We start from the raw sequence: 111890 nt of genomic DNA on the forward strand, positions 1-111890 counted from the left end.
TTCCGCACGCTGTTGGTGCTGGTTTGCAATGACGTGTGGGCTAGCCTTTGGAATAGCGATCGTGTGCTTGACGCGCTTTCAGCCGCCACCTATTGAAACTCCCGCAGCGCACCTTCGACGGCCGGCCTCGTGGCGGAGTGGTTACGCAGAGGACTGCAAATCCTTGCACCCCGGTTCGATTCCGGGCGAGGCCTCCAGTCGTCGGGTGCTTCTGCGTTGGGCGACGACCGTCGCCGGAATCCGGCCCCTGCAGGGCGGCCATGACGCGGAACCGAGAACGATGACCCTGGATTTTACGGCGCTGCGCACGAAGATGGTCGACGGCCAGTTGCGCACCACCGACGTGACCGACCTCGCCATTCTCGATGCAGTCCTCGCCGTGCCGCGGGAGGAATTCGTTCCGTCGAAGCTTCGGCCGTTGGCCTACATCGACGAGGATATCGAGATTGCTCCCGCCGGCTCCGGCCCCGCGCGCTACCTCATGGAGCCGTCGCCCTTCGCGCGTCTGGTCCAACTCGCGGAGATCGCGCCGGGCGACCTCGTTCTCGACGTGGGATGCGGCACGGGCTATTCGTCCGCGATCCTGTCGCGCATAGCTGCGTCGGTGATCGCGCTGGAAGAAGATGCAGGGCTTGCCGAGCAGGCGCAGGCCAATCTCGAGCGTCTCGGCTATCATGGCGTCGCCGTCGTGCGCGGCCCGTTGGTGGCGGGTTACGCGGCCGAAGCGCCTTATGACGTCATCATGATCGAGGGCAGCGTGGAGGTTGTTCCCACTGCGCTTTTCGACCAGTTGAAGGAAGGCGGGCGGCTCGTCGCGGTGGAGGGCAAGGGCAATGCCGCCGTCGCAAAGGTTTACCTGAAGGCAGGCGAAGCCGTATCCGGACGCCACGCTTTCAATGCGGCAGTTAGGCCACTACCGGGCTTTGAAGTTGTGCGTGAATTCGAATTCTGACCTGTCTTGTCTTGCGGGGTGGCAAGAACCGTGTTGGCGTAGAAGCCTGATTGGCCGGTGGGGGTGCCGGGCCGATTCTTGTTGGATTTTGCTGGACTTTGACCAGCGGACGTTGCCGGACGCAATCCGGTTGACGTCGGAGTGAAAGGGACTGCCGTGTTCGGACGTCGAGCTTTTTTCGCTGCGGTCATGTTTTCCGCAACGGCGCTTTCGCCGCTCACCGCATCGGCCGAGACTCTGCTCGGCGCGCTTGCCAAAGCCTACACCAACAATTCGGAACTGAACGCGGCCCGCGCCGGCCTCAGGGTGACCGACGAGAATGTCGCGATTGCCAAGTCGGGATATCGCCCGGTCGTCACGGGAACCGGCTCCTACAGCGCGGCCGAGCAGAACGGGCTGGAGATTCAGACGGGTTCGTTCGGCGTGCAGATCCAGCAGACACTGTTCGACGGGTTTCAGACCCGGAATTCCGTGAAGGGCGCCGAGGCGAGGGTCCGGGCTTCTGTCGAATCGCTGCGCAACACGGAGCAGACCGTGCTCTTCAATGCGGCAAGCTCCTACATGAACGTCATTCGCGATCGCCAGATCGCGCTGCTGACGGAGCGCAATCTGGAATTCCTGACCGAGCAGGTGCGCGCGGCGCGCTCGCGCTTCGAGGTGGGCGAGGGAACCCGCACGGACGTGGCGCAGGCCGAGGCCAGCCGTTCGTCCGCGGAGGCGCAGCTTGCCGCCGCCAGGGCGCAGGCCCAGGCGAGCGCGGCGGAATATCGTCAGTATATCGGCGAAGACCCGGGGACGCTGAAGGGCGCCTCCGCCGCCAAGGGATTGCCGAAGGGCATGGATTCCGCCTTCGCGCTGGCTTCCGTGAAGCATCCGGCGATTCTTGCGACCACCCATCTGGTGGACGCCGCGGCGTTTTCCGTGAAGACCGCGGAAGGAGCTCTTTTCCCCCAACTCAGCGCAACGGCAGGCGTCTCGCGCAGCTTCCGCGAGACGAATGGCGGTTCGCTTTCCGACGGTTACACCAACTCCGCCAGCATCGGCGCCCAGATCACGGTGCCGATCTATCAGGGCGGCCGCGTCTCGGCGCAGGTGCGCCAGTCGAAGGAATCGCTCGGGCAGGCGCGCATTCAGGTCGACGTCACGCGCGACCAGGTTCGCGCCGCCGTCACCTCGGCATGGACGCAGTATATCGCGGCGCAGCAGCAGGTAACCGCGAACCGCGCGCTCGTGGCCGCCGCGCAACTCGCGCTCAACGGCGTCATCGAGGAGCGCAATGTCGGTCAGCGCACCACGCTCGACGTGCTCAACGCTCAGGCCGACGTCATCAGCGCCCAGATCAATCTTGCCGCGTCAGAGCGCGACGTGGTGGTGGCGAGCTACGCCACGCTCAGCGCCACAGGGCAACTCTCCGTCGAGAAGCTCGGACTCGCGGTCGAAAAGTATCGCCCGGAAGAGCACTACAATGCCGTCAAGGACAAGTGGTTCGGCTTGCGGACGCCTGACGGCCGCTGAGAGGCGTCCGCGCCCTTGTCACATATATTGTGAGAAAGGACGCGGCCCCACAGTTTGGGGATTCTCTCCCGTCCGTCGCTCGGCTATTTTCCTGACATCGATTCGAAATCGGATCGGGCACCGTTGAGGTGAACCGCAGAGTATGGGGCGGCAGGGACCATGGCACAGGCAAGCAGCGCGCAGCGCGAACCCTCGATGGAAGAAATCCTCGCCTCCATCCGCAGGATCATCGAGGACAGCGATGTCGAGAAGCGGCGCGACATCGAGGAAGCCGAGCCGGCTTTTGCCGCACCTGCCAACGATGGCATGGAGCGCTCCCACGACATTGAGGCGTTTCGGGCCGAGTTTCACGAGCCGGCGGCTGCAACGTCACCGTTCGATGCAGAGCCGGAGGCCCACGCTCACGCCGGGGCATCGGTCATCGAGCGGCGGAACGAACCGCCGGCCGAAACCGTAGTTGTTCCGACGCATATCGACACCGCGACGACTGAGCCGGATGTTGCAGGCTCCACACAGCCGATGGATGTCGCGGCTGCCGATCCGGCCCCGGCGCATATTGAATCCGAGACGTCGCGTCCGGTTTTCCCGGAATCTGTCGAGGCGATGGAACTGACGTTGACCGAGAATGGCGCGCAGGCCGGCGCCACTGACGCGCAGCCGCGTACGCCGCTGACCTCGGAGCAGACTGGTCGTCAGGTGGCCGCTGCTTTTGGCGAATTGTCCGAAGCCTTTGCCGCAAGCCGTCGCCGCAGCTTCGACGAGATGGCCGAGGAAATGCTGCGGCCCATGCTTCAGGACTGGCTGGACAACAATCTGCCGCATCTGGTCGAGAGACTGGTTCGCGAGGAGATCGAGCGTATCGCTCGCGGCTGATTTTCCGCGACAGACATGGTTGACGCCGCCCTAGGGCGGCGTTTTCGTTTGTTCGCGCGCTGATTGCCCGCAGTTGACTTGACGTTGCCCTTCCGATTTACAGCGGCAGGCCGGAGACCTTGCCCCGGCTCACCGACAAAAAGTGCCGGACGCCAGACAATGCTTGAGAAGACGTACGATTCCAGGACGGTCGAACCCAGGATCGCGAAGATCTGGGACCAGACCGAAGCGTTCCGCGCCGGCGCCGGGTCGCAGCCGGGGGCGGAGTCGTTCGCCATCGTCATTCCGCCGCCGAATGTCACCGGCTCTCTGCATATGGGCCACGCGCTCAACAACACGCTGCAGGATATCCTCGTCCGTTTCGAGCGCATGCGCGGCAAGAACGTGCTGTGGCAACCGGGAATGGATCACGCGGGCATCGCCACGCAGATGGTGGTCGAGCGCAAGTTGATGGAGCAGCAGATCCATCGGCGTGATCTGTCGCGCGAAGACTTCATCGCGAAGGTCTGGGAATGGAAGGCCGAGTCCGGCGGCATGATCTTCAACCAGCTTAAGCGGCTGGGCGCTTCCTGCGACTGGTCGCGCGAGCGTTTCACGATGGACGAGGGGCTGTCGGATGCGGTGCTGGAGGTCTTCGTCACGCTCTACAAGCAGGGCCTGATCTATAAGGACAAGCGGCTGGTCAACTGGGACCCGAAGCTGCTCACGGCCATTTCCGACCTCGAGGTCGAGCAGCAGGAGGTGAACGGCAATCTTTGGTACTTCCGCTATCCGGTCGAAGGCAAGAGCTTTGATCCGGAAGATCCGGCGACCTTCGTGACCGTCGCGACGACGCGGCCGGAGACGATGCTCGGCGACACGGCGGTCGCGGTGCATCCGGACGATGAACGCTTCAGGGATCTGGTCGGCAAGCATGTCGTGCTGCCGCTCGTCGGGCGGCGCATTCCGGTCGTCGCCGATGAGTATTCCGATCCCGAAAAGGGCACTGGCGCCGTAAAGATCACGCCCGCGCACGACTTCAACGATTTCGAGGTCGGCAAGCGCCACAAACTGCCTGCCATCAGCGTGCTGACCGTCGATGCCGCAATCGATCTCCGTGAAAACGAGGATTTCCTGAGCGGCGTCGAGCCGAGCACGATGCTGTCGGAGACGATCGATGCCCTTCAGGGGCTGGATCGTTTCGCGGCGCGCAAGCGCATCGTCGAAATGATGGAAGCGGGAGGTTATCTCGCCAAGGTCGAGCCGCATCGCCACATGGTGCCGCATGGTGATCGCGGCGGTGTGCCGATCGAGCCGTTCCTGACCGACCAATGGTACTTGAACGCGGCCGAACTGGCCAAGCCGGCGATCCGTTCGGTGCGCGAGGGCCGTACGAAGTTTGTCCCGAAGAATTGGGAAAAGACCTATTTCGACTGGATGGAGAACATCCAGCCGTGGTGCGTCTCGCGCCAGCTCTGGTGGGGTCATCAGATTCCGGCCTGGTACGGCCCTGACGGCGCGATCTTCGTCGAGAAGACGGAGGAGGAGGCGCTGGAGGCGGCAATCCAGCACTACATCGCCCATGAAGGGCCGTGGAAGGCATGGGTCGAGGAGAAGCTGGAGAACTTCCAGCCCGGTGACATCCTCACGCGCGACGAGGATGTCCTCGACACCTGGTTCTCCTCGGCGCTGTGGCCGTTCTCGACGCTCGGTTGGCCGGAGAAGACGCCCGAACTCAAGACTTATTACCAGACCGATGTTCTGGTGACAGGTTTCGATATCATTTTCTTCTGGGTTGCCCGGATGATGATGATGGGTCTTCATTTCATGGATGAAGAGCCGTTCCATACCGTTTATGTCCACGCGCTCGTTCGCGACAAGAACGGTCAGAAGATGTCGAAGTCGAAAGGCAACGTCATCGATCCGCTGGAACTGATCGACGAGTACGGCGCGGATGCGCTGCGTTTCACGCTGGCGATCATGGCGGCGCAGGGCAGGGACGTGAAGCTCGATCCGGCGCGTGTGGCGGGCTATCGCAACTTCTGCACGAAGCTCTGGAACGCCACCCGCTTCGCGGAAATGAATGGCGTCAGGCGCAACGACGAATTCTGGCTGAATGATGCGAAGCTGACCGTCAATCGCTGGATTCTGACAGAACTCACGCGCGCCGCGCGCGAGATCACGGATGGCATCACCTCCTATCGTTTCAATGATGCGGCGGGCGCGGCATACCGTTTCGTCTGGAACCTCTTTTGTGACTGGTATCTGGAACTGCTCAAGCCGATCTTTGCCGGTGACGATGAAGCGGCGAAGGCCGAAAGCCAGGCGGTGGCGGCTTTCGTGCTCGACGAGATCTACAAGCTTCTCCATCCGATGATGCCGTTCATGACGGAGGAGCTCTGGGCGCATACGGCCGGGGAGGGCAACACGCGCTCGACGCTGCTCTGCCACGCCGCCTGGCCGCAGCCGGACTTCGCCGACGAGGAGGCCGCAGGCGAGATCAACTGGCTGGTGGAACTGGTCGGCGGCATCCGTTCGGTCCGCGCCGAGATGAACGTCCCGCCTTCGGCTGTAGGGCCTTTGGTCGTCATCGGCGCCAATGCGGAAACCCGGGCAAGATTCGCGCGGCACGACTCGGCGATCAGGCGGCTGGCGCGCGTCGGCGAGATTTCCTTTGCGGACACCGCGCCGCAGGCTTCGGCTCAAATCGTCGTCGGGGAAGCGACGGCCAGCCTGCCGCTGGGCGATCTTATCGACCTGAAGGCCGAGGCCGCGCGTCTGCACAAGGAGATTGGTCGCGTGACCGAGGAGATCGCGCGCCTGTTCAAGAAGCTCTCGAACGAGAAATACGTCTCCAACGCGCCCGAGGAGGTGGTCGCCGCCGACCGCGAGAAACTCGGCGAGTTCGAGGCCACGCAGGCCAAATTGCGGGTCGCGCTCTCGCGGATCGAGGCCGGTGGCTGATTTGCTGCGTGCGCCGGAAGGCGCGTGCGCGGCAGCCTGAATGCGGCATCATGGTGGCCGAAGCGCCATCTTCCCGTCACTCTTGCGGCAATCCGACGGTTTTTCCGAGGATGTTGTCTTGTTGCAACACTGTGCGCGAAGATACGTAATCCGTTGATCCGGATTTGCTAAAAATTTGAAATTATTGCGAAAAGTAGCCGCGCTATAGTTGAGGCGCCGCAGATTTGAAGGCGATTTTGCTGGAGCGCCGCGCCACATTCGAACGTTGCGTAAATACTTCGAGCCAAAGATCCTAGTTGCTTGTGCGGGCATGAATCGTTCAGCTTGTCCGCAGTGGTTCGGAGGAGTCCAATGAACAAGAAAATTCTGGCCGCGCTCGGCGCAGGAGCCGCATTTCTGGCAATGTCGGCGCAGGCCAATGCGAACGGCTTCACGCGCGGCTCAGCCGATACGGACATTCTGTTCGAGGAAGGCAACTTCAACCTTCGCGCCGGCGCGACTTATGTGAGCCCCCAGCGCGAATACAGCCGGAACGCCAACCCCGCGCTCGTCGGCACAAGCTATCTGAACGACTATGTGGTCCCTTCGATCGCCGCCAAGCTGAATGTCACGGACAATGTGCGCTGCGCCTTCACCATGGTCGAGAACGCCGGAGGCGACGCCGAGTATGCGGCCCCCACCAGCACCGGAAAGATCAGCGAGAAGTTCGACACGACCGAACTGAGCGCGACCTGCGGCGTCAAGTTCAGCGCCGGACGCGGCAATCTCTGGCTGCTGGGCGGCGGCTATCTCGAGGATTTCGACTATCACCGCGTCAATGACTACACGTCGCTCGGACTCGGCTACGGCACGTTGAAGCTGGACGGGCAGGATCGCGGCTACCGCGTCGGCGTCGCCTACGAAATTCCCGAGATCGCGCTCCGCGCACAGCTTACCTATCGCTCCGGCACGGACTACGGCGCCGAGGGTCTGGTCACGGCGCCGGCCGCCATTCTTGCGCGCGCGTTGCGCAACAGCGGCGTGCCGGACAGCCAGAATCCGTTCGCCACCCTTCCGCCGGGGCTGCAGGTTCCCGTTCCGGCCCTTGGTATCGGCCACCTTCCGCAGATCGTCGAGCTGAAGGCCCAGACCGGCATCGCGCCCGGCTGGCTTGCTTTCGGCACCGTGCGCTGGACGAACTGGTCCGTGCAGGAAACGCTGGACATTCGCGCCGCCAGCAACGGGCTGCTCATCAGCCGCGACCGCTACTTCTGGGACGACGGCTGGACGATCACGGCAGGCGTCGGCCACGCCTTCACCGACACCGTTTCCGGCGCCCTCAGCCTGACCTGGGATCAGGGCGTCGGCACGGGATGGGACATCCAGACCGACACCTGGACGCTCGCTGGCGGTGTCTCGGCGAAGGATGCCCTCGGCGGCGAGTTGCGCGCGGGCCTTGCGGTCAGCTACCTCGAATCGGGCGAGGAGACGCAGTACGCGGCTGGGCTGAACTCGGCCGTGGACAGCGGCTGGGCTTACGGCGCCACGCTTTCCTACAAGGTGAAGTGGTAACGCCAGCGCTGTCCTTCAGGTTTCCAACCTCCCCGGCGCGCGGCGCCGGGGAGGCTGATGTTTTCCGGTCACAGGATGTGACAAGTTTCGCCGGCACCTGATGGAAAGCCCGGAATTGCTGCGTCGGCGAACAGCTTTGTGCTCTTTCAGCAACACTTTGTAGACGGCAGATGATGTATGTCTGCCGAAGAGCGGAACGCCAATTTCCCGCCATAAACCGGGAGCACGCCGATGCAGGCTCCGGTCGAGAGCAGGACAGCCGCAACCGCCGCGGCAAGGAAGAACATGAGCGTAAGGAGTGTTTTGGGGGCGATGGCGTCCGTCTGGCAAAGCCAGCCGGTGTGCTCGTCGTTCTCTTGGCTGTCCGGCCCCACTTTGGCCGAAATGGATCGGCAGGGTGGATTTGTCGGCTCGTCGCGCCGTTGCCTGGCAGCGGATTGGGCAAGTCGAACTGACATTGGTTTCACGGTCGCGATAGGCGGCCTTTTTGCGGGCGCCCGTCCGGGCGCGTCATTTGCGGCGAGGGCAATAGGATTGACGACGCGCGCGACGAGAACATCGCGCGGCACGTCAGAACTGTATTGTCGCGCAGGCGCCGTGTGGGCCGGATATGCTCCGGCCGGCGCGGACGGAAGATCGAACTGATGGCTATGCTGGTTTCGCGTTCTCTCTTTTCTGCAGTTTTCACCGCCTGTCTGCTGGGCGCGGGCAACTTTGCGCATGCTTTCGATACGACGGCCCCCAAGGCCGAGAAGTCGAGCCCGTGGGCGGTGTTCCAGCGCGGGTTCGACGCCTATCGCAGCGGTCACAAGGACGAGGCCGTGGAGGCGTATCGCTACGCGGCGGAGAACGGCCAGCTCGGCGCGACATGGAAGCTTGCCCGCATGTATGCCGAAGGCGACGGCGTCACGCGCGACGACCAGGAGGCCTTCAAGTTCTTCAGCGAGATCGTCGATCAGGAAGTCGAGCCCGGCAGCCCCGAGGAAAGCTACGTCTCCGACGCTTTGGTGGCGCTCGGCGGCTACATGAAGACAGGTATTCCGGGCGTCGTGAACGCCAATCCGATCGCCGCGCAGGAATACTACATGCGCGCCGCCGCCAATTATCGCAACGCGGATGCCCAGTTCGAAATGGGCAAGATGTTCCTGACGGGCGAAGGCGGCATGAAGGTCAGCGTCAAGCAGGCCGGCCGCTGGCTGCAGCTGGCCGCCGCGAAGGGGCATGCAGGGGCGCAGGCGACCCTCGGCAACCTGCTGTTCGAAAGCGGCAAGGTGGTGCGGGGTCTGGCGCTGATGACCGCTGCGCTGGAGCGTGCCGGTCCCGGGGACCAGTCCTGGATTCGCGGCATGCAGGAGCAGGCCTTCGCGCTCGCCGGCGAGGCGGATCGCCGCACGGCGATTGCGCTGGCCGAAGACATGCTCGCCAAAGGCACCAGCCAGTAAGCCGTCTGCGGCGGATTCAGGCCGACTGATCGTAGCGGCCGTCGCCGCCGGGCAGCTTTCGCAAGGCCTCCCCGACCTTTTGCGGCGGAATATCCGCCTGTTCCGCGAAGCTGAGCAGCGTCGGCTCGTGCGCCAGCACGAAGCCGAGCACCCCTGCGAGAAAGCCGGGTTCCGACGCCGCTCTCCGGATCATCGAAGCGTCGATGCCGGTGATTGCCAGGAAACGCCGCAAAAGCTCCGGGTCGGCAGCAATGAAACCCAATGCTGCGACGGCGACGCTCTCGGCGTTTTCTCGATCCATTGCGCACCTTCGCTCCCGGGATTGGCCAACATCGCCATTGGGCGATGACCGGAGCCTCTGTCAATCGCTGCCGTTTGTCGCCCGGATACGCATTTTTCGCTGAAGCGACAGGGGTTTGCGTTTCGTCAATGTTCTGGCGTTATTGATTTTATGAGATTCGCGCGTCGCGGGAGCCGTCTCCCGGGGGCGGCGGGGCAGGATGACGATGCCTAAAAAGGTGATGATAGTCGAAGACAACGAGCTGAACATGAAGCTCTTCCGCGACCTCATCGAGGCCAGCGGCTACGAGACCGTTCGCACGCGCAACGGACTGGAGGCGCTGGATCTTGCGCGCGCGCATCGGCCCGATCTCATTCTGATGGACATACAGCTGCCCGAAGTATCGGGACTTGAAGTCACGAAGTGGCTCAAGGAAGACGACGATCTGCACAAGATCCCGGTGATCGCCGTCACCGCCTTCGCGATGAAAGGCGACGAGGAGCGAATCCGTCAGGGCGGCTGTGAAGCTTATATTTCGAAACCCATATCCGTGCCCCGCTTCATAGAAACGATCAAATCCTATCTGGGCGACGCATGACCCGGGTTACCGGCGTCGGAGAGTGCATCGAATGACCGCGCGTATTCTTGTCGTGGACGACATTCCGGCCAATGTAAGACTGCTCGAAGTGCGGCTTCTGGCGGAGTATTTCGAGGTTGTCACCGCCAGCAACGGGCCGGATGCGCTCGAAGCATGCGAAAATGGCAAGATCGACGTCGTCCTGCTGGACGTCATGATGCCGGGCATGGACGGTATTGAGGTCTGCCGCCGTCTGAAGAGCGATCCCGCCACGTCGCATATCCCGGTCGTCATGGTGACCGCGCTCGACCAGATTTCGGATCGCGTGCGCGGCCTGGAGGCAGGCGCCGACGATTTCCTGACCAAGCCGGTCAACGATCTCCAGCTCATGACGCGCGTGAAGAGCCTCGTGCGCCTGAAGTCGCTGACCGACGAACTCCGCCTGCGCGCTTCCACCACCAGGAATCTTGGCATCGAGGAACTTCTGAGCCGCAGCAGCCCGGACCTGTTCTCCCGGCCGCGGGTCCTGCTCGTGGACGAGCAGCCATCGAGCAGCCAGCGCATCTCCGCCATGCTGGCCAACGCCGCCGACGTCGACGTCAGCGTCGACCCGCAGGCCGCCATTTTCCAGGCCGCCGATCACCCTTATGACTGCGTGCTCATCTCGGGCCGCTTCAAGGACTTCGATCCTCTGCGCCTTTGCTCGCAATTGCGGTCGGTCGACAGGACCCGGCTGATCCCGATCATGCTGATGGTCGAGCCGGGGGACGATGCGCGCATCGTCCGCGGTCTGGAACTCGGCATCAACGATTATCTCGTGCGGCCTGTCGATCGCCACGAATTGCTCGCCCGTCTCGACACGCAGGTCCGCCGCAAGCGCTACAACGACCATCTTCGCGCCAGCGTCGCACAGACCATCGAAATGGCGGTCACAGACGGTCTCACCGGGCTGCACAACAGGCGTTATCTCGACAGCCACATAAAGACGCTGTGCGACCGCGCCGCGAGCCGCAAACGGCCGCTCTCCGTCATGCTGACGGACATCGACAGGTTCAAGTCCGTGAATGACACCTACGGGCACGACGCCGGCGATCGCGTGCTGCGCGAATTTGCACGGCGTCTGCGCAAGAATGTGCGGGGCATCGATCTCGCCTGCCGCTATGGCGGCGAGGAGTTCATCGTCGTGATGCCCGATACGGATGCCCAGATCGCCGAGATGGTCGCGGAGCGCGTCCGCTCTCAGATCGCCGCGACGCCGTTCAGCCTCGGCGAGGAAAAGCCGTCGCTCGATATCACCGTGAGTGTCGGCGTCTCGACCCTGCTCAGAGGCAGCGACACGCCGGATGACCTCATCAAGCGCGCCGATGTCGCGCTTTACGAGGCCAAGACAGGTGGTCGAAACCGCGTCGTCGCCAAGGCGGCGTAGCCGCCGGATTTCAATGAGCCGCCGCTGAAAAAGGCGTCGAGGCGTTCCGCAGCCCCGGCGGAAATTTACCGTATTTGCTTGATTCGGGAACGTAGGTTAAGAAATTGTTGATTTTTCAGCGGTTCTGCGCAAATCTTTGCCTCGAAGGCTGAGCGCTCCGGCTTGAGGTTTACAACTGCCGGTAGCGTTGACTTACCCCATGATGCTCAGGTCCGCCGCATCTCCTGGGTCCGTGGGGTTGGCCGGTCGGCGCCGACACAAGTGGCCTCCTCGTACCGCTGTCGGATGCCGGCCGGCCCCCTTTGCTTCCAGACCTTGAAATGAAATCGACCGCCGCCGGGGCGCCTTGCCGTCTTCGCTGAGGCTCCGGGCAGCGCGAAATTCACGACGCCGCAAATGAAAACGCCGCCCGGAGGCGGCGTATGGATCGTGACGGCCCGAAGGAGCTGTTACTTGATCTTCGTTTCCTTGAACTCGACGTGCTTCTTGGCAACTGGATCGTACTTCCGGAACGACAGTTTTTCGGTCTTCGTGCGGCTGTTCTTGCTCGTCACGTAGAAGAAGCCGGTGTCGGCGGTGGAAAGAAGCTTGATCTTGATATTCGCGGCTTTTGCCATTTTTCTCGTCCGATCTGTTGGGGCTCATACCGCTGAAACGCGAGCATAGCGCCCGGATGCGGAAATTTCCGCGGAGACATACTGATGGCTGCGCGAAAGTCAAGCCGACGGGCGCATTTCGACGCCTGTAGGCGCTATCTGCCAGCGACGAGCCGCCAGACACCAAGCACGATATAAGCTGCGAAGAAGGCAGCAAGCGAGTAGCCGAAGCCGGGCGCGCCGAAGACGTCGATGCCGAAACCGACGAATTGCGGGCCGACGAGCATGCCGACCCCATAGCAGAAGACGAAGGCGGCGTTGGCGTTGGCGAGTTCGCGGCCGGAGAGGCGCGAGCCGAGATGCGCGAGGCCGATCGTGTACATGGCGGCCACCGCGCCGCCCCAGACGAACAGCAGGCTCGCCATCAGATACCAGTGACCGGCGATCAGGGGCAGGGCGAGCATCCCGGCCAGCCCGACGGAGGCACAGAGCATCAGAAGATGCCGGCGGTCGCGGATTCGATCGCTGACCATGCCGAGCGGTATCTGCAGGAGCACGTTGCCGAGCCCGACCATGGAAAGCAGGATGGCGGTGTCTGCTTCCGGATAACCAATGCGGGCGCCATAAACGGGAAACAGCGCAAAACCTCCCGTTTCCACCGCGCCGAAGACCAGCACGGCGGCCGTCGCCGTCGGCACCAGCCAGACATAGCGTAGGAAGCCGCTCTTGCTTTCGCTGTCTTCAAGCATCGGCGGACTTTCGCGCCATGCGGCGACAACGGGGATGGCGGCGACCATCACGATAACGAAGGCGGTTCCGAAGGGCAGGAAACCCTGACTGCCCATGAGTGCGAAGAGCCATGGGCCGAAGGCGAACCCCAGCGAGAGCACGGTGGCGTAGACGCCGAGCACCAGTCCACGATGCTTCGGCGGCGCCGACATGCTGATCCAGTACTCCGACAGGATGAACAGCGTCGTGAGCGCGACGTGAAGGACGGCGCGCAACGGAAACCACATCCAAAAGGCTTGCGCGAAATAGAAGCCGAGAAAGGACAACGCACCCAGCACGATCATCGCGAGGATCGTCGGCACCACGCCGAAGCGAGCGGCGAGTGGCGTGGCAAGCGGTGCTGCTGCGATCGACGCGATGCCGGCAACGGCCGTGTTCGCGCCGATCATGCTCGCGGAATATCCGCGCTGCTCGAGGATGATGCTGAGCAGCGGAACACCGAGGCCGATCGCCGTGCCCACGACGCTGATGGAGGCGATGGCCGCCGAAATCGACAGCCAGCGCACCTTGGCGGGGGCTTCTGCGGCCCGCTCTCGAATGTCGGCGGTCATTGTCGTGTCAGAGAATGTCGCGAACGACGCGGCTGTGCTTCAGACGGTAGAACGGAACCGGCCCGCCCGGCCTGAGTTCCGGATCCTGATCCAGCCGCATCTGCAGTTCCTTGAGGATCGTCTTGGTGATCCGCGGCAGATCGAGTTCGTGGGCGTCGGCGATGGGCAGCCACACCAGCTCCTCGAGCTCGCCGGTCGGGCCGCCGTCCGGCAGAGCGACGGCAACCTCGTCGCGCCATGCCGACAGGAAGCGTGTGTCAAAACGCCTGATCCTGCCGGGCGGCGTGATGGCGCGAGCCACGAAGCGCACGCCTTCCAGGGAGGGGCGAACCCCATGCTCGGCAAAAGCCTGCCAGCTCGTTTTATCGGTCGAGAACGATTCTTTACGGCCGATCAGCAGGCCGGCTTCCTCGTAGGTTTCGCGCAGCGCCGACAGCGCGATGGCTTGAGCGCGCGTCGCAGTCGCGCGCGTGCCGGCGATCAGACGCGCGGCTTCAACCTCGGGCAGGCCGGCTGCAACGGGGACGCGGCTGTCGGCAGGGTCGGTGCGCCCACCGGGAAACACGAACTTTCCGGGCATGAAGGCGTGCCGGTGATGCCGCCGCCCCATCAGCACAAGGACGTCGTTGCCCTTGCGATCGAGAAGAATCAGGGTTGCCGCATCGCGCGGCCGCTTTGGACCTGCGCCGATCGAAAAGTCATTCGCTTCGGAACTGTTGAGAGCCGCCCGCGTCATTCCCTCAAACACGTCGGTAAACCTTCTCAGAGTTCCGGATGCGTCTCGACGCGGTCGGCCTCGTCGCCGAAGCCGTGCATGTAAAGCGCCCACTGCAATCCGACGACCGCGCCCTTGACCGGGCGCAACAGCGCCAGCGAACCGACAATGGTCGCCGGAACCCACATCAGCATATGTTGCAGCAGCGAGAGGTTGGTCGTCGCCTCGACGCCCATGAACGCGCCGACGACGATATGGCCGACGACGACGATGACCAGATAGGCGGGAAGATCGTCCGCGCGGTGGTGGTGGATTTCCTCACCGCAGACTTCGCAATGATCGACCGTCTTGATGAAGGAGGCGAACAGGTGCCCGGAGCCGCAGCGCGGACATTTTCCCAGCATGCCGCGCTTTATCGACTCCCAGACGGGCCGCGCCGTGCGTCCGCTATGATGTTCGCCACCGAAAGCCTGCTCTTCCATCAACGTCTCCTGCCACGCGCCCTGTCTCGTCCCTGAGCAGCGCGCTGGCGTCCTTTCTGCCCGCGTGACTTGTTGAAGGACCTGGTGGAGCCGGGCAGGGGCTTCGGTTCGGTCAGCATTTCAAAGCGCATCGCGCCTGCCAGCGGCGCTACTTCGACCAGCCGGACCTCGACCCTGTCGGCGAGTTGAAAACCCTTGCGGGTGCGCTCGCCAAAGAGCGCATGGGCAGCTTCGTCGTAGATATAGTAGTCGCCTTCCAAAGATGACACGGGGACGAAACCGTCTGCGCCAAAATGCGGCAGTTGCACGAAAAGGCCAGCCTTCGTCACGCCGGAAATACGCGCGTCGAACGTATCGTTGATACGCTCCGCGAGATAGGCGGCGACAAGCCGGTCGACCGTGTCCCGCTCGGCCGCCATGGCGCGGCGTTCGCTGGCGGAGATGAGCGCTGCGATTTCTTCCAGCCGCGCTTCCTCGTCGCCGGTCAGGCCATCCGGGCCAAGGCCCAACGCCGAGATCAGCGCACGGTGCACGATTAGGTCGGAGTAGCGGCGGATCGGAGAGGTGAAATGAGCATAGCGCCGGAGGTTGAGGCCGAAATGGCCGATGTTCTTCGGCGCGTATTCCGCCTGGCTCTGGGAGCGCAGCACGACCTCGTTGACCAGCGCCTCGTTGTCGTTCCCGCGCACCCGGTCGAGTATTGAATTGAACTGCGCAGGCCTGAGTTGCGGCCCGCGGGCGAGCGACAGGCCGACCGTCGTCAGGAATTCACGCAGCGTCTCCTGCTTGGCGAGCGACGGCGCGTCATGGATGCGGTAGACGAGCGCCTGATTCTTCTGCTCCAGGGTCTCGGCTGCGGCGACATTCGCCTGGATCATGAACTCTTCGATGAGCTTGTGCGCGTCAAGCCGTTCGGGGATCACGACGCGATCCACCGTGCCGTCCGGCTTCAGCAGGATTTTCCGTTCGGGCAGGTCTAGTTCCAGCGGCTGCCGCGCTTCGCGGCCGCGCTTCAGCACCGCGTAAGCGTCCCATAGCGGCTTCAGCACCGTGTCGAGGATCGGCGCCGTCTTGTCGTCCGGGTGTCCGTCGATCGCCGCCTGAGCCTGCGGATAGGCGAGCCGGGCGGCCGATTTCATCATTACGCGGTGGAAGGAGTGGCGGATCTTCCGACCGTCGGCGGCAAAGGTCATCTTCACCGCCATAGCCGGCCGGTCGACGTTTTCGCGCAGCGAGCAGAGGTCGTTCGAAATGCGTTCGGGCAGCATCGGCACGACGCGGTCCGGAAAATAGACCGAATTGCCGCGCTTCAGCGCCTCGCGGTCCAGCGCGGAGCCGGGCCGCACATAGGCGGCAACATCGGCGATCGCTACCCAAACCACAGCACCGCCGCGATTCTTCTCGTCGTCGTCGGGAGCCGCGAACACGGCATCGTCGTGATCCTTGGCGTCGGCGGGATCGATGGTGATCAGCGGCAGGTCGCGCCAGTCCTCACGCCCGGCCATCGTTGCCGGCTTGACGCTTTCAGCGTCGGCGAGGGCCGCCGGCGGAAAGATATGCGGAATATCGTGGGCATGGATGGCGATCATCGAGACCGCCTTTTCCGACGTTATCGAGCCGAGCACCGTCAGGACCTTGGCGCGCGGCAGTCCGTAGCGGCCAACCTTGACCGGCTGCGCTTCCACCAGATCGCCGGGCTTCGCCTCGCCGATGAACTCTGGGTCGATTACCAGTTCGGGCTGGCGTCGTTCCACGGGTTCAAGCCGGAACGTGCCGTCGCGGCCGGCTCGCAGGACGCCGAGCACGGCTTCCTGCCGGCGATCGAACACCTTCATCACCCGTGCGGTATAGGCCGGGCCTTCTTCGCTCTTGTTGCGGAAGGTCTTTGCCAGCACGCGGTCGCCGATGCCGGGAGCAGGCCCCTTGTCGCCGCGGGAAACGCGGATCGACACGATCGGCACCTCGTCGTCGTCCCGCTCGGCGGGCCGCGCCAGCAACCCGCCGTCGCGGTCGCGTCCAAAAATCTCGAGAACCGTCACGGGAGGCAGGGTGCCGGGGCGTGACAGCCGCTTGCGGCTGCCTTCCAGCAGGCCCTCGTCCTGCAGATCGCGCAGCATGTCCTTCAGCCATACGCGATCCGCGCCCTTCAGGCCGAACGCTTTCGCGATCTCGCGTTTGCCCGCCTGATCGGGATTTTCGGTGATGTAGGCAAGAATCTGCTCGCGCGTCGTGCGGAAGTCTCCCGGTTCCGCGCCGTCTCTCACAGCGCTGCCGCTCCGGCTTGTATTCCTGTTACGGCCGGAAATGCTGCGTGCCAATCGATCCTATTCCTTTGCCTTGCCGGCCCTGGCGGTTTTGCCGCCCGCCTTTCCTGCCGCTTTCCGCGCCGGCTTCTTGCCGCCGCCCTTGGCCTCGCGCTCCGCGATCAGGGCCACGGCCTCGTCGAGCGTCACCGCCATGGGTTCCTTGCCCTTCGGCAGTGTTGCGTTGACCTTGCCGAAATTGACGTAGGGTCCATAGCGCCCGTCCCGGACGGTGATGTTGCCGCCGCCCGCCGGATGCGCGCCCAGATCCTTCAACGCAGCCGGCGTTCCGGCGTTGCGTCCGCCTTTCGCCTTGCTCTGCTTCTCAGCGATCACCGAGACGGCACGGTTGAGGCCGATGGAGAAAACGTCCTCCGGCGATTCAAGGTTCGCATATGTGCCGTCATGAAGCACGAACGGCCCGTATCGGCCGATGCCGGCGGAGATCATCTTGCCGGTCTCCGGATGCTTGCCAACGTTGCGCGGGAGCGAAAGCAGCGCCAGCGCCTTCTCGTGGTCGACGCTTTCCGCCGTCCAGCCCTTTGGCAGGCTGGCGCGCTTGGCGTCCTTGCCGTCGCCGCGCTGGACATAGGGGCCGAAGCGCCCGGACTTCAACACGATCTCTTCGGAAGTATAAGGGTCCTTGCCGAGCAGCTTATCGCCGCCCTCGGCCGCCGCCGCGTCACCATTGCCATTGGCGTCGCCGCCGAGCTGGCGCGTGTAGCTGCATTCAGGATAATTCGAGCAACCGACGAAGGCGCCGAACTTGCCGAGTTTCAGCGACAGGTTTCCAGTGCCGCATTTCGGGCAGATGCGCGGATTGGAGCCGTCCTCGCGGGCCGGGAAGACCAGCGGCGCCAGTTCCTCGTTCAGTGCCTCCAGCACGTCGGTGACGCGCAGTTCCTTGATGTCGGCGACAGCCTTGGAGAAATCGTTCCAGAAATCGCGCAGCACTTCCCGCCAGGCGAGCTTGCCGTCCGAGATCTCGTCCAGCTTCTCTTCCAGAGCAGCGGTGAAGTCGTACTCGACATATTTCTCGAAGAAGCTTTCAAGGAAGGCAGTGACCAGCCGGCCCTTGGCCTCGGGCACCAGCTTGCGCTTGTCGATCACCACATATTCGCGATCTTCCAGCGTCTTCAGCGTGGCGGCATATGTCGAGGGACGGCCGATGCCGAGCTCCTCCAGCTTCTTGATCAGGCTCGCCTCGGAATAGCGCGGCGGCGGCTCGGTCGAGTGCTGCGTGGCGGTTATCTTCTCGCGTTTCAGATCCTCGCCTGAGCGGATGTCGGGAAGACGCCTGTTTTCCTCGTCCTCCGAATCCTCGTCGCGCTGGTCCGTGTAAGCGGCGATGAAGCCGTCGAAGCGGATCACCGAGCCCACAGCGCGAAGGCCTGCCGTGCGCGCGCCGTTCCGCGCCTCGATCTCGACAGTGGTGCGCTCGATCTCTGCCGGCTGCATCTGGCTGGCGATGGCGCGCTTCCAGATCATCTCGTAGAGGCGCGCCTGGTCGGCGTCGAGATACTTTCGGACCTGGTCCGGAGTTCGCGAGAAGTCGGTCGGGCGGATCGCCTCGTGCGCTTCCTGCGCGTTCTTCGCCTTGGTGGAGTAGTATCGCGGCTTTTCAGGCAGATACTTTTCACCGAATTCCTTGCCGATGGCGCTGCGGGCCGCCGCGATCGCCTCCGGCGCGATCTGTACGCCGTCCGTTCGCATGTAAGTGATGAGGCCGGCCGTCTCTCCGCCTATGTCGGTGCCTTCATAAAGCCGCTGCGCTACCTGCATGGTGCGCGTCGCCGAGAAGCCGAGGCGCGAAGAGGCGGCCTGCTGCAAGGTGGACGTGGTGAAGGGCGGGGCCGGGTTGCGCTTCGTGGGCTTCGCCTCGACCGTCAGAACGCGGAACGACGCGCCTTCGAGCATGGCCTTGATGCCATCGGCCTGCTCCTTCGAGCCGATATCCAGCTTTTGCAGCTTCTTGCCTTCATAGGCCGTCAGCCGCGCCTCGAAGCTGTCTTTGCGCGGCGTGCCGAGAATGGCGGCGATCTGCCAGTATTCCTCGCGGATGAAGCGCTCGATCTCCGCCTCGCGATCGCAGACGAGTCGCAGCGCGACGGATTGCACGCGGCCGGCCGAGCGGGCGCCCGGCAGCTTGCGCCAGAGCACCGGCGAGAGCGTGAAGCCGACGAGGTAGTCGAGCGCGCGCCGGGCGAGGTAGGCCTCGACCAACGGCGAATCGATGTCGCGCGGATTCGCCATCGCGTCGAGCACGGATTGCTTGGTGATCGCGTTGAAGACGACACGGCTGATCTTCTTGTCCTTCAGCGCGCGCTTCTGCTTGAGAACTTCCAGCACATGCCAGGAAATCGCTTCTCCCTCGCGATCCGGATCGGTTGCGAGGATAAGCCCGTCGGCTTCCTTCACCGCCTTGGCGATGTCCGTCAGCCGCTTGGAGGAGGGGCCGTCGACCTCCCATGACATGGCGAAATCTTCATCCGGCTTGACCGAGCCGTCCTTCGCCGGCAGGTCCCGGACATGGCCGAAGGAGGCCAGAACCTTGTAGTTCCGGCCGAGATACTTGTTGATTGTCTTCGCCTTGGCGGGCGATTCGACGACGACGACGTCCATTCGTTCTCACTGAAAGAATACGACCCGCAAGGATCGACGATGCAGGCGTCTGACGGCGACGGCATCAAAATCGTCCGTCACATGGCCGTGCTTTTCGTGCAGGTCAAGGGCAAGCAGTCAGAAACGCGCATTTGAACCGAATGCAACCTTGACGATGTAGTGGTCTCTGATACAACTTGAAGTAGGGAGTAGAGATAAGCATTTCGCGCAGTGCAACGTGAACGGGCGAGGCCCCATGGCGGGGGCGGATAGAGATTCACAGCATCTGCGCAAAGGACAGGCGACACATCGATGTTGAGAAAGTCGCGCATTGCAGTCGAGCAAACGGAGACGCTGGAATATCTTCAGTCGATGCTTGCCCAGTTGCGTACGCTTGCCCAGGCAGAACATCACGACATGCTCGCCTATCTGATCGATATGGCGCATATGGAAGCCGTGGATATCGCGCGCGGCACGCGGCCTTCATCGGTCCGCAAAGATTAGCGAGACCGCGCCGCCTGCATGCCGTTCGATTCGGCCGGCCAGATCGAGCTCCATCAGAATCACGAAGACCTGCGCGGGGTGAAGCCCCGTATGGGCAATCAGCTCGTCCATGCTGACCGGCGTTTGTCCAAGCGCTTCGATCAACAGGGCGCGATCGCCGTCGACGGGAGACGGCGTGCCGCTGACATCAGCCGGTTCGGCGAATCGCACCATCGCCGGTAACGGGCGGTCGATCAGCGGCGCGATCTGTTCGAGCACATCCTGTATCCCGGTGACGAGCACCGCGCCGTCCTTGAGCAGGCCGTTCGTTCCCTCCGATCGCGGGTCCAGCGGCGATCCGGGTACCGCGAACACGATCCGCCCCATCTCGCCGGCGAGGCGCGCGCTGATGAGCGATCCCGACCGCCTGGCGGCCTCCACGACGAGCAGCCCGAGCGACAGGCCGGCGATAAGCCGGTTGCGTCGCGGAAAATCCTGCGCCCGCGGCTCCCATCCGAACGGCATCTCGGAGATCACCGCGCCGCCACGCTCTGCGATTTCGGCCAGAAGGTCGGCGTTCTGCGGCGGGTAGGGGCGGTCGATGCCGCCCGCGACACAGGCGATGGTGCCTGTCGCCAAGGCCCCCTGATGCGCGGCGGTGTCGATGCCGCGCGCCAGACCTGAGATGACAGCATATCCTCCACGGCCGAGCTCGGAAGCGATCTGCCGTGCGAATTTCATGCCGGCCAGCGAGGCATTGCGCGCCCCGACAATCGCAACGGGCGGCAGTTTGAAGGCAGCCGTTGCGCCTTTTACCGCGAGCAGCGGCGGCGGCATGTCCATCTGACGCAGCACGGGCGGATAATCGGCCTCGCCGATGGCGATGAAGACGGCGCCTGCCTTCTCCGCCCGCTCGATTTCCGCCTCGGCCTCCGCGACTGTCGGCACGCGCGGAGGCTTGCCGCCCCCTTGCTGCGCAAGGTGCGGCAGCGCTTCGATCGCGGCATCTGCCGATCCGTAGCGGTTTATCAGGGAGCGGAAGGTGGACGGCCCGACATTCGGCGTCCGTATCAGGCGGAGCCAGGCGATACGCTGGCGCTCGGAAAGGCGCCGGCCTGCGCTCGTCGAGGCGTCGGCCATGCTACTTCGCGCCGATCTTGCTTTCGGTGCCGGCCAGCAGTCGCTCGATATTCGCGCGGTGCTTCCAGAAGACGAGGATCGTCATGACGGCGAACAGCGCGGCAACCGCGCTCGCCCCGTAGAGATAGAGAAAGATCGGCGTGACCAGCGTGGCCACCATGCCGGCCAGCGAGGAATACCGGGTCAGCGAGGCGACGGCCAGCCAGACGATGGCGAATGCGATCAGCGCGGGCCAGGCCAGCGCCAGCAATACGCCGATATAGGTCGAGACTCCCTTGCCCCCCTTGAATCCGAGCCATGCGGGAAAGAGGTGGCCAAGGAAAGCGGCGAAGCCGGCCGCCATCGCCGGCGTGAGCCCCCAGCGCAGCGCGATCCATACGGCAACCGAACCCTTCAGCGCGTCGAGCAGGAAGGTCAGGCCGGCGAGACCCTTTCGGCCCGTCCTCAGAACGTTCGTCGCGCCGATATTGCCGGAGCCGATGCCGCGCACGTCGCCGAGGCCGGCAGCGCGGGTGATCACCAGTCCGAACGGGATGGAGCCAAGCAGATAGCCGACGATCAGAAAAAGGATGACGATGAGCGCGCCGGCTTCCGCCACGGTCCCCTCTGCCATCACTCTCCTCCACGCTCCTCGAATACTGTGCGTCCGCCTACCATCGTTTGCAAGACCTTGCCCTGCAGGCGGGCGCTTTCGAAGCAGGTGTTCTTTGAGCGCGAGCGGATGTCAGCCTCACGCACCACCCATGGCGCGTCGAGGTCGATCACGGCAAGATCGGCCGGCGCGCCCTGAGCCAGTGATCCTCCGGGCAAGCCGAAGAGGCGCGCCGGCGTCGTTGACATCGCCTCGATGAGCCGGATCAGCGGCACGTCGCCATTGTGATGGAGCCTGAGGGCGACGGCCAGCAGCGTCTCCAGCCCGATGGCGCCGTCGGCCGCATCGGCGAAGGGCAGGCGCTTCGTGTCGACGTCCTGAGGATCGTGAGACGACACGATAATGTCGATCACGCCCTCCCGAAGCGCCTCGATCGCCGCGATACGATCCTCTTCCGCGCGCAGGGGCGGTGAAAGCTTGAAGAAAGTGCGGTATTCGCCGACGTCGTTGTCGTTCAGCGCGAGATGGTTGATCGACACCCCGGCCGTGACGTTCGCACCGTCGGCCTTGGCGCGGGCAATGGCCTGCGCCGACATGGCGGTCGAGATTTTTGCCGCGTGATAGGCGCCGCGCGTCAGCCGCGCCAGCATCAGGTCGCGCTCCAGCGGAATGGCTTCTGCCTCGCGCGGAATGCCGGAAAGGCCGAGCCAGCTCGCATAGAGGCCTTCATTCATGACGCCCGATCCCGCAAGGTCCGCATCCTGCGTCTCATGGGCGATCACCGCGCCGAAATCCCGCGCATAGGTGAGGGCGCGACGCATGACGAGGGCGTTGGCAATGGTGTGCCGGCCTTCGGTGAAGGCAACGGCGCCAGCCTCGCGCAGAAGACCGAATTCGGTCATCTCGCGGCCCTGCAGGCCCTTGGTGACCGCCGCCGCCGGATAGACGTTGACCGAGGCGGTGTCGCGCGCCGCGCGAAGAACGAATTCCACCAGCGCCACGTCGTCTATGACCGGATTGGTGTCAGGCATCATCACGATGGAGGTGACGCCCCCGGCGGCGGCGGCCACGCTTGCCGAGGCGATGGTCTCACGATGTTCCGCGCCGGGCTCGCCGACAAAAACCCGTCCGTCGATCAGACCGGGGATGATGGCCTTGCCGTGACAGTGAACGACCTTCGCACCGTCCGGCGTGCCCTGGTTCAGCGCGGATTCGCCGGCCGCCGCGATCGTCCCGCCGTCGACGATGACCGCGCCGATCTCGTCCATCCCGCGCGACGGGTCGATGATTCGCGCATGGGTGAAAACCGTGATGCTCACGCGTCGCCTTCCCGGTTGCGGTGCGTGTCGAGCAGCGCCTCCATCACCGCCATGCGCACCGCCACGCCCATCTCGACCTGTTCCTGGATCACGCTTTGCGGCCCGTCGGCGATTTCCGACGCGATCTCGACGCCGCGATTCATCGGCCCCGGATGCATGACGAGCGCATCCTCCTTCGCCGCTTTCAGCTTCTCCGCATCGAGGCCGAAATAGCGGAAATACTCGCGCGTGGAGGGCACGAAGGCGCCGCTCATGCGCTCGCGCTGCAGCCGCAGCATCATCACCACGTCGGCGTCCTTCAGCCCTTCGCGCATGGTGTGCGAGACCTCGACGCTCATGTCGGCGATGCCGGTAGGCAGCAGGGTGGAAGGGGCGACGACCCGCACCCGTGCACCGAGCGCGTTGAGCAGCATGATGTTCGAGCGCGCCACCCGCGAATGCAGGATGTCGCCGCAGATCGCCACTGTCAGCCCCGCGATCCGGCCCTTGGCGCGCCGGATGGTCAGCGCGTCGAGCAATGCCTGGGTGGGGTGCTCATGCGCGCCGTCGCCGGCGTTGACCACCGAGCAGCCGACTTTCTGCGCCAGCAGTGCCGCCGCGCCTGCCGACTGGTGCCGGATGATGAGGATGTCCGGCCGCATGGCGTTCAGCGTGATCGCGGTGTCGATCAGCGTTTCGCCCTTTTTCACCGAGGAACTGGCGACCGACATGTTCATCACGTCCGCGCCTAGGCGCTTTCCCGCCAGTTCGAATGACGATTGCGTTCGCGTGGAGGCCTCGAAGAAAAGATTGATCTGCGTGCGGCCACGCAGGGTGGCACTCTTCTTCTCCCGCTGACGGGAGAAAGGCACGGCCGCGTCGGCCCGGTCGAGCAGCATCACTATGTCCAAAGGCGACATGTCGCGTATGCCAAGCAGATGGCGATGCGGGTAGAGCGGCGGAAGGGTCGGCTCGGTCATGTCAAGGCGCTGCTATAGGCGGGGGTGCGCCGTGCTGCAAGCCGCCGCCGGGGATAGTGGCGCTTGTCACCGGGATTTTCGTCGCGACGGCGCGTCCCTCTGGTCTATAAGCGGCGAAGGCCCGCGCGGATTCGCCGTGACGGGCGGCCGAAAGGTTCGATTTGACGCACGAGGTCAGCAATCAGTCGCCGCCCTATACGGGTGTCAATGCCTGGCGCGGCGATCCGCTGCTGGCCCAGATCGGTGAGCGTTTTTCAGAGCCGGTGCGGCGCGAGCTCGATCAACTTGGCCGCTTCGTCACCAATGCCGACGCGCAGGACCTCGCCCGGCTGGCGAATCTCGAGACGCCGAAGCTCAGGACCCACGACCGGCAGGGCCGGCGCATCGACATCGTCGAATACCACCCGGCCTATCACGCGCTCATGCGCCGCTCTGTCGCGAACGGGCTGCATTCGTCCATCTGGGAGAACGGCGATGCCGAGGTCGGCCGCCGTCACCAGATCCGCGCGGCACGCTTCTACCTGACCGCCGAGCTGGAATGCGGCCATCTCTGCCCGCTTACCATGACCAGCGCCTCGCTCGCGGCGCTGATGTCGAGCACCTGGCTTTTCCGCGAATGGGCGCCGCGCGTGACCACACGGACCTACGACCAGTCGCAGAAGCCGCCGGTCGAGAAGACCGGGCTGACGCTCGGCATGGGCATGACGGAGAAGCAGGGCGGCACGGACGTGCGCGCCAACTCTACCCGCGCCGAGCGTGCCGGCAATGGCTTCTACCGCCTCTCGGGCCACAAATGGTTCATGTCGGCGCCGATGTCCGACGCTTTCCTGATTCTCGCGCAGGCGCCGGAAGGTCTTTCATGTTTCCTCGCGCCGCGCCTGCTCAGCAACGGCGCGGGCAACGGGCTGCACTTCCAGCGTCTCAAGGACAAGCTCGGGAACCGTTCCAACGCCTCTTCCGAGGTCGAGTTCGAAAACACCATCGGCGAGTTGGTGGGGGAGCCCGGCGCCGGCATCAAGACCATCATGGACATGGTGACGCTGACGCGGCTGGACTGCGCCGTGGCCTCGGCCGGACTGATGCGCGCGGGCCTCAGCGAGGCCGTGCATCACGCGCGGCACCGGATGGTGTTCGGCAGCCCGCTGTTCGAGCAGCCGCTCATGCAGCGCGTGCTGGCCGACATGGCGCTGGACGTGGCCGGCGCCACCGCTTTGTCTTTCCGTCTGGCGCGTTCCTTCGATGAGGCCGCCGAATCGCGTGGGGAAGCCGCTTTCGCGCGAGCGATGACGCCGGTCGTGAAATACTGGGTGTGCAAGATCGCGCCGGCGCTGCTCTACGAGTCGATGGAGTGTCTCGGCGGTAACGGCTACGTGGAGGAGGGGCCACTCGCGCGGTACTATCGCGAGGCTCCCGTCAATGCGATCTGGGAAGGCTCCGGCAACGTCATGGCGCTGGACGTGCTGCGCGTGCTCGGCCGGGCGCCCGCGCTCTTCGAGGAAGTGCTGGCAGGGATTGAACGCGATCTCGGCGCGCATGGGCGCGGCACCATCGGCGTGCTGCGCGCTGCCATTCAGGTCGCCGAGCGCGACGAGGGCTCGGCCCGTATCCTCTCCGAGCAGCTTGCGCTGGCCGCCGCAGCAGCGGAACTGAAACGGCTGGGGGCGGGGCGCATCGCCGACGCGTTCCTCGAAACCCGCCTCGCCGGGCAGTGGCGCGGCACCTACGGCATGCTGGACGCCCGCCACGACGCCCGGGTGATCGTCGAGACGCTCTACCCGCAAATGTGAAGGCCGCACCTCGGAGTTGTGGGAACAAGTACCGGTCGGCGCGCTTGTTTTTCCACAGGCGTCCGGTTCGCCGTTAACCTTAACAAATGGTTTATGTTGCCGGAGGCACGTGGGCGCGCGAATTTACCATATGCCTCCGGGGTCATCATGCGGCGAATCCTGACCAATGCCATTCTCGTCTACTGGACAGCGTTCTTCGCGGTTCTGGCGGGGATCTGCACACTGCAGCTCGACCATGGCATCGTGGAAATCTATCGGCTGCTCGGCCTCACTCGCATCACGTCGACGGTCGCGGATGCCGGCGGCGTCTGGCTTAGTGCGGCGTTCGGCGTGGCCTTTGGCGTGATCGCGCTGGCGTTCCTGTGGGCGTGCATCGCGAACGTCCTCAAGGAAGGCCGGGTGGGGGACGCCGACGAAATCCTGAGACTGGCCTTCGCTTCCGGCGCGTTCTGCGTGGCCGTGCTTCTGGTCGTCGCCGGCATGCTTTCGGTGTCCGGCGTGTTCCCGGTCATAACCGGACTGCTGGGCGCCCTGGCTGCTTCCTACGTTGCCGCGCACATGGAGCGCGCCGTGGGGGCATATTCGGCGATGGAGGGTCCGCCTTCCAGCGCGCGCATGATGGCGGCTCGCGCGGCCCGGGAATATGCGGTCCGCCGCTTCGCCTCCGCCGGGGAGTTGCAGGGAGGCAGCCGCTGATGCGTTACGTCTTCGCACTCTGGGCGACGCCACTCGTCATCTTCTGGGGCTGGTACTACCTGTCCCTCTACGACATGAACTTCGGCTATCTGATGCTCAGCCGGCAGGTCCATGACCTTGTCTTCAACGTCTACGGCGAAATCCTCGGCATCGATCCGGCGACGATACCCGGTCTGGTCATGCGCGCCTGCATTCTCGACACGCTGCTCATCATGGCGATCTGGGCGTTCCGCCGCCGCCGCGAGATTTCGAAGTGGTGGCGGGAGCGCCGGGAAAGCCGCGATGACGGCTTCATCGCAGCGCCTTCAGCCGGTCCAGTACCCCCTGCAGAATGAAGGCGGCCGCGGCCGAATCGATCCGCGTCTCCCTTTTCTTTCGCGAAACGTCCATTTCGAGCAGCGCACGCTCCGCTGCCACAGTCGAAAGCCTCTCGTCCCAGAAGGCGAAGGGCAGGTCGGTCATCCGAGCGATATTGCGCACGAAGGCCCGCGACGCCTGCGCGCGGGGGCCTTCGCTGCCGTCCATATTGACCGGCAATCCCATGACGACCGCGCCTGCGGCTTCCTTCGCCAGAAGCGCGAGTAGCGCCTCCGCGTCGGTCGTGAACTTCTTGCGGATGATCACCTGCCTCGGATTGGCGAAGGATAGCCCGAGATCGGAAATGGCGACGCCGATCGTCTTGTCGCCGAGATCGAGCGCCGCGAGCGTCTTGCTCCGGTCAAGGAGAGCGGGCAAAGCTTCGATTGCGACCACAGGCACGCGGCGATCCTTTGATTGCGTTCGCAAGCGTTCTATCCTTCAACCGGTCGCAGAGCGAGACGGGAGTTTGAAATGCAACTGACCTGGTATGGACACTCCGCCTTCCGCGTCGAGGCGGGCGGCGCGAAGATCCTGATTGATCCCTTCTTCACCGGCAATCCGGCCTGGGAAGGCGGCTGGGAGAAGCCGGCCGAAGGGATCACCCACGTCCTGCTCACCCATGGCCATAGCGACCATATCGGCGATTCCGTTGCGATCCTGAAAAAGACCGGCGCGCTGCTGGTCGCCAATTTCGAGATCTGCATGTATCTCGTCGGGCAGGGCGTCAGCGGCGACAAGATCAATCCGGGCAATACCGGAGGCACCGTCGATTGCGGCGGTTTCACCACGACTTTCGTGCAGGCGCTGCATTCGTCGTCATTCAACGGCGAGAACGGCGTGAACACCTATCTCGGCAATCCCCTCGGCCTCGTCCTCCATTTCTCCGGCGACAAGACGCTCTACCATATGGGCGACACCGACATATTCGGCGACATGGCGCTGATCAACGAACTGCACCAGCCCGACATCGGCATCGTTCCGATCGGTGACCGCTTCACCATGGGCGGCGCGGTGGCCGCTCTCGCCTGCCGCCGCTTCTTCGCATTCAAGACGGTGGTGCCTTGCCATTACGGCTCGTTCGGCATCATCGACCAGAACGCCGACAAGTTCGTCACAGGCATGGAAGGTGCCGGTACGAATGTGATAGTGCCCGAAAAAGGCAAGGCGTTTGAAGCCTGAGCCGGCATTGGGGGTGTCTAACATGCTGAAACGATTTGCATTCGTCGCGCCGCTGCTGGCGCTGATCGCGCCTGCGCTGGCGCAAACCGCGGACGAAGCGGTGAAGGGCGTGTATGTCGGGGCCAAGGAACTTTGCGATCAGGCGAAGTCGCAGTCGCTGCAAAGCGTGATCGAGGCGGGCAACACGATCCTGACCAACCGGGGCCTGGAATCGATCGAATTCAACTGCGCTTTCCTGCAGGTGCTGAAGAACCCGCGGATGCCGGCTGGCTGGGTCGTCACCGCCATGTGCGAGGAACCTGGCTACGCATATCCGGAGATGTTCTCGCTGGTCGAGCGCACGCCGGGCGAACTCGAGGTTGCGGTCATGAGCGAGGCGCATGGGGCCTATTCGTTGCCGAGCGACGATGGCCAGGACGCCCCTGCCGGAGAGGAGCAATCGCAGCCGCAGGCCGAAGCCGCTCCGTCGCCACCTTCCCCGCCCGCACAGGAGGAAGAGGGCAGCGGTGACGCCGATGGCGAGGCATACGGCCTTTCAGGCGTCTGGTATCGTTGCGGCGGGGTCGCGGCGCCCTAGCGCCCAAGATAGATCCAATTCGCAACTGCGATACCGCGCATGTTGCGTGGTGGACGGCGCGCCGGTATAGGCCCATCAGTCAATGCTGACTGATCAACCTACCGAAGGGCCGTCCCATGTCCGTCGACATCCAGACCGTGAAGCGCGTCGCGCGCCTCGCCCGCATTGCCGTCACCGACGACGATGCGGAGCGCATGACCGGCGAGCTGAACACCATTCTGGGTTTTGTCGAGCAGTTGAACGAGGTCGATGTGACGGGCGTCGAGCCGATGACGTCGGTCACGCCGATGGCGATGAAGAAGCGCGAGGATCGCGTCACGGACGGCAACAGGGCGGCGGCCGTCGTCGCCAACGCGCCGGCGACGGAGGAGAATTTCTTCCTCGTGCCGAAGGTCGTCGAATAGTAGCGACCACCGTACCGCCTTTCCCGATTTCCGAGAAGAACCAGTCCGATGACCGACCTGACCAGACTGACCATTGCCGAGGCGCGCGACAGGCTGCGCAGCAAGGCTTTCACGTCGAGCGAACTGACCGAGGCCTATCTCTCCGCCATCGACCAGGCCAATCCGTCGCTCAACGCCTATGTCGCGGTCACGCATGAAAAGGCGCGGGAGATGGCGAAGGCTTCCGACGCGCGTCTGGCGAAGAATGAAAGTGGCGCACTCGAAGGCATTCCGCTCGGCATCAAGGATCTCTTCGCCACCGAGAGCGTGCACACGCAGGCATGCAGCCATGTGCTCGACGGCTTCAAGCCACATTACGAGTCGACCGTTTCGGCCAATCTCTGGGCCGACGGCGCGGTGATGCTCGGCAAGCTCAACATGGACGAGTTCGCCATGGGGTCGTCCAACGAGACCTCCTATTACGGCCCGGTGAAGAACCCGTGGCGCGCCGCGGGCTCGAACAAGGATCTCGTGCCCGGCGGCTCCTCCGGCGGCTCGGCCTCCGCCGTCTCGGCCTGGCTCTGCGCGGCGGCAACCGCGACCGACACGGGTGGCTCCATCCGGCAGCCCGCGGCCTTCACGGGGACGGTCGGCATAAAGCCGACTTACGGCCGCTGCTCGCGCTGGGGCATCGTCGCCTTCGCGTCGTCGCTGGATCAGGCGGGGCCGATCACGCGCGACGTCCGCGACGCGGCGATCATGCTGAAATCCATGGCTTCGGTCGACGCGAAGGACACGACATCGGTCGATCGCCCCGTCCCGGACTACGAGGCTGCCATCGGCCAGTCGATCAAGGGCATGAAGGTCGGCATTCCGAAGGAATATCGCGTCGACGGCATGCCGGCCGAGATCGAGGCGCTATGGCAGCAGGGCATTGCCTGGTTGCGGGATGCCGGCGCCGAAATCGTGGATATCTCGCTGCCTCATACGAAATATGCGCTGGCGGCCTATTACATCGTCGCTCCCGCCGAGGCCTCGTCGAATCTCGCGCGCTATGACGGCGTGCGCTACGGCCTGCGCGTGCCGGGCAAGGACATCATCGACATGTACGAGAAGACCCGCGCAGCCGGTTTTGGCCGCGAGGTCAAGCGCCGCATCATGATCGGCACCTATGTGCTCTCCGCCGGCTATTACGACGCCTATTATCTGCAGGCGCAGAAAGTTCGCACGCTGATCAAGAGGGACTTCGAGGAGGTCTTCAAGGCCGGCGTCGACGTCATCCTGACCCCGGCTACGCCTTCGGCAGCCTTTGGCGTCGCCGATCAGGAGATGGCCGCCGATCCGGTGAAGATGTACCTCAACGACATCTTCACCGTCACCGTGAACATGGCCGGCCTGCCGGGCATCGCCGTGCCGGCAGGCCTCGACGGCAAGGGCCTGCCGCTCGGCCTCCAGCTTATCGGCCGTCCCTTCGACGAGGAGACGCTGTTCCGCACCGGCGCGGTCATCGAAAAGGCCGCTGGCCGCTTCGAGCCGGAGAAGTGGTGGTAGGCGATCGGAACTCTTTCCGATCCCTCGCCTGTGGCGAGGGTAGGCTGAGCGCGGTCCGTCATGCCTGACCTTGCGGAAGTCCTGTCCGAACTTGCGGCGGAAATGGCGGCGATCACTGACCGCGGCTCCGTTGCCACCTATATTCCCGAACTCGGCAAGATCGACCCGGCGCGTTTCGGCATCGCCATCGCCACGAACGACGGGCAGGTGTTCACGGCAGGCGATGCGGAAGAGCCTTTCTCGATCCAGAGCATTTCCAAGGTCTTTTCCCTGACGCTTGCGCTCGGCCATGTCGGCGATGCGCTGTGGCGCCGTGTCGGTCGCGAGCCGTCCGGCAATCCGTTCAACTCCATCGTCCAGCTGGAGCGCGAAAACGGCATTCCGCGCAATCCGTTCATCAATGCCGGCGCCATCGTCGTCGCCGACATCCTGCTGGAAGGGCACCAGCCCAAGGAGGCCATCGGCGAGGTCCTGCGCTTCGTCCAGTATCTGGCGGATGACGACACGATCCATATCGACCGCGCGGTCGCCAATTCGGAGCGGGTCACGGGTTTCCGCAATTTCGCGCTCGCCAACTATATGCGTTCCTTCGGCAATCTGCGCCACGCGCCGGAACTGACGCTGGGCGTCTATTTCCATCTCTGCGCCATCGAGATGAGTTGTTTGCAGATGGCCCGGGCAGGGCGCTTCCTCGCCCATGGCGGCAAAAATCCGGACACCGGACACAGCGTCGTCTCGCCGGAACGAGCGCGCCGCATCAACGCGCTGATGCTCACCTGCGGCCATTATGACGGCTCCGGCGATTTTGCTTTCCGCGTCGGTATTCCGGGCAAAAGCGGCGTCGGCGGCGGCATACTGGGGATCGTTCCGGGTATTGCGTCGATCGCCGTCTGGTCGCCCGGCCTCAACGAAAACGGCAACTCCAGGCTCGGTTCAAGAGCGCTGGAGATTTTGGCGAAACAGATGAACTGGTCGATCTTCGCGCCGCGTTCGTGAAAATCGTCACGCCATGGCTATAAGGATGAGCGATGTTCTTCGTCCTGTCGAAAATCTTCTGGTTCTTTCTGCAGCCGGTGAATCTGGCGATATTCCTGCTTGTCATCGGTTTGCTGGCCGCCTTTTTCGGCCGGCGACGGCTTGCCATGCTTGGCGGCGCTTCCGCTGCGATCATCCTTGTCGCGGCGACGTGGACGTCGCTCGGCGCGCTTCTGCTGGGACCGCTGGAGGATCGGTTCCAGCGTCCGGAACTGCCGCAGACCATTGATGGCGTCGTTGTCCTCGGCGGGGGCCTGGAGGGCCAGATCAATCTGGCGCGCGGCGGCTACGAGCTGAATTCCAGCGGCGACCGTTTTGTGGAGACCGCCGTGCTCGCGCGGCGCTTTCCCGAGGCGAGGATCGTCGTTTCGGGCGGCATCGGTGCCTTGCTGCTGCCGGGGGAGGCGGATGCCGATACCGCGCTGCGGCTCTTTACGGCGCTCGGTGTTTCGCCGCAGCGCCTCATTCTGGAGAACAAGTCCCGCGATACCTATGAAAATGCCCTTTTCAGCAAGGAGATGGTCCAGCCGGGACCCGGAGAAACCTTGGCTTCTCGTCACCTCGGCTTTCCACATGCCGCGCTCGATGGCGCTGTTTCGCAAGGCCGGATTCGACGTCCTGCCTTGGCCGGTGGACTATCGGACGGCAGGCGACGAAGGCGTCGGCCTGTTCACCGACAACGCCATCGATTCGCTTCAGGCGACGACGCTCGGTCTGCGCGAGTGGATCGGCCTCGTCGCCTATTGGCTCTCGGGCCGCATCGATTCGCCTTTCCCCGGGCCGACCTGAGGCCTGGATTCGCGAATCACCGCCTCTCTCGCCGCCGAGAAGAACTGCCGGCGCACCAGCACGGCCAGCAGCCACAGCGTCGTGAACGCAAGCGCTTCCGGACCGATGAACCACCCGAGGTAGCCGATCGAAAAGAAGATGCCGCGAAGTCCGGCGTTGAAGTGCTTGCCGGCCAGAATGTTCATTCGTGCCGCCCGCCACACGGTGATATCGGTCTCATCGCTGTGCGATGCCTCGTCGCGCAGGGCAGGGACGGCGCCGATCAGGATGGAGCAGTAGTTGAAGAGGCGATAGGACCAGCCGAACTTGAAGAAGGCGTGCGCCAGCAGCGCCATCAGGCCGATGACCTTCAACTCGAAGACGCCCGGACCGGGTTCGGTGAAGAAGGGAAGTTCCGCCAGCACGTTGTGAACGGTCTCGCGGGAGTTGAGCAGCGCAAAACAGCCGCCGATGGCGATCAGCGAACTGGAGGCGAAGAACGCGGTGCCCTGCTGAAGGCCGGTCATGATCGACGTGTCGATCATGCGGAGTTCGCGCCGCGACATCGTCTCCATCCAGATTTCACGCTGTCTGTTCATCGCCACGCTCAGCGACACGCGCCTGACGAGGCGTCCGTCGGCGGCCAACCCGTGCAGCAGCCACACGGCCAGAAAGAAGGCCAACGCTGCCAGATCTGATGCGGTGAGCGGAATGGAGTCGGCCATTTGCTTTTCTATCACGCCGGCTGGCTCGGGCGGAATGCGAATTGCCGGCGATCCGGGCGCCTCCGAAATGCCTTGTTCGTTGCTATTTCGTATATCAAGATCGTCCCGTAACCTGTTGTAATTTCTGCAAGAATACCGCAGAGCATGGCTACTATGCAGTGCGCTGCCATGTTTTTGCCATTTTTGCAGTTGCGAAGAGCGCGCCCCGGGCGTATCCATCGCAGCGTTCGGGAGCCGGGAACGAAGCGGGACATTCGGCCGTTCTCCGGCGGTGTTGCGGTTTACACTGGGAAATCATGGACGACAGCGTTCAAAAATCCTGCTGGGGCGTAACCGCCAAGGCAGTCGTCGGTATCGCGGCGCTCATGTTGCTGGTCTGGCTGGTCAGCGGCTCGGGAACAGCCACCACGGCCGTCCTCGCGACGGTAAACTGAGCGGAAAGGCGGAATTCCGCCTTTCCTGATATTCTCCCCGATCGAACAAGCGCGCAATGTCGTGCGTCCGCCAGCGGAAGTCGGTGGCAGTAGCTTGTTGACTGCCGAAAGGCCGGAAACCTATTTCTGCCTTTTGACGACGGGCGCTACCCGGGAGATCGGCTGCTGTGTTCCTTTCCGTATTCGACCTTTTCAAGATCGGCATCGGGCCATCGAGTTCCCACACGATGGGACCGATGACGGCGGCCGCGCGCTTTCTCGACGAGTTGAAAGGCAATGAGTGGCCGCGTCCTGCCGGCGTCAAGGTCGATCGGCTGGGGGCGAGTCTCCATGGCTCTCTCGCCTATACCGGGATCGGACACGGCACGGACCGGGCTGTCGTCCTCGGGCTGACGGGATTGACCCCGCTCACCGTCGATCCGGATGCCGTCGATGAGGTCATCGCACGCGTCACGGCGGAGAAGCGCGTCTCGCCGCCTGGCCATCCTGCCTACAGGTTCGATCCGGCTACCGATCTGGTCCTGGACAAGAAGACACCGCTGACCGGGCACGCCAATGGTATGGCGTTCTATGCGTACGACGCATCCGATCGCATGCTGCTCAAGCGCATTTACTATTCGATTGGGGGCGGTTTCGTCGTGTCGAACGAGGAACTCCAGCGCTTGCGCGGACAGGGCAAGGCAGCGGGCGGCAAGAAGGTGCCTTACCCGTTTCGCAACGCGGCCGAGATGCTCGCGATGGCGGCGAAAAGCGGCCTGTCGATCGCCGAGATGAAGCGGATCAACGAAGAAATGCATATGTCCCGCGAAGAACTCGATGCGGGGCTCGACGCGATCTGGAACGCCATGCGCGGCTGCATCGAGCGCGGCCTGTCGCAGGAAGGCATCATGCCCGGCGGTCTGAAAGTGAAGCGACGCGCTCGGCGCTTGCACGACAAGCTTCAGGAGGAGTGGCAGAGCAACCGGCCCAACCCGCTGCTCGCCAATGACTGGCTGTCGATCTACGCCATGGCGGTGAACGAGGAGAACGCCGCCGGCGGACGGGTGGTCACCGCGCCGACAAACGGCGCGGCGGGCGTCGTGCCGGCGGTCATGCGCTATTGGCTGCACTTCCACGCGGAGGCGGATCAGCAGAGCATTCGCGACTTCCTGCTCACCGCCGCCGCCGTCGGCGGCATCATCAAGACCAACGCGTCTATTTCCGGCGCCGAAGTCGGCTGTCAGGGCGAGGTCGGTTCCGCGTCCGCGATGGCCGCCGCCGGCCTTGCCGCGGTGCTCGGCGGCTCGCCGGAGCAGGTGGAGAACGCCGCGGAGATCGCGCTGGAGCACCATCTCGGCATGACCTGCGACCCTGTCGGGGGGCTCGTTCAGGTGCCCTGCATCGAGCGCAACGCGCTGGGCGCGGTGAAGGCGGTCACTGCCGCCTCGCTCGCGATCAAGGGCGATGGCACGCATTTCGTGCCGCTCGATGCGGCCATCGAGACCATGCGCCAGACCGGCATGGACATGAGCGAGAAATACAAGGAGACGAGCCTCGGCGGATTGGCGGTCAACGTGGTGGAGTGTTGAGCCAGCCTGTGCATAACGCGCTTCGCGATTGACCCCTGAGCAGGTCGCGTTAAACCATCCGTCAATGGCCCTGAACATCCTGAAACTCTGTGTCGGCTGCGACAGCGTCGAGGATCTCGAAGAGTGGATCGCGCTGAAACTCGAGGAACGCCGCCGTGCCCGTGAACCGCTTGAGCACTGGCACACCACGCGCATGGTGCCGAACCGCGTCGACGAGGTCACGTCGGGCGGCTCGCTCTATTGGGTCATCAAGGGCAGCGTGCAGTGCCGGCAACGCATCACCGAAATCCGGCCTTTCGTCGATGACGACGGCATCGGCCGCTGCCGCCTGATGCTCGATCCGCAGATCGTGCGCACGGAGTGGCAGCCGCGTCGCGCATTCCAGGGCTGGCGATACCTGAAGCCGGAGGACGCGCCTGCCGATCTTGGGCGATCGCGCGCGGGACTGGTCGCGATGCCGCCCAAGCTGAGGCAGGAACTCGCGGAACTCGGGCTGTTGTAAAGGCTTGACTCCGGGGCCGGCCACGCTTCTTCACCACGTTTCCTAACCACGCCGCTTTACCACAAGCGCGTTCAGCAGGCGGCGCCCGGCACGCCATGGTTGAAATTTCGTTAAAAAACAATCACGGTCTGGCCGCAGTGGAGTTTGAGCGGCATGTTCGTGTCGGGTACCGGCGTTTCCGCGCGCGATGTGACGCGCAAGGCGGCGCATGTCATCGTCGTCGGGAACGAAAAGGGCGGTTCGGGCAAGTCTACGACGGCGATGCATGTCGCGGTGGGCCTGCTCAAGGCCGGGTACAGCGTCGCTACCGTTGATCTCGATGGACGCCAGCTCTCGCTGACGCGGTATGTCGAGAACCGTCGCCGCTGGGCGCGGGCAATGCGCGTGCCGCTCCCGGTGCCGCGCCATTTCCACGTGCCTCCGGCAAAACGCGATGTCGTCGCCGATGCCGAGAGCGACGAATTCCGTCAGCTGACCGACGGCCTGAGCGAGATCGAGGACGCGCACGATTTCGTCGTTATCGACACGCCCGGCTCCGACACGTTCCTGAACCGTTTGGCGCACCGCATTGCCGACACGCTCATCACGCCGATGAACGACAGCTTCATCGACTTCGACGTCTTCGCCCGTATCGACCCGATCAGCTACGAAATCCTCGAACACTCCCAGTATGCGCTGTCCGTTCGCAACGCGCGCCGCGAACGGCGCCAGACCGACAACCAGATCATGGACTGGGTCGTCGTGCGCAACCGCATGGCGTCCATCGGTTCGCGCAACGAGCAGCGGGTTGACGCGTGCCTGCGGAACCTCTCGATGCAACTCGGCTTCCGGATAGCGGACGGCATCGCCGAACGGGTCGTCTTCCGCGAGTTCTTTCCGATAGGGCTGACGGCGCTGGACGAATTCGAAGAGCACCTGCTCACCCACAAGCCCACGCTGTCGCACCTTGCCGCGCGGCAGGAGATCAGGCACCTCATATCCGCGCTGCGGCTGCCGCTGGATGAATATGGACGGCACCGCGCGGATGCGCGCCGGCGCTATGCGGAGATGATGAGCAAGCCGCTGGCGCTCCCCGATATTTTCGCGAATTGACCTTCGCTCCGCCCCGGTATGGTCGCACATTCGGGCGACGGCCTTGCAAGGCTGCTGCATTGGCCACATCTTGATGTCATGACCGACGAAAAGGCGCTCAGACCCCGCAATAGCGACGCCGTACCATCGCAGCGCTCGAGCGCGGGCGAGATCGACGCGTTTCTGAAGCAGGCGCGGGAGGCGATCACGTCATCCCGCGGTGGCAGGCTGATCCTGGCGCTCGACGCGACGATGAGCCGCCAGCCGACCTGGGACCTCGCCTGCGAACTGCAGGGGCAGATGTTCGATGCAGCCGGCAACGCCGGCGCGCTCAATGTCCAGCTCGTCTATTTTCGCGGCTTCGGCGAATGCCGCGCCTCGCGCTTCGTCAACGATACGACCTCCCTGAAGCAATTGATGACCCGCATCGATTGCCGCGCCGGCCATACGCAGATCGGCAAGGTTCTCGCCCATGCGCTGAAGGAAGCGGGCAACGCGCCGGTCGCCGCCGTCGTCTATATCGGCGATGCGATGGAAGAACATATAGATCAGCTCGCCGAAAAGGCCGGCAGGCTGGGTATGCTCGGCGTGCCGGTCTTCGTCTTCCAGGAAGGGCGCGACCGTGATGCCGAAACCGCCTTCAAGGAGATAGCGCGACTGACGCGCGGCGCGTGGTTCCGCTTCGACCGGAGCGCCGCTGCCACTCTGGCCAAGCTGCTAAGCTCGGTGGCGGTTTTCGCGACAGGAGGACTGAAAGCGCTGGAGGCGCGAAACAGGCCCGAGGACCGCCTGATGATCGAACATCTGAGCGGCCATCGATGAGCGTTCTGATCGGCCTCGTCGGTGCTGTGATCGGATTTGCCGCGCTGGCGACACTCTTTGTCCGCATGGATGCGCAGCGGCTGGCGAACGGTTTGCGGCTCGCGGGTCCGGTCGTTCTGGCGACAATCGGCGTGGCGCTTCTGCTGCTCGGCCGCGCCGGCATCGGCGGCATGCTGCTGTCGGGGGCGCTGGCGTGGTTCGGCGCTACGCAAAGGCGCAGGCGGGTCATCGCGACGCCGGGACGGCGGTCGACGGTTCGCACCGCCGCGCTCGAAATGGAACTCGATCACGAGACCGGCGCGCTGGAAGGGCTGGTGCTGGCCGGGCGGCAGGAAGGCAGGACGCTCGGTACGCTCGTGCAGGCCGAGCTTGTCGAGCTCTATGCCGAACTCTATTCGGACAGCGAAAGCCGCCAGCTACTTGAGACGTATCTTGACGGCCGCTTTCCCGGATGGCGTGAGGACCTGAAGGCGGATGCTGGCGGCGGGCAGGGAGTTGCGCCAGGCGCGGGCGCCATGACTAAGGAGGAGGCTTACAAGGTCCTTGGTCTTGAATTTGGGGCTCCCGCGGCGGATGTCCGCAAGGCGCACCGCCGCCTGATGCAGCGCCTGCACCCCGACATCGGCGGTTCGTCTTTCCTCGCGGCGCGCATCAACGAAGCCAAGGACGTCCTTCTCTCCGATCACGGCTGAATTCCCCTTCGACAAAATACATTCCGGGAGACATGCTTGGGCGGCATCAACCGCCCTCGCGGTCATTGCGTGGCGTAACAGGCGATCTTCTGCTTCTTCAGCTGACGGCAGGCGTTGCTGGCGTCTTTCTGGGAATCGAAGCCGCCGAAGCGTGCGCGGTAGTAGGTGGTGCCGCCCTTGTCGAACGTAACGGTATAGGCCGAAGCCGAAGCGACCACCTGTCCGGCGCGGCTCGCGACCGCCTGCAACGCGCTCTTTGCCTCGCTTTCACTCGGTGAGGAAGCCACCTGGATCGACCAGCCCGACGCGGGGGCGCCGGTGGACGCGGTGCGCATGGGATCGACGGCCGCCTTCGGCCGCCTGGCCGGTTCCGTTTCGGCTACGGCGGGCTCAGCCCGCTTCTTTGGCGCGGCCTTCGGCGTCGGCACCTTGCCGCCGAAACGTTCTGTCGTCGGCGCGTCGATCTTCACGCCTGCCGATTCGACCTCGTATTCCTCGCTATCGGCCACCGCTTCCGCAACCGCGTCCTCGGTATCGCCTTCTCCGATTTCGACGAACTCTTCCGGCTTGAAATCCGGAGTAGGCGCGTCGCGCTTCGGCAGCATGGCGATCGCCATGTCCTTCAGGTTGGTCGGCGCGGGCTTGGCGATCAGATCCTTGCCGCCGCGGCCCGAGGCCTTGGGCATGTAGGTCCGGATCAGTTCCGCCATCTGGTTGTCGCGCGCCGCGCCGCTGGTGCCGCCCATGACGACGGCCACGATTTTGCGGTTGCCGTCGGCTACCGACGACACAAGGTTGAATCCGGAAGCGCGGGTGTAGCCGGTCTTGATGCCGTCGACACCCTTGACGCGGCCGAGCAGCTTGTTGTGGTTGGCGATGCGCTGCTTGCCGTACTTGAACGACCGCACCGAGAAATAATCATAATATTGCGGGAAATGCTCGCGCAGCGCGATGCCGAGCGTCGCCATGTCGCGAGCGGTCGTGAACTGGCCGGGGTCGGGCAGGCCGTGCGGATTGCGGAAATTCGTGCCCTTCATGCCGAGGCTGCGGGCCTTGGCGGTCATCATCCGCGCGAAGTTCTGGGTGGAGCCGCCCAGCAACTCGGCGAGCGCGTGCGAAGCGTCATTGGCCGAGCGGGTGATGAGCGCATAGATCGCGGTCTCCACGGTGATGGAGCCGCCGGCCTTCACGCCGATCTTGGTCGGCGGCTGCGCCGCCGCCTGCGCGGAGAACGGCACTGGCGTCGTCTTCTTGATCTTGCCGCGCTGCAGCGCCTCGAACGTCAGGTAGAGCGTCATCATCTTGGTCAACGACGCCGGATAGCGGCGGGAATCCGCGCTCGATGAATAGAGCGTCTTGCCCGTGTTGGCGTCTACGACGATCGCCGCGAATTTCGCGGCCGCCGCTTCCGCTACAACGGAAAAGCTTAGGAGGACTGCGAATAGAAAGGCCGCTGCCCGGCCAAAATGAACCCAGGGGCGGGTCGACGCTGACGCCTGACGCACTACTACATCCTTTGATCTTCTTGTCGGTCCCCAAGACGGCAAAGGTGTCCGTCCAACCATCCGGGAACCTTAGGTGCGTCAGCGTTACCAAACCGTTTATGGTAACCACGCCGTTCATAATTTCCGCCGGTATTGGTTAAAATGCCGGCAATCGGCAGCGGAATAGGCATTTCTTGACATTTTGTGCACTGCACAATAAATAAGATGCATTGCACAGTCCCGACAGGCATTCGAAGAAAGGTATGTCCATGTGGCAGTCGTTTGATGACGTCAGCAGATTCAGCAAGGAGTATGTGGATTCCGGCGTGAAGAGCTTCGCTTCGGTTTCCAAGGGCGCGCAGGCCATAGCCGCCGAGGCCACCGACTATTCCAAGAAGAGCCTTGAGGCCGGCAGCCAGGTTTTCGAGAAGCTGCTCACGGCCAAGTCGCTCGAAAAGGCGATCGAAATCCAGAGCGAATACGTCAAGCAGGCCTACGAGGGCCTCGTGGCCGAGGCCACCAAGTTCGGCCAGCTCTATGCGGATCTGGCGAAGGAAGCCTACAAGCCGTACGAGTCGATCGTCAGCAAGGTCAAGTAACCTTCATCGCATCTTCTGCGACCATCACGGTCGTAAAAAGCCCGGCCGCCGATCGCGCGGCCGGGCTTTTTGCTTTGCCGGGCGAGAAAGGCACACGATTGCGTCAACTCCCCTGACAGGCAGCAGCGAGCCATATTGTCAGCGCCAAAAGAGGGCTTAAAATTGCAGCCGAAGCACATACATGAGTGACGCATGAGTTTCCGGGATCAAGGGCGCGATTGGTGACGAAGGGCGGCACAGCCAAACGGGTCGATGTGACGCGACTGCAGAACGGCGAAGGACGGGGCAGCGGTCCCGGCCGGGGCACTGCGGTCATCACGCGCACGCGGCCGAAGACCAAGAAGCCTTCGCTCTATCGCGTTCTGATCCTCAACGACGACTACACGCCGATGGAGTTCGTCGTTCACGTTCTGGAGCGTTTTTTCCAGAAGGATCGGGGGGCGGCGACGCGCATTATGCTCCATGTCCACAATCACGGAGTGGGCGAGTGCGGCGTCTACACATTCGAGGTCGCTGAGACCAAAGTGACGCAAGTCATGGATTTCGCCCGTCAGCATCAGCATCCGCTGCAATGCGTGATGGAAAAGAAGTGAGGTAACAATGCCGGCTTTCTCCCAGGGCTTGGAAAAGGCGCTTCATCAGGCGCTGACCTTCGCCAACGAACGTCATCACGAATATGCGACGCTCGAGCATCTCTTGCTGGCATTGATTGACGACGGCGATGCCGCCGCCGTCATGCGTGCCTGCAACGTCGATCTTGACGAGCTTAAGCAGACCGTCATCACCTATATCGACACCGAGCTGGACAATCTGGTCACCGGTTACGACGAGGATTCCAAGCCGACCGCCGGTTTCCAGCGCGTCATCCAGCGCGCCGTGATCCACGTCCAGTCGTCTGGCCGGGAGGAAGTGTCCGGGGCCAACGTGCTCGTCGCCATCTTCGCCGAGCGCGAGAGCCATGCTGCTTACTTCCTGCAGGAACAGCAGATGACCCGCTACGATGCGGTCAATTACATCTCGCACGGCATCGCCAAGCGTCCGGGCTCCAGCGAGTCCCGCACGCCGCGCGGGGCCGAGGAGGAGCAATCCGGTCAGGCCAGCGGCGAGCAGAATGACGAAAGCGGCAAGAAGAAGCAGCAGGATGCGCTGACGGCCTATTGCGTCAACCTCAACAACAAGGCGCGTTCAGGCAAGATCGATCCGCTGATCGGCCGCGAGAACGAGATCAACCGCACCATCCAGGTGCTCTGCCGTCGCTCGAAGAACAATCCGCTCTATGTCGGCGATCCCGGCGTCGGCAAGACGGCGATCGCAGAAGGCCTCGCCAAGCGCATCGTCGAGGGCGACGTGCCGAACGTGCTGGCCAACGCGACCATCTTCGCGCTCGACATGGGCACGCTGCTCGCCGGCACGCGCTATCGCGGCGATTTCGAGGAACGCCTGAAGCAGGTCGTGAAGGAACTCGAAGAGTATCCCGGTGCCGTCCTGTTCATCGACGAGATTCATACGGTGATCGGGGCAGGGGCCACCTCCGGCGGCGCCATGGACGCGTCGAACCTGCTCAAGCCGGCGCTATCCTCGGGGGCGATCCGCTGCATCGGCTCGACCACCTACAAGGAGTTCCGCCAGTTCTTCGAGAAGGACCGCGCGTTGGTGCGGCGCTTCCAGAAGATCGACGTGAACGAGCCGTCCGTGGACGACGCCATCGCCATCATGAAGGGTCTGAAGCCCTACTACGAGGAGTTCCACAAGGTGAAATACACCAACGACGCCATCAAGGCGGCGGTGGAGCTCTCGGCCCGCTACATCAGCGACCGCAAGCTGCCGGACAAGGCGATCGACGTGATCGACGAGACCGGCGCGTCGCAGATGCTGCTGCCGGAGGCGAAGCGCAAGAAGACGATCTCGGTCAAGGAGATCGAGGCGACCATCGCGACCATGGCCCGCATCCCGCCGAAGACGGTCTCTGCCGACGACGAGCAGGTGCTCGCCAATCTCGAGGCCGAGCTGAAGCGCGTCGTCTACGGGCAGGATACCGCCATCACGGCGCTGGCCTCCGCCATCAAGCTGGCGCGCGCCGGCCTGCGCGAACCTGAGAAGCCGATCGGCTCCTACCTGTTCTCCGGCCCGACCGGCGTCGGCAAGACCGAGGTGGCGAAGCAGCTTGCGGCGTCGCTCGGCGTCGAGCTGCTGCGCTTCGACATGTCGGAATATATGGAGCGCCATACGGTCAGCCGCCTGATCGGCGCGCCTCCCGGCTATGTCGGCTTCGATCAGGGCGGCCTGCTGACGGACGGCGTCGACCAGCATCCGCATTGCGTGCTGCTGCTGGACGAGATCGAGAAGGCGCATCCCGACCTGTTCAACATCCTGCTGCAGGTCATGGACCACGGCAAGCTTACCGACCACAACGGCAAGCAGATCGACTTCCGCAACGTGATCCTCATCATGACCACGAATGCCGGCGCTTCCGACATGGCGAAGGCGGCGATCGGCTTCGGCTCGACGAAGCGCGAGGGCGATGACGTGGAGGCGATCAACCGCCTGTTCACGCCGGAGTTCCGCAACCGCCTCGATGCGATCATCCCGTTCGGCTCGCTGCCGGTGCCGGTGATCCATCAGGTCGTGCAAAAGTTCGTCATGCAGCTAGAGGCGCAGCTTGCCGATCGCGGCGTGACCTTCGATCTCGCGCCGGAAGCCATCGCCTGGCTGGCCGACAAGGGCTACGACGAGCGCATGGGCGCCCGTCCGCTTGGCCGCGTCATCCAGGAGCACATCAAGAAGCCGCTCGCGGACGAGGTGCTGTTCGGCAAGCTCAAGAAGGGCGGCACGGTGCGCGTCACCGTCGAGGACGACAAGCTGAAGCTGGAGACGCTGCCCGACGAGGTGCCGGTGAAGCCGAAGAAGGAAGAGCCGGAGAAGCCGATCGTCCGCAAGCCGAAGGCCAAGAAGGTCGCTCCGAAGAAGGTGACCGCGACAAAGGCAAAACCGGCTCCGGAAAAGGGCGGTTCCAAGCGCAGTCTCGTGCCGCAACTGCCGCGCAAGGGCTGACGCTCGCCGTTGATGAACATGCAGGGGCGCCTCCGGGCGCCCTTGCCGTTCTTGGGTGGTCGATCCGCCAGATTACCAGTCGCCGCGCGCTGAACGCCGTGCTATCCGCCAGCCATGTCCGCCGAGCAAGATGATCCGGCTACGCCAGCTTTGCGCGTCCGCTGGTTCCTGCGTGGCGCGTCGAAGGCTTTTTCGGTGCCGAGCGCCATTCTTGCCCTGTCTTTCGTGGGGTTCGCCGGGTTGGCGGCGGAGGCCGGGCTGACGGTCGGGCAGACCGTGTTCATGACGGGCTTGATATGGGCGCTGCCGGCCAAGGTTGTGCTGGTGGGCGCCATCATGTCCGGCGCCACGTTGCCGGCTGCGGCGCTTGCCGTAGCGCTTTCGTCCATTCGCCTGATGCCGATGGTCGTCGTGCTGGTTCCGGAAATGAAGGGCTCGCGAACGCCGCGCTGGGTTTTCTACGCGCTCTCGCATTTCGTTGCCGTGACCTCCTGGGTCATCGCGCTGGAGACGCTGCGCCACGTCCCGCGCGAGCTCCGCACTTCATACTATTTCGGCCTCGGATCGACCTTGGTCGTCACCAACATGGTCGTGGTGCTGCTCGCTTTTTCCGTGAGCGACCATCTGCCGCCGATCCTTGCCGCCTCGATCCTCCTGCTGACGCCCGTCTATTTCCTGACGTCGCTCTGGGCATCGTCGAGGGAGCGCGTCGGCCACTTCGCCATGGTGCTCGGCATTGCTCTCGGGCCGCTGTTTCATATCCTCGTGCCCGGCATCGACCTGCTTGCGGGCGGCATTGCCGGCGGCGTGGCGGCCTATGGGGCTCACCGCGTTCTGAAGGCCTGGAAGGCGGCATGACGTTCGATTCGCTTGACGCCTGGTGGTGGCCTTATCTCTTCATCATCGTCGCCGGATGGATGACGACGGATGGGTTTCGCTATCTCGGCGTCTATTTCGGCGGTCGGATATCGGACCAGTCGGAGGCGATGGTCTTCGTGCGCGCGATCGCCACGGCCTTCGTCGCATCCGTCATCGGCAACCTGATCGTGTTTCCCGGCGGCGAGCTCGCTGACGCGCCCGTTGCGCTGCGGATTGCGGCGGCTGCCATCGGCTTTGCCGCCTTCCTCGCGATGCGCAAGTCGGTGCTGGCAGGCATCGTCGGAGCGGAGATCGTGCTGGCTGGCGGCCTGCTGCTCGGCTTCTGATCAGTTTGGCGTGGCGGCGCCTCGGCTTCCCGCCTCTGACTTCGGCCGACGAGCGTCCAGATCGCCCATGCGATGAGTGCGCCGGCATAGCCATCGACCGCGTAATGCCAGGCGAGCACCACCGAGCCGAGCATGATCACGGCCGCAAACGCCCAGAACAAGGGTGCGGTGCGCGGTGCTCTCTTTCCCCAATAGAGCGCGAATAGAACGGCCGACGCGACATGCATGGACGGGAATGCCGAGATGCCGACGCTGCCGGTGGATTTGCCGCTGTAACCGTCCCACAACATGTCCTGAACGGTCAGCGCCCAGATGGAGAAGTGCTCGTTGGCCGCACGGAGCGTCTCCGTCAGCGGACGGTAGTCGCCGCCGAGGCCGAGCCGCTCGAAGTAGACCGGGCCGGCCGAGGAAAAACCCGTTGCGATGAAGAACCCGCCGACAAGCCATGTGAGCATGAAGCTCATCAGGAACTGGTGGCGCAACGGCGTGTCGCGCCTGGCGATCGCCGCCGAAAACCAGCTCACAAGGAGTACGATGAACCAGAGATTATAGGCGAAGTTGACGGCGAAGATGAGCCAGGGCCGGTCCAGGACGGACCAGAGCGCGTCATGCGGCAGATATCCGAAGTGGAGAACTTCGTCGAGTTCGCGGAATGCGACATCCCAGCCGAATGGCACGAGGATGGCGATAGCGCCCTTGAGCACGCTGAAAGCAGTCGCGAAGACGATCACCACGGCGAGGCCGTTGATGCTGTTGGCGAGCCGTTCCGGGTGGCCGAAGAAGCCGCCGAGCGACGCAAGCAGCGCGCGGGTAGGCGAGGGACTCTTTTCGACGAATGCGAGCCGGCCGAGTTGATACGCCGCCATCATACCGCCGCCGAGCAGCAGCGCCATGCCGAGATAGCTGGCGAAGGTCGAAAGCACGCCGAGATCGGGCAGGTTTCCGGTGGCGGAACCGACAGCGATCGCAAGCGCCAGCGATCCGAACGCAACGAGGTGAAGAAACCGGTGCCGGTGGACGGCGGCGAGGAATTCGCCCCGCACCGCGCTGACAAAACCGGCCGCCTGTCCTGTTTCGACTGTCCCGACGATGTGGCTCATCGCGCCCTCGCAATCCGGGCGACGATTTAGCGCGGCGGCGTTACGATTCCGCTAAGCCTGCCGTGGATTATTCCGCAAGCGCGGCACGAATCCTGTCGGCGTTGGCCGACAGCACCTCGGACTTTTCCATCGTTCCGGTGTGCGGCTTCAGCGCGACACCATCGAACCGGGGAATGATATGGACATGCAGGTGGAAAACGACCTGTCCGCCGGCCGATTCGTTGAACTGCTGGACCGTCACGCCGTCGGCGGCAAAGGCCTTCATGACGGCGCGCGCCAGCTTCTGCGTCGTCCTGCCGACCGCGGCGAGGCTTTCCGGCGACACATCCAGAATGTTGCGCGACGGCGCCTTGGGAATCACGAGGCAGTGGCCGTCGCCGCGCGGCATGATGTCCATGAAGGCGAAGGTGTCGGCATCCTCATAGAGCTTGTAGGCCGGCAAGTCGCCGCGCAGGATCTTGGCGAAGACGTTGTTATCGTCATAAGGGGTGGTCATTCGAGCCTCGCGCAGGTGTGAGGGAGCGGATATTTCGCCGGGCATCGCCCGGGCGTCAACCGGGAAGAGGGCGGAACGGCCATGCATGGGAATTATGTCGCCCTCGTCGTCGCCGTGGTATGCGAGGTCATTGCCACAGCCGCACTCAAGGAAACCAACGGTTTCACCCGGCTTGTCCCCTCGCTCGTCACCGTGGCGGGCTATGCGTTGGCCTTCTACCTGCTCGCCATTCCCCTGAAGACGATGCCGGTCGGCGTCGTCTACGCGATCTGGTCCGGAGCGGGAATCGTCCTCATCACGATGATCGGCTGGATCTGGTTCCGCCAGATACTCGACCTGCCGGCGCTCGCCGGCATCGGGATGATCCTGGCCGGCGTGCTCGTCATCAACGTCTTCTCCCGCACGGTCGGCCATTGAAAGAAGCGGGCGCGCTTCAATCCCCCTGCCGGATTTCGCCCTTTCTGTAGGGCGTGTGGCCTTCGTAATATTCACCGATCCGCTCGACCTCGCTCCGCTCGCGTTCGAGATAGTCGGCGATCGCGCGGCGCAATCCCGGATGGGAAATGTAATGCGCGGACTGCGTGGTCACGGGCACATAGCCTCGCGCCAGCTTGTGCTCGCCCTGCGCTCCAGCCTCCACGGCCTTCAGCTTCCGCTCGATGGCGAAGTCGATGGCCTGATGGTAGCAGACCTCGAAATGCAGGAACGGATGGTCTTCTATGCAACCCCAGTTGCGGCCGTAGAGCACTTCTGAGCCGATGAAGTTGATGGCGCCGGCCACGTGGCGGCCGTTGCGCCTGGCCATGACGAGCAGCACGTCGTCGGCCATGCGCTCGCCGATCAGCGAGAAGAACTTCCGGTTGAGATAGGGCCGGCCCCATTTGCGGCCGCCCGTGTCCATATAGAAGGCGAAGAAATCGTCCCAGACCGCTTCGGTTATGTCACTGCCGGTCAGCCGATCGATCTCGATGCCCGCCGCCACGGCTTCCCGCCGCTCCTTTTTCAGCGCCTTGCGCTTGCGTGAGGAGAGGGTGGCGAGAAAATCGTCGTAGCTACCATAGCCCTCGTTGAAGAAGTGGAACTGCTGGTCGGTGCGGATCAGGAATCCGCCCTCTTCCAGCGCGGCGATATCGTCCGGTTCCGCGAATGTCACATGAGCGGAGGACACGCCCAGACGGTCAGTCACGGTCTTCAGCCCGGAAGCCAGCGCCGCCCTCGGCGCGTCGGGTGCGATGTCGCGGTGCACCAGCAGCCTTGGGCCAGTGGCGGGAGTGAATGGAACGGACGCCTGCAGTTTGGGATAGTAACGGCCGCCGGCGCGCTCGAAAGCGTCAGCCCAGCCATGATCGAACACATATTCGCCCTGGCTATGGGACTTCAGATAGCAGGGCACCGCGCCGAGCAGAATGCCGGCCGACGTTTCCAGCCTCAGATGATGCCCCTGCCAGCCGGATCGCGGAACGGCGCATCCGGAATCTTCGAGCGCCGACAGAAAATCATACGAAATGAACGGGTTGTATGTATGTGTCAGACTTGTCCGATCGGCGCCGGCCAGCGTTTGCCACTCGTCTCGGGTGAAGGCGCCTATGCTGGCGGCGGCCCGGATGACGAAGGAGTCATCCGGCGTATGCGCCCCTGAGTCGGTTTCGCCGTCCATGCCCCTTACTTACGCTTCGCATGTGCGAAAACAAGGCGATCGCAATCACGATAGCGCGGCTGGCTGAAAGCCCTCGAACGTCATCTGGTCGGCATGGGCGAACGTGGCCTGCATGGCAGGCTCGTCGCGCACGGTCCACGTGATCACCGGCATGTTCAGCCGTTCGCGCACGAAGCTGATGAAGCGGTTCGGCAGGTGCGCGATGCCGTAGGACACGAAGTCGATGCCGTGGGCCAGCATGGAGAAATGCGCCTCGATCTCGTGTTCTTTCTCACCCCACGCGGTGAGCCCGGCCGGGATGCCCGGCGCATCGCGTCTGAAATCGCGGATCAGCCAGTGGTCGAAGGACATGATGGCCGCCTTGCCGCGATAGCCTTCCAATTCCCGCGCAACGGCCTGCACAAGGCCATCGTCATGGCCGGGAATGCCCTTCAACTCGATGACCAGCGGCACGCGACCGGCAACGAGTTCCAGCATTTCGGCAAGCCGGGGCGCACGATCGGCGGTGCCCCCGATTCTCAGCGCCGCCATCTCCGCCGCTGTGCGCTGCCAGATGTAACCATCCGTTCCCGTCAGCCGCGTCAGCGTGTCGTCGTGGAAGACCACCGGCACGCCGTCGGAGGAAAGATGCACGTCGCATTCGATGGTGTAGCCATGTTCCACCGCGCGGGCGAAGGCGGAGAGCGTGTTTTCCCAGACGCGGTTGTTCATGTCGTGATAGCCGCGATGGGCGATCGGACGCTCGGTCAGCCAGGCAAGCTCGGCCATGGAATGCTCACGCGATCTCGATGACGGCTTCGACCTCGACCGCCGCATTGAGCGGCAGGCTCGGAACGCCTACCGCCGAGCGCGCATGTTTGCCGCTTTCGCCGAGTGCGGCGACCAGAAAGTCCGACGCGCCGTTGGCGACGAGGTGCTGTTCGGTGAAATCCGGATCGGATGCGACGAAGACCGTGATCTTCACGATTCGCCTGATGCGCCCGAGATCGCCGAGGGCAGCCTTTGCCTGCGCCAGAATGTTGACGGCGCAGAGCTTCGCGCCTTCCTTGCCGGCGGCGACGTCCACGTCGCGACCGAGCTTGCCGCTCACAGCCAGCTTGCCGTCCTTTAGCGGCAACTGGCCCGCGGTGAACAGCAGGTTGCCGCTTTGCATGAAAGGCACGTAGTTAGCGGCCGGCGCGGCCGCCGCCGGCAGGGTTACGCCGAGGTCGGCCAGCCGCTGCTCGATGGTTTCGGACATTGTCTCTTCCTCAATTCCTGGGGGTAGTCGGGCCAAGTCGGCGGCAAGGTGCTATTTTTGCCTCGCTTCCGCCACGACTTTTTTTATGGTGGGGCGGATTGTTGCGGTGCAAGGCCGCCGACCTGGAGTGTTCGATGCGCGTCTCGCGCTTTGCATTGGTTCTCGCACCGCTTTTGCTCGCCGCCACGCCATCATGGGCCGTGAGCCCGCTGGCTCCGCACCGGGCCGTCTACGATCTCGAACTCGACAAGGCGTCCGACCGCTCGGGCATCACAGGTCTCTCCGGGCGCATGGTCTACGAATTCAACGGTTCGCCTTGCGAGGGGTACACGGTCAAGTTTCGCTTCGTCACCGATATCCGCACGAGGGAGGTCACGCGGCTGACCGACCAGCAGACAACCACGTTCGAGGACGGCGAAGGCAAGAATTTTTCCTTCGTCACCAAATCCTTCGTCGACCGCAATCCCGATACGGAAACGAAGGGCATGGCGGAGATCGAGGGCGACAAGCTGGTCGTCAAGATCGAGAAGCCGGAGCCAGCCACGATCGACCTCCAGAAGACGCAGTTTCCCACCAAGCATCTGGAAGAACTTATCGAGAAGGCCAAGGCCGGCGAGACGTTCTACCAGACGAGCCTGTTCGACGGCTCCGAGGACGCCGACAGGGTGATGTCCACGACCGTCGTCATCGGCAAGAGGCAGACGCCCGCCGACAGCGATCCGGAAAAGAAGGTTCTGGCAGGCCTCGGCGCGGACGGGTTCTGGCCGGTGGACATCGCCTATTTCGACGAGTCCAAGAACGATGGCGAGGAGACGCCGGAGTATCGCATCAGCTTCAAGCTACACGAGAACGGCATGAGCCGCGATCTCGTGATGGATTACGGCGATTTCTCGATGAGGGGCACGCTGGTCAATCTTTCGCTGTTCCCGGTGCCCGCCGAGACCGACTGCGCCAAATAGGCCGATCGGCACGCCGCTTCCCGGTTCCGCGTAACCTTTTCTCGACCGCCAGCGCGCATACTACGTGCATAGCGACTTCGGATGTTTGCGGCGGGGTGGATTTGAGCAAGATCGACGTCTTCGTGGCACCCCGGCCGAAGCGCTGGATGATCCGGGCGACCACCGTGATCAACCGCGTGGCGATGCTGCATGGCGTGCCGGGCCTGCGCGATATCTGGCCCTTTTCGCTCGTGCCGGGGATTCGCGGCATATCCAATGTGCGAATAGTGGATTTGCCGGATGCGGATTTCGAGCGGTTGAAGGCGACGTGCGGCACCGGCAAGGCGACCTTCATCGTGCCGAACCATCCGGAGTTCTTCACCGACTGGATGATCGACAAGGAGCTTCTGTGGCGAACCGCGCCGATGGCCGCATCTTGGGCGACCCATACGGTCGTCAACGGTCTCGGCGGCCTTATGCAGAAATTCTGGCTCGCCAACAATCTGATCGCGCAGATCCCCGGCAACTCGGATGGCTCGAGACGCTACTCTGTAGAATGGGCGGCGAAGGGCAACGGTGTTCTGCTTCACCCGGAAGGCTCGGTCGGCTGGCACAATGACTGGATCGCGCCGTTGCTGCCGGGAGCGGTGGAGATGGCGGCGGATGCGCTGACGCTCGGCCGTGGCACGATGCCGGATTTCCGGGCTTTCGTGGTGCCGGTCGTCTGGAAATTCGTGTTCCTCGATGATGCCGAGCCCGGACTGCGGAAGGAGGCGGCGTATGTGCGCCGGCGGCTCGGTCTTCCGCCGGCCCGGCGTGCCGTTTCAAGCGCCCAGCAGGTGTTCGACATTTACGATGCGCTGACCCGCCGCGATTTCGAGCGCTACGGCCTGACGGCGTCGGGCTCCTCGCCGCTACGGCAGCGGCATGCGGCGTTGCTCGATCTGCTCGGTGGGATGCTCGCCGAAGCAATCGGCTTCGACAAGACGAATGTGTCTCGTGAAGAGCTTCTGCGGGCCGCGCGCCGCTGGTTGCGCGAGAACAGATCCGTCGAAAAGCGCCGGCGCGAGGAGGTGAGGGAGCTTCTGGACGATCTCGCTCGCGTCGCGCGGCTCGGCGCCTTCGCCTTCGAGGCCGAGGACATTACGCAGGAACAGGTGGCGGAGCATCTGAAGCGCCTGCGCAACGACTACTGCAAGGGCACGCTGCGCGACTCCATCAATCGTTTCGTGCCGCAGCCGGTGGCGCCGCGCAAAGCCATCATCCGTGTGCCGGAGCCGATCGAGATTCTGGATACCAAGCCGGACGTGGAGAAAATTCTGGCCGAACTGCGCCATCGTCTTCAGGCGGCGCTCGATCAGATCAACGCCGAACTGCGCGGGCGAGGCGCGTTTCGGGTGGAGAAGAACCCGTTTCGGCAGGATTAGATCGGCGGAAGCGGATCGGAGGGGATGTTCGCCCCCGCGACGGCCCGAATCCTGACCCATCTTGCGTTTTCCGGCATCTCCCTCTATATGCGCGCACATTCCACACACGGACTTTGGTGTCTGTCCGGGAGAAATCCGGCTGATACCTCCGGTGGCGGCAGAAGCTAACCTCCGAAAAGCTCAGGCCTTTCGATCCGGTTGAAAGCGGAAGCTGTCGATGTCCGTGGAGGCCAACCGGAAAGGAAAATAAAGAATGGCTCTGCCAGATTTCTCCATGCGCCAGCTTCTTGAGGCTGGTGTTCACTTCGGCCACCAGACCCATCGCTGGAACCCGAAGATGGCGCCCTACATCTACGGCGCCCGCAACAACATCCACGTCATCGACCTCTCGCAGACCGTGCCGCTGCTGCATCAGGCTCTGAAGCAGGTTTCCGACGTTGTCGCCCGCGGCGGCCGCGTGCTGTTTGTCGGCACGAAGCGCCAGGCGTCCGATATCGTCGCCGAGGCGGCGAAGAATTCGGCTCAATATTACGTCAATTCGCGCTGGCTGGGCGGCATGCTCACCAACTGGAAGACGATCTCCAACTCGATCCAGCGCCTGCGCAAGCTCGACGAGATCCTCGCCGGCGGCGAAGCCCAGGGCTTCACCAAGAAGGAGCGCCTGAACCTCGATCGTGAGCGCGAGAAGCTCAACAAGGCGCTCGGCGGTATCAAGGACATGGGTTCGACCCCGGATCTGATGTTCGTGATCGACACCAACAAGGAAGCGATCGCGATCCAGGAGGCCAAGCGCCTCGGCATCCCGGTCGTGGCCGTCATCGACTCGAACTGCGATCCGGACAAGATCGATTTCCCGATCCCGGGCAACGACGACGCCGCGCGCGCCATCCAGCTCTACTGCGACCTGATCGCCCGCGCCGCCATCGACGGCATCGCCCGTCAGCAGGGCGCGCTTGGCATCGACGTCGGCGCCTCGGCGGAGGCTCCGGTCGAACCGACGCTCGACGAGACGTCCGAGGAAGCGCCCAAGGCCTGATCGTGGAGGCTTCTTCGGAAGCCTTCAAATCACTGAAGAATTCGGCGCGCAGGATCGCGTCGGCGAACGGCGCATCATCGGATCGATGGTGCGCCGCCGTGTTTACCAAGAGGTTTTGAGATGAGCATTTCTGCTGCACAGGTGAAGGAACTCCGCGAGCTGACCGGCGCGGGCATGATGGATTGCAAGGCCGCCCTTGCCGAGACCAATGGCGATATGGAAGCCGCGGTCGACTGGCTGCGCAAGAAGGGTATCGCCAAGGCTGACAAGAAAGCCGGCCGTACCGCCGCGGAAGGCCTGATCGGCGTCGATTCTGGCCTGCGCGAGGCCGCGATCGTCGAGGTTAACTCCGAGACCGACTTCGTCGCGCGCAACGAGGCCTTCCAGGAGATCGTGCGCAACGTCGCCAAGGTGGCGCTCGCCCATGACGGCGACCACGCGAAGTCTTCGGCTGCCAAGTATCCGCATTCGGACAAGTCCGTGGCCGACACGGTGAAGGATGCCGCCGGCACCATCGGTGAGAATTTGAGCTTCCGCCGCTCGGCCAAGCTCAGCGTTCCGACTGGCGCCGTTGCGACCTATGTCCACAATTCGGTCGCCGACAATCTCGGCAAGCTCGGCGTGCTCGTTGCGATCGAGACCACCGGCGATGCGGCGAAGGCAGGCGCTTTCGCTCGTCAGGTCGCCATGCATGTCGCGGCCACCAGCCCGCTTGCGCTCAGCGAGGCCGAGGTCGATCCGGCCGCCGTCGAGCGCGAGAAGGCCATCTTTTCTGAGCAAGCCCGTGCTTCCGGCAAGCCGGAGAACATCATTGAGAAGATGGTCGAAGGCCGTCTGCGCAAGTTCTACGAGGAGGTCGTGCTGGTGAAGCAGGCTTTCGTCATGAATCCCGACCTGACGGTCGAGAAGGCGCTGAAGGAAGCCGAGAAGGAAATCGGCGCGCCGGCGAAGATCACCGGCTTCATCCGCTTCGCGCTCGGCGAGGGCATCGAGAAGGAGGCGAGCGACTTCGCGGCCGAGGTCGCGGCGGCGGTGAAGAAGTAACGCCGCATCAATCGCTTCCTGCGTATTGCTGAAAGGGCGTCGCGTGACATCGCGGCGCCCTTCGTGTATCGCAGCACCGCATCCAGCGAATCCAAGGAAGACAATGACGGCGAAGCCCCTCTATCGGCGTGTGCTCCTCAAGGCGTCGGGAGAGGCCCTCATGGGCCGTCAGGGGTTCGGCATCGATGTCGAGGTGGTGGACCAGATCGCCTCCGACATTGCCGAGGCGCGTGCGCTCGGCGTCGAGGTCGGTGTCGTCATCGGCGGCGGCAATATTTTTCGCGGCGTCGCCGTTGCCTCCAAGGGTGGGGACCGCGTTACCGGCGACCACATGGGCATGCTCGGCACGGTCATCAACTCGCTGGCGCTGCGCACCTCGCTCGTGAAGCTTGGCGTCGATACGGTCGTCCTGTCGGCCATCGCCATGCCGGAGCTCTGCGAGGGCTTTTCGCAACGTCAGGCGACAGCCTATATGGACGCCGGGAAAGTGGTGATCTTCGCCGGCGGCACGGGAAATCCTTTCTTCACGACCGACAGCGCCGCCGCGTTGCGCGCGGCCGAGATCGGCGCCGATGCCCTGTTCAAGGGCACGCAGGTCGACGGCATCTATTCGGCCGACCCGAAGAAGGACCCGAACGCCACGCGCTACGATAGGATCACTCACCAGCAGGTCCTGGAGCAGGGCCTGTCGATCATGGATACCGCCGCAATTGCCCTTGCGCGGGAAAACCACATCCCGATAATTGTCTTCTCGATCCACGAGAAAGGCGGCTTCGGGGAAATTTTGAAGGGCGCGGGACGCTGCACGGTCGTAGCTGACGCCTGACCTGGCGGCCTCGTCGATAAAGGAGAACAAGATGCCGGATGGGGCGGATTTCAAGGATTTGCAGCGGCGCATGGACGGCGCCATCAGCGCCTTCAAGCATGACATTGCGTCGCTGCGCACGGGCCGCGCATCGAGCAACCTGCTCGATGCGGTTCAGGTGCAGGCCTATGGTACCAGCATGCCGATCAACCAGGTCGCGAACGTCTCGGTGCCGGAGCCGCGCATGATCTCGGTGTCCGTATGGGACAAGAGCATGGTCGGCGCTGTTGACCGTGCGATCCGCGAGGCCAATCTCGGCTTCAATCCGATCATGGACGGAACGACGCTGCGCATCCCGCTGCCGGAGCTCAACGAGCAGCGCCGCAAGGAGCTGGTCAAGATCGCCCACGGCTATGCCGAGAACGCCCGTGTCGCCATCCGCCACGTTCGTCGCGACGGCATGGAGCACCTCAAGAAGTCGGAGAAGGACGGCGCCATCAGCCAGGACGATCATCGCGTCCAGCAGGATCGCGTGCAGAAGATGACGGACGAGACCATTCAGATGGTCGACAGTCTGCTTTCGGAAAAAGAAGCTGAGATCATGCACGTTTAGGCCGCATTTTGTGGCCTGCCGTCCGGTTGAAGGGCAGGGATGACCATACCCGCTCATATAGCGATCATCATGGACGGCAACGGACGCTGGGCGAAGGCGCGCGGCCTGCCGCGTCTTGCCGGTCATCGGGCCGGCGTCGAGGCGCTGCGCCGCACGGTGCGCGCCGTTGGCGACGCCGGGATTAGCTGGCTCACCGTCTACGCCTTCTCGTCGGAAAACTGGTCGCGGCCGAAATCGGAAGTCAGCGACCTGATGGGTCTCCTGAAGATCTATATCCGCCGCGATCTGGCGGAGCTTCATCAGAGCGGCGTCCGAGTCCACGTCATCGGCGACCGCGAGGGACTGGCGCCCGACATCCGCGCGCTGCTGACAGAGGCCGAAATGCTGACGGCCGGCAATCGCGCGCTCAATCTCGTCATCGCGTTCAACTATGGCGGTCGCGACGAGATCGCGCGCGCTGCGCAGAAGCTCGTGCGGGCCGTCCAGGCGGGCGCGGTGGCGCCGTCGGATATTTCGGAGGCGGTGTTCGCGCGCTATCTGGATACGGCGGAAATGCCTGATCCCGATCTCGTCGTCCGCACCAGCGGCGAGATCCGGCTTTCCAATTTCCTGCCATGGCAGGCGGCCTACAGCGAACTCGTCTTCCTTCCGTGCTATTGGCCGGATTTCGGCAAGGCCGATCTCGACGAGGCGCTGAGGATCTATGCCTCCCGCGAGCGCCGCTTCGGCGGCGTGACCGCACAAGGCGTGGCGTCGTGAGCGGTTCCGCCCCTGCCGGGCGTCAACTCAGCAATCTTCAGTTGCGCGTCATCTCTTCCATCGGTCTCGCCGCTGTCGTGCTCGCGCTCACCTGGTATGGCGGCATCGCCTTCAGGCTGCTTGCCGCGCTGATCGCGCTTGCGATCCTTTACGAATGGTCGCAGATGTCCATGAGGCCGGGCGGCGGCGCCATCAGGGTTGCCGCCTTCGCGATGCTCGCCATCGCGATGCTGGCGATGCTAGCCGGATACTCCGCCGAGATCGTGATCATCGCGCTGGTGGCCGCCGCCGCTCTCGTCTTTGCCTTCGGCAAGGCGACGGGACAGGGGGGCGAAACCGCGCTGAGCCTTGCCTATGCCGGCGCTTCGGGGTTGTCGCTCGCGTTCCTCCGGGGGGCGGATACCAACGGCCTGATCGCGATCCTCTTCCTTTTCGCCGTCGTGTGGGCAACGGACATCCTTGCCTATTTCGTCGGTCGTGCGGTCGGCGGGCCAAAGCTTGCGCCTGCCATATCCCCCGGCAAGACGTGGAGCGGTGCGATCGGCGGCGCAGCCGGCGGCGTGCTCGGCGGCCTTGCCGTCGCTCTCGCGGCGGGGCTTGGCAACCTCCCGCTCCTCGCGCTCGTCGCCCTTCTGCTGTCTGTCGTTTCGCAAATCGGCGACCTTTTCGAGTCCGGCGTAAAGCGACGTCATGGCGCGAAGGACTCCGGCACCGTCATTCCCGGCCATGGCGGCGTGATGGACCGGGTCGACGGGCTTGTCGCGGCGGCGTTTGCTCTGTACGTCATCGGGGCGGCAACCGGCGGCCTCGACAATCCGATTCACGCGCTGTTCACCAGATAGCGCGCAGATGCGGATTGGGTGCCGCGCGGGCGCCGCTTGAATCAAGCCACGGATTCGCCGCCATTGCGCCGTCACCTGTCACGAATCCTTGCCAGAAGCTGAGTGTGCCAATTTGAGCGACATCTTCTCCGCTATCTTCAGCACCGAAGGCTTGCTGATCGGCACCATCATCCCTTTCCTCTTCGTCCTGACGGTCGTCGTCTTCGTGCACGAGATGGGCCACTATCTCGTCGGGCGCTGGTGCGGCATCGGCGTCACCGCATTCTCCATCGGCTTCGGCCCGGAACTTCTTGGCTTCAATGATCGGCATGGCACGCGCTGGAAGCTGTGCGCCATTCCGCTGGGGGGCTATGTGAAGTTCGTCGGAGACATGAGCGTCACCAGCAGTCCCGGCGGCGATACCTCCGATCTCCTGACCGAGGCCGAGCGCCGGAAGGCATTTCATGTCCAGCCGGTCTGGAAGCGCGCCGCCACGGTGGTCGCCGGGCCGCTCTTCAACTTCCTGCTAACCATCGCCGTGTTCGCGGTGCTGTTCTCGATCTACGGCAAGACGATCATGCAGCCCGTTGTCGCCGAGGTTCGTCCGGACAGTCCGGCTGCGGCGGCCGGCTTCACGCCGGGCGATCGATTCGTCTCGGTGGACGGCAATGTGGTCGAGACCTTCGCCGACCTGCAGCGCTTCGTGCAGGGCAGGGCGGGGGACGAACTGGTCTTCGTGGTCCTGCGCGACGGCCAGGAAGTCACGCTAAAGGCCGTGCCGGAGTTGATGGAGCAGGAAGACGCGCTCGGCAACAAGGTGAAGGTTGCCGCCATCGGCGTCATCAACAACAGGGAACTGGGCGAACCGCGGCTAATCACCTACACGCCCGCCGGCGCTTTCGTGGAAGCCGTCAGGGAAACCGGCCATGTGGTCGAACGAACCGGTCAATTTCTGAAACGCTTCGTCGTGGGCCGTGAAGACCGCTGCCAGCTTGGCGGGCCGGTGAAGATCGCGGACATGGCGGGGCGCGCGGCGAAGCTCGGTTTCGAGTGGCTGGTGCAACTTGTCGCACTGCTTTCGGTGGGCATAGGCATATTGAATCTGTTGCCGATTCCCCCTCTGGACGGGGGCCATCTGGCTTTCTATGCGGCCGAGGCGGTGATGCGGCGTCCTGTCTCCGAGCGCTTCATGGATGCGCTCTACAGGACCGGTATGTTCCTAGTTCTCGGCTTCATGGTCTTCGTCTTCTGGAACGATCTGTTCGGCTGCTGAAAGGTCAGGGAATTCCGTCACATGGCTCTGGTTGTTGAGGCTTCGTTTACCATGAGCCGGGTTTGGCGTGACGAGAAAGCCACGCCGGAACCCTTAGTAAATTCAAATTAACCAGAAGCCTTGCGTGTAGGGAAAATCCGGCTATTACGGTAGCGTGAAGACCGAGACGTCCGGATTTCTCGCCGTGGGGACTTCGAGAAAAAAGGTTTAGATGCCCGATGAAGGCAACGAAGAGTTTCATGGGGGCCGTGTCGGCGCTCGCTTTAACCGCAGGCCTTGCCTTGCAAGGTGCGGTGGCGATCCAGTTGGCCACCCTGACCGAAGCGCAGGCTGCGGTCATAAGCCGGATCGAGGTTCGGGGGAATCAGCGCGTCGACGCTGAGACCGTCCGCAGCTATGTCGGCATCGCGCCCGGCCGTTCCTTCTCCAATGACGACATCGACGAGGCGGTGAAGCGGCTTTTCGCCACCGGCCTGTTTTCCGATGTGCGCGTCAACCAGGTCGGCTCGACGCTGGTCGTCGAGGTGAGCGAGCTTTCCGTCGTGAATCAGGTGCTCTTCCAGGGCAACAAGAAGATCAAGGACGCTGCTCTCGCCAGCCAGGTCCAGTTGAAGCCGCGCGGCGCCTTTTCCACTGCGACGATGGAGGCCGATGCCGAGACGATTCGGCAGGCTTATTCCCGTATCGGACGTGACGATGCGACGGTTACGCCGCAGGTCGTCGACCTCGGCGACAACCGCGTCAACGTCGTTTTCCAGATCAACGAAGGCGACCGTACCAAGATCGCCGCGATAAATTTCGTGGGCAACAGCGCGTTCCGCGACGGGCGTCTGGCCGACGTGATCTCGACCAAGCGCTCGACCTTCCTCTCGTTGCTGACGCGCGACGATATTTATGACGAGGATCGTCTGCGCGCGGACGAGGAAGCGCTTCGCCGCTTCTATTACAATCGCGGCTATGCGGACTTCCAGGTCCTGTCGGCAGTCGGCGATCTCAATCCGACGACGAACGATTACACGATCACCATCACGGTCGAGGAAGGTGAGCGCTATACGTTCGGCGACGTGAGCGTCGAGAGCACCATTCCTGGCGTCGAGAACGATGCATTCAATTCGCTGATCGAGACGCATCCGGGCGACGTGTACAGCGCCAAGAATGTCGAGGACACCATTGTCGCGATCACCGAGCGTCTGGCGGGGATGGGTTATGCCTTCGCGCAGGTGACGCCGCGCGGTGACCGTAACTACGAGAACCGCACGATCTCAGTCGTTTATACGATCGATCAGGGCGCCCGCACCTATGTCGAGCGCATCGAAATCCGCGGCAACACCCGCACGCGCGATTACGTCATCCGCCGCGAGTTCGACATTTCCGAAGGCGACGCCTTCAATCAGGTTCTGATCCAGCGTGCGAAGCGCCGGCTCGAGGCTCTGGATTTCTTCCAGTCGGTGGAGATTTCCACGGCTCCCGGCTCGGAGCCGGATCAGGTCATTCTGATCGTCGACGTCATGGACAAGTCGACGGGCGAGTTCTCCGTCGGCGGCGGCTACAGCACCGGCGGCGAAACGTCGGGCGCCACGGTCGAGGGCTCGATCGTCGAGCGCAACTTTCTCGGGCGCGGCCAGTTCATCCGCCTCGCGGCTGGTGGCGGGCGCAATTCTCGCGACTATGCCATCTCCTTCACGGAGCCTTATTTCCTCGGCCGCCGCATTGCTGCCGGCTTCGACATCTATCGCCAGACGCGCGACTTCGATGACTACAAGCGCGAGCTGAACGGCGCCACGGTCCGCTTCGGCCTCCCGATCACCGAGGCCCTGTCGACGCAGATCGCCTACAATTTCACGCAGGAAAAATACAAGTTCACGGACGATTGCGACGTGAACGAAAATGGCGTGATCGATGCGGGCGAATGCGACATCAGCACCGCGATCATCAACGCCGTCGAGGACAGCCCGTGGGTGAAGTCGTCGATCAGTAACACCTTCACCTACAACACGATCGATGACATGAAGAATCCGCGCCAGGGTCTCTATGCGACCTTCGGCACGGAATTCGCTGGCATCGGCGGCGACGCCAACTTCTTCAAGGTCACCGGCCGGGCGACCTATTATCGCACGCTGAGCGAGGAGATGGATATCGTCGCCTTGCTCGTCGCGGGCGCCGGCCATGTCGAACCGATCGGCGACGACGGTCTCAGGACCTTCGATCTCTTCCAGAGCAGCGACCGCATCATTCGCGGTTTCGAGTATGGAGGCATTGGTCCCGTCGACGCGCTCACGGGCGATCACCTCGGCGGCAAGACCTACTTCAATGTCAGCGCGGAAGCACAGTTCCCGATGCCGGGCATCCCGCAGAGCCTCGGCCTGCGCGGCGCGGTCTTCGCGGACGCGGCGACGCTCTTCGGCAACGACATCGAGGATGCGCCTGTTACCAATACCAAGATGGACTGGCGTGCTTCCGTTGGTGCCAGCGTGATCTGGTCGTCGCCGTTCGGGCCGCTGCGCTTCGACTACGCGGTGCCGGTCGCCAAACTCGACACCGACGACGAGCAGAACTTCAATTTCTCGATCAGCAACAAGTTCTAGCGCGGTTGTATGGTTTCCGGGGCCTTGCGCCCCGGAGCGCAAGGTTGGCATGACGGATCCCGTTTTCTTTGTGGCGGCGCGGCGGTTCACTGCCGCGGAGATCGCCATGCTGACGGGCGCTTCGCTGCTCACGCCTCAGCATGGCAATGCCGAGATCGGGTTCGTATCCTCTCTTGCCGAAGGTGGCAGGGGCGCTCTCGTGTTCGCCGATTCCAAACGCCGGCCGGCCGATGTCGCGGCGTTGGCGGCTTCCGCGATCCTCTGTTCGCAGGAACTCGCTCCCGCGATTCCGGAGGGCATCGCCGTTCTCGCGACGAAACACCCGCAGGCCGCCTTCGCCCAGGTCGGCCGGTTGCTGTTTCCGGACGCCGCATTCCCGGCTTCCATAACCGGTGAGACCGGTGTTTCCGCGCGAGCGCATATCGACCCGACCGCCCTTGTCGAAGCTGGTGCCGTGATCGAAGCCGGAGCCGTGATCGGTCCAGGAGCCGCCGTCGGCTCCGGGACGGTGATCGCGGCGAATGTCGTGGTCGGGCGGAATTGCCAGATCGGCCGCGATTGCTTTGTCGGCCCGAACGCCTCGATCCAGTACGCCTTGGTCGGCAACCGGGTCATCATTCATGGCGGCGTGCGTCTGGGGCAGGACGGCTTCGGCTATGTGCCCGGCCGGAACGGACCGGAGAAGGTGCCGCAGATCGGTCGGGTCATCATTCAGGACAATGTCGAAATCGGCGCGAACTCGACGATTGATCGAGGCGCGCTTGACGACACCGTGATCGGTGAGGGCACGAAGATCGACAATCTGGTGCAGATCGGCCACAACTGCCGTATCGGACGTGGCTGCATCATCGCCGGGCATTGCGGTCTGTCGGGTTCGGTGACACTGGGCGATTTCGCCATGCTAGGCGGCCGGGTCGGCGTTGCCGATCATGTGACTATCGGCGCCGGTGCTCAGGTGGCCGGCGCCTCGGGCGTGATCAGCGACATGCCTGCCGGCGCGCGTTGGGCGGGATATCCGGCGCAGCCGGTCAAGGCGCATTTCCGCGAGATCGCCATGCTGCGGTCGCTCGCGAAGTCGAAGAGGAAGAAGGAAGAGACCGATGGCTGAGGGCGGAGCGTCCGTGCTCGAATCAGCGGATATCATGCGCTTGCTGCGGCTTTTGCCGCATCGCTATCCATTCCTCCTCGTCGATCGCATCGTTGACATCGACAGCGACAATTCGGCTGTCGGCATCAAGAATGTTACTGTGAACGAACCGCATTTCCAGGGCCATTTCCCGGAACAGCCTGTCATGCCGGGTGTGCTCATCATCGAGGCCATGGCGCAGACGGCGGGCGCGATCTGCCTGCTCTCCACCGGCGGCAACATGCCGTCGCTCGTCTATTTCCTCACCATTGACAATGCGAAGTTCCGCAAGCCCGTCGTGCCGGGTGATCGCGTGGAACTGCATGTGAGGAGGCTGAAGAAGCGTGGCAACATATGGCGCTTCCAGTGCGAGGCGCTTGTCGACGGTGCGAAGGTGGCGGAAGCTGAAATCTCCGCGATGATGACGCCCAGGTCGGCGGATCAGGCGGCAGAATGACGACCGGCGTGGCCATACATCCTACCGCCATCGTCGATCGTGGCGCGCGGCTCGGCGCGAATGTGCGCATCGGCCCGTTTTGCGTTGTGGGTGCCGACGCGGTCCTCGGCGACAATGTCGAATTGCTGAACCACGTCACCATCATGGGCGCCACCACGCTGGGAGAGGGGTGCAAGGTGTTCCCCCAGGCCGTGCTCGGCGCGCCGCCCCAGAATACCAAGCACAAGGGCGGCAAGACCACGCTTTCCATCGGCCGCAACACGACGATCCGCGAAGGTGTGACGATGCACACCGGCACCGACACCAGCCACGGCGCGACCGTCGTGGGAGAGAACGGCAATTTTCTCGCCTATACGCACATCGCGCATGATTGCATCGTCGGCAACAACGTCACTTTTGCGAACGCCGCGACGCTGGGCGGCCATGTCGAGGTCGGCGACAACGTCATCATTGGCGGCCTCACCGCCGTGCATCAATTTGTGCGCATCGGCGACAATGCCTTCATCGGCGGCGCATGCGGCATCGCCGGGGATGTCATCCCGTTCGGCATGGCGGAGGGCAACCGTGCCCATCTGCGCGGCTTCAACATCATCGGCATGAAGCGCGCCGGCATTCCGCGCTCCGAAATCTACACGTTGCGCGCAGCCTATCGCGTATTGTTCGACGAAGCCCACCCGGTCAGCGAAAACGTCGAGCGTGTGCGCGTCGAGTTTTCCGGTTCGCCGACCGTCATGAAGATCGTCGATTTCATCACCAGTCGCGGCAAGCGCCACTTCTGCGTGCCGCCGCGCGGCAAAGGCCGCGATCCCGGCGACGATGACGACGTCTAGGCCTGCAGCCGGTATAGATCTCGCACCGACCGACCGCGTCGCGGTCATTGCCGGGAGTGGCCGCCTTCCGGTCAATGTCGCCGAAAGCCTGCGGTGGTATGGCCACGCCCCCTTTGTCGTCCTGATCGACGGCGAGGCGGATGCGCATGCCGGTCTCGACAGTTTCGACCACCAGCGGATGACGCTGGAAGAGGCTGGCGCCCTGCGCGGTCTTCTCAAGCGAAAGCGCGTGACGCATGTCGTTCTCGCGGGCGGTATCGGCCGCCGGCCGAATATCGGCTCCTACAGGATCAATCTCGGCCTGCTTGCGGCGCTGCCGCGCCTCGCGCGCGCCCTGAAGCGCGGCGACAACGGCATGCTGAAGCTGCTGATCGCCCATATCGAGGCAGCCGGCATGAAGGTTGTGGGCGCGCACGAAATCGTGCCGGACCTGCTCGCGCCGGAGGGCGCAATCACGCAGGCCGAGCCGGAAGCGGGCGACTGGCGCGATCTGGAGGCCGCGCGCAAGGCTGCGCTAACGATCGGGGCGCTGGATGTCGGGCAGGCGGCGGTGTCGATCAATGGCCGTGTGATCGCTCTGGAAGGCATCGAGGGTACGGATGGGCTGCTTGCGCGCACGAAGGAGTTGCGCGGGCATGGCCGCATCGCCAACCTCAAGCGTGGCGTCATCGTCAAATGCGCCAAGCCCGATCAGGAGTTGCGCGCGGATCTGCCGGCGATCGGGCCGGCGACGGTGGACGGCGCCCATGCCGCCGGTCTTGCTGGCATCGGCGTCGAGGCCGGCCGGTCGCTGATCCTCGATTGGGGCAAGGTGGTCGAGCGCGCGGATGCGCTTGGCCTGTTCGTCGTCGGCCTGCCGCCAGAGCCGCGGCCATGAGCGCCGCGCGCCCGCTCAGAATTGCGGTTGTTGCCGGCGAGGAGTCCGGTGATCTTCTCGGTGCCGACATCATCCGGGCGTTGCGCGCAGACGGCTGTGACGTCGAACTGCGTGGCGTCGGTGGCCGCCACCTCGAGGAACTTGGGCTGAAGAGTCTCTTCGACGCGCAGGAGGTGGCCCTCATGGGCCTCAGCGCGATCGTCCGTGACCTGCCGCGCCTGTTGCGCCGCATTTCGCAGACGGCGCGCGAGATCGCGGCGTGGAAGCCGGATTGTCTGATCACCATCGACAGCCCGGAATTTTCCTTGCGCGTGGCGAAAAAAGTGAGGGCGGCTGCGCCGGGTATTCCCATCGTGCACTATGTCTGCCCGAGCGTATGGGCGTGGAGGCCCGGGCGCGCGCCTGCGATGCGCGCCTACGTCGATCACATCCTGTGCGTGCTGCCCTTCGAGGTTGAAGTACTCGACCGACTTGGCGGCCCGCCCGGCACCTATGTCGGCCACCGGCTGACGCATGAGCCGGGCGTACTCCGCGCGGCGACACGGCAAGCGGAGAAGAAGGATCTTTCGCCCGACAGGGAGAAAACACTGCTTGTGCTGCCCGGATCGCGCCGCAGCGAAGTATCGGGGCTGATCGGTTTCTTCGGCGATGCGGTTGCATCGCTGCGTCGCCGCGGCCATCGGCTGAAGGTATTGCTTCCGACCGTTCCTCATGTCTTGCAGGCCGTGGGCGCCGCGACGGCGGATTGGGAAGTCAAGCCGGAGATCACCGTCGACCCGGAAGGGAAATGGGAGGCGTTCGGTCAAGCCGACGCTGCCATGATCGCCTCCGGCACGGTGTCGTTGGAACTCGCGCTCTGCGGCGTGCCTATGTATTCCTGCTATTCGATCGACCCGCTGGGCAAGCTGCTGGTGCGCATGCTCACGACCTGGTCGGCGCTGTTGCCCAACATCATCGCCGACCGGCCGGTCGTGACGGAGGTTTACACGCCCTATATCCGCGCCGAGACGATCGTGCGCCACATGGAAGCGCTGTTCGGCGACACAGAACTCCGCGCCTGGCAAAAGGCTGGCTTCGCCGAAGTCGCCCGTCGCATGGCGACCGAGCGACCGTCCGGCGAGATCGCGGCTGGGGTGGTCAGGAAGATGATTGGCAGTGAACGGTGAGCAATGATCGGCTCACTGCTCACTGTGTTCCGGTCACCGCTTCGCGATCGGCACGTAATCCCGCTCCGGCGACCCGGTATAGAGCTGCCGCGGGCGGCCGATCTTCTGATGCGGGTCTTCGATCATTTCCTTCCACTGCGCGATCCAGCCGACTGTGCGCGCGACGGCAAACAGCACGGTGAACATGGTGGTCGGGAAGCCGAGTGCCTTCAGCGTGATGCCGGAATAGAAGTCGACATTCGGATAGAGCTTCTTCTCGATGAAGTAATCGTCCGTCAGCGCGATCTTCTCAAGTTCCATGGCGATGTCGAGCAGCGGATCGTCCTTGATCCCGAGCTCGCCCAGCACCTCATGGCAGGTCTTGTGCATGATCTTGGCGCGCGGATCGTAATTCTTGTAGACGCGATGGCCGAAGCCCATCAGGCGGAACGGATCGTTCTTGTCCTTGGCGCGGGCGATATACTCGGGAATGTGATCGACCGAGCCGATCTCGGCGAGCATGTTGAGGGCGGCCTCGTTGGCGCCGCCATGCGCCGGCCCCCACAGGCATGCGATGCCGGCGGCGATGCAGGCGAACGGATTGGCGCCGGACGAGCCGGCGAGACGCACGGTCGAGGTCGAGGCGTTCTGCTCATGGTCGGCGTGCAGGATGAAGATCCGCTCCATCGCGCGCGCCAGCACCGGGTTCACCTTGTATTCCTCGCACGGCACGGCGAAGCACATATGCAGGAAGTTGGCGGCGTAGCCGAGTTCGTTCTTCGGATAAACGAAGGGCTGGCCGATATGGTACTTGTAGGCCATCGCCGCGATGGTCGGCATCTTGGCGATCAGCCGCATTGAGGCGACCATGCGCTGGTACGGGTCGGAGATGTCGGTCGAGTCGTGATAGAAGGCCGACAGCGCGCCGACCACGCCGCACATCACGGCCATGGGATGCGCGTCGCGGCGGAAGCCTGTGAAGAAGCGCGACATCTGCTCGTGCACCATGGTGTGGCGCGTCACGCGATAGTCGAAATCCTCCTTCTGCGCCTTGGTCGGCAGTTCGCCGTAGAGCAGCAGATAGCAGACCTCGAGGAAGTCGCCGTGCTCGGCGAGCTGGTCGATCGGATAGCCGCGATGCAGCAGCACGCCGGCGTCGCCGTCGATATAGGTGATGCCGGACTCGCAGGAGGCGGTCGACGTGAAGCCGGGATCGTAGGTGAAAGCTCCCGTTTCCCTGTAAAGCGGCGCGATGTCGAGCACATCCGGCCCAACCGTCCCATGTCGAACCTTCAGTTCAAGGGTCTTGCCGCCAAATTCGAGTTTTGCCGATGAATTGGTCATGAAAGCTCCTTGAAATGCGTCCCTCGCGAGAACCTGCGAAATCGCCGGTGGAGGGAAAAAGCGATGGAAGGCGGCTTGTGCTAACGCATTTCCAAAAGCGTGCCAAGTTCACCTAATGGCGCAATGTCGCATCGCAGCAAACGGGACTCAACAAGGATTTGCGACAGGAGCACTGTCCTAATCGATTTTGTCGTGAATCCTTGCGAGGCTCTCCTCCCGGCCAAGCACGGCCAGAACATCGAACACGCCGGGCGAAGTGCTTCTGCCGGTCAGCGCGGCGCGCAGCGGTTGGGCGACGGCGCCGAGCTTCAACCCCTTTTCGGTCGCGAAAGCGCGGATCGCCTCTTCCGCGGCGGCGGCGCTCCAAGGCGCCCGGACGCCGCTCAGCGCCTCATGAGTGCCTGCCAGGATGGCGCGGCCTTCCACGGTGAGCAGCGCAGCCGCCTTCTCGTCCAATGCCAGCGGCCGCTCGGCGAACAGAAAGCCCGCGCCGTCGGCCAGTTCGACCAGCGTCTTCGCGCGTTCCTTGAGGCCGGGCATGGCGGCGAGCAGTTGAGCCTTGCGTTCGTCCGTCATCCGGCTGGTCAACTCCTCGCCGTTCGGCAGATAGGGCAGCGTGGCCAGGAAGACATCGAGCAATTCGTCGCTGCCCATGTTGCGCATGTAGACGCCGTTCAGCGCTTCGAGCTTCTGGAAGTCGAAACGCGCCGCGCCCTTGTTGATGTCCTCGATCTCGAACCAGCGGATCATGTCGTCGAGACTCATCACCTCGTCGTCGCCGTGGCTCCAGCCGAGCCGCACGAGATAGTTGCGCAGCGCGGCGGGGAGATAGCCCATGGCGCGATAGGCCTCGACACCCAGCGCGCCATGGCGCTTGGAAAGCTTTGCTCCGTCGGCGCCGTGGATCAGCGGGATATGCGCCATCACCGGCACGTCCCAGCCCATGGCGTTGTAGATCACGGTCTGGCGTGCGGCGTTGGTCAGGTGGTCGTCGCCGCGGATGATGTGCGTGACGCCCATATCGTGGTCGTCGACGACGACGGCATGCATGTAGGTCGGCGTGCCGTCGGAGCGCAGAATGATGAAATCGTCGAGATCCTTGTTCGGAAAGCGCACGTCGCCCTGCACGCGGTCGCGCACGATCGTCTCGCCTTCCTGAGGCGCCTTGATGCGGATGACCGGCTTGACGCCAGCCGGCGCCTCCGAAGGGTCGCGATCGCGCCAGCGGCCGTCATAGCGCGGCGGCCGCCCTTCCGCGCGCGCCTTCTCGCGCATCTCCTCCAGTTCTTCCGGCGACTCGTATGCGTAATAGGCCTGTCCCCGGCGCACGAGTTCCTCGGCCACTTCACGATGCCGCGGGGCACGCTCGAACTGCGAGATCGGCTCGCCGTCCCAGTGGAGGCCGAGCCAGGTGAGCCCGTCGAGGATGGCGGCGGTGGCCGCATCGGTCGAGCGCTCGCGATCCGTGTCCTCGATGCGCAGCAGCATCTTGCCACCTGTGTGGCGGGCATAGAGCCAGTTGAACAGCGCCGTACGTCCCCCGCCGATATGCAGGTAGCCGGTCGGGGAGGGCGCGAAACGCGTGACGACTGTGTCGGACATCAAAGCTCTCGAACGCCGGTGGGAACACCGGAAAATGTAGGATTTCACGCAATTGCGCGCGGCTGGCGTCCATGTAGCATAGGCGGCTTGAGGTGCAAGGGGCGGCTCCGCCGGGGCCGAGGCAGGGACGCCGCGAAGCAGTGAATTCATCGTCGGTCGATCTGGCGGAGCGACGCTTCCTCGAGGCTGCCTCGGACATCGCCGACGCGCCGGGCTTCGCGCGTCCGCCCGCACCGCCGCGGAATGCAGGCGACGCTTTGTCGGCTCCCGCGACAAACGTCGCGTTGCCAAAAGAGACCGTCGAAATGGTCCGGCGTTTGCGCGCACTGGGCGATCGCCTCGCCGGGATGGCGGCGCGGGAGCTTGCGCGCGGCACGCCGTTCAACTTCGTGCCGGTGTTTCTGGCTACCGGCGCGCTGGCTTACTTTGCCGCCAGTCGCGAACCGCCGCTCCACCTGCTGCTCGCCGCCTGCGGGGTCGCTGGCATCGCCGTTTTCGCACTTCGTCGCTGGACAGGCGCGCAACTGGCGGCCTGGGCGGTTCTCTTCGTCGTCCTCGGCGCGGTCTTCGCCAAGCTGGAGACGCTCGATGCCGGCACGAAGATGCTCGGCGCGGAGGTGACCACGCGTCTCACGGGTCGCATCGTCGCGACCGATCATCTCGCCAACGGGCGCGTGCGGCTGACGCTCGACATCGTCTCGACGGAGCGGCCAAAGCTCCGCTATGCACCGGACAGGGTGCGCATTACAGCCCGGGCGATCGCCGCGGATGTTCGCGCGGGAGATATTGTCGCCGGGGCCGCACGTCTTCTGCCACCGCTTGGAGCGACCCGGCCGGGTGGCTACGACTTCGCCTTCGAAAGCTATTTCGACGGCGTCGGCGCCACCGGTTTTTTCCTCGGCGAGCCGAAGCGGGTCGAATTGTCGGCCGAGCCGGATTTCGAGGATCGCTTCAACGCCGTCGTCGAGGATGCTCGCGACCGTCTCGCTGCGCGTATTCGCAGCCATATCGGCGGCGCGGAAGGCGAGATCGCCGCCGCGCTGATAGCCGGTGTGCGGGCCGGCATTCCCGAGGACGTCAACGAGGCGCTGCGGCGCACCGGCCTTGCGCATGTGCTCTCGATATCGGGACTGCACATGGCGCTTGTCGCGGCCACCATCATCGGCTCGCTCCGCTTCGTCTTCGCCTGTTTCCCCAGGTTCGCCTCGCGTCACCCGGTTCGGAAGTACGCCGCGTCGGCGGCGCTGATCGCGCTCGCGATCTATTTGTTCGTCTCCGGAAACCAGGTGGCGGCGCAGCGCAGCTTCATCATGATCGCCATCATGCTGATCGCGTTGCTGTCCGACCATGCGGCGTTGACGATGCGTAATCTCGCGCTGGCTGCGACCGTCGTGCTGGTGGTGTCGCCGCACGAGGTGGTCGGTCCCAGCTTCCAGATGTCGTTCGCGGCGACCGCAGCCCTCATCGGCGCCTATGCGGCATGGTCGCAACGGGAGAGGCACGGCGCGGGCCGTGTTCCGGGCGTGAGACATCCGGCTCTCCGGGCGCTGCGACTGGTGTTCTTCTACGTTGTCGGACTTGCCGCGACGTCGCTGCTGGCCGGTGCCGCAACGACGATTTTCGGCGCGCATCATTTCCAGCGCGTTTCGCCGCTGTCGCTCTTCGCCAATCTCGCGGCCATGCCGATCGTTTCCGTGCTGGTCATGCCTTTCGCCGTCCTCGGTCTGCTTCTGATGCCGGTCGGCCTCGACGGTGTGGCGTTTGCTGTGATGGGAGAGGGGCTGCGGCTGATGAACGCCGTCGCGGCGTGGTTCTCGGCGCGCTCGCCGCTCGACGCGATCGGTCTGGTGGCGCCCGGCGCCGTCATCTGCATGACGCTCGCGCTTATCTTCGCCACGCTTCTCACAACGTGGCTGCGGCTCATCGCGGTACCTTTCGCGCTTTTAGGCAGCGTGCTGCTGTTCTTTCCGCCCCGGCCCGAAATATTCGTGTCCGACGACGGAAAACTCGTCGCTATGCGGACTTCCTCCGGCACGGTTGCGGTGAACAGAAACCGCCCGAACGCTTTCACGCTCGATGGCTGGATGCGCGCTTTAAACAGTGAGACGAGCGTCAAGCCGCTCAAGGTGGACGACGCGGCTTTCGATGCGTTGTCCAGTTCATCTATCGCGCAGGCAGGCGGAGACGGCGGGCGTTTCCGCTGCACGGAGAATTCGTGCATCACTTCCAGCGCGAGCGGGCAGATACTGATAACGTCAAGCGCTGAAATGGCGCGCAAGGCCTGTGAGACGGCGCGCATCGTCGTAGTCGATGACGCAACTTTCGATGGACGTTGCGCCGATCCGCACGCTCTCGTCATAACGCGTCGGGAACTTGCGCGTCGCGGAAGCGCAATGATCGACGGCAACAACAGCGTTGTCTTCGCCATCCGCGAGCCATACCGGCCGTGGCACGAACATCGCCGGTTCTCCCGGGAGGCGAGGGGATTGGCGCCGTGGCAGCCGGATCGTTCCAGAAAACCGGACAAGGCATCGGCGGATGCCACGGCGACTGACGACAAATCCGGCACAGTAATCGCCGTTCCCTAGGGCATCGCGCCGAAACCCGGATCGGACCCGGAGTGAGTCCTCTCAGTATTTGCGGATCAATCCGACCAGCTTGCCCTGCACCTTAACGCGGTGTGGTCCGAAAATCTTCGTCTCATAGGCAGGGTTTGCCGCTTCGAGCGCGATCGACGCGCCCTTGCGCCGGAAGCGTTTCAGCGTCGCCTCCATGTCGTCGACAAGCGCCACCACGATCTCGCCGGGATTGGCGTTCGTCGCGTGGCGGATGATCACCGTATCGCCGTCGAGAATGCCCGCCTCGATCATCGAATCGCCTCTTACCTCAAGCGCATAGTGCTCGCCGCCGGTCAGCATCTCCGGGGGCACGGCGATCGAATGGGTCTTATGCTGGATGGCGTCGATCGGCACGCCGGCAGCGATGCGGCCCATGACAGGAATGGAGACGGCGGTCGATTCGTCATCGTTGCTCGCTGCCGGACGCTTGGCCGGCTCAGGCTTGCGACCGAGGCTTCCCTCGATGACGCTGGGCGAGAATTTTCGTGCCGCGTTGAGGCTGGGCATCATCGTCTCTGGCAGCTTGATCACTTCCAGCGCGCGCGCACGGTTGGGCAGGCGGCGGATGAAGCCGCGCTCTTCCAAAGCGGTGATCAGACGATGGATGCCCGATTTGGACGCAAGATCCAGCGCATCCTTCATCTCGTCGAAGGATGGCGGCACACCGGCCGCCTTCAGCCGCTCGTGGATGAACATCAGCAATTCGAGTTGTTTGCGCGTCAGCATCTGGCGGACCTCGAGAATCGCGTAAAAAACAAAACCAGAACAAACACTATCTGTTCCAGTTGTGTTCCGCAACCGTTTAAAGTTTAATGAATTTGGTAAGGTCTCGGCAGCTTTTTGGCGCGCTGCGCGCGATGCTGGCGACCTTCAGCGCAGCAGTATCATCCGGCAGGCGGACCCGGCGGGTGCGGCGGGCGCAAACGGTTCGCGCACGATCAGGGCGTTGGCCGAGGCGAGCGTCCGCAGCATGGAGGAATCCTGCACGTCGAAGGCGCGGACGCTGAACCCTCCCTCGGTGCGTGTCGCGACGGCGCGAATATAGTCCTGCCGCAGATCGTTTGCCGGCATGGATGTTTCCAGCGTCGCCTCGACAAGCCTCGGTGTCCAGTTGCGGCCGGACAGCCGCGCCAGCAAAGGCCGCAGGAAGAGGTGCGAGCAGACGAGGCTCGCCACCGGATTGCCGGGCAGGCCGAGGCAACGGGTCCGCCCGAGCCGGCCGAACATCAGCGGTTTGCCGGGGCGCATCGCGATTTTCCAGAAATCGAGCGCCATGCCTTCGCCGGTCAGCACCCCGTGAACGAGGTCATGATCGCCGACGGATGCGCCGCCGAGCGTCACGACGACATCGGCGTCCGCACGGAGCGCCTTGCGCACCAGCGCGGTAATCGCCTCGACATCGTCGGTCGCTATGCCGAGATCCATGACGCGTGCGCCGGCGGACTCCGCAATCGCGGCGACGCCATAACCGTTCGACGCGATGATCTGGCCGGGGCCGGGCTCGCTGCCCGGCGGCAGCAACTCGTCTCCCGTGGCGATGATGGCGACCAGCGGCCGTGCGACGACCGGAAGCTCCGCATTGTTGCCCGCTGCCACCAGCGAGAGCGCCGCAGGATCGACCGTACGGCCTTTTTCGAGCAGCCTGTCGCCCTCGGCGAAATCCAGTCCGCGCAACCTTATGTTCTTGCCTTGCGCCGTCGGCTCGACAATCTCGACATTGTCTTCATGTGCCCGTGTGTTTTCCTGGATGACGACCGTGTCCGCGCCTTCGGGCATCGGCGCGCCCGTGAAGATGCGCACGGCCTCGCCCTCACCGACACGCCCCGCAAAAGGCCGGCCGGCCGGCGCCTGGCCGATGATCTTGAGCGTAGCGGGCAGGGAAACGATGTCGGCGGCGCGCACGGCGTAGCCGTCCATGGCGGACGCATCGAAGGGCGGCTGCGTGCGGCGTGCAAAAACATCGGCGGCAAGCGTCCGCCCGGTGGCGTCCGACAGCGGTATCATTTCTGCCGGCTTCGGCTCCGCTCCATCGAGCAGCTTCGTCAGCGCGTCGTCAACCGGAAGCAATGACATCGGTTTCACCCGGCGCGAAAATCGCCCGACTTGCCGCCGGTCTTTTCGATCAGGCGGACGTCGGAGATGACCATGGCGCGGTCGACGGCCTTGGCCATGTCGTAGATGGTGAGGCAGGCGACGGAAGCCGCCGTCAGCGCCTCCATCTCGACGCCTGTCTTTCCGGTGACGCGCGCCAGCGCGGTGACCCGGAGTCCGGGAAGCGTCTCGTCGGGCTCGATCTCGACGCTTACCTTCGTCAGCAGCAGGGGATGGCACAGCGGGATGAGTTCGTGCGTCTTCTTTGCCGCCATGATGCCGGCGATGCGCGCGGTGCCGAGCACGTCGCCCTTCTTCGCGTTACCGGCGAGGATCGTGTCCAGCGTCTGGCGCTGCATCTTCACGCTTCCCTCGGCAGTCGCCGTGCGTTCGGTCTCCGGTTTTGCGCCGACATCGACCATATGCGCTTCGCCGGAAGCGCCGATATGGCTGAGAGTGGGTGAGGCCGCCATCAGGCAGCGGGCGCGGCGACCGCCACGCCTTCGAGCAGGAGCCGCGTCGCCGCCGTGACATCCGCCTGCCGCATCAGGCTCTCGCCGACGAGGAAGGCGCCGATGCCGGCGCGCGCCAGCCGCGCGCAGTCGGCATGTGTGAAGATACCGCTTTCGCCGACCAGCAGCCGGTCGCCGGGCACCATGCCGGCGAGCCGTTCCGAGGTTTCGAGACTGACGTCGAAGGTGCGCAGGTTGCGGTTGTTGGTGCCGACGAGGCGTGACGAGAGCTTAAGCGCCCGTTCCATCTCGGCCTCGTCATGCACCTCCACCAAAGCATCCATGCCGAGGTCGAAGGCCGCATCCTCCAGCGCCTTAGCCAGGTCGTCGTCGACGCTCGCCATGATGATGAGGATGGCGTCCGCGCCCCAGGCGCGGGCCTCGGCCACCTGATAGGTGTCGAACAGGAAATCCTTGCGCAATGCGGGCAGGCTGACGGCTTCCCGCGCTGCAGTCAGGAATTCCGGCGCACCCTGGAAGGATGGCGTATCGGTCAGCACCGAGAGACAGGCGGCGCCACCGGCCTCGTAAGCCTTCGCCAGCGCCGGAGGGTCGAAATCGGCGCGGATGAGCCCCCTGGACGGGCTGGCCTTCTTGATCTCGGCGATCAGGCCGAATTTGCCGGCGGCGCGTTTTGCCTCCAGCGCCCGAAGAAAGCCGCGCGCCGGAGCCTGATCAGCGGCTTTTGCCCTGATTTCGGCAAGCGGCGCGCGGGCCTTCGCTGCGGCGATCTCGTCGCGCTTGTAGGCTTCGATGCGTTTCAGAATGTCGGCCATGTCAAAGGCTCTTTTGCTGTCCGCGCCTCAATAACAGAAGGGCGCGACCCTTGCCATCACGCGTTGGAAACGCGTTCGAGATCGGCCAGCACGCTTGCTGCCTTGCCGCTGTCGATCGACCTGGCCGCCTTTTCGATGCCGTCCTGCAGCGTCTTCGCCTTGCCGGCGACCACGAGCCCCGCGCCGGCGTTCATAAGAACCGTGTCGCGATAGGCGCCCGCCTCGCCGGAAAGCACTTTCCTCAATGCCTTCGCGTTGAACTCCGCGTCACCGCCGCGCAGCGCTGCACGGTCGTGACGCTTCAGGCCGAAATCCTCCGGCGTGATGACGAAGCTCTGTACCGCGCCCTCGATAAGGGCAGACACATGCGTCTCGCCGGCGGCGGTGATCTCGTCGAGCCCGTCACCATGCACCACCCAGGCGCTCTCCGCGCCGAGATTGTAGAGCGTCTCGGCCACCGGGCCAACCCATTCCGGCGCGAACACGCCAACCATCTGGCGCTTCACGCCGGCCGGATTGGAGAGGGGGCCGAGCAGGTTGAAGATGGTGCGGGTGCCGAGCTCAACGCGCACCGGCCCGACATGCTTCATCGCCGGATGATGCGCGGGCGCGAACATGAAGCCGATGCCGGCTTCGCTTATGCACCGGGTGATCGATGCGGGTTCGAGATCGATCTTGATGCCGAGCGCCGTCAGCACGTCGGCCGCGCCGGTCGATGACGACAGGCCGCGATTGCCATGCTTGGCGACGGGTACGCCGCAGCCTGCGATGACAAAGGCGGACGCGGTCGAAATGTTGACGCTGTGCGAATTGTCACCGCCGGTGCCGACGATGTCGATCGCATCGGCCGGAGCGTCCACGCGCAGCATCTTGTCGCGCATGGTGGCGACCGCGCCCGCGATCTCGTCGACCACCTCGCCGCGCACCCGCAGCGCCATCAGGAAGCCGCCCACCTGTCCCGGCGTGGCATCGCCGGACATGATGATGTCGAAAGCGTCCTTCGCTTCCTCGAAGGTGAGATGGCTGCCGGAAGCAGCCTTCGCGATAAAGGGTTTCAGCGCGCTCATGTCGGCTCAGAATGCCATGGCGCGCTCGACCGCGCCTTGATCGATACGAACATCGTATTCCGCCTCCAGGCGGGAAACCAGCTGGTCGAGCAGATCGTCCGCCAGTCCCGAGGAGAAGCTTGCCTTCGTCTGGTCGGGAAGGGCGCTGCCGTCGGCGCCGGCCGGCTCGAACACCTCCGTCACCTTGAAGACGATCTGCGCGTCATCGGTCGGCGCCGGCGCGAGCCCGGTCTGGCCTTCGGCGATCGCGAAGACCGCGGCGACGCCCTCCTGACCGAAATCGGCGTCGTCAGCCTGCCGCTTCAGGCCACGTTTGGTCTGCTTTTCCAGATTCAGCTCGGTGGCGGCCGCGTCGAGCGAATCGCCATCCTTCACGCGCTTCTCCACCCCGGTCGCCTTCGCCGCGAGCCGCGTCCTCGTTTCGTCCGCTTTCCAGTCGGTAACGACGCGCTCGCGAACCTCGTCGAGCGCCCGTTCGCGGGCAGGAGTTATGCCCTCGACCTCGAAGAAAACAAAGCCGTTGCTGCCGATATTGATCGCGTCGTTCTCGACATTCACTTCGGAATCGAACGCGGCGGCCAACACCTCAGCCGACTGCGGTATGTCGTTGACGATCGTGCCGTCCGGGCGCTGCGCGCTGCGATCGATCGCGTCGATCGTCACCACCTTCAGGTTGAGCTTCTGCGCGGCCTCCGCAAGCGACGCGCCGCCGGCGCGGGCGTCCTCGTAGCTGTCGTGCACGTCGAGCAGCACGCGGCTCGCCTCCGCGACGGCCAGCGCCTTGCGGATCTCGTCCTTCACCTCGGCGAGAGGCCGGACGACTTCCGGCGTGATCTCCGTCACGCGCACCAGGACCGGACCAAAGGCTCCCTTCACGACCGGGCTCACCTCGTTGACCTGCAGCTTGAACGCGGCTTCAGCGACGGCGGGGTCGGAAACCTTGTCCCTGGTCAGCGTGCCGAGCTGGACGTCGGCCATCGACCGGCCCTCCGACGCCACGAGCTGGTCGAATGTCGAGCCGGCCTTCAGGCTGTCGGCAGCCACCTGCGCGGCTTCCTCGCTCGCAAAGACGAGCTGTTCGATCTTGCGCATCTCCGGCGTCGAATAGCGCGCCGCCTTGTTGGCCTCGTAGTCGCTGGCGACCTGTTCGTCGCTGATCGCGGATTCGTCCGCGATGTCCTCCGGCTCGAGCTTGATATAGGAGATTTTGCGATATTCCGGCGCGCCGTAATTCGCCTTGCGCTCGTCGAACCATTTGGTGAGGACGTCGTTCGACGGCTCCTCGATCGGCTCGACGAGGCTTTTGGGCAGCACCAGGAACTCGACCGTCCGATCCTCGCCCTGATAGAGCGCAACGGCGCGGTAGAAGGCAGTGGGCGCCTTGAGGCCGTCGGATACCGCCTCGACGATCTGCTGGCGCACGGCAACCTGCTCGCGGTTGCGCAGATAGTCCTCGGGGCGCATGCCCACCTGCTGCAACACGTAGTTGAACTGATTGCGGTCGAACTTGCCGTCAGGTCCATGGAAAACGGCATCTTCGGCCGTCAGCGCGGCCACGCGCTCGCGGGAGACGCCGAGGCCGAGCGTGCGCGCCTGTTCGTCCAGCACGGCGCCGGCCACGAGCTGCGCCAGCACCTGGCTCTCGATGCCGAGGGCCTTTGCCTGGTCGCGCGTCAGCCGCATGCCGAACTGCTGCGACATGACCGACATCTGGCGGTCGTAGGCGAGCCGGTAGTCCAGCGCCGAGACGGTTGTGCCGCCGGCGGTGATGACATTCGTCCCGCCCATGCCGGAAATCATCTGGCCCGAGATTCCCCATACGGCGAAGCTCCCGACCAGCAGGATCAGCAGGAGTTTCGCCACCCATGTCGAAGCGGCTTTTCGGAGACTGTCGAGCATTGCCTGTTCCGGTGGTGCGCGTGTTCGGCGCGTTCTTGCGCAAGGGCAATAGCGTCCTTCTCCGCCAGTGTCGATTGCTTTGTGGCTTGATTTTGGTAGTGAAAGCGCCGCGGCCGGGTTCGGCCTTGGGGAGATATCGGCCGATGACACTTGGCATCCGCCCGCTTGTCGCGGGAAACTGGAAAATGAACGGCACCGGCGCTCAGCTGGATGAGCTTCGCGCCATAGGGCACGGCTTTATGAGTGGTCTCGATGCCGAGACGGAAGCGCTTGTTTGCGTGCCCGCGACGCTTCTGACGCGTGCCGCCGCCATTCTGTCGGCGACGCCCGTCAAGACCGGCGGTCAGGATTGTCATGCCAAAGCCAATGGTGCGCATACTGGCGACATCTCGGCGGAGATGCTGAAGGATGCCGGCGCGTCGCATGTGATCGTCGGCCATTCGGAGCGTCGCACCGACCATGGCGAAACCGATGCCGATGTCCACGCAAAGACTGAAGCGGCGTGGCGGGCGGGACTGGTGGCCGTCATCTGCATCGGCGAAACGCGCGGCGAGCGCGAGTCCGGCGCTACGCTCGACGTGCTTTCCAGACAGGTCGCCGGCTCGGTGCCTCGGGAGGCGACCTCAGCCAACACCGTGATCGCCTATGAACCGGTGTGGGCGATCGGCACGGGCCTGACGCCGACATCCGCTGATGTGGCCAAGGCGCATGCCCATATCCGCGCGAGGCTTCGGGACTTGCTGGGCGATGGAGCGGAAAGGATGCGCATTCTCTATGGCGGCTCGGTCAAGCCGTCGAATGCGGTCGAGCTTCTGGGTGTTGCCAATGTCGACGGGGCGCTGGTCGGCGGCGCGAGCCTGAAGGCTGCGGATTTTCTCGGCATCGCGGAAGCATACCGGTCGATCTGATCAATTCGCGTTGTAATCACGCAGGCCCTCACCATATTGGCGCAGGGCTTGGAATTGCCACGAAACCGTTGTAGTGAGCCGCCTCTGCCGCGAGCGCCTCGCTTGATTTGTTGCCGAAGGCACCTGAACGACCATGCAAACAGTTCTCATCGTCATCCATCTCATGGTCGTGCTGGCCCTGGTCGGCGTTGTGCTGCTTCAGCGCTCCGAAGGCGGCGGTCTGGGCATTGGCGGCGGTTCCGGCTTCATGACGGCGCGTGGCGCGGCGAATGCGCTGACCCGTACGACGGGCATCCTTGCCATTGCCTTCTTCGCCACCTCGCTGGCGCTGTCCATCCTCGCTCGCTACGGCGAGCGTCCGACAGACATTCTCGATCGGGTGCCGTCGCAGTCCGAGCAGGCGCCGGGCGGCGCCGGTGTGCTCGACCAGCTCGGCGGCGGCACGACCACGCCCGCGGCTCCCGCGCCCTCCGAGTCGACCACGGCCCCCGCCGCGGGTGGCGAGCAGACTGCTCCTGCGACGCCGTCCCAGCCGCAGGTTCCGACCGGCCAGTAGTGATTGTTCAGACAAACGTTGTTCAACGATAACGGCGGGCATTTCCGTTTCCGATCACAGTTGAGTGAATTTGCTACTCGCGATGCATCGTGACGGCGACTGTTGCAGCGCTGCAATTGAGTGGAAGCCCGTTGTTCGAATATGAGTGACCGGCGGCAGGGCGCAGTTTTCCGAACCCTGACGTGTGTTTGTAACATCAGAGCATTTTGGGATTATACCTCATGCAACTCCGTGGCCTCGTCGCGTTGACGTTGTGCGCCTTGATCGGCGCCATCCCGGCAGCTCTTGCCGCCGGTCAGCCATCCACCATCATTACGCAGGAATCCTCGGCTTCGGCGCAGAATCCCAAGCAGGATTCCAAGAAAGTCGTGAAGAAGAAATCCAAGGCATCGGTGAAAAAGGAACTGACGCCGGAGGAGAAGAAGGCGGCCGAGAAGAAGAAGCTCGCCGACGAAAAGGCCCGGAAGGAAGCGGAAAAGAAGAAGCTGGCGGAAAAGGCGAAAGCCGAAGCCGCCAAAAAGCTGGCGGAAAAGAAGAAGGCCGAAGAAGCCAAGAAGCTTGCCAAGGCCAAGGAACTGAAAGCCAAGAAGATTGCAGCCGCCAAGGAGGCCGAGGAACGCAAGGCGGCCGCCGCGAAAGCCGCTGCTGAGCGGAAGGCGGCTGCTGCCAAGGCGGCTGAGGAGCGCAAGCTGGCTCAGGCGAAGGCAGCCGAGGAACGGAAGGCCGCCGCCAAGGCCAAGGCCGATGCCGCGCTGGCCGCGAAACTGGCAAAGGAGAAGGCTCAGGAAGAGGCCCGACTCGCCAAGCTGAAGGCGATCGAGGATGCCAAGCAGGCGAAGATCCGGGCCGCGGAGGCTGCGCGTCAGGCCGAGATCGCCCGGCTGACGTCCATGGAGATCGCGAAAACCGGCAACAACGGCGAATTGCGCAGCGAAATTGCCGCCGCGCCCAAGCAGACCGGTTTCCTCGGCCTGTTCTCCAGCACGCCGAAGGCTTCGATGCTGGCGGAAACCCGCGCGCTCGACGCCGTGCTCGAACAGCGCGACGCCAAGAAGAAGTTCCGCGTCAAGGAGGACTTCGAGCCGCGGACCGTCGAATTCCCCGGCTACGACGCCGGCACGATCGTCATCGATACGTCGTCGCGCTATCTTTATCTGGTCCAGTCCTCGTCCAAGGCACGTCGCTACGCGATTGCCGTCGGCAAGGAAGGCCTCCAGTTCAAGGGCAGCGTCACCGTCGGCGACAAGCAGGAGTGGCCGCGCTGGATTCCGACGCTTGAAATGCAGAAGCGCGATCCGAAGAAATACGGTCCCTACAAGGACGGCATGGCGGGCGGTCCGGACAATCCGCTCGGCGCGCGCGCCATATACCTCTATCAGGGCAAGAAGGACACGCATCTGCGCATCCACGGCACCAACGCGCCTGAGACGATCGGGACAAGTTCCTCCAACGGCTGTTTCCGCATGGTGAACGAGCACGTTCAGGATCTTTACAGCCGCGTGAAGGTGGGAACCCAGGTCATCGTGATGTAAGGCTTTGGGCAGCGTGCGATCGAGGCCGCCTGCGGGCGGCCTTTTCTTTGGCGCGCCGCTCAAGTAGACCGCGCGTGAAGGAAGGGTCGACGCCATGAACATGATGCCGGAGACGATCGCGGACGTCGAAGCCGACGGCTGCCATCCGATGTTCCGCGATGCGCCTTCGTCGGTCGAGTTCAACAAGCTGCGCAAGCGGCTGCTGCGCCTGACGCGGCAGGCCATCGAGGACTTCGCCATGGTCAAGCCCGGCGACCGCTGGCTGGTCGCGTTGTCGGGCGGCAAGGATTCCTACGGCCTGCTCGCGGTGCTGCTCGACCTCAAATGGCGCGGCCTGCTTCCGGTCGAGCTGCTTGCCTGCAATCTCGACCAGGGCCAGCCGAATTTCCCGAAGCATATATTGCCGGACTATCTGACCGGTCTCGAAGTCGAGCATCGGATCGAATATCAGGATACCTATTCGGTGGTCACCGAGAAGGTGCCGGAGAGCCAGACCTATTGCTCGCTCTGCTCGCGGCTGCGTCGCGGCCACCTCTACCGGATAGCGCGGGAGGAGGGATGTGCCGCGCTGGTGCTCGGGCATCATCGCGAGGACATCCTCGAAACGTTCTTCATGAACCTCTTCCACGGCGGACGTCTGGCGGCGATGCCGCCAAAACTCCTGAACGACGAGGGCGACGTCATGGTCTTCCGGCCGCTGAGCTATTGCGCGGAGACGGATCTCGCCAGATTCGCCGACCATATGCGCTTTCCCATCATCCCCTGCGATCTTTGCGGCAGCCAGGAAGGGCTTCAACGCAACGTCATGAAGGCCATGCTGGACGACATCGAGCGGCGGATGCCGGGGCGCAAGGACACGATGATCCGCGCGCTGACAAATGTCCGCCCGTCGCATCTGCTCGACCGGAAACTCTTCGATTTCGCCGGGCTTACCCTTTCCGAAAATTCCTAGGAGACGAAATTGTCCGCCATCAACGACAAGGCCATCGATTGGCTGGCTGACGTGCTGCAACGCGCCGCCGTCGCCGAGATCATGCCGCGCTTCCGTACGCTGAGCCCGACGGACATCCGCCGCAAGACGTCCGCCGCCGATCTGGTCACCGAGGCCGACGAATCGGCGGAACGCATGATCACGGCCGAACTGAAGCAGCGTTTTCCGCAGGCCCTGGTGATAGGCGAGGAGGCCAACGAGAAGGACGGATCGCTTCTCCCGACATTGCCGGATGCCGAACTGGCCTTCGTCATCGATCCGGTGGACGGCACCTTCAACTTCGCCTCCGGCGTTCCCCTGTTCGGCGTGATGCTGAGCGTGGTGGAGAAAGGCGAGACGGTCGCCGGGCTGATCTACGATCCGCTCGGCGAGGACTGGTTGATCGGCGTCAAGGGCGCCGGCAGCCATATCCGTGCTGCGGACGGTTCGCAGGCCAGGGTCCGGGTCGCCGATCCGGCACCCGTTTCGCAGATGACGGGCGGCGTGTCGTGGAGCTATCTCAACGAGCCGCTTCGCTTCCGCCTCGCAAGAAATCTCGCCAAGTGCCTGGCGAACTTCAATTATCGATGCGCCGCGCATGAATACCGGTTGATCGCATCCGGATTCGGCCACTTCGTCGCCTACAACAAGCTGATGCCGTGGGACCATCTCGCAGGCGCGCTGATCCATCAGGAGGCAGGCGGCTATTCGGCGAAGTTCGACGGCAGCGAGTACCGGGTCGGCGATCTCGACGGCGGATTGCTCGCAGCCCCGGACCGTGAGAGCTGGCGGGAAATCCGCGAGGCGCTCTGGTCCGAATAGCTGGCCGATTCCGCTACGGAATCGGCTTGTGCTGGACGCGGAACAGCTTGCCGCGTTCGGCGATCAGCACCATGACGAGTCCGCCCAGCGCCACGCCGCAGAAGCCGAGCGCGAGAGGCGTCGTCGTGCCGTCGAAGGCCTGCCCGATGGCGGCGCCGATGAGGCCGCCGCCGAGCGTCTGGATAAACCCCTGCACGGACGCGGCGGTGCCGGCGATATGGCCGAGCGGCTCCATGGCGATCGCGTTGAAGTTCGAGCCGATCCAGCCGAACTGGAACATGGCGGCGGCGAACAGCAGGACGAAGCCGGGCAGGGGGATGACGCCGAACAGCGACCACACGAACCAGATCGTGCTGACGGCGAGGAAGCCGACCAGCGCGCTGTGCGACAGGCGGCGCATGCCGAACCTTCCGACGAGGCGTGAATTGAGGAACGACGACACCGCCATCATGCCCGCGATCACGGCGAAGATGACCGGGAACCACACGCCGAGATCGTAGATGCCGACATAGACCTGCTGGGCGGAGTTGATGAAGCCGAACAGGGCGCCGAAGATGATGGTGCTCGCCAGCGTGTAGAAGAGCGACAGGCGGTTGCGCAGGACGTAAACGAAAGCACGCCCGACCGAACCGAGATCGATCGGCCGTCGGCGCTCCGGCTCCAGCGTTTCCGGTAGCCGAACGAAAGCCCAGACGGCGATCGCGAAGGCGATGGCGGCCATGCAGATGAAGATCCAGTGCCATTCGGCGAAGATCATCACGATCTGGCCGATGCCGGGGGCGACGACCGGGATGACCATGAAGACCATGAAGATCAGCGACATGATCTCGGCCATCTGACGCCCGCCGAAGCGGTCGCGCACCATGGAGACCGCTATGACGCGGGTGGACGCCGCGCCGATGCCCTGGATGAAGCGCAGGATCAGGAGCACGGTGAAGTCCGTCGCGAAGGCGGCGCCGAACGCCGCGAGCACATAGACGCCAAGGCCGAAAAACAGCGGCGCGCGCCGGCCGAAGCGGTCCGATGCGGGACCATAGGCGAGCAGGGCGAAGGCGAGACCGCCGAAATAGGCGGAGATCACATATTGCCGATGGTTCTCGTTCTCGACGCCGAGGCTGGCGCCGATCTGCTGCAGGCCGGGCAGCATGATGTCGATCGCCAGCGCGTTCAGCGCCATCAGCGCCGCGGCCATGGCGATGAATTCCCAGCGCGGTATGGCGAGCCCGGCGGACGACAGGGACTGGTTTTGCTGGTCCATGGATTGCTCTCACGCTCGATGCCGGAAACGAAATGCGCCGGACCTGCCGGCGCATCCCTCAATCGGCCCCGCGCGTGACGGGACCTGTCAAAGACTCTCTAAATCAGGCAGCGCTGGAAACGCTGACGCCCTTCTCCTCGAGGAAGCCCTGCAATTCGCCGGCCTGGAACATCTCGCGGATAATGTCGCAGCCGCCTACGAATTCACCCTTCACATAAAGTTGCGGGATGGTCGGCCAGTTGGAATAATCCTTGATGCCCTGACGAAGGTCGTTCGAGGTGAGCACGTTGATGCCCTTGTACTCGACGCCCAGATAATCGAGGATCTGGACGACCTGACCGGAGAAACCGCATTGCGGGAAGCCCGGGGTGCCCTTCATGAAAAGCACGACGTCGCTGCTCTTCACTTCATTGTCGATATAGTCGTTGATGCCGCTCATTGGCGCAAACCTTTCACAAGCCCGTGGGAGTCGAGGGCAAGAATATTTGTCCCTGAGATAAACCCAGTACCCGGACGAAACAAGTCGAAACCCGGTCTGGTGCAACATGCGGGTGCATTTGACCTCCTTGCTGCGGGCGTCATCGACCGTTGCCACGCCTGCTTTCGCATCTGGCCATTGTCGAAGAACTGGGAAAACGGGCGATCCTCGGGCCGCTCGTAAAGTTAGCAATGTGCGATCCTCGGATCGCCCGTTCGGCATTCTTCCGGATCAACGCGGCTGTCGCCTGGAGGTCCCGGCTTCCTTTCGGGGAGCCGAAGGGCCTGACCAACGGCTTGACCCGTTGACCGTCCGCGCCGCCGCGTTACCGAGCGGCGCAGGCTGCGACAAAGCAGACCCTTTCCGTGCACATCCGGCCGCCACCCGCGGGACACGTTCTCCCGCGACCAACGGCGCCGGCCCATCTCCGCGCAATCACCGTCATGACCGGCGTTCCCGCAAGAAGGACGAGGGGATTATCGGGTAAATCTGCAGGATGGGGACAAAATTCGCGAAAGAAATCTTCATTATGCAGCAATGACAATGGCTTGGACCGGGCGCACCGGATAATCTGTTCCCGCGCCGGACGCAGAGGGATCTTCCGACAATGCGGAAATGGTTGGCGCTGGCATGCATCGGCGTCCTGCTCGCGATCGCCGCATTCGCATGGCTCCGCGCGACGAACGGAAGGAAAGAAGCGGAAATGTCCGAAGCCCCGCTGCCGGAAACTTGTCGGGAGGCGGCGTTCGAGGGGGGCGGCTATGTGATTTGCGCCGTCGATCCCAAGAGCCATAAGATCGGCCTGCATCTCAAGGCGGCGGACGGCAGGCCTTACGGCAGCCTCGCCGAACTCGCCAGGGCGCAGCCTTTCCTGTTCGCCATGAATGCCGGCATGTATCACCACGATCTCTCGCCGGTCGGTCTCTACGTCGAAAGCGGCATCGAGGGCGCGCCGCTCAATCTCGACGACGGCGCAGGCAACTTCTTCATGAAGCCCAACGGCGTTTTCTTCGTCGACCGCGAGGGCAGGGCGGCGGTGACGGAAAGCGCCGCATTCGCCGCCGCGCAGCCGGACGCGTGGATGGCGACACAGTCCGGCCCGATGCTGGTGATCGACGGCGCTGTCCATCCGCGCTTCGAGCCGAACGGTGCGTCGCGCTACATCCGCAACGGCGTCGGCGTGCGCGCGGACGGCGTCGCGGTGTTCGCGATCTCGCGCGAGAAGGTCAGCCTCGGCAGCTTCGCACGCCTGTTCCGCGACGGGCTGGAGTGCCCGAACGCGCTGTTCTTCGACGGCGATATCTCCGCGCTGCATGACGGCACGCGCTATGTCGTCGGTGGGCGCTTTCCTGCCGGACCGATGGTGACGGTGAGCGGGAGGTGAGGGGCTGAGGTCTGACGAAAAGGCACGAACCCGCTACGAAGGTCAGTACGCCCGGCGCCTGGTCTTCGAGCGGGAGCGTACCGTTTTCTTCCGGCTCGTCTGGCGCTTGGCCGGCTTCAGCAGCTTTTCGATCTGCCGGATCGTGCTCGTGGCGGTGCTTGTGCGCCGGCGGCGGCGCTTGCGCACGCCGGTCTTCTTGAGGATTTCGCCGAGCGCACTGTCGACGACGCTTTTGACGAGATCGCTGACGATGGACATGGCGGTCACTCCGGGGCGCTGGTCTGAAGGGCGAGCGCGTGCAGGACGCCGCCCATATTGCCCTTCAGCGCGTCGTAGACCATCTGGTGCTGCTGCACGCGGGTCTTGCCACGAAAGCTCTCCGCGACAACTTCCGCCGCATAGTGATCGCCGTCGCCGGCAAGATCGCGGATCGTCACCTTCGCGTCCGGAATGCCTTCCTTGATCAGGCGCTCGATGTCGCGCGCGTCCATGGCCATGAGTTCGTCTCCGGCTAGCCGTTCATGAAGCGCGGGAACCACGATTCGTGGGCCGCCTTCAACTCGGAGACAGGTATCCCACGCGCCTTGCCGAGTTTCAACTCGGCTCCGCCGGTCGTGCCGATCCAGACCAGCGGCACGTCGACGCCGGCCATGCGGGTCTCCAGCAGCCAGTCGATCTTCTCGCGCGGGATCGTCACGACATAGCGGCCCTGATCCTCGCCGAAGAAGACGGGGATGGGGTCCGCGTCCTCGGGGGCGTTTATCGACGCGCCGATGCCGGACGCGATCGCCATTTCGGCGAGACCGACCGCGAGACCGCCGCTGGAAAGGTCATGGACGGACGTGGCGACGCCTTCCGCGATCAGTGCGCGGACCAGATCGCCGGTCTTCCGCTCATGCGCCAGGTCGACGGATGGCGGCGGGCCGTCGGTGCGGCCATGAATGTCGCGCATATAGACGGACTGGGCGAGGTGCGTTCCCCAGCCGGCCGGCGCGCCCACGAGGAGGATCGCCTCGTCGGCGGCGGCGAAAGCGATCCGCGCCATCCGCGACCAGTCTGAAATGAGGCCGACGCCGCCGATGGTGGGGGTCGGCAGGATGCCTTGGCCGTTTGTCTCGTTGTAGAGCGAGACGTTGCCCGAAACGATCGGGAAATTCAGCGCGCGGCAGGCTTCGCCGATGCCTTTGATGGCATGGACGAACTGGCCCATGATCTCCGGGCGCTCGGGATTGCCGAAATTGAGGTTGTCGGTGGCGGCGAGCGGCAGGGCGCCGGTCGCGGTGAGGTTGCGCCAGCATTCGGCGACCGCCTGCTTGCCGCCCTCGAACGGATCGGCCTCGCAATAGCGCGGCGTGACGTCGGAGGAGAAGGCGAGCGCCTTGACCGGGTGTCCCTCGACGCGCACGACGCCGGCGTCGCCGCCCGGAATCTGCAGCGAATTGCCCTGGATCAGCGTGTCGTACTGCTCCCACACCCAGCGGCGCGAGGAGCCGTTGGCGGAATCAAGCAGCTTCAGCAATGCGTCGGCCACATCCGCCTGCGGGATGTCTCCGGGGGCCAGCGGCGCGGGCTTCTTCGGCTCGATCCACGGCCGGTCGTATTCGGGCGCCTTGTCACCGAGATCCTTGATCGGAAGGTTTGCGACTTCCTCGCCCTGATGCAGGATGCGGAAGCGCAGATCGTCCGTGGTGCGGCCGACAATGGCGAAGTCGAGGCCCCATTTGGTGAAGATCGCCTCGGCTTCCTTCTCCTTCTCGGGGCGCAGCACCATGAGCATGCGCTCCTGGCTTTCCGAGAGCATCATCTCATAGGCCGACATGCGCTCCTCGCGCACCGGCACGCGGTCGAGATCCAGCTCAATGCCGAGGTCGCCCTTGGCGCCCATCTCGACGGCGGAGCAGGTGAGGCCGGCCGCGCCCATGTCCTGGATGGCAATGACGGCGCCGGACGCCATCAGCTCCAGGCAGGCTTCCAGCAGGCACTTTTCGGTGAAGGGATCGCCGACCTGCACGGTCGGGCGCTTCTCCTCGATCTTGTCGTCGAATTCGGCCGAGGCCATGGTCGCGCCGCCGACGCCGTCGCGGCCGGTCTTGGCGCCGAGATAGACGACGGGCAGGCCGACGCCCTTGGCCTCGGAATAGAAGATGGCGTCGGTTTTCGCGAGGCCCGCCGCGAAGGCGTTGACGAGGATGTTGCCGTTGTAGCGGGCGTCGAACTCGACCTCGCCGCCGACCGTCGGCACGCCGAAGGAATTGCCGTAGCCGCCGACGCCGGCGACCACGCCGGCGACGAGATGCTTCGTCTTCGGATGGTCGGGCGCGCCGAAGCGCAGCGCGTTCATCGCCGCGACCGGTCGCGCGCCCATGGTGAAGACATCGCGCAATATGCCGCCGACGCCGGTCGCCGCGCCCTGATAGGGCTCGATATAGGAGGGATGGTTGTGGCTCTCCATCTTGAAGATCACGGCGTCGCCGTCGCCGATGTCGACCACGCCGGCATTCTCGCCCGGACCCTGGATGACGACCGCGCCGCTGGTGGGCAGGGTGCGCAGCCACTTCTTCGAGGATTTGTACGAGCAGTGCTCGTTCCACATGGCGGAGAATATGCCGAGTTCGGTGAAGGTCGGTTCGCGGCCGATGAGGTCGAGGATGCGCTGGTACTCGTCCGGCTTCAGGCCATGCGCCTTGATCATCTCGTCGGTGATCCTGACGGCGTTGGGGATCGACATCTGATGGCGCGCTCCGCTGGAATTCGTCCGCTCCATAGCGCATGCGTGCAGTGCAATACACCGCAAAACGGCGGGAATTTCGCGTCTGTGGAAATTTGATCGTCAGCCGAAACTGTCGTAGCCGGCGCGGCCCTCATCCATGAGCCGGCGCACGGCCGCAAGGCCGCGCGCCACCTCCTCGCGGGAGCGCGGGGCGGAGATGCCGATCCGCACGCGATGGAAGGATTTGTCGCTGCGGCCGGCCTTGAACTCGTCCTCGTCGTCGATCAGCACGCCGTTCTCGAAGGCGGCCTGCTTGAAGGTGCCGGAGAGCCACGGCTCCGGCAGCGAGATCCAGACGAAGGGAAGGTTCTTCTCGATGCGGTAGTCGTAGCCGCCGAGCGACTGGCGCACGAGGTCGAGCCGGGCGTTGAGCTCCTTGATGGAGCGCCGCCGGATCTCCCCCGCCTGACCGGACAGGACCAGCTGTGCGCCGAGCTCGGCCAGCAGGAACGGCATGCCGCCGGTGAGCATCTTGTGGGCGACGCGGACGCGGTGGCTGTAATGGCGCGGGCAGGAGATCCAGCCGCCGCGCACGCCGGCCGCGACCGCCTTGGACAGGCCGCCGACGAGGAAGGTGCGCTCCGGCGCGAGCTGCGCGAGCAGGGGAGCCGTGTCGTCGGCCATGGCGCCGTAGAGATCGTCCTCGATCAGGAGCACATTATAGGCGCGCGCGATGCGGACGATCTCCTCGCGGCGCGCTGTCGGCATGGTGGCGAGCGTCGGATTCTGCGCCGTCGGCATCAGGAAGGCCATCTTTGGATGGCGCTGGGCGCATACGCGCTCGAAATCCTCCGGGACGAGCCCGTTCCCGTCTATGTCGACCATCACGGCGCGTCGTCCGACCAGTCCGGCGCTGCGCGCGAGCTGGGCGTAGGTGACGTGCTCATAGGCGATGTGGTCGCCGGGCACGGTGAGGGCGGAGATGGCGGCCATCACCCCGGCATGGACGCCGAGCGTCGGGATGATCGTTTCCTCGTCTGGCCGATGGCCGCTGCGGGCCAGCCATTCGGCGCCGGCGCGCAGCCAGTTTTGCGGAAAGGTCCGCGTATAGCTCGCGACCTCCGCCGGCATCTCGCGGGTGATCGCGGCGAGCGTGTCGGCGATCGCCGCGCCCTGGCCGATATCCGGAGCGGCCGTGCTGTCGAAGCGCAGCTTGTCGGCAGGGGCCTCCAGCCAACGCGTGCCGTCGCCGGTCGGACCGATCATCGGCACGACGGTTTGCGGCTTGCCCACCTCGCGCTCCAGCACATAGGTGCCGCGCCCGACCTCGCCACTCACCAGCCCGCGCTCGCGCAGGACCGAATAGGCGCGCCCGACCGTGCCGATCGTCACGCCGATATCATAGGCGAGGTCCCTCTGCGGCGGCAGTTTCCGGCCGGTGGGAAGAACGCCCGAAACTATGTCCTCCTCGGCCTTGTCGGCAAGGCGAAGGTAGAGCGGACCGGAACCCTCAGACAGGTCGGGAAGCCAATTTGTCATCGTGACAATTATTGCATTGTATCTCTCCAAGAGTCAATGCAGATACATTGTCACCATCGATCTGGAAGCCAATAAAAATTGGAATAGTACAATGAGCGCGATTGATACGATTGTCTCGCAAAGCAGGCCGAATAAGCGGCCAACCGCAACCTTTATGAGGCGGTTTGGCGCAGCTTTGCTGCGTACCACGGATTCGCTCGACCGCATGATGGATCGTCGCCGTTCACGGCTGGCGCTACTGGAAATGACCGACGACCAGCTCAAGGACGTAGGCCTCTCGCGCGGCGAAGCCTATCGCGAGGGCATCAGGCCGTTCTGGGACTGAGCGCGGGCTGATGTGCGCGACGCATGGCGAGGCGTCGCGCGAGGCCCTGCCGTCAGGCGGCGCTGCCGCAGCTCTGGTCGCCCGTGCGCCAGCGGTTGATATCGGCGGTGACGCGCGCGCCGAGCGGCTCGGACATCAGCGGGCCGAACGCTTCCACCTGGCTGGAGCCGCCGCGCGCCTGCACGACGAGCGCCGGCAGACCGCCGAAATTCTTCGCAGGCACCAGCAGGAAACGCGGCTGGCCGCTCATCGAATTGAGCTCGTTGGCGAAGCGATAGGAGCGGAAGGCCGGGTCCTTGCTGGCAAACCAGCATTTGTGCGCGGCAATCGAAACCTGTTCCATCACGCGCAGCGACGCGCTCTTGCCGGAGCCGCCGGCATTGGCGGGACGCTTGGTTTCCGACTGGCAGGCGGCAAGCGAAAGCGCGCTTGCGACTGCAAGAAGCATGGCCGCAGCGCGAAAGCCGCGCCTTGCCGTTGGGAACGCCGCGCGCCCCGTCACGCCGCGACGCCCAGCACGCCCTCGAACAGCGCACGGCCATCGGTGCCGCCATGCGCCTTTTCGATGAGGTTTTCCGGATGCGGCATCAGGCCGAGCACGTTGCCCTTGTCGGAGACGATGCCGGCGATGTCGTTGATCGAGCCGTTCGGATTGGTGCCCTCGGCATAGCGGAAGACCACCTGGCCTTCGCCCTCGATGCGCTTCAGCGTTTCCGCATCGGCGAAGAAATTGCCGTCATGATGCGCCACCGGGCAGCGGATGATCTGGCCGGGCGCATAGTTGCGGGTGAAGGCGGTGTTGGCGTTGGCGACCTCCAGCTTCACCTCGCGGCAGACGAAGCGCAGCGAGGCATTGCGCATCAGGGCACCGGGCAGCATGCCTGCCTCCAGAAGGATCTGGAAGCCGTTGCAGACGCCCATCACCATCACGCCTTTCGCGGCCTTTTCGGCCACTGCGCGCATGGCGGGCATGCGGGCGGCGATCGCGCCGCAGCGCAGATAGTCGCCATAGGAGAACCCACCCGGAATGACGATCAGATCGACATCCGGAATCTCGGTGTCCGTCTCCCAGATCGTTGCAGGCGGGCGGCCGGAAATCTTCGTCAGCGCCGCGATCATGTCGCGGTCACGGTTGAGGCCGGGGAGGAGGACAACGGCTGATTTCATTGTGGCGGCGTGTAGGGTGTTTGAGTTTCGGCTAATTCACGTAGTTCCAAACGGCGTTCAATACGATCGAGGCGCTCGTCGTGGCGAGCGAGAACGCTATAGATGTTGTGGATGTCGTTCTGTATGGAAACGACGTGACCACGGACGGAGATGAGTTCCTGTCGTATCTCTCGCAGGCCTTCCTCAACGCCGCCGAGCCGCGACTGAATCTGCTTCAGAAGCTCATACATCAGTTCGTTGGTGACTTCGGCCATGCGGCGCTCCTGCAACTTCAGGTAAGCGCCACAGTGTAGTTCTCGATCACTGTATTGGCCAGAAGCTTGTCGCACATGGCCTTGAGGTCGGCTTCCGCCTTTGCGCGGTCCGTACTCTGCAACTCCAGGTCGAAAACCTTGCCCTGGCGCACGGAGCCGACGTCGCCGAAGCCGAGCGCGCCCAGCGCATGCTCGATCGCCTTGCCCTGCGGGTCGAGGACGCCGTTCTTGAGGGTGACGGTAACGCGGGCTTTGATCACGGCGATCCTATCGTGAAGTGTCTTGCGGCAGTCCAAATGCGATGCGCCCGCGCCTGACGAAAGGGGCGGGCGCCGGAGGCGTCAGTGACGGGTGCCTTTCGGGGGCTCCTCGTTCGAGGCGACCAGAACCGGGCCCGTCGGGCGCGGGGGCTCGTTCTCGTTCATGATGCCGAGACGGCGCGCGACTTCCTGATAGGCCTCGACCAGCCCGCCCATGTCACGGCGGAAACGGTCCTTGTCCAGCTTGTCCTGCGTGGCGACGTCCCAGAGCCGGCAGGAGTCCGGCGAGATCTCGTCGGCGACGACGATGCGCATCATCTCGCCTTCATAGAGGCGGCCGCATTCCATCTTGAAGTCGACGAGCTGGATGCCGACGCCCATGAACAGGCCGGACAGGAAATCGTTGACGCGGATGGCAAGCGCCATGATGTCGTCGATCTCCTGCGGGCTCGCCCAGCCGAAAGCCGTGATGTGCTCCTCGGTGACCATCGGGTCGTCGAGCGCGTCGGCCTTGTAGTAGAACTCGATGATGGAGCGCGGCAGCACAGTGCCTTCCTCGATGCCGAGACGCTTGGAAAGCGAGCCCGCCGCGATGTTGCGCACCACGACCTCTAGCGGGATGATCTCGACTTCCTTGATCAGCTGCTCGCGCATGTTCAGCCGGCGGATGAAATGCGTCGGAATGCCCATCCGGTTGAGATGGTTGAAGATATGCTCCGAGATGCGGTTGTTGAGCACGCCCTTGCCGTCGACCACCGCATGCTTCTTCTTGTTGAAGGCGGTGGCGTCATCCTTGAAGAACTGGATGAGCGTTCCGGGCTCCGGGCCCTCATACAATATCTTGGCCTTGCCTTCGTAGATGCGGCGGCGTCGGTTCATCAATCTGTCTCTGGGGTTGGCAGGGCTGTCGGCAAGTCACCGTACCCTTCGTTACGCCGCAAATGCTGCGACAATGGGCTATATTTAGGGGGTGTCTATCCCAATCGCCAGCGTTCCTCAATCGTGAAATAGGGCCATCAACGGCTTTTGGAAGGATGATGCTGCGGTGCAGCACAAAACCGGGCTGCCGCGACATATTGACCTTACTCGGGGCTTTTGGTTTGAGCAGGAGCCATCTACATACGCCATCGCACCCGCGCACGGAGGGAACTCATGAGCATGAAAGACCGCGAGGAAGGTTTTGAACGCAAGTTCGCCTTCGATGAAGAACTGCGTTTCAAGGCGACGGCCCGTCGCAACAAGCTTCTGGGCCTCTGGGCCGCGGAAAAGCTCGGCAAATCCGGCGAGGACGCCGAAGCCTATGCGAAATCGGTGGTCATCGCCGATTTCGAGGAGGCGGGCGACGACGACGTCTTCCGCAAGGTCCGCAAGGATTTCGACAATGCGGGCGTCGACCAGTCGGACCACCAGATCCGCCGCACCATGGAAGAACTGATGGCGCAGGCCGTCGAGGCCGTGAAGAACGCCGGCTAACGGGCCGGGACTTCCGCTGGACCAACTCACCGCCCGCTGCAGGGGGCGGTTTTCTGTTGCCTGCGCGGCGTGTTCTGCTTGAATGCCGCGACTTTCTCCCATTTGCAGGATCGAGCCCATGTCGCTGTCTTCGCGCCTTCGCGCTGGTGAAACGCTGTTCACGGCATGGTCCGGCGTGCCGGACGCGCTGACGGTGGAGGTGCTGGCGGCGCAGGATTTCGACGTCGTCACGCTGGACATGCAGCATGGCGGCCACAACGAGGATAGCGTGCTGCGCAGCATCGTGCCCATCCTGCGCACCGGCAAGCCGGCGGCGGTGCGCATTCCGGTGGGCCGCTTCGACATGGCGAGCCGCGCGCTGGATTTCGGGGCGGAAGCCGTCATCGCTCCGATGATCAACTCCGTCGCCGACGCGCAGGCCTTTGCGCAATCGATGAAGTACCCGCCGGTCGGCATGCGCTCCTGGGGACCGACCTATGCGTTTCCGCGTCACGGCAAGGGCAGCTTCGCCGACTGGCTGGCCGAATCGAACACGCGCACGCTGGCGATCGCCATGGTCGAGACGCGGCAGGCGCTGGACTGTCTCGACGGCATCCTGGAAACGCCGGGCATCGACGGGATATTCGTCGGACCCTCGGATTTCTCCATTGCCTGGACGGGCGGCAAGGCCGTCGACTCTACATTGGAAGACATGATGGAAACGGTCGCCGATATCGGCCGGCGGACCCGCGCCGCCGGCAAGGCTGCCGCGATTTTCGTCGTCAACCCGGAGATCACGGGCCGCTTCGCGAAAATGGGCTTCCAGTTTTTCGCCACCGGCTCCGAGCCGATGCTGATGGCGCGGGGCACCGCGAGCCTGCTCGGCGAGGCGCGCAAATCCTTGGCGGCGAAATAGTTCAGAGCCGCGACAGCAGTTTCGCGAAGGTCAGCGAGCCTTCCGGCCATGGGCCGTAGCCCGCATCCGCATTGATGTGGCCCGCCTCGCCGGCATCGATGAAGAGCGAGCCCCACGCAGCCGCCAGATCCTCGGCCACCGCAAAATCGCAATATGGATCGTTGCGGCTGCCGATCGTGATCGACGGGAAGGGCAGGGGATCGCGCGGGTAGGGACCGAACGCCTTCAGCGCGCGCGGCTTGAGCTTCCTGCTCTCCAGATCGGGCGGGGCGACAAGGAAAGCGCCGCGCACATCCGCGGTGAAGCGCGGAATGGCGTTGACGACGGTCGGGATGCCGAGCGAATGGGCGACTAGCACGACCGGGCGGGCGGATTCGTTGACGGTGTCCGCCAGCCGCGCCGACCAGTCGTGACGGTCCGGCTTGTCCCAGTTCGCCTGCGCGACACGACGTGCGGTGGACAGGCGCTCCTGCCAGCGCGTCTGCCAGTGATCCGGTCCGGAGTTTCCGTGGCCGGGAACGATGATGATGTCGGCGTCCGATGCTTTCATGCGCCGGCATTTAGCGATGCGGCGCGGCGGCTTCAACCGTTCCTATCCGAAGGTCGGCTCGGTCGCCGCAAAGGCGGAACGCGTCCGCATGCGTTCCCACCAGCCGGAAAGCTCGGCATGGGGCTCCATCAGCGACGCTGAAACCGGAGCCTTGACGAAATAAGCAAAGATCGGCGCGGCGTGCAGGTCGGCGAGCGACGGCGCGTCGCCAAGCAGGAATGGACCGTTCGCCTTCAGCGCGGAAAGGGTTTCGAGCGCAGTGCGGGCGACCCCGACGGCGGCCGCGACGCGCGCCTCGTCCACCTCGCCGCCGGATTTCGGCTTCGAGACGGTCTCGACATAGATGTCCCAGACCATGGAACGGTAAGCGTAGGCGTCGAGCAGCGCGATGATCTGGTTCATCCGCGCCCGCTGCCGCGGATCGGCCGGCTGCAAGGGAGGTCCGTCAAAGCCTTCGTCCACGTAGCGGGTGATCGCCGACGTCTCGAACAGGCGGAAGCCGTCATGCTCGAAGGCGGGGATGCGGCCGAACGGATGGATCTGCCGGTACCAGTCCGGCAGGCCCTCGGCCGCGAAAACGTCCACCGGGACGAGGCGGTGTTCGATCCCCTTCTCGATCAGTGCCAGCCGCGCGATGCGCACGTAGACGCTGTAGTCGGAACCGTAGAGAAGGGGTTCTTCCATGCTGTGTCAGGCCATCGCCTTCTGCAGATTCTCGTCGATCTTGTCGAGGAAGCCGGTGGTCGAGAGCCACGGCTGGTCCGGACCGATCAGCAGCGACAGGTCCTTGGTCATGTAGCCCGACTCGACGGTCTGGATGCAGACCTTCTCCAGCGTCTCGGCGAATTTCGCCAGCGCCGCGTTGTCGTCCAGCTTGGCGCGGTGCGAGAGGCCGCGCGTCCATGCGAAGATCGAGGCGATGGAGTTGGTGGAGGTCTCCTGGCCCTTCTGGTGCTGGCGATAATGGCGCGTCACGGTGCCGTGAGCGGCCTCGGCCTCGACGGTCCTGCCGTCCGGCGTCATCAGCACCGACGTCATCAGGCCGAGCGAGCCGAAACCCTGCGCGACGGTGTCGGACTGCACGTCGCCGTCGTAGTTCTTGCAGGCCCAGACATAGCCGCCGGACCATTTCAGCGCCGAAGCGACCATGTCGTCGATGAGGCGGTGCTCGTACCAGATCTTGTTCGCCTTGAAGGCCTCCTCGAACTCGGCTTCGTAGACTTCCTGGAAGATATCCTTGAAGCGGCCGTCATACGCCTTGAGGATGGTGTTCTTGGTCGAGAGATAGACCGGATAGCCGCGCAGCAGGCCATAGTTCATCGAGGCGCGCGCGAATTCGCGGATCGACTCGTCGAGATTGTACATGGCCATGGCGACGCCCGAGCCTGGCGCGTCGAACACGTCGTGCTCGATCACCTTGCCGTCCTCGCCGACGAATTTTATCGTCAGCTTGCCCTTGCCGGGGAAGGTGAAGTCGGTCGCCTTGTACTGGTCGCCGAAAGCGTGACGGCCGACGATGATCGGCTGCGTCCAGCCCGGCACCAGACGGGGCACGTTCTTCATGATGATGGGCTCGCGGAAGATGACGCCCCCGAGGATGTTGCGGATCGTGCCGTTCGGCGACTTCCACATCTTCCTCAGCTTGAATTCCTCGACGCGGGCCTCGTCGGGCGTGATGGTCGCGCATTTCACACCGACACCGTGCTTCTTGATGGCGTTGGCCGCGTCGATCGTCACCTGGTCGTTGGTGGCGTCGCGGTGCTCGATGCCGAGGTCGTAATATTCGAGCGGGATGTCGAGATACGGATGGATCAGCTTGTCCTTGATGAAATGCCAGATGATCCGGGTCATCTCGTCGCCGTCGAGCTCGACGACCGGATTTGCGACCTTGATTTTCGCCATGGAGCTTGTTCCTGACCTTGCGCGTGTGAAAAAACGGGTGGTTGCCGCGGGATGCCCGTCGCTACAGCAAAGCGGCCCGGCAAGGCAAGAGCGCGGAAAGTAGCAGACTCGCGGCCGGCCCCGGCTTCTCCGCGCGGCTGAAGGGATCGGCAGACCGTTGTCGGCGATGCGCCCGGTGCGGCACATGCCGCGCGATCAACTTTCCATCGACATGCGAAAGGCGCGGCGATAGATGCGGCCGGCAGTTCCAATCAAATCAACAGGTCCCGACTCCAGGCATGAGTGAAGCGCCCGCCATATCCGCCGCATCGATGTTCCAGCCGGTGATCGTGCTGGTCGAGCCGCAGCTCGGCGAGAATATCGGCATGGTGGCGCGGGCCATGGCCAATTTCGGCCTGTCGGATCTGAGGCTGGTCAATCCGCGCGACGGCTGGCCGAACGAGAAGGCGATCGCCACGGCCAGCAAGGCGGACCACGTCATCCGCGCGGTGCAGGTCTTCGAGAAGCTGGACCACGCCATCGGCGACCTGAACTTCGTCATGGCGACGACGGCGCGCGAGCGCGACAATTTCAAGCCCGTGCGCGGGCCGGTCGAAGCGGGCAGGGCGCTCAGGGCGCGTTCGCAGGCGGGGCAACGGACGGGCATCCTGTTCGGCCGTGAGAAATTCGGCCTGTTCAACGAGGAAGTCGGTCTCGCCGATGAGATCGTGACGTTTCCCGTCAATCCAGCCTTCGCCTCGCTCAACATCGCGCAGGCGGTGCTGCTGATGTCCTATGAATGGATGAAGTCCGGCCTCGACAACGAGACGGACACGAATTTCCGGGGGCCGGAAAATCCGCCGGCACCCAAGGAGCAGCTCCAGGGTCTTTTCGACCATCTGGAGGCGGCGCTCGATACACGCGGCTATTTCCGGCCGGCGCCCAAGAAGCCGAAGATGGTGGACAATCTGCGCGCCGTGCTGACGCGTCCGGGTTTCTCCGAGGCGGAACTGAAGGTGCTGCGCGGCATCGTCGCCTCGCTCGACTATTTTTCGCCGAAGCAGCCGCGCGGCGCCGGCTATCCCGAACGCAAGGCCAAGGCCGATCGGGAGGCGCATGAGTCGGGTGAGGACGACGATAGGTAGGCAATCGGCTAAGGGGTCTGTCTGGCTGGATACCCCCACCCCTAGTCCCTCCCCACAAGGGGAAGGGAGATCAGGTCGGCACTAGACAATAACGGACACGATCAAGGGCAGGGCGGGATTCCGCTCCCTCTTGTGGGGGGGGGGTAGGGAAGGGGGTCGAAATTCCGCCGAACTGGCGGCCTTGAAGTGAGCGGCAACCGGCCGCATCCTTGGCCCGACGACTCCCGGACGCAGATTCTCCATGAGCGAAAGTGATCCCCGCGCGCCTGTGCTGATGTTCGATTCGGGCATTGGCGGCCTGACCGTGCTGCGGGAGGCGCGCGTGCTGATGCCCGACCGCCGCTTTGTCTACGTGGCCGACGACGCCGCCTTTCCCTATGGCGACTGGGAAGAGGCTGCGCTCGACGCGCGCATCGTAAAGCTGTTCGGCGAGCTGCTGGAGCGCTTCCAGCCGGCTGTGGCGATGATCCCCTGCAACACGGCCTCGACCCTGTCGCTCGCCAACCTGCGCGCGGCTTATCCCGGCACGCCCTTCGTCGGCACCGTGCCGGCTATCAAGCCGGCCGCCGAGCGCACGCGTTCCGGCCTCGTCTCGGTGCTCGCGACGCCCGGCACGGTAAAGCGGCAGTATACGCGCGATCTGATCGCGCAGTGGGCGCAGAAGTGCCACGTCCGGCTGGTCGGCTCGACGCAGCTCGCGCGCCTTGCAGAGGCCTATATGCGCGACGGTTTCGTGGACGAGGAGGCAGTGAAAGCGGAGATCGCGCCGTGCTTCATCGAGCAGGACGGGCGGCGCACGGACATCGTGGTGCTCGCCTGCACGCACTATCCGTTCCTCGTCAACCGCATGCGTAAGACCGCGCCCTGGCCGGTGGACTGGCTCGACCCGGCCGAAGCCATCGCGCGGCGCGCCATGACGCTGCTGGAGGAGGTCGATCCGGGCGAGGACGGTCACTCGCTGCCGGAAAACGAACGCGACATTGCCGTGTTCACCTCCGGGCGTACGGACTTCGCCACCCGGCGTCTGCTGCAGGGCTTCGGTCTCGCCATCGTCTGATGCGGCGCATGCGGGAACCGGCCCGGCCCGACCAACGTTTTGCCGCATCCCGAACCTGTGAGGACACAGAGATGCCGGCCAAATCCAAAGCGCAACAGAAGGCCGCCGGCGCGGCCCTTTCCGCCAAGCGCGGCGAGACGAAGAAGAGCGAACTCAAGGGCGCGTCGAAGGAAATGTATGAATCCATGAGCGAGAAGCAGCTCGAGGAATTCGCCGAGACGAAAAGGGAGGGCTTGCCCAACAAGGTCGACAAGGACTGAAGCGCGAAGCGCAGGGTGCCGGCGTACGTTGCGATCGATCTCGGCCCCTGATCTTGGCCAGCCTTGGCACTCCGGATATTCGGCCGCGCCGGTAGGCCACCGACAGGTCGTCGCGGTATTGAAGAACCGCACTTTGGCTGGCAAAATGGCTTCAAGACGGCGAGGTGGGTACTGCGATGGCTCTATCATCGGGTGTTCTGGGTGGAAATCCACGTCTGGAACAGGCCGCGCTCGGACCGCCTTCGATCCGCCCGCTGCCATCGATCGAGGACCCGGATGCCATCCGGCGGATCCAACAGGGGCTGGTCGCGCTCGGTTTTTTGCCCGGCTTCTTTTTCGAGCAGGTCGGCGCCGGTGATCTGCCCGGGAAATTCGGACCCCAGACCGTCTTAGCGGTGAAGGCGTTTCAGGCTTCGGCGTTTCCGAACGACAGGAGCCAGTGGGACGGCATCGTCGGCCGGATGACACTGGGCAAGCTCGACGCCGCTTTGGTTGCGGCACCCGGGCCGGGTCCAGCGCCCGGGCCATCCCCTGGACCATCTCCGACACCGCCGAGCGTGGTCGGGGAATTCGAAGGCGCGGCCCAGACCCGCAGTGACGCAGAAACGGCGGCCGTCACCATGGCCTACGACATCGTCTTGCCGGCGTCCGTGAACCGCGCAGGCCCGCGCGGCACATTGGCGCTGCTGGAGAAGATGGCGCCGAATGCCGCCTTTCGCCAGTTGATGTATCTCATCCAGAAGAAGGGGCGTCTCTACTGGGTCGGCGCCTGCGTGCCCCAGAACGCCACGAAGTTCGACGAGGCGCAGATCTTCTTCCACCCGGCTCCGGGGCAGGCCGGGCTCAAGGAGGCCAATTACGAAGCCTTCGACGGCGGCTGGGACAATGTCTATCGCTATGTTCCGTGGCTTGGCTCCCAGCTTGCGCATGCCGGACGCAATCAGGTCCTTCTCGTGCCCTTCATGGCCGGACACATGTATTCGACCCACGGCGTTCTCGCCGGCAATCCGATCGGCAGCACATCGGCCCTGCTGACGCTCGTCAAGGAAACGATTACCGGTGATGCCAGCCCCGTCTCGGTCACATCCATCGGTGTGAGCAGCTTCAGCGTGGGCATCAGCGCAATGGCGACCTTCGCGCATCTGATTGCCGGAAGCGGTCTCCTGCGCGAGCTGACGGACTTTGACGGGCTCTACTCCAACAGTCCCCACAAGAGTTTTTCAGGTGCCGGCGGCGCCACGTTCCGCCGTTACACGCAGAGCGGCGGCATGCGGCCGACCGTGGGGCGGACCTACAGCGCGCCCTTGGAACGCTGGGGCGCCTGGCCGCCCGGAACCAAGACATACAACCAGGTTCACGCTCTCATGCCCAATCTGTTCCTTCACGCGATGTCGCCGGGCAATTGACTTTTCCCGACAGCCGGCCTATCAGCCGCGCCAACATCGGGTGGCAACGTCCGGTGGGTAATCGACGTGTCCCGTGGATCTTTCCGCAAAGCGTGCGCGAAAGATCCTGTCAGGTCTCGGAAAAGGAGGCCAGAGGAGGGCGCGTTTCCTTCGCCCGGGGCGAAAGCTCCGGGTAATCGTTTTTGAAAGGGAATGCGATGAGCAAGCGCGAATCCGCAAAATACAAACTCGATCGCCGTCTTGGCGAGAACGTCTGGGGCCGTCCGAAGTCCCCGGTCAACAAGCGTGAATACGGCCCCGGCCAGCATGGCCAGCGCCGCAAGGGCAAGATGTCCGACTTCGGCCTGCAGCTCCGCGCCAAGCAGAAGCTGAAGGGTCACTACGGCGACATCTCCGAGAAGCAGTTCCGCAAGACCTACGAAGAGGCGAACCGCCGCAAGGGCGACACGCCGGACAATCTGATCGGCCTGCTGGAGTCGCGCCTCGACGCCGTCGTCTATCGTTCCAAGTTCGTGCCGACGATTTTCGCGGCGCGCCAGTTCGTCAATCACGGCCATATCAACGTCAACGGCAAGCGCGTCAACATCGCCTCGTATCGCTGCAAGGCCGGCGACGTGATCGAGGTGCGCGAGAAGTCGAAGCAGCTCGTGCTGGTGCTGGAATCAGTGCAACTCGCCGAGCGCGACGTGCCGGACTACATCGAGGCCGACCACAACAAGATGACCGCGACGTTCACGCGCATTCCGGGCCTCTCCGACGTGCCGTATGCGGTGCAGATGGAGCCGAACCTCGTCGTCGAGTTCTACTCGCGCTGATTTTTCGCCCTGTCGGGCCTTTCGGATCGGCCGCCTCTCGGGGCGGCCTTTTCTTTGGCCGCGAGACGTTCACCAACGAGCTTTGGAAAACGCCTGGCTCGGGTTTTTTCACTGGCGGAATCAAGCCCGCCGCGTTAAGCACCGACTCCCATGGCGCGATACGTATTCATCACCGGCGGCGTGGTTTCCTCACTCGGAAAGGGCATAGCGGCAGCGGCGCTCGGCGCGCTTCTGCAGGCGCGGGGTTACCGCGTGCGCATCCGCAAGCTCGATCCGTATCTCAACGTCGACCCCGGCACGATGAGCCCTTACCAGCATGGCGAGGTGTTCGTGACCGACGACGGCGCGGAAACCGATCTCGACCTCGGCCACTATGAGCGGTTCACCGGCCGCTCGGCCAATCAGTCCGACAACATCACCACCGGCCGCATCTACAAGAACATCATCGACCGCGAGCGGCGCGGCGACTATCTCGGCGCGACCGTGCAGGTGATCCCGCACGTCACCGACGAGATCAAGAATTTCATCCTTTCCGGCAACGAGGAATACGACTTCGTGCTGTGCGAGATCGGCGGCACGGTGGGCGACATCGAGGCGATGCCGTTCCTCGAGGCGATCCGGCAGGTGGGCAATGATCTGCCGCGCGGCGGCGCGGTCTACGTGCACCTCACGCTGATGCCCTACATCCCGACCGCCGGCGAACTGAAGACCAAGCCGACGCAGCACTCGGTGAAGGAACTGCGCTCCATTGGCATCGCGCCAGACATCCTGCTGGTGCGCGCCGACCGGCCGATCCCGAAGGAGGAGCGCCGAAAACTCTCGCTCTTCTGCAATGTGCGCGAAAGCGCGGTGATCCAGGCGCTCGACGTCGGCCACATCTACGACGTGCCGATGGCCTATCACAAGGAAGGGCTGGACTCGGAAGTGCTGGCCGCGTTCGGCATCGACCCGGCGCCGAAACCGCGCATGGAGCGCTGGGTGGAGGTGTCGAACCGCATCCACAATCCGGAAGGCGAGGTGACCATCGCCGTCGTCGGTAAGTATACGGGCCTCAAGGACGCCTACAAATCGCTGATGGAGGCGCTCGCCCATGGGGGGCTGGCCAACAAGGTGAAGGTCAAGCTCGACTGGATCGAGAGCGAGGTGTTCGAGAAGGAAGATCCTTCGCCCTATCTGGAGAAGGTGCATGGCATCCTCGTGCCGGGAGGCTTCGGCGAGCGCGGCTCGGAAGGCAAGATCCTCGCGGCAAAATTCGCGCGCGAGCGAAAGGTGCCGTATTTCGGCATCTGCTTCGGCATGCAGATGGCCTGTATCGAGGCCGCGCGCTCGCTGGCCGGCGTCGAGGACGCGTCGTCCACGGAGTTCGGCCCGACGCCGGAGCCGGTCGTCGGCCTGATGACCGAATGGCTGAAGGGCAACATGCTGGAGAAGCGCCAGTCGGCCGGCGATCTCGGCGGCACGATGCGGCTCGGCGCCTATGAGGCGCGGCTGGAGAAGGGCTCGAAGATCGCCGAGATCTATGGCGACACGGTGATCTCCGAACGCCACCGCCACCGCTACGAGGTCAATATCGACTACAAGCAGCGGCTGGAGGAGTGCGGGCTGGTGTTTGCCGGCATGTCGCCGGACGGCGTGCTTCCGGAAACGATCGAATATCCCGACCACCCGTGGTTCATCGGCGTTCAATACCATCCGGAGCTGAAAAGCCGGCCCTTCGAGCCGCACCCGCTGTTCGCCAGCTTCATCAATGCGGCGATGGAGCAGAGCCGGCTGGTGTAGACTTCCGGCTTGCAGAGATGGAGTTGCCTGACTAAAGTCAGGGAATGTCATCGGATCAGATTGCCGTCATCCGCAGCTTCAACCGCGCCATCACGCAACGCATCGGCGCGTTGCAGGACAGCTATCTCAGCCGCGGGCGGCCGCTTGGCGAGGCGCGGTTGTTGTTCGAGATCGGCACCGGCGGCGCCGACCTGCGCGACCTCCGCGAAAAACTCAATCTGGATTCCGGATATCTCAGCCGGCTATTGCGCTCGCTGGAAGCGCAGGGGCTGGTGATCGTGGAGAAGACCGGTGACGATGCGCGGGTGCGCCGGGCAGCGCTGACCGAAGCCGGACGTGGCGAATGGAACGGCTACGATCGCTCCTCCGATGAGCTTGCCCAATCGTTGCTGTCGCCCCTCACGGTGGAAGAAAGGGGGCGTCTGGTTGCCGCGATGGGCGAAGTCGAAAGGCTGCTGAGGGTTGCCGGAATCACGCTGGCGGTGGAGCCTCCGGACAGCGCCGACGCGCGCTGGTGCCTCCAACAATACATGCAGGAGTTGGCCGTCCGTTTCGAGGAGGGGTTCGACACGTCGAAGGGCAACAGCGTCTCACCCGCCGAGATGACGCCGCCGGCAGGCTGGTTCCTCGTCGCACGGCAGGAGGGCAAGCCGGTCGGCTGCGCCGCGATGATCCGCCGTGACAGGGATACGGCCGAAATCAAGCGCATGTGGGCCGCGCCGGCCGCGCGAGGGCAGGGGCTGGCGAAGCGGATGCTTGACCAGTTCGAGGACATGGCGCGGGAGTCCGGCTTCAGCAGGCTCGTGCTCGACACGAACCGCGCGCTGAAGGAGGCGCAGGAGCTTTACCGGCGACGGGGTTTTGCGGAGATCGCGCCCTACAACGACAATCCCTACGCGGATTTCTGGTTCGAGAAGCGGCTCTAGGCTCCGGCCGCGCGTCACCCGCCGCTGATCGCGGTCAGCACAAAGACCTCGCTGCCGGGCGGAATGGATGCATCGAGCTTCACACGTTCGCCGTCGATGAAGACATTCATATGCTTTCGGATCGCCGGAGAGGAATCGCAGATGCGATCGCGCATGCCGGGCCAGCGACGGTTCAGTTCGTCCACCATCTCGCGCACCGTCGCGGCATCCATCTCGACGCGCCGCCGCGCGCCGGGAAACAGATCGACAAGGATGCCGGGCAGCCGCACGACGATGGCGTTCTCGACGCCGCTGTTGTGGCCGAATCCCGACGCCCGATCATTCATGAGCGCTGCCTGCGGTCACTGGCGCACCACCATTGTCTCGACCGACGAGATGGTCGGCAGATGCTCGGCGATCGGCTCCCAGTGATCTCCCTCGTCGCGGCTGGCGAACAGCACGCCGCCGCTGGTGCCGAAATAGACGCCGGCCGGGTCAAGGCTGTCTGTCGTCATGGCCTGCCGCAGCACGCCGAAATAGGCGTTTTCCTGCGGAAGCCCGTCGCGCAAATCCTGCCACGTCCTGCCGCCGTCGCGGGTGCGCCACACCGCCGCCTTCGCGTCCGGCACGAAACGGCCTTTAGAATCACCGTTCAGCGGCAGCAGGAACAGCGTCTCGGCATCGCGCGGGTGGGCGGCGGCCGGAAAGCCGAAGCTCGACGGCAGGCCGGCCTCGATGCTTTCCCATGTCCTGCCGCCATCGTCTGAACGGTACATGCCGCAATGGTTCTGCTGGTAGAGCAGGTCCGAATTGCCGGGCGCCATGACGAGGCAGTGCACGCACTGGCCGAATTCCGGATAGTTCTGGCCTTCGGGGAGGAAATCGGCGCGCGTGCCGCGGTTGCGCGGCTCCCATGTCCTGCCGCCATCCGCCGTGTGGAACACGCCGGCGGATGAAATGCCCACCCAGATCCTGTCGTCGTCGGCGGGGTCGGGAACGAGCGAATGCAGGATCAGGCCGGCGCCGCCGGGCATCCAGTCCTTGCGGGTCGGATGCTTTTGCAGCCCTTCCATATGCGTCCACGTCTCGCCGCGATCCTCGCTGCGAAAAAGCCCGGCCGGCTGCACGCCCGCATAGAGATGCCCGTTCCTCGGGGCGATGCTCCACACGGCGCTGATCGGCTCCGCGCCGGCCTCGTAGGCGAGGCCTTCGCTGGAATGCGTCCAGGTGCGGCCGAGATCGGTCGACTTCCAGACCGCCGGGCCGAACCATTCATTGCCGCCGCCGGCATAGATCGTGCCCGAGGCGGCGTCGCCGATGGCATGATGGATCGGCCAGGTCTCGCAATAGGGGCCACGAATCTGCCATTTGTCTCGGGCCGTATCGCTTTCGGCGATGAAGACGCCTTTCTTGGTGCCCAAGAGGACCAGAATTTTCTCCGGCATGGCGCTCCTCCTCGAACATTGTGCCGTGCGTAAAGCACGGCGGGCGCCTATAACACATCACAATTATGTTGATATCAACACGCTGAACCGATGGCCGACGAGACTCTCCTGACATTCGCGACGACCTTGCAGGTGCGCGACACCTGTTTCTGCCTGCACGCGCAGCGGGCGGCGCGCGTGCTCGGCCGCCGCTACGACAAGGCTTTGCGGCCGCTTGGCCTCACCAACGGCCAGTTTTCCCTGCTGATGGCGCTGAACCGGCCGGGCAGCGCGGGCGTCTCGGATCTGGCGGCGGTGCTCGGCATGGATCGCACGACGGTGACGGCGATGCTGAAGCCGCTTGAAAGGCGCGGGCTGGTGGCGAGCGCCGCCGACGGCAAGGACAGGCGTCTGCGGGGCCTCATGCTGTCAGATGCCGGGCGGGAACTGCTCGTCGCGGCGCTTCCGGTCTGGAAAGCGGTGCAGGCTGAGATCGGGGCGACGCTGGCGGAGCCGGAGAGGATGCTGGCCGAACTGCGCGCGCTGGGCTGAGGCGGGTTCTACGCATCCGGCAGTCAGGGCGCTTGCGCATGACGGCCGTTTGGGGCATCGCACGGCCATGACATCGTCACCGCGCCCGCTCGATCACTGTGTTCTGCCCACGGCCGACCTCGACGTTGCCCGCGACCGGCTGACACGGCTGGGATTCACCGTCGCGCCGAACGGCTTGCATCCTTTCGGCACGGAAAACTGCTGCGTCTATTTCGCGGACGGAACCTTTCTGGAGCCCCTGGCAGTGGCGGATCAGGCGAAGGCGGAAGAAGCGGCGCGGCAGGGCAACGTGTTCATCGCCCGCGACCGGGACTGGCGCAGCCGACATCGCGAGGAAGGCTTCACGGCGCTGGTGTTCGCAAGCACGGACGCTGACGACGACCACGCCCGTTTCGTGCGGGCAGGGGTATCCGTCGGCAGTCAGCTGAGTTTCTCACGACCGTTCGTGGACGCATCCGGCAAGCAGGACGTTGCCTCCTTCAAGCTCGCCTTCGCGGCGGATCAGCGTGCGCCCGACGTCTATTTCTTCGCCTGCGAGCGCGTGAACGCGCCGGCGGTGGACCGTTCCGCGTTGCAGCGGCATGTCAACGGCGTGAGCAGGACAAAGGCAATCCACCTCGAAGCGGGCGCGCCGAGGGATTTCGCCGCGCTCCTGAGCGCATTGACCGGCTCGGCAGGTGTCGAGACCGCTTCCGGTCTGCGCTTTCCGGCCGCCAACGGCGACGTTCTGGTGGACCGTTCCGCGAATGGCATGCAGCCGGATGCAGGCCTGCTGCTGACCGGGATTGTCTTCGGCGTGACCAGTCTGGCCGATGTCGCTACGCTTCTGACCGAAGGCGGGGTCGAACACACCGTGCAGCAGGGACGCATCATCGCTCCGCCCGCGTCGGGACAGGGCGCGCAATTCATCTTCGAGGAGGCCTGATGACCAGCCCCAACGCCACCGTTTCGGTCGGAAAGGTCCATTTCGGCAACACGGCGCCGCTGGCGCTGATCGCCGGGCCATGCCAGCTCGAATCGCGCGATCACGCCTTCGACATGGCCGGCGCGCTGAAGGAGATGACCGAAAGGCTCGGCATAGGCCTCGTCTACAAGACGAGCTTCGACAAGGCGAACCGCACGTCGCTTTCCGGCAGGCGCGGCGTCGGCCTCGACGCGGCGCTGCCCGTCTTCGCCGACATCCGCGAAAAGTTCGGCCTGCCGGTGCTGACCGACGTGCATTCGCCGGAACAGTGCGGGATCGTGGCGGAAGCCGTCGACATTCTCCAGATCCCCGCCTTCCTGTCGCGCCAGACCGACCTGCTGATCGCTGCGGCGCATACGGGCAAGATCGTCAATGTGAAGAAGGGCCAGTTCCTCGCGCCCTGGGACATGAAGAACGTCGTCGCCAAGATCACGGATTCCGGCAACGCCAACGTGCTGGTGACGGAGCGCGGCGTGTCCTTCGGCTACAACATGCTGGTGTCTGACATGCGCGCGCTGCAGATCATGGCGGAGATGGGCGCACCGGTAATCTTCGACGCGACGCATTCTGTGCAGCAGCCGGGCGGACAGGGCGGCTCGACCGGCGGCGAGCGGCGCTTCGTGGAGACGCTGGCGCGCGCGGCTGTGGCGGTGGGCGTCGCCGGCGTCTTCATCGAGACGCATCAGGACCCGGACAATGCACCGTCCGACGGGCCGAACATGGTGCCGCTGAAGGACATGCCGGCGCTGCTCGAACGGCTGATGGCGTTCGACCGCGTGGCCAAGGCGTAGGGCGCGTCAGGGGCCGCGCAGGCTTTTCGCGATCCTGCCGGCCAGCGGATCGTATTTTGCCTTCAGCGCCGGTGGGTATTCGATCCAGACGCTGCGGATCACCTCGTCGCGGCCGAACAGCCGGCGTTGATAGAAGACATTGCCGTCGCGATAGCCTGACAGCACGGCCCAGTCCTTGGCGGTCTTGCTGTAGGTGATCGTATAGTCGCCGGTCTGGGCGGTCTTTTCGCTCGCGACGTAGCTTTTAGGCGTCTCGTCCATGACGTTGAACATGCCGGAGCAGACGAGCCGCGCGCCGTCAGCCGACAGCCACTCCTGCCCGTCGCCGTTTTCAGGCTCGGGCTGCGGCTCGGAGAAGATGTCGGCCGGAAAAGTGCAATGGGTGCCGAAGCGCGGATTGACGTAGGTGTAGTCCGCGGCAAGGGCGGGCGCGGCGAGCGTCGAAAGGACAGCGTACATCAGAAACAGGCGCGAAAACGCTGAATTTCTTTTATAAAAAGCGCTGGCGAGCACCGTACTCAGCCGCCGGTGACGCTCATGTGGCGCGAGACGGCCGGTCTGTTGCTGCGGCGATCGATGACGAAGTCGTGGCCTTTGGGCTTGCGCCCGATCGCCTCGTCTATGGCGCGCGACAGAAGCTCGTTGCCCTCCGAGGCGCGCAGGGGCGCGCGCAGATCCGCCGCATCCTCCTGGCCGAGGCACATGAACAGCGTGCCGGTGCAGGTGACGCGCACGCGGTTGCAGCTTTCGCAGAAATTGTGGGTGAGCGGCGTGATGAAGCCGAGCAGGCCGCCGGTTTCGGCGACGCGCACATAGCGCGCCGGCCCGCCGGTGCGATACGGGATGTCGACCAGCGTGAACCGGCGCTCCAGATCGCCACGCAGCACGGAGAGCGGCAGGTACTGATCCGTGCGGTCGAAGTCGATCTCGCCCATCGGCATGGTTTCGATGACGGTGAGGTCCATGTCGCGGCCATGTGCCCAGCGGATCAGTTCGGGCATTTCCGCGTCGTTGAAGCCTTTTAGCGCCACCGCGTTCAGCTTGATGCGGATGCCTGCCGCCTGCGCGGCGTCGAGCCCGGCAATGACGCGGGACAAATCGCCCCGGCGCGTGATCGCGCGAAATTTTTCCGGATCTAGCGTATCCACCGAGACGTTGATGCGGCGGACGCCGTAGCGGGCGAGTTCTGCCGCGTATCTGGCGAGTTGCGAACCGTTGGTGGTGAGCGTCAGTTCGTCGAGCGCCCCGCTCCCGAGGTGACGGGAGAGCTCGCGGATCAGGTGCATGATGTTCCTGCGCACCAGCGGCTCGCCGCCGGTGAGGCGAAGCTTCCTGACGCCCTTCTCGATGAAGGCCGTGCACAACCGGTCAAGTTCCTCGAGCGAGAGCAGGTCGCGCTTCGGCAGGAACTCCATGTCCTCCGCCATGCAATAGGTGCAGCGGAAGTCGCAGCGGTCGGTGACCGAGACCCTCAGGTAGGTTATCCGTCGACCGAACGGGTCGATCATGTCCATCAGGCAGTTCCATCCCTGGTTGGCGCGCAGGCGCCATTTCCATTCATTTCGTACGAGTATGCAGCACAATCAAGTGCCTGTCGGCCGAACGCGGCACTATCGCGCGTCTGTTGTGCCATGCGGACACCGGCGTCGCCGGCAAATCATCGCCACGGGACGCCGCTTTTTCCGGCATTCTTTGAAGGAATTTGAAGTTTTTGCGCGGCGTATTAAATTCCGCTTCACCGACTGCTCAGCAGAATTGAGTTTCAAAACTTCGCGCCAAGGGCTATTTTCGTTCGCAGACAGCGGCCATTGGACGCAATCCGGGAGACGATGGTGAATACGGTCAGTTCCATTCGCAGCGCGGCGCTGCAACCGGTCGATCCGATCTGGGATGCGGTGAGGAAAGAAGCGACTGCGGCGGTGGACAACGATCCGCTTCTCGCAGCCTTCCTCTATTCGACCATCCTGAACCATGCGAGCCTTGAGGAGGCGGTGATCCATCGCCTTTCCCAGCGCCTCGACCATGGCGACATGAGCGCCGATCTGATCGCCCAGACATACCGCGAGATGATCAAGTCCGAACCGGAGTGGAGTTCCATCGTCCGCGTCGACATACAGGCCTATTACGACCGCGATCCGGCCTGCGACCGCTTCATGATGCCGGTGCTCTACTTCAAGGGTTTTCACGCCATCCAGACGCACAGGCTGGCTCATTGGCTGTGGAATCGCGGCCGCAAGGATTTCGCGCTCTATCTGCAGAGCAGGTCGTCCGCCGTGTTCCAGACCGATATCAACCCGGCGGCGCGCATCGGCAAGGGCATTTTCGTCGACCATGCCACGGGCCTCGTGGTGGGTGAGACGGCGGTGATCGAGGACAACGTGTCCCTGCTGCACGCCGTCACGCTCGGCGGCACGGGCAAGGCTGGCGGCGACCGCCATCCGAAGATCCGGCAGGGCGTGCTGATCGGCGCCGGCGCCAAGATCCTCGGCAATATCGAGGTCGGCCACTGCGCCAAGATCGCGGCCGGGTCGGTCGTGCTCTCTCCGGTGCCGCACAACAAGACGGTTGCGGGCGTGCCGGCGCGTGTGGTCGGCGAGACGGGTTGCGACCAGCCGTCGCGCCAGATGGACCAGCTTCTGCCGTCGCTGGCTTTCGACCACGCCTTGACCTTCGATATCTGAAGGCAAGATACACGGAAGCGCATTGCGGCTTTACAGCCGCGATTGTGCCGTGCCAGAAGCACGCTCCACGCAGTTCCGTCCGGAGAAAGCCGTTGAAGCCCGAAGAAATCCGCAAGCTCGACGCCTATTTCAAGCGCACCTTCCAGAATCCAAACCTGAAGGTGAAGGCGCGCCCCCGCAAGGATGATTCCTGCGAGGTCTATGTCGGCGAGGAGTTCATCGGCATCGTTTTCAAGGACGAGGACGACGGCGACTACAATTTCTCGATGGCGATCCTCGACGTCGATCTCGAATAAGGCTCACTGCCTCAGCATCTGTCCGGCCTTGGCGAGGATAGCGGCGTCGAGCCGCTGCCAGTCGGGCAGGAGTTCCTTCGGAAAACGATAGGTCATGCTGAGCTCGTCGCCGAGCTGTATGTCCCGCTCGCAGGGCGCCAGCGACTCCTCCGCACCGGCGCCGGTCAGGCACCGCGCGACATAGGGCGTGGCCTCGCCCGGTCGCGCGCCGACCAGGAGAGACTCGTTGAGATACCCTGACTTCTGGTCGAAGCCATAGGCGGAAAGGCCGGCAGGTCCCTTCGTGGGCGGCTCGACGATCAGGGACTTGTAGATCGGCTCGAAGCGTCCGCTCATGTCCCGCGACATCATCCGCGATTCGAAGGAGACGAAAACGATGCTCTTCGCATCCCCGGCGTGGTTGAAATCGGCTGCGGCCTCGCGGCTGTAGCCTTCCATCTGCGGATAGCGGAAGTAGAGATCGAGTCGGCCGGCCACACCGTTGGTCCGCTGGCGCTCGAAGCGGATGGCGTTTGCCGGCGCCGCGATGACGTTGTTGCCGATGACGATTTCCCGCATCGAGGAATCGTCTGTATGCCCCGCCATGGCGATCGACGCGCCGAGCCACTTGCCGGCGAAGCTCAGGCCGCCGGAAAGCGCCGCAAGGCCGGCAAAAACGTAGAACACCTTCAGCATGAAGCTGGAGTTGACGACGTTGAGCTGCAACTCCTCGGCTGTCTGCGACACGAAAGCTCTCCGCGGATTGTGCCCGAATGGGACAGCGACAGTGGCATTGAACTTGCCACGCCTGCCGGTGACTGTGCGAATTTATGGTAAACGGCAGGTAAACATGGCCGGATTGACGGTTGCGATGTTCGCTTTTGTGGCCGGCGTCACCGTTGCGGGACTTTCGGCCTCGCTGATGCAGATCGTCACGGGCAGGACCGTCGGTTTTGTCGAGCCTTTCGTGTCGAATCGCATGATCGCTCGGTCGCTGCTGGCAGCGCTCGCGGCAGGTCCCATGATGCTCGGCAACGACGCGCTCAATGCCCGGAGGGAAGGCCGGGCCGGCTGGCTAGTCCTGTCGGTCGCGTGCGCCTTCGCCATGCTCTGGGCCAGCGCCACCGGCATCGTCGTTCTGGAGGTTGCCTCGCGGATGCGTGGTCCGCTAGGAAGCTGAGCCTGCCACCGCCGAGGAACGAACATGCCGCTTTATGCCCTGGAAGGAATTTCCCCCGAGTTCGAGGACGAGGACAGCGTATGGATAGCGCCCGACGCCTCGATCGTCGGCAGGGTGCGTCTCGGCCGCGACGTCAGCGTCTGGTTCGGTTCGGCGCTGCGCGGCGACAATGAATGGATCACTATCGGTGACGGCTCCAACGTGCAGGAGCACACCATTATGCACACCGATCCCGGCCTGCCGCTGACGATCGGGAAGGGATGCACGATCGGCCATCGCGCGTTGCTCCACGGCTGCACCATCGGCGACAACACGCTGATCGGCATGGGAGCCATCATCCTGAACGGCGCGAGGATCGGCAGCAACTGCCTCGTGGGCGCGGGTGCGCTGGTGACGGAACGGAAGGAATTTCCCGATGGCTCCATGATCCTCGGTTCGCCGGCCAAGGCGGTGCGTACGCTGGACGAGGCGGCGATGGAAGGGCTGAGGCGATCGGCAAGGCACTATGTGGAGAACGGACGACGCTTCAGGGCGGGCCTGAAACGGCTGGGCTGATCTTATTCGGCGCCGACCGCTACGGTGACGACGCGAAGCGGCGTCGTGATGATCAGGCTGACTGCGCTCGTCACGGCATTGCCGATTCCGGTCGTGAGCTGGCCGATATTGTCGGTGAGCTGCACCTGGCTTGCGTCGAGCGCGTCGTCGCGCAGGCGCGCGCCGAGAAGCTGAACGATGACCGGATTGTCCGCGAACTTCGAATGATTGAGCCCGCCGCCGGACTCCGCGGCTGACGCATCCACCACCGTGACGCCAAGCTGCGCCAGCTCCCCGGCATTGGCATAGTCGCCGACGCGCGGCCTGTTGCCGGCGATGAGGCTGGACAATTGCAAGGCGCGGTCGTCGCGCGAGAGCATGATGACGAAGGGCCGGTTCGGCTTGCCGTAGCGGCGCATCTGCGACTTGAACACGTCGACGTCG

Annotated in this window: 114 protein-coding genes, 1 tRNA gene and 2 pseudogenes (1 of these 117 cut by a window edge); 70 read left to right on the plus strand and 47 right to left on the minus strand. The window is 64.1% G+C overall.

Features of this window, described 5'->3' with window-relative positions; all coding sequences use genetic code 11:
- Positions 1-123: 123 nt before the first annotated feature.
- The 7 genes from M9955_25300 (at position 124) to M9955_25330 (ending at position 9276) form a co-directional block, all read left to right on the plus strand.
- Positions 124-197: transfer RNA gene (locus M9955_25300), tRNA-Cys, on the plus strand.
- A gap of 83 nt (positions 198-280) precedes the next feature.
- Positions 281-952, plus strand: a complete 672-nt coding sequence (locus M9955_25305) for a protein-L-isoaspartate O-methyltransferase (protein MCO5084965.1) — start codon at positions 281-283, stop codon at positions 950-952.
- A 189-nt stretch (positions 953-1141) separates the two neighbouring features.
- Positions 1142-2467, plus strand: a complete 1326-nt coding sequence (locus M9955_25310; protein MCO5084966.1) for a TolC family outer membrane protein — start codon at positions 1142-1144, stop codon at positions 2465-2467.
- A 159-nt stretch (positions 2468-2626) separates the two neighbouring features.
- A complete protein-coding gene (locus tag M9955_25315) occupies positions 2627-3340 on the plus strand; it encodes a PopZ family protein (GenBank protein MCO5084967.1) in 714 nt (237 codons plus the stop codon).
- A 159-nt stretch (positions 3341-3499) separates the two neighbouring features.
- Positions 3500-6283 carry a valine--tRNA ligase gene (locus M9955_25320; GenBank protein MCO5084968.1) on the plus strand — a complete coding sequence of 928 codons (2784 nt, stop codon included), beginning with the start codon at positions 3500-3502 and terminating at the stop codon, positions 6281-6283.
- Positions 6284-6634: 351 nt separating this feature from the next.
- Positions 6635-7834, plus strand: a complete 1200-nt coding sequence (locus M9955_25325) for an outer membrane protein transport protein (GenBank protein MCO5084969.1) — start codon at positions 6635-6637, stop codon at positions 7832-7834.
- A gap of 650 nt (positions 7835-8484) precedes the next feature.
- A complete protein-coding gene (locus M9955_25330) occupies positions 8485-9276 on the plus strand; it encodes a sel1 repeat family protein (protein MCO5084970.1) in 792 nt (263 codons plus the stop codon).
- A 16-nt stretch (positions 9277-9292) separates the two neighbouring features.
- Here M9955_25330 and M9955_25335 read toward each other — a convergent pair whose 3' ends face one another.
- Positions 9293-9577 carry a DUF3572 domain-containing protein gene (locus M9955_25335; protein ID MCO5084971.1) on the minus strand — a complete coding sequence of 95 codons (285 nt, stop codon included), beginning with the start codon at positions 9575-9577 and terminating at the stop codon, positions 9293-9295.
- 205 nt (positions 9578-9782) lie between these two features.
- Between M9955_25335 and M9955_25340 the strand changes: the two genes are divergently transcribed.
- Both M9955_25340 and M9955_25345 read left to right on the plus strand, forming a co-directional pair.
- On the plus strand, positions 9783-10154 hold the full coding sequence (locus M9955_25340; protein MCO5084972.1) for a response regulator: 372 nt from the start codon (positions 9783-9785) through the stop codon (positions 10152-10154).
- A 31-nt stretch (positions 10155-10185) separates the two neighbouring features.
- Positions 10186-11559 (plus strand): PleD family two-component system response regulator, encoded by a 1374-nt coding sequence (locus M9955_25345; protein MCO5084973.1) that lies wholly within the window; start codon positions 10186-10188, stop codon positions 11557-11559.
- Between the two features lie 449 nt (positions 11560-12008).
- Here M9955_25345 and rpmG read toward each other — a convergent pair whose 3' ends face one another.
- From rpmG to topA, 6 genes are all read right to left on the minus strand, one after another.
- Positions 12009-12176: a 50S ribosomal protein L33 gene (gene rpmG / locus M9955_25350; GenBank protein ID MCO5084974.1), complete on the minus strand. Its 168-nt coding sequence runs from the start codon at positions 12174-12176 to the stop codon at positions 12009-12011.
- A gap of 134 nt (positions 12177-12310) precedes the next feature.
- A complete protein-coding gene (locus M9955_25355) occupies positions 12311-13495 on the minus strand; it encodes an MFS transporter (protein MCO5084975.1) in 1185 nt (394 codons plus the stop codon).
- 7 nt (positions 13496-13502) lie between these two features.
- Positions 13503-14231 (minus strand): NUDIX hydrolase, encoded by a 729-nt coding sequence (locus tag M9955_25360; protein ID MCO5084976.1) that lies wholly within the window; start codon positions 14229-14231, stop codon positions 13503-13505.
- Positions 14232-14257: 26 nt separating this feature from the next.
- Entirely contained in the window at positions 14258-14692 is a 435-nt protein-coding gene (locus M9955_25365) for a DUF983 domain-containing protein (protein MCO5084977.1), read from the minus strand.
- Positions 14692-16956 carry a ribonuclease R gene (gene rnr / locus M9955_25370; protein ID MCO5084978.1) on the minus strand — a complete coding sequence of 755 codons (2265 nt, stop codon included), beginning with the start codon at positions 16954-16956 and terminating at the stop codon, positions 14692-14694. The genes M9955_25365 and rnr overlap by 1 nt, the downstream gene beginning before the upstream one ends.
- Before the next feature lie 60 nt (positions 16957-17016).
- Positions 17017-19617 (minus strand): type I DNA topoisomerase, encoded by a 2601-nt coding sequence (gene topA / locus M9955_25375; protein MCO5084979.1) that lies wholly within the window; start codon positions 19615-19617, stop codon positions 17017-17019.
- Between the two features lie 291 nt (positions 19618-19908).
- Here topA and M9955_25380 point away from each other — a divergent pair, with 291 nt between their 5' ends.
- Positions 19909-20100: a hypothetical protein gene (locus M9955_25380; protein MCO5084980.1), complete on the plus strand. Its 192-nt coding sequence runs from the start codon at positions 19909-19911 to the stop codon at positions 20098-20100.
- Here the strand turns inward: M9955_25380 and dprA are convergent.
- Genes dprA through M9955_25400 form a run of 4 tightly spaced genes read right to left on the minus strand, consistent with a single transcriptional unit; the run spans position 20080 to position 24089 of the window.
- On the minus strand, positions 20080-21219 hold the full coding sequence (gene dprA, locus M9955_25385; GenBank protein ID MCO5084981.1) for a DNA-processing protein DprA: 1140 nt from the start codon (positions 21217-21219) through the stop codon (positions 20080-20082). The genes M9955_25380 and dprA overlap by 21 nt on opposite strands.
- 1 nt (position 21220) lies before the next feature.
- Positions 21221-21832, minus strand: coding sequence for a glycerol-3-phosphate 1-O-acyltransferase PlsY (gene plsY / locus M9955_25390; GenBank protein ID MCO5084982.1), 612 nt, complete (start codon positions 21830-21832; stop codon positions 21221-21223).
- Entirely contained in the window at positions 21832-23130 is a 1299-nt protein-coding gene (locus tag M9955_25395) for a dihydroorotase (GenBank protein MCO5084983.1), read from the minus strand. Before M9955_25395 ends, plsY begins: the two co-directional genes overlap by 1 nt.
- Positions 23127-24089, minus strand: coding sequence for an aspartate carbamoyltransferase catalytic subunit (locus tag M9955_25400; GenBank protein ID MCO5084984.1), 963 nt, complete (start codon positions 24087-24089; stop codon positions 23127-23129). The genes M9955_25395 and M9955_25400 overlap by 4 nt, the downstream gene beginning before the upstream one ends.
- Positions 24090-24250: 161 nt before the next feature.
- Here M9955_25400 and M9955_25405 point away from each other — a divergent pair, with 161 nt between their 5' ends.
- From M9955_25405 to M9955_25415, 3 genes are all read left to right on the plus strand, one after another.
- On the plus strand, positions 24251-25876 hold the full coding sequence (locus tag M9955_25405) for an acyl-CoA dehydrogenase family protein (protein ID MCO5084985.1): 1626 nt from the start codon (positions 24251-24253) through the stop codon (positions 25874-25876).
- Positions 25877-26023: 147 nt separating this feature from the next.
- Positions 26024-26572 (plus strand): hypothetical protein, encoded by a 549-nt coding sequence (locus M9955_25410; GenBank protein MCO5084986.1) that lies wholly within the window; start codon positions 26024-26026, stop codon positions 26570-26572.
- On the plus strand, positions 26572-26907 hold the full coding sequence (locus M9955_25415; protein ID MCO5084987.1) for a DUF6105 family protein: 336 nt from the start codon (positions 26572-26574) through the stop codon (positions 26905-26907). The genes M9955_25410 and M9955_25415 overlap by 1 nt, the downstream gene beginning before the upstream one ends.
- Here the strand turns inward: M9955_25415 and ruvX are convergent.
- Positions 26864-27331, minus strand: coding sequence for a Holliday junction resolvase RuvX (gene ruvX / locus M9955_25420; protein ID MCO5084988.1), 468 nt, complete (start codon positions 27329-27331; stop codon positions 26864-26866). The genes M9955_25415 and ruvX overlap by 44 nt on opposite strands.
- A 72-nt stretch (positions 27332-27403) precedes the next feature.
- On the opposite strand from ruvX, the gene M9955_25425 reads away from it, so the two are divergent.
- The 6 genes and pseudogenes from M9955_25425 (at position 27404) to M9955_25450 (ending at position 32446) form a co-directional block, all read left to right on the plus strand.
- A complete protein-coding gene (locus tag M9955_25425; GenBank protein MCO5084989.1) occupies positions 27404-28111 on the plus strand; it encodes a metal-dependent hydrolase in 708 nt (235 codons plus the stop codon).
- Positions 28112-28133: 22 nt separating this feature from the next.
- The gene (locus M9955_25430; GenBank protein ID MCO5084990.1) at positions 28134-28688 is read left to right on the plus strand and encodes a hypothetical protein; all 555 of its coding nucleotides are present in this window, start codon (positions 28134-28136) and stop codon (positions 28686-28688) included.
- A 116-nt stretch (positions 28689-28804) separates the two neighbouring features.
- Positions 28805-29092 (plus strand): Asp-tRNA(Asn)/Glu-tRNA(Gln) amidotransferase subunit GatC, encoded by a 288-nt coding sequence (gatC, locus tag M9955_25435; protein ID MCO5084991.1) that lies wholly within the window; start codon positions 28805-28807, stop codon positions 29090-29092.
- Positions 29093-29140: 48 nt separating this feature from the next.
- Positions 29141-30622: an Asp-tRNA(Asn)/Glu-tRNA(Gln) amidotransferase subunit GatA gene (gene gatA / locus M9955_25440; GenBank protein ID MCO5084992.1), complete on the plus strand. Its 1482-nt coding sequence runs from the start codon at positions 29141-29143 to the stop codon at positions 30620-30622.
- 60 nt (positions 30623-30682) lie between these two features.
- Positions 30683-31618 (plus strand): glutaminase, encoded by a 936-nt coding sequence (locus tag M9955_25445; protein ID MCO5084993.1) that lies wholly within the window; start codon positions 30683-30685, stop codon positions 31616-31618.
- A 146-nt stretch (positions 31619-31764) separates the two neighbouring features.
- Positions 31765-32446: pseudogene (locus M9955_25450) on the plus strand (YdcF family protein).
- On the opposite strand, the gene M9955_25455 reads toward M9955_25450, so the two are convergent.
- The gene (locus tag M9955_25455) at positions 32398-33150 is read right to left on the minus strand and encodes a DUF599 family protein (GenBank protein ID MCO5084994.1); all 753 of its coding nucleotides are present in this window, start codon (positions 33148-33150) and stop codon (positions 32398-32400) included. The pseudogene M9955_25450 and the gene M9955_25455 sit on opposite strands and share 49 nt — an antisense overlap.
- Positions 33151-33446: 296 nt before the next feature.
- On the opposite strand from M9955_25455, the gene M9955_25460 reads away from it, so the two are divergent.
- From M9955_25460 to M9955_25485, 6 genes are all read left to right on the plus strand, one after another.
- Positions 33447-33584 carry a hypothetical protein gene (locus M9955_25460; protein ID MCO5084995.1) on the plus strand — a complete coding sequence of 46 codons (138 nt, stop codon included), beginning with the start codon at positions 33447-33449 and terminating at the stop codon, positions 33582-33584.
- A 167-nt stretch (positions 33585-33751) separates the two neighbouring features.
- Complete coding sequence (locus tag M9955_25465) at positions 33752-35152, plus strand: L-serine ammonia-lyase (protein ID MCO5084996.1); 1401 nt, start codon at positions 33752-33754, stop codon at positions 35150-35152.
- A 64-nt stretch (positions 35153-35216) separates the two neighbouring features.
- Positions 35217-35654, plus strand: a complete 438-nt coding sequence (locus M9955_25470; GenBank protein MCO5084997.1) for a DUF1489 family protein — start codon at positions 35217-35219, stop codon at positions 35652-35654.
- A 153-nt stretch (positions 35655-35807) separates the two neighbouring features.
- Entirely contained in the window at positions 35808-36746 is a 939-nt protein-coding gene (locus tag M9955_25475) for a division plane positioning ATPase MipZ (protein ID MCO5084998.1), read from the plus strand.
- A gap of 78 nt (positions 36747-36824) precedes the next feature.
- Positions 36825-37547 carry a VWA domain-containing protein gene (locus M9955_25480; GenBank protein MCO5084999.1) on the plus strand — a complete coding sequence of 241 codons (723 nt, stop codon included), beginning with the start codon at positions 36825-36827 and terminating at the stop codon, positions 37545-37547.
- Complete coding sequence (locus tag M9955_25485; protein MCO5085000.1) at positions 37544-38239, plus strand: molecular chaperone DnaJ; 696 nt, start codon at positions 37544-37546, stop codon at positions 38237-38239. The genes M9955_25480 and M9955_25485 overlap by 4 nt, the downstream gene beginning before the upstream one ends.
- A gap of 62 nt (positions 38240-38301) precedes the next feature.
- Here the strand turns inward: M9955_25485 and M9955_25490 are convergent, their stop codons facing one another.
- Positions 38302-39744 carry an SPOR domain-containing protein gene (locus M9955_25490; protein ID MCO5085001.1) on the minus strand — a complete coding sequence of 481 codons (1443 nt, stop codon included), beginning with the start codon at positions 39742-39744 and terminating at the stop codon, positions 38302-38304.
- A gap of 248 nt (positions 39745-39992) precedes the next feature.
- Between M9955_25490 and M9955_25495 the strand changes: the two genes are divergently transcribed.
- From M9955_25495 to M9955_25515, 5 genes are all read left to right on the plus strand, one after another.
- The gene (locus tag M9955_25495) at positions 39993-40322 is read left to right on the plus strand and encodes a phasin family protein (protein ID MCO5085002.1); all 330 of its coding nucleotides are present in this window, start codon (positions 39993-39995) and stop codon (positions 40320-40322) included.
- Positions 40323-40543: 221 nt separating this feature from the next.
- Positions 40544-40915, plus strand: coding sequence for an ATP-dependent Clp protease adapter ClpS (gene clpS / locus M9955_25500; GenBank protein MCO5085003.1), 372 nt, complete (start codon positions 40544-40546; stop codon positions 40913-40915).
- 7 nt (positions 40916-40922) lie between these two features.
- Positions 40923-43373 carry an ATP-dependent Clp protease ATP-binding subunit ClpA gene (gene clpA, locus M9955_25505; protein ID MCO5085004.1) on the plus strand — a complete coding sequence of 817 codons (2451 nt, stop codon included), beginning with the start codon at positions 40923-40925 and terminating at the stop codon, positions 43371-43373.
- A 114-nt stretch (positions 43374-43487) separates the two neighbouring features.
- Entirely contained in the window at positions 43488-44231 is a 744-nt protein-coding gene (locus M9955_25510; GenBank protein MCO5085005.1) for an AzlC family ABC transporter permease, read from the plus strand.
- Positions 44228-44578: an AzlD domain-containing protein gene (locus tag M9955_25515; GenBank protein ID MCO5085006.1), complete on the plus strand. Its 351-nt coding sequence runs from the start codon at positions 44228-44230 to the stop codon at positions 44576-44578. Before M9955_25510 ends, M9955_25515 begins: the two co-directional genes overlap by 4 nt.
- A gap of 98 nt (positions 44579-44676) precedes the next feature.
- Here the strand turns inward: M9955_25515 and M9955_25520 are convergent.
- Positions 44677-45444, minus strand: a pseudogene (locus tag M9955_25520) (phosphatase PAP2 family protein).
- A 301-nt stretch (positions 45445-45745) separates the two neighbouring features.
- Positions 45746-46174 carry an HIT family protein gene (locus M9955_25525; GenBank protein ID MCO5085007.1) on the minus strand — a complete coding sequence of 143 codons (429 nt, stop codon included), beginning with the start codon at positions 46172-46174 and terminating at the stop codon, positions 45746-45748.
- 81 nt (positions 46175-46255) lie between these two features.
- Here M9955_25525 and M9955_25530 point away from each other — a divergent pair, with 81 nt between their 5' ends.
- On the plus strand, positions 46256-46591 hold the full coding sequence (locus M9955_25530; protein ID MCO5085008.1) for an SMR family transporter: 336 nt from the start codon (positions 46256-46258) through the stop codon (positions 46589-46591).
- A 16-nt stretch (positions 46592-46607) separates the two neighbouring features.
- Here the strand turns inward: M9955_25530 and M9955_25535 are convergent, their stop codons facing one another.
- The 3 genes from M9955_25535 to M9955_25545 are packed head-to-tail and all read right to left on the minus strand — an operon-like array spanning position 46608 to position 49071.
- Complete coding sequence (locus M9955_25535) at positions 46608-47831, minus strand: GNAT family N-acetyltransferase (GenBank protein MCO5085009.1); 1224 nt, start codon at positions 47829-47831, stop codon at positions 46608-46610.
- 45 nt (positions 47832-47876) lie between these two features.
- Positions 47877-48599, minus strand: a complete 723-nt coding sequence (locus M9955_25540) for a glycerophosphodiester phosphodiesterase (GenBank protein ID MCO5085010.1) — start codon at positions 48597-48599, stop codon at positions 47877-47879.
- 7 nt (positions 48600-48606) lie between these two features.
- Positions 48607-49071, minus strand: coding sequence for a RidA family protein (locus M9955_25545; GenBank protein MCO5085011.1), 465 nt, complete (start codon positions 49069-49071; stop codon positions 48607-48609).
- 134 nt (positions 49072-49205) lie between these two features.
- Here M9955_25545 and M9955_25550 point away from each other — a divergent pair, with 134 nt between their 5' ends.
- From M9955_25550 to lpxB, 15 genes are all read left to right on the plus strand, one after another.
- Positions 49206-50030 carry a cell envelope integrity EipB family protein gene (locus M9955_25550; GenBank protein MCO5085012.1) on the plus strand — a complete coding sequence of 275 codons (825 nt, stop codon included), beginning with the start codon at positions 49206-49208 and terminating at the stop codon, positions 50028-50030.
- Positions 50031-50131: 101 nt separating this feature from the next.
- The gene (locus M9955_25555; GenBank protein MCO5085013.1) at positions 50132-51436 is read left to right on the plus strand and encodes a hypothetical protein; all 1305 of its coding nucleotides are present in this window, start codon (positions 50132-50134) and stop codon (positions 51434-51436) included.
- 253 nt (positions 51437-51689) lie between these two features.
- Positions 51690-52472, plus strand: a complete 783-nt coding sequence (gene rpsB, locus M9955_25560; GenBank protein MCO5085014.1) for a 30S ribosomal protein S2 — start codon at positions 51690-51692, stop codon at positions 52470-52472.
- Positions 52473-52592: 120 nt separating this feature from the next.
- Positions 52593-53516 (plus strand): translation elongation factor Ts, encoded by a 924-nt coding sequence (gene tsf / locus M9955_25565; GenBank protein ID MCO5085015.1) that lies wholly within the window; start codon positions 52593-52595, stop codon positions 53514-53516.
- A gap of 103 nt (positions 53517-53619) precedes the next feature.
- The gene (pyrH, locus tag M9955_25570) at positions 53620-54342 is read left to right on the plus strand and encodes a UMP kinase (protein MCO5085016.1); all 723 of its coding nucleotides are present in this window, start codon (positions 53620-53622) and stop codon (positions 54340-54342) included.
- A gap of 31 nt (positions 54343-54373) precedes the next feature.
- Positions 54374-54934: a ribosome recycling factor gene (frr, locus tag M9955_25575; protein ID MCO5085017.1), complete on the plus strand. Its 561-nt coding sequence runs from the start codon at positions 54374-54376 to the stop codon at positions 54932-54934.
- A 39-nt stretch (positions 54935-54973) separates the two neighbouring features.
- Positions 54974-55693 (plus strand): isoprenyl transferase, encoded by a 720-nt coding sequence (locus M9955_25580; protein ID MCO5085018.1) that lies wholly within the window; start codon positions 54974-54976, stop codon positions 55691-55693.
- Entirely contained in the window at positions 55690-56535 is an 846-nt protein-coding gene (locus tag M9955_25585) for a phosphatidate cytidylyltransferase (protein MCO5085019.1), read from the plus strand. The genes M9955_25580 and M9955_25585 overlap by 4 nt, the downstream gene beginning before the upstream one ends.
- A gap of 112 nt (positions 56536-56647) precedes the next feature.
- On the plus strand, positions 56648-57787 hold the full coding sequence (gene rseP / locus M9955_25590) for an RIP metalloprotease RseP (protein MCO5085020.1): 1140 nt from the start codon (positions 56648-56650) through the stop codon (positions 57785-57787).
- Between the two features lie 218 nt (positions 57788-58005).
- Positions 58006-60372, plus strand: a complete 2367-nt coding sequence (bamA, locus tag M9955_25595; GenBank protein MCO5085021.1) for an outer membrane protein assembly factor BamA — start codon at positions 58006-58008, stop codon at positions 60370-60372.
- 49 nt (positions 60373-60421) lie between these two features.
- Positions 60422-61480 carry a UDP-3-O-(3-hydroxymyristoyl)glucosamine N-acyltransferase gene (gene lpxD, locus M9955_25600; protein MCO5085022.1) on the plus strand — a complete coding sequence of 353 codons (1059 nt, stop codon included), beginning with the start codon at positions 60422-60424 and terminating at the stop codon, positions 61478-61480.
- Complete coding sequence (gene fabZ / locus M9955_25605; GenBank protein ID MCO5085023.1) at positions 61473-61955, plus strand: 3-hydroxyacyl-ACP dehydratase FabZ; 483 nt, start codon at positions 61473-61475, stop codon at positions 61953-61955. Before lpxD ends, fabZ begins: the two co-directional genes overlap by 8 nt.
- On the plus strand, positions 61952-62785 hold the full coding sequence (gene lpxA / locus M9955_25610) for an acyl-ACP--UDP-N-acetylglucosamine O-acyltransferase (protein ID MCO5085024.1): 834 nt from the start codon (positions 61952-61954) through the stop codon (positions 62783-62785). Before fabZ ends, lpxA begins: the two co-directional genes overlap by 4 nt.
- Positions 62772-63662, plus strand: coding sequence for a UDP-2,3-diacylglucosamine diphosphatase LpxI (gene lpxI, locus M9955_25615; protein ID MCO5085025.1), 891 nt, complete (start codon positions 62772-62774; stop codon positions 63660-63662). The genes lpxA and lpxI overlap by 14 nt, the downstream gene beginning before the upstream one ends.
- Positions 63659-64828 (plus strand): lipid-A-disaccharide synthase, encoded by a 1170-nt coding sequence (gene lpxB, locus M9955_25620; GenBank protein MCO5085026.1) that lies wholly within the window; start codon positions 63659-63661, stop codon positions 64826-64828. The genes lpxI and lpxB overlap by 4 nt, the downstream gene beginning before the upstream one ends.
- Positions 64829-64861: 33 nt before the next feature.
- Here lpxB and gltA read toward each other — a convergent pair whose 3' ends face one another.
- Positions 64862-66151 carry a citrate synthase gene (gene gltA / locus M9955_25625; protein ID MCO5085027.1) on the minus strand — a complete coding sequence of 430 codons (1290 nt, stop codon included), beginning with the start codon at positions 66149-66151 and terminating at the stop codon, positions 64862-64864.
- 177 nt (positions 66152-66328) lie between these two features.
- Positions 66329-67753 (minus strand): glutamate--tRNA ligase, encoded by a 1425-nt coding sequence (gene gltX, locus M9955_25630; protein ID MCO5085028.1) that lies wholly within the window; start codon positions 67751-67753, stop codon positions 66329-66331.
- Positions 67754-68058: 305 nt separating this feature from the next.
- Here gltX and M9955_25635 point away from each other — a divergent pair, with 305 nt between their 5' ends.
- Positions 68059-70341, plus strand: coding sequence for a ComEC family competence protein (locus M9955_25635; GenBank protein ID MCO5085029.1), 2283 nt, complete (start codon positions 68059-68061; stop codon positions 70339-70341).
- Between the two features lie 42 nt (positions 70342-70383).
- Here the strand turns inward: M9955_25635 and lexA are convergent, their stop codons facing one another.
- The 6 genes from lexA to M9955_25665 form a co-directional block, all read right to left on the minus strand.
- A complete protein-coding gene (gene lexA / locus M9955_25640; GenBank protein MCO5085030.1) occupies positions 70384-71097 on the minus strand; it encodes a transcriptional repressor LexA in 714 nt (237 codons plus the stop codon).
- 144 nt (positions 71098-71241) lie between these two features.
- On the minus strand, positions 71242-72444 hold the full coding sequence (locus tag M9955_25645) for a molybdopterin molybdotransferase MoeA (GenBank protein ID MCO5085031.1): 1203 nt from the start codon (positions 72442-72444) through the stop codon (positions 71242-71244).
- Between the two features lie 5 nt (positions 72445-72449).
- Complete coding sequence (gene moaC, locus M9955_25650) at positions 72450-72935, minus strand: cyclic pyranopterin monophosphate synthase MoaC (GenBank protein MCO5085032.1); 486 nt, start codon at positions 72933-72935, stop codon at positions 72450-72452.
- Positions 72935-73750, minus strand: a complete 816-nt coding sequence (gene trpC / locus M9955_25655; protein ID MCO5085033.1) for an indole-3-glycerol phosphate synthase TrpC — start codon at positions 73748-73750, stop codon at positions 72935-72937. Before trpC ends, moaC begins: the two co-directional genes overlap by 1 nt.
- A 56-nt stretch (positions 73751-73806) precedes the next feature.
- Positions 73807-74817: an anthranilate phosphoribosyltransferase gene (trpD, locus tag M9955_25660; protein MCO5085034.1), complete on the minus strand. Its 1011-nt coding sequence runs from the start codon at positions 74815-74817 to the stop codon at positions 73807-73809.
- Between the two features lie 6 nt (positions 74818-74823).
- Positions 74824-76716, minus strand: a complete 1893-nt coding sequence (locus M9955_25665) for a SurA N-terminal domain-containing protein (protein MCO5085035.1) — start codon at positions 76714-76716, stop codon at positions 74824-74826.
- Between the two features lie 143 nt (positions 76717-76859).
- Here M9955_25665 and tpiA point away from each other — a divergent pair, with 143 nt between their 5' ends.
- The 5 genes from tpiA to M9955_25690 all read left to right on the plus strand — a co-directional run bounded on the left by tpiA (position 76860) and on the right by M9955_25690 (position 81504).
- Complete coding sequence (gene tpiA / locus M9955_25670) at positions 76860-77624, plus strand: triose-phosphate isomerase (GenBank protein MCO5085036.1); 765 nt, start codon at positions 76860-76862, stop codon at positions 77622-77624.
- A 133-nt stretch (positions 77625-77757) separates the two neighbouring features.
- Positions 77758-78180: a preprotein translocase subunit SecG gene (gene secG, locus M9955_25675; protein ID MCO5085037.1), complete on the plus strand. Its 423-nt coding sequence runs from the start codon at positions 77758-77760 to the stop codon at positions 78178-78180.
- Positions 78181-78401: 221 nt separating this feature from the next.
- Positions 78402-79712: a L,D-transpeptidase gene (locus M9955_25680; protein ID MCO5085038.1), complete on the plus strand. Its 1311-nt coding sequence runs from the start codon at positions 78402-78404 to the stop codon at positions 79710-79712.
- 94 nt (positions 79713-79806) lie between these two features.
- The gene (gene ttcA, locus M9955_25685; GenBank protein ID MCO5085039.1) at positions 79807-80664 is read left to right on the plus strand and encodes a tRNA 2-thiocytidine(32) synthetase TtcA; all 858 of its coding nucleotides are present in this window, start codon (positions 79807-79809) and stop codon (positions 80662-80664) included.
- Positions 80665-80682: 18 nt separating this feature from the next.
- Positions 80683-81504, plus strand: coding sequence for an inositol monophosphatase family protein (locus M9955_25690; protein MCO5085040.1), 822 nt, complete (start codon positions 80683-80685; stop codon positions 81502-81504).
- A 13-nt stretch (positions 81505-81517) separates the two neighbouring features.
- Here M9955_25690 and M9955_25695 read toward each other — a convergent pair whose 3' ends face one another.
- Positions 81518-82762, minus strand: coding sequence for a multidrug effflux MFS transporter (locus tag M9955_25695; protein MCO5085041.1), 1245 nt, complete (start codon positions 82760-82762; stop codon positions 81518-81520).
- A gap of 103 nt (positions 82763-82865) precedes the next feature.
- Positions 82866-83201, minus strand: coding sequence for a Grx4 family monothiol glutaredoxin (grxD, locus tag M9955_25700; GenBank protein ID MCO5085042.1), 336 nt, complete (start codon positions 83199-83201; stop codon positions 82866-82868).
- 742 nt (positions 83202-83943) lie between these two features.
- On the opposite strand from grxD, the gene M9955_25705 reads away from it, so the two are divergent.
- Positions 83944-84624, plus strand: coding sequence for a phosphodiester glycosidase family protein (locus M9955_25705; protein ID MCO5085043.1), 681 nt, complete (start codon positions 83944-83946; stop codon positions 84622-84624).
- Between the two features lie 42 nt (positions 84625-84666).
- Here the strand turns inward: M9955_25705 and M9955_25710 are convergent, their stop codons facing one another.
- From M9955_25710 to M9955_25725, 4 genes are all read right to left on the minus strand, one after another.
- Positions 84667-84882 carry a hypothetical protein gene (locus M9955_25710; protein MCO5085044.1) on the minus strand — a complete coding sequence of 72 codons (216 nt, stop codon included), beginning with the start codon at positions 84880-84882 and terminating at the stop codon, positions 84667-84669.
- A 5-nt stretch (positions 84883-84887) separates the two neighbouring features.
- Entirely contained in the window at positions 84888-85121 is a 234-nt protein-coding gene (locus M9955_25715) for a BolA family transcriptional regulator (GenBank protein ID MCO5085045.1), read from the minus strand.
- A 14-nt stretch (positions 85122-85135) separates the two neighbouring features.
- Positions 85136-87352, minus strand: a complete 2217-nt coding sequence (gene purL, locus M9955_25720; protein ID MCO5085046.1) for a phosphoribosylformylglycinamidine synthase subunit PurL — start codon at positions 87350-87352, stop codon at positions 85136-85138.
- Positions 87353-87454: 102 nt separating this feature from the next.
- Positions 87455-88873 carry a PLP-dependent aminotransferase family protein gene (locus M9955_25725; protein ID MCO5085047.1) on the minus strand — a complete coding sequence of 473 codons (1419 nt, stop codon included), beginning with the start codon at positions 88871-88873 and terminating at the stop codon, positions 87455-87457.
- A gap of 91 nt (positions 88874-88964) precedes the next feature.
- On the opposite strand from M9955_25725, the gene M9955_25730 reads away from it, so the two are divergent.
- Positions 88965-89198, plus strand: a complete 234-nt coding sequence (locus M9955_25730; GenBank protein MCO5085048.1) for a DUF1127 domain-containing protein — start codon at positions 88965-88967, stop codon at positions 89196-89198.
- Positions 89199-89250: 52 nt separating this feature from the next.
- Here the strand turns inward: M9955_25730 and M9955_25735 are convergent, their stop codons facing one another.
- The 5 genes from M9955_25735 to M9955_25755 all read right to left on the minus strand — a co-directional run bounded on the left by M9955_25735 (position 89251) and on the right by M9955_25755 (position 91758).
- Complete coding sequence (locus M9955_25735; protein ID MCO5085049.1) at positions 89251-89646, minus strand: hypothetical protein; 396 nt, start codon at positions 89644-89646, stop codon at positions 89251-89253.
- Positions 89647-89696: 50 nt separating this feature from the next.
- Positions 89697-90365, minus strand: a complete 669-nt coding sequence (gene purQ, locus M9955_25740) for a phosphoribosylformylglycinamidine synthase subunit PurQ (protein ID MCO5085050.1) — start codon at positions 90363-90365, stop codon at positions 89697-89699.
- Complete coding sequence (locus tag M9955_25745) at positions 90362-90619, minus strand: hypothetical protein (protein MCO5085051.1); 258 nt, start codon at positions 90617-90619, stop codon at positions 90362-90364. The genes purQ and M9955_25745 overlap by 4 nt, the downstream gene beginning before the upstream one ends.
- 17 nt (positions 90620-90636) lie before the next feature.
- Positions 90637-90879 carry a phosphoribosylformylglycinamidine synthase subunit PurS gene (purS, locus tag M9955_25750; GenBank protein ID MCO5085052.1) on the minus strand — a complete coding sequence of 81 codons (243 nt, stop codon included), beginning with the start codon at positions 90877-90879 and terminating at the stop codon, positions 90637-90639.
- Positions 90880-90960: 81 nt separating this feature from the next.
- Positions 90961-91758, minus strand: coding sequence for a phosphoribosylaminoimidazolesuccinocarboxamide synthase (locus M9955_25755; protein MCO5085053.1), 798 nt, complete (start codon positions 91756-91758; stop codon positions 90961-90963).
- A 279-nt stretch (positions 91759-92037) separates the two neighbouring features.
- Between M9955_25755 and M9955_25760 the strand changes: the two genes are divergently transcribed.
- Both M9955_25760 and M9955_25765 read left to right on the plus strand, forming a co-directional pair.
- Positions 92038-92352 (plus strand): DUF1476 domain-containing protein, encoded by a 315-nt coding sequence (locus M9955_25760; protein MCO5085054.1) that lies wholly within the window; start codon positions 92038-92040, stop codon positions 92350-92352.
- A gap of 118 nt (positions 92353-92470) precedes the next feature.
- Positions 92471-93247 carry an HpcH/HpaI aldolase/citrate lyase family protein gene (locus M9955_25765; protein ID MCO5085055.1) on the plus strand — a complete coding sequence of 259 codons (777 nt, stop codon included), beginning with the start codon at positions 92471-92473 and terminating at the stop codon, positions 93245-93247.
- Between the two features lies 1 nt (position 93248).
- Here M9955_25765 and M9955_25770 read toward each other — a convergent pair whose 3' ends face one another.
- The 3 genes from M9955_25770 to M9955_25780 are packed head-to-tail and all read right to left on the minus strand — an operon-like array spanning position 93249 to position 95699.
- Entirely contained in the window at positions 93249-93797 is a 549-nt protein-coding gene (locus tag M9955_25770) for an alpha/beta hydrolase (protein ID MCO5085056.1), read from the minus strand.
- A 42-nt stretch (positions 93798-93839) separates the two neighbouring features.
- The gene (locus M9955_25775) at positions 93840-94481 is read right to left on the minus strand and encodes a glutathione S-transferase family protein (GenBank protein MCO5085057.1); all 642 of its coding nucleotides are present in this window, start codon (positions 94479-94481) and stop codon (positions 93840-93842) included.
- A 6-nt stretch (positions 94482-94487) separates the two neighbouring features.
- Complete coding sequence (locus M9955_25780; protein ID MCO5085058.1) at positions 94488-95699, minus strand: NADP-dependent isocitrate dehydrogenase; 1212 nt, start codon at positions 95697-95699, stop codon at positions 94488-94490.
- Positions 95700-95977: 278 nt separating this feature from the next.
- Between M9955_25780 and M9955_25785 the strand changes: the two genes are divergently transcribed.
- The 7 genes from M9955_25785 to M9955_25815 all read left to right on the plus strand — a co-directional run bounded on the left by M9955_25785 (position 95978) and on the right by M9955_25815 (position 103066).
- On the plus strand, positions 95978-96823 hold the full coding sequence (locus M9955_25785; GenBank protein MCO5085059.1) for an RNA methyltransferase: 846 nt from the start codon (positions 95978-95980) through the stop codon (positions 96821-96823).
- Between the two features lie 241 nt (positions 96824-97064).
- A complete protein-coding gene (murI, locus tag M9955_25790) occupies positions 97065-97880 on the plus strand; it encodes a glutamate racemase (GenBank protein MCO5085060.1) in 816 nt (271 codons plus the stop codon).
- A gap of 71 nt (positions 97881-97951) precedes the next feature.
- Positions 97952-98140, plus strand: a complete 189-nt coding sequence (locus tag M9955_25795) for a DUF3008 family protein (GenBank protein ID MCO5085061.1) — start codon at positions 97952-97954, stop codon at positions 98138-98140.
- 176 nt (positions 98141-98316) lie between these two features.
- On the plus strand, positions 98317-99546 hold the full coding sequence (locus M9955_25800) for a peptidoglycan-binding protein (GenBank protein ID MCO5085062.1): 1230 nt from the start codon (positions 98317-98319) through the stop codon (positions 99544-99546).
- A 197-nt stretch (positions 99547-99743) separates the two neighbouring features.
- Entirely contained in the window at positions 99744-100361 is a 618-nt protein-coding gene (rpsD, locus tag M9955_25805) for a 30S ribosomal protein S4 (protein ID MCO5085063.1), read from the plus strand.
- Positions 100362-100511: 150 nt separating this feature from the next.
- Complete coding sequence (locus M9955_25810; protein MCO5085064.1) at positions 100512-102140, plus strand: CTP synthase; 1629 nt, start codon at positions 100512-100514, stop codon at positions 102138-102140.
- A gap of 44 nt (positions 102141-102184) precedes the next feature.
- A complete protein-coding gene (locus tag M9955_25815; GenBank protein MCO5085065.1) occupies positions 102185-103066 on the plus strand; it encodes a helix-turn-helix domain-containing GNAT family N-acetyltransferase in 882 nt (293 codons plus the stop codon).
- A gap of 14 nt (positions 103067-103080) precedes the next feature.
- Here M9955_25815 and M9955_25820 read toward each other — a convergent pair whose 3' ends face one another.
- Both M9955_25820 and M9955_25825 read right to left on the minus strand, forming a co-directional pair.
- Positions 103081-103392, minus strand: coding sequence for a MoaD/ThiS family protein (locus M9955_25820; GenBank protein ID MCO5085066.1), 312 nt, complete (start codon positions 103390-103392; stop codon positions 103081-103083).
- Positions 103393-103407: 15 nt separating this feature from the next.
- Positions 103408-104490, minus strand: coding sequence for an exo-alpha-sialidase (locus M9955_25825; GenBank protein MCO5085067.1), 1083 nt, complete (start codon positions 104488-104490; stop codon positions 103408-103410).
- 90 nt (positions 104491-104580) lie between these two features.
- On the opposite strand from M9955_25825, the gene M9955_25830 reads away from it, so the two are divergent.
- From M9955_25830 to kdsA, 3 genes are all read left to right on the plus strand, one after another.
- Entirely contained in the window at positions 104581-105021 is a 441-nt protein-coding gene (locus M9955_25830; protein MCO5085068.1) for a MarR family winged helix-turn-helix transcriptional regulator, read from the plus strand.
- A gap of 67 nt (positions 105022-105088) precedes the next feature.
- Entirely contained in the window at positions 105089-105946 is an 858-nt protein-coding gene (locus M9955_25835) for a VOC family protein (protein MCO5085069.1), read from the plus strand.
- The gene (gene kdsA, locus M9955_25840) at positions 105946-106776 is read left to right on the plus strand and encodes a 3-deoxy-8-phosphooctulonate synthase (protein MCO5085070.1); all 831 of its coding nucleotides are present in this window, start codon (positions 105946-105948) and stop codon (positions 106774-106776) included. Before M9955_25835 ends, kdsA begins: the two co-directional genes overlap by 1 nt.
- Before the next feature lie 6 nt (positions 106777-106782).
- Here kdsA and M9955_25845 read toward each other — a convergent pair whose 3' ends face one another.
- Both M9955_25845 and moaA read right to left on the minus strand, forming a co-directional pair.
- Complete coding sequence (locus M9955_25845) at positions 106783-107235, minus strand: hypothetical protein (GenBank protein ID MCO5085071.1); 453 nt, start codon at positions 107233-107235, stop codon at positions 106783-106785.
- A gap of 59 nt (positions 107236-107294) precedes the next feature.
- Entirely contained in the window at positions 107295-108290 is a 996-nt protein-coding gene (moaA, locus tag M9955_25850) for a GTP 3',8-cyclase MoaA (GenBank protein ID MCO5085072.1), read from the minus strand.
- Between the two features lie 315 nt (positions 108291-108605).
- Here moaA and cysE point away from each other — a divergent pair, with 315 nt between their 5' ends.
- Complete coding sequence (gene cysE / locus M9955_25855; protein ID MCO5085073.1) at positions 108606-109457, plus strand: serine O-acetyltransferase; 852 nt, start codon at positions 108606-108608, stop codon at positions 109455-109457.
- Between the two features lie 92 nt (positions 109458-109549).
- Entirely contained in the window at positions 109550-109753 is a 204-nt protein-coding gene (locus tag M9955_25860; GenBank protein ID MCO5085074.1) for a DUF3126 family protein, read from the plus strand.
- Positions 109754-109756: 3 nt separating this feature from the next.
- Here M9955_25860 and M9955_25865 read toward each other — a convergent pair whose 3' ends face one another.
- Entirely contained in the window at positions 109757-110428 is a 672-nt protein-coding gene (locus M9955_25865) for a hypothetical protein (protein MCO5085075.1), read from the minus strand.
- Positions 110429-110603: 175 nt separating this feature from the next.
- Here M9955_25865 and M9955_25870 point away from each other — a divergent pair, with 175 nt between their 5' ends.
- Positions 110604-110912 (plus strand): hypothetical protein, encoded by a 309-nt coding sequence (locus M9955_25870; GenBank protein ID MCO5085076.1) that lies wholly within the window; start codon positions 110604-110606, stop codon positions 110910-110912.
- Positions 110913-110936: 24 nt separating this feature from the next.
- A complete protein-coding gene (locus tag M9955_25875) occupies positions 110937-111467 on the plus strand; it encodes a gamma carbonic anhydrase family protein (protein MCO5085077.1) in 531 nt (176 codons plus the stop codon).
- Positions 111468-111469: 2 nt separating this feature from the next.
- Here the strand turns inward: M9955_25875 and M9955_25880 are convergent, their stop codons facing one another.
- Positions 111470-111890, minus strand: the 3' portion of a protein-coding gene (locus M9955_25880) for an alpha/beta hydrolase (GenBank protein MCO5085078.1). Its footprint extends 743 nt past the window's final position; the window shows 421 of its 1164 coding nt (coding positions 744-1164); its start codon lies beyond the right edge, outside the window; it ends in the stop codon at positions 111470-111472.

The organism is Rhizobiaceae bacterium, assembly GCA_023953845.1.
In the GTDB taxonomy this organism is placed as follows: domain Bacteria; phylum Pseudomonadota; class Alphaproteobacteria; order Rhizobiales; family Rhizobiaceae; genus Arvimicrobium.

Excerpts from the sequence above, each read along its gene's own strand:
- lpxB (MCO5085026.1), top strand. The coding sequence starts at position 63,659 with ATGAGCGCCGCGCGCCCGCTCAGAATTGCGGTTGTTGCCGGCGAGGAG.
- rpsD (MCO5085063.1), top strand. The coding sequence starts at position 99,744 with ATGAGCAAGCGCGAATCCGCAAAATACAAACTCGATCGCCGTCTTGGC.
- M9955_25515 (MCO5085006.1), top strand. The coding sequence starts at position 44,228 with ATGACGTTCGATTCGCTTGACGCCTGGTGGTGGCCTTATCTCTTCATC.
- M9955_25540 (MCO5085010.1), bottom strand. The coding sequence starts at position 48,599 with ATGGCCGAGCTTGCCTGGCTGACCGAGCGTCCGATCGCCCATCGCGGC.
- rpmG (MCO5084974.1), bottom strand. The coding sequence starts at position 12,176 with ATGGCAAAAGCCGCGAATATCAAGATCAAGCTTCTTTCCACCGCCGAC.
- M9955_25425 (MCO5084989.1), top strand. The coding sequence starts at position 27,404 with ATGCAACTGACCTGGTATGGACACTCCGCCTTCCGCGTCGAGGCGGGC.
- cysE (MCO5085073.1), top strand. The coding sequence starts at position 108,606 with ATGGTGAATACGGTCAGTTCCATTCGCAGCGCGGCGCTGCAACCGGTC.
- M9955_25780 (MCO5085058.1), bottom strand. The coding sequence starts at position 95,699 with ATGGCGAAAATCAAGGTCGCAAATCCGGTCGTCGAGCTCGACGGCGAC.
- clpA (MCO5085004.1), top strand. The coding sequence starts at position 40,923 with ATGCCGGCTTTCTCCCAGGGCTTGGAAAAGGCGCTTCATCAGGCGCTG.
- ttcA (MCO5085039.1), top strand. The coding sequence starts at position 79,807 with ATGAACATGATGCCGGAGACGATCGCGGACGTCGAAGCCGACGGCTGC.
- M9955_25800 (MCO5085062.1), top strand. The coding sequence starts at position 98,317 with ATGGCTCTATCATCGGGTGTTCTGGGTGGAAATCCACGTCTGGAACAG.
- rpsB (MCO5085014.1), top strand. The coding sequence starts at position 51,690 with ATGGCTCTGCCAGATTTCTCCATGCGCCAGCTTCTTGAGGCTGGTGTT.
- M9955_25330 (MCO5084970.1), top strand. The coding sequence starts at position 8,485 with ATGCTGGTTTCGCGTTCTCTCTTTTCTGCAGTTTTCACCGCCTGTCTG.
- M9955_25460 (MCO5084995.1), top strand. The coding sequence starts at position 33,447 with ATGGACGACAGCGTTCAAAAATCCTGCTGGGGCGTAACCGCCAAGGCA.
- dprA (MCO5084981.1), bottom strand. The coding sequence starts at position 21,219 with ATGGCCGACGCCTCGACGAGCGCAGGCCGGCGCCTTTCCGAGCGCCAG.
- M9955_25725 (MCO5085047.1), bottom strand. The coding sequence starts at position 88,873 with ATGACAAATTGGCTTCCCGACCTGTCTGAGGGTTCCGGTCCGCTCTAC.
- M9955_25580 (MCO5085018.1), top strand. The coding sequence starts at position 54,974 with ATGACCATACCCGCTCATATAGCGATCATCATGGACGGCAACGGACGC.
- gatC (MCO5084991.1), top strand. The coding sequence starts at position 28,805 with ATGTCCGTCGACATCCAGACCGTGAAGCGCGTCGCGCGCCTCGCCCGC.
- M9955_25315 (MCO5084967.1), top strand. The coding sequence starts at position 2,627 with ATGGCACAGGCAAGCAGCGCGCAGCGCGAACCCTCGATGGAAGAAATC.
- tpiA (MCO5085036.1), top strand. The coding sequence starts at position 76,860 with ATGACACTTGGCATCCGCCCGCTTGTCGCGGGAAACTGGAAAATGAAC.
- M9955_25770 (MCO5085056.1), bottom strand. The coding sequence starts at position 93,797 with ATGAAAGCATCGGACGCCGACATCATCATCGTTCCCGGCCACGGAAAC.
- M9955_25365 (MCO5084977.1), bottom strand. The coding sequence starts at position 14,692 with ATGGAAGAGCAGGCTTTCGGTGGCGAACATCATAGCGGACGCACGGCG.
- M9955_25355 (MCO5084975.1), bottom strand. The coding sequence starts at position 13,495 with ATGACCGCCGACATTCGAGAGCGGGCCGCAGAAGCCCCCGCCAAGGTG.
- M9955_25865 (MCO5085075.1), bottom strand. The coding sequence starts at position 110,428 with ATGCTGAAGGTGTTCTACGTTTTTGCCGGCCTTGCGGCGCTTTCCGGC.
- M9955_25815 (MCO5085065.1), top strand. The coding sequence starts at position 102,185 with ATGTCATCGGATCAGATTGCCGTCATCCGCAGCTTCAACCGCGCCATC.
- M9955_25745 (MCO5085051.1), bottom strand. The coding sequence starts at position 90,619 with ATGGCCGAAGTCACCAACGAACTGATGTATGAGCTTCTGAAGCAGATT.
- grxD (MCO5085042.1), bottom strand. The coding sequence starts at position 83,201 with ATGAGCGGCATCAACGACTATATCGACAATGAAGTGAAGAGCAGCGAC.
- M9955_25645 (MCO5085031.1), bottom strand. The coding sequence starts at position 72,444 with ATGTCATTGCTTCCGGTTGACGACGCGCTGACGAAGCTGCTCGATGGA.
- M9955_25550 (MCO5085012.1), top strand. The coding sequence starts at position 49,206 with ATGCGCGTCTCGCGCTTTGCATTGGTTCTCGCACCGCTTTTGCTCGCC.
- moaC (MCO5085032.1), bottom strand. The coding sequence starts at position 72,935 with ATGGCGGCCTCACCCACTCTCAGCCATATCGGCGCTTCCGGCGAAGCG.
- purQ (MCO5085050.1), bottom strand. The coding sequence starts at position 90,365 with ATGAAATCAGCCGTTGTCCTCCTCCCCGGCCTCAACCGTGACCGCGAC.
- secG (MCO5085037.1), top strand. The coding sequence starts at position 77,758 with ATGCAAACAGTTCTCATCGTCATCCATCTCATGGTCGTGCTGGCCCTG.
- M9955_25360 (MCO5084976.1), bottom strand. The coding sequence starts at position 14,231 with ATGACGCGGGCGGCTCTCAACAGTTCCGAAGCGAATGACTTTTCGATC.
- M9955_25785 (MCO5085059.1), top strand. The coding sequence starts at position 95,978 with ATGAGTGAAGCGCCCGCCATATCCGCCGCATCGATGTTCCAGCCGGTG.
- M9955_25485 (MCO5085000.1), top strand. The coding sequence starts at position 37,544 with ATGAGCGTTCTGATCGGCCTCGTCGGTGCTGTGATCGGATTTGCCGCG.
- M9955_25445 (MCO5084993.1), top strand. The coding sequence starts at position 30,683 with ATGCCTGACCTTGCGGAAGTCCTGTCCGAACTTGCGGCGGAAATGGCG.
- trpD (MCO5085034.1), bottom strand. The coding sequence starts at position 74,817 with ATGAGCGCGCTGAAACCCTTTATCGCGAAGGCTGCTTCCGGCAGCCAT.
- M9955_25455 (MCO5084994.1), bottom strand. The coding sequence starts at position 33,150 with ATGGCCGACTCCATTCCGCTCACCGCATCAGATCTGGCAGCGTTGGCC.
- M9955_25735 (MCO5085049.1), bottom strand. The coding sequence starts at position 89,646 with ATGCTTCTTGCAGTCGCAAGCGCGCTTTCGCTTGCCGCCTGCCAGTCG.
- M9955_25665 (MCO5085035.1), bottom strand. The coding sequence starts at position 76,716 with ATGCTCGACAGTCTCCGAAAAGCCGCTTCGACATGGGTGGCGAAACTC.
- purL (MCO5085046.1), bottom strand. The coding sequence starts at position 87,352 with ATGTCGATCCCCAACGCCGTCAGGATCACCGACGAGATGATCAAGGCG.
- M9955_25845 (MCO5085071.1), bottom strand. The coding sequence starts at position 107,235 with ATGTACGCTGTCCTTTCGACGCTCGCCGCGCCCGCCCTTGCCGCGGAC.
- bamA (MCO5085021.1), top strand. The coding sequence starts at position 58,006 with ATGAAGGCAACGAAGAGTTTCATGGGGGCCGTGTCGGCGCTCGCTTTA.
- M9955_25820 (MCO5085066.1), bottom strand. The coding sequence starts at position 103,392 with ATGAATGATCGGGCGTCGGGATTCGGCCACAACAGCGGCGTCGAGAAC.
- plsY (MCO5084982.1), bottom strand. The coding sequence starts at position 21,832 with ATGGCAGAGGGGACCGTGGCGGAAGCCGGCGCGCTCATCGTCATCCTT.
- lpxD (MCO5085022.1), top strand. The coding sequence starts at position 60,422 with ATGACGGATCCCGTTTTCTTTGTGGCGGCGCGGCGGTTCACTGCCGCG.
- M9955_25320 (MCO5084968.1), top strand. The coding sequence starts at position 3,500 with ATGCTTGAGAAGACGTACGATTCCAGGACGGTCGAACCCAGGATCGCG.
- M9955_25480 (MCO5084999.1), top strand. The coding sequence starts at position 36,825 with ATGACCGACGAAAAGGCGCTCAGACCCCGCAATAGCGACGCCGTACCA.
- M9955_25705 (MCO5085043.1), top strand. The coding sequence starts at position 83,944 with ATGTCCGAAGCCCCGCTGCCGGAAACTTGTCGGGAGGCGGCGTTCGAG.
- M9955_25380 (MCO5084980.1), top strand. The coding sequence starts at position 19,909 with ATGTTGAGAAAGTCGCGCATTGCAGTCGAGCAAACGGAGACGCTGGAA.
- lpxA (MCO5085024.1), top strand. The coding sequence starts at position 61,952 with ATGACGACCGGCGTGGCCATACATCCTACCGCCATCGTCGATCGTGGC.
- M9955_25410 (MCO5084986.1), top strand. The coding sequence starts at position 26,024 with ATGCGGCGAATCCTGACCAATGCCATTCTCGTCTACTGGACAGCGTTC.
- M9955_25335 (MCO5084971.1), bottom strand. The coding sequence starts at position 9,577 with ATGGATCGAGAAAACGCCGAGAGCGTCGCCGTCGCAGCATTGGGTTTC.
- M9955_25635 (MCO5085029.1), top strand. The coding sequence starts at position 68,059 with ATGGTCCGGCGTTTGCGCGCACTGGGCGATCGCCTCGCCGGGATGGCG.
- M9955_25525 (MCO5085007.1), bottom strand. The coding sequence starts at position 46,174 with ATGACCACCCCTTATGACGATAACAACGTCTTCGCCAAGATCCTGCGC.
- gltA (MCO5085027.1), bottom strand. The coding sequence starts at position 66,151 with ATGACCAATTCATCGGCAAAACTCGAATTTGGCGGCAAGACCCTTGAA.
- M9955_25875 (MCO5085077.1), top strand. The coding sequence starts at position 110,937 with ATGCCGCTTTATGCCCTGGAAGGAATTTCCCCCGAGTTCGAGGACGAG.
- M9955_25510 (MCO5085005.1), top strand. The coding sequence starts at position 43,488 with ATGTCCGCCGAGCAAGATGATCCGGCTACGCCAGCTTTGCGCGTCCGC.
- M9955_25830 (MCO5085068.1), top strand. The coding sequence starts at position 104,581 with ATGGCCGACGAGACTCTCCTGACATTCGCGACGACCTTGCAGGTGCGC.
- moaA (MCO5085072.1), bottom strand. The coding sequence starts at position 108,290 with ATGGACATGATCGACCCGTTCGGTCGACGGATAACCTACCTGAGGGTC.
- topA (MCO5084979.1), bottom strand. The coding sequence starts at position 19,617 with ATGGACGTCGTCGTCGTCGAATCGCCCGCCAAGGCGAAGACAATCAAC.
- M9955_25825 (MCO5085067.1), bottom strand. The coding sequence starts at position 104,490 with ATGCCGGAGAAAATTCTGGTCCTCTTGGGCACCAAGAAAGGCGTCTTC.
- M9955_25795 (MCO5085061.1), top strand. The coding sequence starts at position 97,952 with ATGCCGGCCAAATCCAAAGCGCAACAGAAGGCCGCCGGCGCGGCCCTT.
- M9955_25870 (MCO5085076.1), top strand. The coding sequence starts at position 110,604 with ATGTTCGCTTTTGTGGCCGGCGTCACCGTTGCGGGACTTTCGGCCTCG.
- pyrH (MCO5085016.1), top strand. The coding sequence starts at position 53,620 with ATGACGGCGAAGCCCCTCTATCGGCGTGTGCTCCTCAAGGCGTCGGGA.
- M9955_25310 (MCO5084966.1), top strand. The coding sequence starts at position 1,142 with ATGTTTTCCGCAACGGCGCTTTCGCCGCTCACCGCATCGGCCGAGACT.
- M9955_25695 (MCO5085041.1), bottom strand. The coding sequence starts at position 82,762 with ATGGACCAGCAAAACCAGTCCCTGTCGTCCGCCGGGCTCGCCATACCG.
- M9955_25345 (MCO5084973.1), top strand. The coding sequence starts at position 10,186 with ATGACCGCGCGTATTCTTGTCGTGGACGACATTCCGGCCAATGTAAGA.
- M9955_25430 (MCO5084990.1), top strand. The coding sequence starts at position 28,134 with ATGCTGAAACGATTTGCATTCGTCGCGCCGCTGCTGGCGCTGATCGCG.
- M9955_25415 (MCO5084987.1), top strand. The coding sequence starts at position 26,572 with ATGCGTTACGTCTTCGCACTCTGGGCGACGCCACTCGTCATCTTCTGG.
- M9955_25545 (MCO5085011.1), bottom strand. The coding sequence starts at position 49,071 with ATGTCCGAAACCATCGAGCAGCGGCTGGCCGACCTCGGCGTAACCCTG.
- M9955_25470 (MCO5084997.1), top strand. The coding sequence starts at position 35,217 with ATGGCCCTGAACATCCTGAAACTCTGTGTCGGCTGCGACAGCGTCGAG.
- M9955_25530 (MCO5085008.1), top strand. The coding sequence starts at position 46,256 with ATGCATGGGAATTATGTCGCCCTCGTCGTCGCCGTGGTATGCGAGGTC.
- lexA (MCO5085030.1), bottom strand. The coding sequence starts at position 71,097 with ATGCTGACGCGCAAACAACTCGAATTGCTGATGTTCATCCACGAGCGG.
- murI (MCO5085060.1), top strand. The coding sequence starts at position 97,065 with ATGAGCGAAAGTGATCCCCGCGCGCCTGTGCTGATGTTCGATTCGGGC.
- M9955_25760 (MCO5085054.1), top strand. The coding sequence starts at position 92,038 with ATGAAAGACCGCGAGGAAGGTTTTGAACGCAAGTTCGCCTTCGATGAA.
- M9955_25495 (MCO5085002.1), top strand. The coding sequence starts at position 39,993 with ATGTGGCAGTCGTTTGATGACGTCAGCAGATTCAGCAAGGAGTATGTG.
- fabZ (MCO5085023.1), top strand. The coding sequence starts at position 61,473 with ATGGCTGAGGGCGGAGCGTCCGTGCTCGAATCAGCGGATATCATGCGC.
- M9955_25325 (MCO5084969.1), top strand. The coding sequence starts at position 6,635 with ATGAACAAGAAAATTCTGGCCGCGCTCGGCGCAGGAGCCGCATTTCTG.
- M9955_25810 (MCO5085064.1), top strand. The coding sequence starts at position 100,512 with ATGGCGCGATACGTATTCATCACCGGCGGCGTGGTTTCCTCACTCGGA.
- M9955_25535 (MCO5085009.1), bottom strand. The coding sequence starts at position 47,831 with ATGGACGGCGAAACCGACTCAGGGGCGCATACGCCGGATGACTCCTTC.
- M9955_25680 (MCO5085038.1), top strand. The coding sequence starts at position 78,402 with ATGCAACTCCGTGGCCTCGTCGCGTTGACGTTGTGCGCCTTGATCGGC.
- M9955_25730 (MCO5085048.1), top strand. The coding sequence starts at position 88,965 with ATGAGCGCGATTGATACGATTGTCTCGCAAAGCAGGCCGAATAAGCGG.
- M9955_25475 (MCO5084998.1), top strand. The coding sequence starts at position 35,808 with ATGTTCGTGTCGGGTACCGGCGTTTCCGCGCGCGATGTGACGCGCAAG.
- tsf (MCO5085015.1), top strand. The coding sequence starts at position 52,593 with ATGAGCATTTCTGCTGCACAGGTGAAGGAACTCCGCGAGCTGACCGGC.
- trpC (MCO5085033.1), bottom strand. The coding sequence starts at position 73,750 with ATGGCCGACATTCTGAAACGCATCGAAGCCTACAAGCGCGACGAGATC.
- frr (MCO5085017.1), top strand. The coding sequence starts at position 54,374 with ATGCCGGATGGGGCGGATTTCAAGGATTTGCAGCGGCGCATGGACGGC.
- gatA (MCO5084992.1), top strand. The coding sequence starts at position 29,141 with ATGACCGACCTGACCAGACTGACCATTGCCGAGGCGCGCGACAGGCTG.
- M9955_25755 (MCO5085053.1), bottom strand. The coding sequence starts at position 91,758 with ATGAACCGACGCCGCCGCATCTACGAAGGCAAGGCCAAGATATTGTAT.
- M9955_25775 (MCO5085057.1), bottom strand. The coding sequence starts at position 94,481 with ATGGAAGAACCCCTTCTCTACGGTTCCGACTACAGCGTCTACGTGCGC.
- M9955_25400 (MCO5084984.1), bottom strand. The coding sequence starts at position 24,089 with ATGACCGAGCCGACCCTTCCGCCGCTCTACCCGCATCGCCATCTGCTT.
- M9955_25340 (MCO5084972.1), top strand. The coding sequence starts at position 9,783 with ATGCCTAAAAAGGTGATGATAGTCGAAGACAACGAGCTGAACATGAAG.
- gltX (MCO5085028.1), bottom strand. The coding sequence starts at position 67,753 with ATGTCCGACACAGTCGTCACGCGTTTCGCGCCCTCCCCGACCGGCTAC.
- M9955_25765 (MCO5085055.1), top strand. The coding sequence starts at position 92,471 with ATGTCGCTGTCTTCGCGCCTTCGCGCTGGTGAAACGCTGTTCACGGCA.
- M9955_25710 (MCO5085044.1), bottom strand. The coding sequence starts at position 84,882 with ATGTCCATCGTCAGCGATCTCGTCAAAAGCGTCGTCGACAGTGCGCTC.
- kdsA (MCO5085070.1), top strand. The coding sequence starts at position 105,946 with ATGACCAGCCCCAACGCCACCGTTTCGGTCGGAAAGGTCCATTTCGGC.
- M9955_25715 (MCO5085045.1), bottom strand. The coding sequence starts at position 85,121 with ATGGCCATGGACGCGCGCGACATCGAGCGCCTGATCAAGGAAGGCATT.
- M9955_25305 (MCO5084965.1), top strand. The coding sequence starts at position 281 with ATGACCCTGGATTTTACGGCGCTGCGCACGAAGATGGTCGACGGCCAG.
- lpxI (MCO5085025.1), top strand. The coding sequence starts at position 62,772 with ATGACGACGTCTAGGCCTGCAGCCGGTATAGATCTCGCACCGACCGAC.
- M9955_25835 (MCO5085069.1), top strand. The coding sequence starts at position 105,089 with ATGACATCGTCACCGCGCCCGCTCGATCACTGTGTTCTGCCCACGGCC.